Below are 115,343 nucleotides of genomic sequence, written 5' to 3' on the forward strand. Positions count from 1 at the left end.
GAGTCAATTTAAGACTGAGGAGTTGGCGTTCAAACACCCACTATCTGAGATTGAACTTATCGCCATCATCAAGAAGTACATCAATTGGCATAATAAGGAAAGACGCCAATTAGCATTAAACGGCATGACCCCGGAAGAATATCGGAATCATGCCGTTCAAGAAAGTGCATAAGCCTTTAATTATTTGACTGTCTACTTGACGCGGAGCCGCGCCGATAAAGGAGATCTTTTTTACTTTAAGACGCGCCAACGCGAGACTGTCCTTATTTCAGAAGAGCTTCGAGAGTCTGCCAAAACAGTTTTGGCAGAGATGCATCAGTACTGGCAAAAAAGATATACCCCCAAAGTACGAATCACGGCAAAATGTAAAAGTTGCTCATTGGCTGACATTTGCCTGCCGGTTCTGAATAAGAAAAGATCGGCAGCCCGTTATATTGAGGAGAGGTTAAAAGACTAATGAAAACGATCCTAAACACCTTGTTTATTTCTGGAGATGATTCGTATATTTCTCTCGACGGCGGCAATGCGAGAGTGTCAGTTGAACATGTCGTAAAAGGCAAAGTGCCACTTGTCAATCTAGACGCTATTGTCGCATTTACTCGTTTGGGTGCCAGTCCTGCATTGCTAGCTGAATGCTTGCAAAGAAATATTCCTATAAGTTTTTTGACACCTTCAGGAAAGTTTCAAGGAACCGTTGTTGGTGCAGTGAATGGCAATGTTGTGCTTAGGAAGCAGCAGTATCGCATCTCTGATGATCAAAATGCTTCGATTCCGTTTGCCAGAAACTTTATCATAGGCAAGATTTTTAACCAAAGATGGATGTTCGAAAGATACTTGCGCGATCATAGCTTAGTTGTTGACGTAAATCAGCTTAAACAGCTCTCACAAGCGCTTCAAGAGGCTATTGAAAAGCTACGTGAAGTCGACAGTCTGGCCGAGGTACGAGGTATTGAAGGAAATGCAGCGGCAAATTATTTTGGAGCCTTTGACAGTTTTATCCTGAAAAAGAGTACGGTTTTTACATTTAACGAACGCTCAAGAAGACCACCTATGAATGCCACTAATGCTTTGTTGTCATTCGCCTATTCGCTATTGGCTAATGAATGCGCCTCGGCCTTAATCACCGCTGGTTTAGATCCATATGTAGGTTTTCTCCATCAAGATCGCCCAGGAAGGCAATCCTTGGCATTAGACTTGATGGAAGAACTAAGAGGCGTGTACGCAGATCGGTTTGTTTTAAAAATGATCAATAAACAGATCTTAACCAAAACCGATTTTTTATATCAAGAAAGCGGTGCAGTTTTTCTGAACGAAGAGGGAAGAAAGAAGTTTCTAAATCAGTGGGCAAAGAAAAAGACAGAGAAATTAACCCATCCCTTCATTAACGAGCCAGTCATTTGGGGGATGGTGCCAATGATTCAAGCAATCTTACTAGCTAGAACCATTCGCGGTGATTTAGATGCCTATCCGCCGTTTCTGTGGAAATGAGGTGCAGAATGTTAATTGTGGTTGCTTATGACATCTCAGTTAAAGATCAAAAAGGAGCCAAAAGGTTAGCTAGAGTTGCAAAGATATGCTCACGCTATGGGCAGCGCGTTCAGAACTCGGTCTTTGAATGCCTGATCGATCAACTAACCTTTGTCAAACTGAAAACAGAATTAACAAAAGTAATTGTCGAAAAGACTGACAGTTTGCGTTTCTACAACTTAGGGGATCACTACAAGAATAAGGTAACGCATATAGGGACGAAAGAAGTGCTCGATTTGACTGATGCGTTGATATTTTAACTTGCAATGGCGGTGGGCAATGCGCTACTTTGTTAATGAAGGGAATGCTCTTCATCGTGGATTGGTTACCGAAGCTAAACAGCAATCTGCGCGAATTGAAATGGTTGTTCTTTCTGGTAAGAAAGGGAGAGAGATCTCCTGACCGGGATTTTTAAAATATTCGGTTGTTCTTTTTGGTTATGCGTGGTATTCTATCTTTGTAGAAAGGAGGCGATACTTCAGCCAAACTCTTGCAAGCGCTATCAATAAATTGAAACATCAACATTGGTTTATGAATTTGGAGGTGATGAAATGTCAACACAGAATTTTACGTTTGAGGTTTGGGGTGAGAACGCTCTTTTTACCGACCCTCTAACGAAGAGCGGTGAAAAGATGACTTACCAGGTGCCGACGTATCAGGCGTTAGTCGGTATTGCTTCGTCAATTTATTGGAAACCAACATTTGTTTTCATAATTGATAAAGTGCGGATCATGAACGAAATTCGCATTGAATCAAAAGCTATGCGACCATTTGACAAGAACCTTTCTCTGAGTAAGAATACGCTCGCTTACTATGCTTATTTGCATAAAGTCCGCTATCAGGTCGAGTGCCATATAGAGTGGAATTTACAACGTCCGGAACTGGTCGATGATCGCAATATCAAAAAGCACGCCGCAATTTTTAACCGGGCTTTAAAGGCTGGTGGCCGTCGAGATATTTTCTTAGGAACTCGAGAATGCCAAGGCTATGTCAAGCCGGTCACTTTTGGTGAAGGGGCAGGACATTACGATGACACTGATCGTCAGTTCGGCGTCATGGTACACGGATACAACTATCCCGATGAAACAGGTGATCCAATGTTGTCGGTTCGCTTGTGGGCAGCGAAGATGGAGAAGGGGGTCATTCATTTCCCACGTCCCGAGGCATGCACAATGGTTCAACCAATCAGAAAGATCAAGCAGTATACATGGCAGCATCCTGATACGATACAGACGGCGGATGCTCTGTACGCAGAAATGTTTGGAGGTGGCAGTCGATGACAGTTTTTCAAGAGTTGGTAAAAGTTTATGATGCCAATGAAGCGGCTGCCGGAAAGTTTGATCCAGCTGCTGGGTACACGCTCTTGCCACTTGGACATGTTTCAGTCAAGGTTGAGATTGAAGTGGCAATTGATCAACAAGGGAATTTTTTGGCAGCACGAGCATTGCCAAAGGATGAGCAACTGACGGTCATTCCAGCAACCATTGATGCGGCTACTCGTGCGAGCAATCCCGAAGCGTTTCCATTGCATGATAAGGTCAAGTATTGTGCCGGTGACTTGCTTCAATATGCCAAGACGGCAAAGAATAAACGAGACTTTGAAACCGCCCATCAAAAATATCTAGATTTATTAACCATGTGGGCAAGTGATCCGCAAACACCATCTGAGATCGGCACGATCTTGAAATATATTCAAAAAAATCGCCTGGTCAGTGACCTAGCTGCATCGCTTTCAGATAAGAAACTCATCCAAAAGGTCGAAAAAGGTGAGCCTTTTGTGAGATTTAGGGTAGATAATCCTGGACAACAACCGCCTTGGCGCGACACTCATTTGTTTAAAGCATGGACTGAGTTCTACCTTGCAGAGCAAAAGGCCGAAAATGATGATTTAGGAATCGACTATATTACGGGCGATAAAGTACCTACCACCAAAAAGATTGAGAAAAACGTTAATGCCTTGGCCAGTAATGCAAAACTGATTTCTGCCAATGACAACGCTAATTTCTCATATCGTGGTATTTTCCTGAATGACGATTTTTATTCTGTAGGGTATGCTCAGTCGCAGAAGATGACCCATGCATTAAAATGGCTCATACAGAGACAAGGCATTCATCAGGATTCGCGCGTATTCCTTTTTTGGACTAACGATCGTAACAACGAAACCATCAGTGATGCTGTTTCGACAATATCGCGTGGCAGACCTCTCAGCCAGCGGCGACTGCGGTTAATTGAAAAAGAGAAGAAAAGTCTTGAAAAAGTTTCTGATACAGGTCAGGAAGTTGCCTATAACTATCGTCGACGGTTAAAGGGTATGTTGGGTGACATTGAGATTGGCGATAATCATCCTGTCAATGTTCTTTTTCTTGATGCTGCCACAACAGGCCGCATGAGCGTCACTTATTATGATTTATTACAGACCGATGTTTTGAAAGCTAACTTAGAGCGGTGGGGTAACCAAGCTGCGTTTATTCGCAATTTTGGCGGAGAACAGCGGATTGTCATTCCTAATTTTTCTCAAGTTCTTCGCGCTGCTTATAGCACTGGGCATACAGGCGAACGCTTCAACACTGTAGCAAAACGCGCTATGACCAGATTGATGGTTGCCGTGATTCATGGCCGATCTGTGCCATCGGAAACCTTCAATGCCATATACAGGCATGTGCGACACCCAAAAAGTTATGACCATTTCACTGATTGGTACCGCGATCTTATCTATTTTTCTGCAGTTCAAAATTATAATTCAAAAGGGGCGACGGGTATGAGTCTTGATAAGAACAATCACGACCGATCTTATGTATACGGTCGGCTGCTTTCGGTAGCTGATACGGTAGAACGTACGGCACTTTATCAGCTGAAAGCACAAGGAGCAAATCAATCAGATAGGGAAACAACCGCTTTGAGGTTCTTTACCAATTTTTCTGAACGTCCGGCTACAACATGGAAGCGAGTTTGGTTGGCAGTTGTACGATCTTATCTAAATCGGTTAAGTGGAGGTTCAAGGACTTTTTTCCTACATCAAGTTGATGAAATCACTAATTTGATGCCGCCGGAAGAATTCGAAAGTGACGAACCACTTTCCACAATGTTTCTTTCAGGATTTTCAGCACAAAACGAGGCAAATCACATGAAGACAGCCAAACAAGGAGGAGATACAAATGACAAGTAACCCTTTGGATCATAAAATTGATTTTTCTGTTGTGATTGGCGTTAAAAACGCAAATCCAAATGGTGATCCGCTTGATGCCAATCGGCCACGGGTTAACGCTGATGGATTAGGCGAGATCAGCGATGTAGCCATTAAGCGCAAGATCCGTAATCGTTGGCAGGACATGGGGCTCCCTACTCTGGTACAACAACAGGATCGCATTACCGATGGTGTCACCAACATTCGGGATCGGGTAAAAATGAGTCAGGCAGTCAATGATGTTTTGGCCGAAAAACCAGACAAGGAGCCAAATTGGCGGGAAAAGTTTATTCAAGCAGCGACACAAAGCTGGCTTGACGTCAGAGCATTCGGGCAAGTGATGCCATTCAAAAAGGGGTTGAATGATGGTTTAGATGGCGTTTCCATTCCTGTTCGAGGGCCTGTCACTATCCAAGCAGCCTATTCAATTCACTCAATTTCCGTAAAAGAAGAGCAGATCACTAAGTCGATTAATTTGGAGCCCGGGGATACAAAAGGTTCAGATACGATGGGTACGAAGGCTATGGTGCCGTTTGGGGTTTATAAGTTTAATGGCAGTATCAATGTTGAACAAGCTGAACGAACTGGCTTTACAGAAGATGATGCCGAAGCACTGAAAAAAGCGTTAGAGACTCTGTTCGTCAATGATGCTTCGGCTGCCCGCCCTGAAGGATCAATGGTCGTACTAAAAGTAGTTTGGTGGGAACATGACTCCAAGCTGGGTAAACTGCCCCCATACCAGGTTCATGAAGCAACACAAGTTTCATACGGAGAAGATGCGTCAAGCTTTGCCCAAGTATCAATTAAAGTGAACGACCCTCATGTAGATGGCCTGCATGTTCAGGAAATTCAAGGGTATTAGTACTATGACAAGGCCGACTTTTATTGCTCACTGCACTGACGACAATCGATTTCAATCAGTGCACGATCATCTTTGGGCAGTCAAAAATCTCTGTGAAACTTATGCTGAGTCACTTCATCTATTACATGTGGCAGGATTAGCAGGATGGTTACACGATGCTGGCAAATATGCCCAACCCTTTCAGGACTACATTAACAAATCGCACGATGGTGATCCTAATACCCATCCTGGGCAGGTCAATCATGCTTTTGCCGGTGCCAGACTTTTGGGAGCTTTTTTAAACCAAAATTTTGATGACGATGCGATTTATCTTAGCGAATTGATCGAAAATGTTGTCATGGCGCATCACAATGCAGGAGGACCCTATGACTATGTGACGCCAACCTCTGGCGAATCACCATTCTTACAGAGACAATCTCAAGAAATCAAAGACTGGACCGTCTCAGAGATTAAGCAACACTTTTTTGAGGATTTTTCGCAAGCCTCTTTCAAAGCCTATTTGGATGAAGCAATCCACGAGATCTCGCTGATTCCCCCAGAACAACAAGAAAGTCAGGAAAACTTTTATCTGCGGTATATCGCTAGCTGCTTAATTGATGCCGATCACCTGGAAACAGGTGATTTTATGGTTGGTAAAACACCGCAGCAGGAGTCCCTAAGTGCTCCATTAGACGCATTGTGCAGAATAAATGAGGAGAAAGCGGTTTTACAGGCAAAGCAGAATGCAACGGATACCACAAGCGGGCGGGAGATGATCAATCGGCTTCGAGGCGAAATGTCGCAATATTGTTTAGCAGCTGGTCAGGCTGATCAGGGCATTTATAGCTTAAGTGTTCCGACCGGTGGCGGGAAAACTTTAGCGGGTTTGCGATTCGCCCTTAATCAGTGTGTGACGCATCATTTGGATCGTATTATCATTGTTTCACCATATACGACAATTATCGAACAAAACACGCGTGCTATTCGTCAGCGGCTTGATATTGATCCGAGCGACCGATCAACAGTACTGGAATATCATTCTGCGATCGGTGACGACCAAGTTGAACAGGATGATCCTAAAAATGATCGATACTATTATGCACGAGACACTTGGGATGCCCCTATCATTATGACAACACAGGTAGCGTATTTAAATGCGTTATATGGCAAGGGTAGCAAAAACCTTAGGCACATGCATCGTATGGTCAATAGCGTGGTTATTTTTGATGAGATTCAAAGCATGCCTACCAAGACAGTTGAAATGAACAATGTCGCTATGAATTGGTTGGCACATGAAGGCAAGTCTACTTTGTTACTTTGTACAGCAACGCAGCCGTCACTGAGTCACGATGTTTTGCCAATCGGAATTGATGCGCCAAAGGAAATAATTCCCGACATTCCTAGTGTGGAAACAGCGTTCAAAAGAACCGAGCTAGTTGATCATACTGCGAAAGTGTGGGAACTAGATGATTTAATGAATGGCTTGAAGTCTGAACTGACACGTGTTTCAAGTGTTCTTGCGGTTATGAATACTAAAAAGGCGGCCCGTCAGGCTTTCCAGCAGTTTAATGAGTTAAATCTGGATGTGAAAGGGTACCACCTGTCAACTGCGATGTGTGCTGCCCACCGTAAAAAGGTTATTAAGGCAATTCGTGAAAACCTGAAGAACCAAGTGCCAGTTGTTGTGTTCTCGACACAGTTGATCGAAGCAGGTGTCGATCTTAGCTTTGGCTCAGTTTTTCGGTCATTGGCCGGCATTGACAGTGTCATTCAAGCTGCTGGTCGGTGTAATCGAAACCACGAGACCAAAATTGGCCGAGTGCACTTGATACGATTGGATTCGGAGATTGAAAACATCAGCCACGGTTTGAATGATATTTCTGCAGGTGCTCATATTACCAAGACGTTGTTAAATCTTTATCCCCATGCTGATCCACTTTCAGCGAAAATTGTGTCCCAATATTTTCAACGTTACTATCAAGATCGCGGTGATCAATTAAACTACCCTGAGACAATAGATCACCAGAGGCTGAGCCTTCTCTCATTGATTTATGGGCAAAATGCTGAATCCGATCCGTTGATAAACAAGCAGGGGGTTGATGCGTATGAGAAAAAGCATGGACATGATGTTTATGGCGATCTTTTACATGTCTCTGCTCCTCAGAGTGTAACGAAACTGTTTGATCCGATCAATTCGAATACGATTCCAATTCTTGTCCAATGGGGACAAGGAAAAGAGATCGTCGGGAAAATTTTGAGTGGTCAGACACCCCTAGAAGAACTTTACCGACTATTAAAACAGGCTCAACAGTACGTCGTTCAAGTATTTGGTGATCAGCGTACTAGCGAAAACTTGGTTAAAAACGGTGTTGCACGGTTCGATGAGCGTTCGGGATTATGGATAGCCAGAGAGAGTCAATATGACGAAGAATTTGGATTGGATACCACTGACAAAGCTATGAACTATTTTGTGTAATTGACGATCTTAAGTTGGGATTTAGATAACTTGATTTGTTGTCGAAGTCTCAAGGACAGTGTAGTCTGAAGTGAGCGATACTCGGTTGAACTGAAAACTGCTTTCTGGTGACAAGATGATTCTTAGCATCACTCTTTGTAATACCTTCCCTTGGTGCGAATGTGGGGTAAACATAAAAACCCAGGGAGATTCGCACCATTTTTATATCTTAAAGTACCGTGTTGACGTTTTATCTAGGCTTTTTGATGTGTATAGTTCAGCACCAGCCGCAAGATATTGTGATCTTTAGGCTTTTTGTGCAATATCTTGCGGTCGCAGTCCACGTGACTGCGTGAATTGAAATGTCAATATAGGTATATGCAAGCCCACTACCATCGTCGCAGTCCACGTGACTGCGTGAATTGAAATAGAAACAGGTGGATGCAGCACTGGCTGATGCAACAGGTCGCAGTCCACGTGACTGCGTGAATTGAAATACCGCAAACGCAAACAACAGATTCGTGAACAGAATGTCGCAGTCCACGTGACTGCGTGAATTGAAATTAAAGGCTTCACCAGATCACGAATCGAATAAAGCGTCGCAGTCCACGTGACTGCGTGAATTGAAATACATGAAACAAATACGAGCACCGGCCAAAACGTAGGTCGCAGTCCACGTGACTGCGTGAATTGAAATACAACATGAGGCAAAACCGATTCTGGCTCATTACGTCGCAGTCCACGTGACTGCGTGAATTGAAATATGGATGAGTTTAGGGATAGCGGATATGCCGTGGCGTCGCAGTCCACGTGACTGCGTGAATTGAAATACGGTTCTTGGCCATGCCTAACATCGGGCCAAAGGTCGCAGTCCACGTGACTGCGTGAATTGAAATTATGGCAACTGTATTGAGCATGGCAAACTTTAAGGGGTCGCAGTCCACGTGACTGCGTGAATTGAAATACGCTAACCTCACTCATATCCACATCAGACAGTTCCGTCGCAGTCCACGTGACTGCGTGAATTGAAATCAATCGCTGATGTCACGCATCAGGGCGAATATCTTCTGTCGCAGTCCACGTGACTGCGTGAATTGAAATTGTTGGCGCGGTCATTCCCAGCGAAATAAAAGCAACGTCGCAGTCCACGTGACTGCGTGAATTGAAATTTGTTGCCGTCGTAAAGCTGCGGATTCTGGATCGTGTCGCAGTCCACGTGACTGCGTGAATTGAAATAATAACTCTGATTGGCAGAACAGTATCGGCAATACGTCGCAGTCCAGGTGACTGCGTGAATTGAAATAGCCTTAAGATCAGCCCCATCTTGCTTGATCTCCGTTGCAGTCTACGTGACTGTGTGAATTGAAATTGCTTCCGCTGCTGCGTGACTAATCCCAAAAGCTGTCGCAGTCCAGGTGACTGCGTGAATTGAAGTATAACCCGTGGTCTCTGCCATTTATAATTAAAAGTCGCAGTCCAGGTGACTGCGTGAATTGAAATCCCTTGTGCTCTTAAGGTTGGTGAAGCACAATTTTTTTAGTCCACACGGCGACATGAATTACAACTCGCGACAGTCTGAACCAAAGCAACGTTGCAGTTAGGCGTTTTGATAACTACCTGCATCGCAGTCCGCACAATTGAGTGACTCGAGAATAACAACAACAATACTCAATAACTGTGGCTTTAACAAAATGGCCTCTTTCCAATAACCGGGAAAAGGCCATTTTATTATATTGAACATTGAATTACATCTCGTCCATGATTAATATCTGTAAATCAACAATTCCACAGGAAAATACGCTGTTTATTCACGCACTTTGACAGTTTGATGATCTTGGAAATATGCTTGGGTTATCTCTCTCCAGCGTGTTTCATGAAAGACGGCTGCCTGATAAGGGTTAAGACCATATGTGCCAAGGGAGAAGCCGTCGTTTGCCTCAACGACTAAAGTACGATTATCCGCGGTAACACTAATATCAATGGAACACGCGCTTGGAGCTTCTTTCCAAGTCGCCACGGCAGCATCGATTATTGTGGGATCATATTGAACATGATAGTCACCCTTATAGGGGCGAACATCTAACACATGATGATTTAAAATAAAGCAGCGCCATTCGCGTACAAATTGGACAGGTTCACTTATCCAAATGGGGTAGTCATAAGTAACATTGAGACCAATTAAATCTTTTCGAGTTCGAACAACTCTACCTTCAAATAATTTTGTGTCAGCTTTTGGTTTAATAAAAACATTCCAATTTGTTTTGCTTTCAAAAATTTGACTGATAGTTCCAGGCTCAATTTTCCGACCGTAAAATGTCTGTAATTGATTAGGGTAATCAATGGGGCGAACCTTAATGTTCATGAGGTTAAAGATATGCTGCATTTGAAAGACATAATCTACAATGATGTCTTGATAAGCAAGCTCGCCAATCTCATCCAAAGTACTGTACTGGACGATTTCTTCCCCACGAAGATAAAATCCTGTTAAGAGCGTAAATGGCGATACCGAAAAATCGGTGGGAGGCTCTACCTTGCGAACGTATACTGTCACTGTAATCTATCTCCTTGCTCAAGGCCAATTTTCTGAAACCACTGGTGATAAAACTTTTTTGTGTCATAATCTTGCAATCCAGAAACCTGGCCGTCGCCAATTTCCACAATGATTAAAGTGCCATCCGCTTTCCTAGCAAAATCAATCGTGAAAAAAGGAGACCGAATTCTTTGACCACTTTCGCGAATGAAGATCAGGTCACCATCACCTAAACTATTAAAGTTGTGGTGCCAATAATCAATCATTGCAAGTGGTTTCGAGTGCCAATAAAAAACGCGATATTCTTCGTAAATTGGTGTCTCGTTCTTGAGATGAACACCGGTTTGTACAAAAGGCACAAACTCTCGGATGACGATGCCACCGACCAAATTTTCAGCTTGGCGTTGAATGAAGTTATGGATGATTGCTAATGCCTGATAATGATTTTGAGGATTCGGAATGTAAAATGCCGAATACCATTCATGCTTTCTGCTTTTGACAAAATCCTTGACAGTGATAGGACCATTGAATTGATCCAACAGTTTAATCAGTTCATTGTCAGTTAGATCATTTGTCCATGCAGATTTTAGTGTATTTGCATGATGCGCCCAGTTAGGAAGAAGATGTGTCATTTGGTAGGCTTCTTTATTTGTGAGCAAGCTTGCATTGGCACTTTCAACTAAAGTTTGCAGTAGACCATAATTTTCGGGCGTAAGCATCCACCCGCGGTAAATGACGATCGTTGATGATGGAAACTTTTTATTTAATTTTAGTTTCCCTTCCCCAAGCAACAAATCAAGATCAAACACACGGACATGTGTGGAATCGCCAGCAACCTGGTATTCTTCTGCATAGTCTGGGTCAGGCTCTCTTGGCCTTAATGGATTACTCGTGAACATTAAAGTTAAATTTCTTGGATTCATGGGTAAAGTCCTCGTCGTTTGGTTGTCAAAACGATCTGCTGTAGACAGTTTTTTTCTGGATGGACTATTGGTTCACCTAATGATAGCTAAAACGATGTCTATCGGCAAAACTATTTGTCATCAATTGTGATGACAGCAACCCTAAGCCAACCACTTATTCCGCTTCGCCATCTCCACCGCCTCAATCCGATTATGTACTCCGAGCTTACTAAAAATGGCCGAGAGATAGTTACGAACGGTACCTTCAGATAGAAACAAGGACGCAGCGATTTGTTTAGATGACAACCCGCTAGCAACCTCCGCCAAAACTGCCAGTTCGCGATCGGTGAGGGGATTGCTTTCGGCCGTGACCATGTTTGTCACCAGCTCTGGCGCGTAAATCGTCTGGCCGGTCATTACTTTGCGGATGACGGCGATCAAATCGTCACTTGGGCTATCTTTTAAAAGATAACCATTCACTTTAGCCGCAACGGCGCGCTCAAAATAGGCCTTTTGCGCAAAGGTGGTTAAAATAATGACTTTCGTTGGCAGGTCACTCTCATGAATTTTGTCGGCGACATCAAGTCCGGTCAGTTTGGGCATTTCGATGTCTAAAATGGCAACGTCAGGTTTGAGCCGCTGGATATCTTGCCATGCCGTTGCACCGTCTCCAGCACTTCCAAGCACGTGCAGATCATCCTCTAAGTCCAATAACTGGGTGAGTGCCGAGTTTAACATGCTTTGATCTTCCGCAAGATATAACGTAATCATGAGACTTGTTGCTCCTTTGGTAGTGTCAGTGTGACAAGGGTACCTTGTCGAGTGTGGGTGATTGTAAAGGTACCGTTCACTTCATTCATTCTTTGCTGCATGCCGCTGATACCATTTGATCCAGCACGAGCATAATTATTTTTAGATCGGCCGTCATCTTGAATGTTGACGATATAGGCGCTTGGCGTTTGTTCGAAGGTAATCTCAACTTGATGGGCATGCGCATGGCGTATCACATTCGTAATGGCTTCGGAAATGACCGGACTTAGATGAATCTGCACCTTGGTTGGCCATTCTGTGGCGTCATTTTCGCCGTCTGTCAGCAAAACCACATTGGCTTCCGCAAGATTTTTTCCTTGCGTTAACATCATCTCACTTAGCGACTGTTGGTGCAGGTCATTGACGATAGAACGAACCAGCTGCAAATCATGACGACTGGTTTGGGCAATGTCGTCCAGTTCCGGTCCGACGCGCTCAGGTGCCTTGTCCAGCAGCTTTTTGGCGAGCTCAGCCTTAAGGGTCATCATCGAAAAGCTCTGGCCGAGGGTGTCGTGCAAGTCGCGGGCAATCCGTTCGCGCTCACCACGACGAACGATGGCCTGCAAACGCCGATTTGTTTGCCGAAGTTGGCGTTGGCGGATAATGGATCGTGAGGCGGTATAGGCAAAGATTGGGGAGACAAGCGGGAAAACAAGATTGAGCAGGTTACCATTTGAGATATTTAAAGTACCCGGATGAACCAGATTAGCGCGCCATAGACCCACGAGAATAATGAGATAGAAGGCTGTGGCGAACCAATGAAAATATTTTCGTGGGTACCTCGCTAAGATAAAAGATACTTGCCAACCGGGATAAATGATCATGTAATCATTGAAGGCGAAGATGGCAAATAAACCGGTGATCGCCAGCTCCAGCGGAATGGTGACAGGTAGCCACCGGTCGATCTCGTTGACCAAAATGTAGACGACCAGAAATACCACGCCCAAGCCGAGCCAAATCCAGTCAGTGACCGATTTTGTCGGAACATATTGAGCCATGATATACGGCAAATAGACCAGCCAAATATAGCTGGTCCATTCAAGATTTATTAACCATGACCGAAGATTATGCTTCACCCAAAGCCACGCCCTTCCGTTGTTCATGTTTTGTCATGACAACCACCAGCAAACTGCCGAGTACAAACCAAACGGCAATCCCAACTAGATTTGATAAGTCTACTGTAGCACGTGAGGTCACCTGATTTAAGAGATTATTCACGAAGTAAGTCGGTGTCTCTTTGCCGATGGTTTGCAACCACTTCGGCAGCAGGCTGATCGGCCACCATAAGCCGCTGATAATGGCCATGGGGAAAGTGAGTAAGTTACTGGCCAGGCTGAGCATTTCTTCGCGCCGAATATGGGACAACGCAATACCGATCATCAGGATAGGCAATTGACCGACCAAAATAATGCCAAGGAAGCCTAACCACTGACCAGCATCAAGACTGACATTGTTAACGCCAATCGCAATGCCGCCTAAGACAATCACCGAAAGCAGGCTCATCATCAGCATCCAGAAAGTGATTGAGACGTAATAGGGAACCACACCTTTTGGCGATAATCTTAAAAATGTCGTGAATCCTTTGTCGCGATCGCGTTTCAAGATGGACGCAATGCTGAAGAGTGCTTCGAGGAGAATGCTAAAGACAATCATTTGATCCATATAACTAATATTAAATTGTTTGATTGCCACAGCAGAGCCACTGATCATGGCTTTGGTATAAAGCAGATAGAATCCTGCTGGCATCAAGAGCGAAAGGAAAATAAACGAAAAGTTGCGGAGCACCAGGCGCTTGCCGTCAAAGGCCACTTGAGCTAAGAATGTTTTCATGATTGTGGAACCTCCTGTTTCGTTAACTGTAGGAAAATGTCTTCAAGTGATTCGCGATTCAAGCTGATTTGATGTAGTCGATCAAGCATTGGTACGAGCGCTTTAAGCGTCTGATCACCGTTACGGCTATGAATAACCAGTTTGTCCCCCATACTATGGACCTGGTCAACGTCAGCAAGTCCGCTAAAAATGGCTGGTTGCAGATCGGTTTCACAAGTAATTGTGGCGCCCAGATGTTGTTTTTGAAGCTGTTGTAAGGTGCCATCGAACGTAAAGCGGCCATTTTGCAAGATCAATAAGCGATCGGCAATTTGCTGAATTTCTTCAAGGTAGTGACTAGTAATGACGATGGTCTTGCCTTGTTGCCGCAGTTGTTCAACTTGATCCCAAAAGGCTTTTCGAGCATTCGCGTCCATGCCGACAGTCGGTTCGTCTAGGAACAGCAGATCAGGTTGGCCGATTAACGCAACAGCAAAGGTGACACGGCGCAGTTGGCCGCCGGAGAGATTGCCGAGACGCTGGGTCTTGAGTTGCGTTAGGTTCAGATCGGCAAGCAAGCTGTCTGGGTCAAGCGCATGCTCAGTCTGTTCAGCGGCAAGTTTTAACATATCGCCAACAGTAATGCCGGGGATGATCATGTCGCCTTGAAGCATCGAGCCAATTCGGGCCTTGCTAGTGGGGTTACCGGGCTTTTTGTCAAAAACGCTGACGGCACCTTCTCCTGATAAAAGCCCTAGCAAGATGTTCAGTAGCGTTGTTTTACCAGCACCGTTGACGCCGATCAACCCGATGATTTCACCGCTGTGTACGGTTAAGTTAATGTCTTTTAAAACCTGTTTCTTGTCATAGTTAAATTTTAGATGTTCTGTTTGAATGATTGTGGTCATGTCGTCCACCTCCACAACTGATACTACGTGACTATGGGATTGGGTAGTAGTCGTGAATGTCATGAAAGTGGTGTGACAAATGTCATGTTTTGCGAAAAGTCTGACAGCCTGCTGGATGTGGGCGCTATTGTGCGAGGCATTCTTCTTGTATAATGGAAGGCATCAGACAGTGGTATGTACATAGAAAGGAACCATCTTATGGCAGCAGCCTTATCAGCACCTTTGCGGCAGTTATTATTGGCAACTCAATTAGGTTTGAGCGTGCATCATCCGCTTGCCGGGTGGTTCGTGTTGACGATTCTTTACCGCGATGCCGGCAGTAGCAGTGAACCCGTTACGTTAAGTTACCTGGCACGAAAATATAACAACGATTATCTGGACACAAGCGGCGGCGAAACGCCGATTGCCGATGATGTTTTGAAGAAAGTGCTCGATGTGCTGGTCACGCAAGCCGGTTTGGTCGAGATGAATCCGCGAAAAGTGCGTGCTCGTATGCACAATGGCAGCTACCATATTGTTCAATCCTATGTTTATCGGATTACCAGCAGTGGCATTGAATATTTGAAAATGATGCAAAAAGTCATCGACGCTGAAACAACGATTACCGCTAACACAAATCGGATTCAGGAATATGTTGATTTGGTTGCGAAACTGAGTGTACCGGTACGTTCAGGCGCTGACACGCAGCTTTACAATGATTTTCAAAACATGCTGAATGCTTATGACGATGTGATGAAAGGCATTCATAAACTTGAGGATGACCTTGATGAACTAGCCAATGATATCGCCTTCAATCACGGTAGTCAGGCGGCCAGCCACCTGCAGCAGATGTTGCGCCACAAAGCCATTCCCGCTTATCAGCAGATGCTGAATCAGGCGTCACGGATTCAAGGCTTAGCAAATGACGCGACTTTTGCCGATCAAATTGCCCATTCCCAACAAGGCAGTGATGATCTTGATGCTGCTCGGGCGGTTGGCCGTCAAGAAGCGTTAGTGATGCGGCTGCAACGGACCAAACAATGGGCGCAGGCACAGATGACCAGATTAGCGCTCAGCATGAGTCCGACTGCCACGGCGATTGACAGTAGTCTGGATTCAATTTATTTAGTGTTTAATACGTTACTGGGCATTGTTCACTTGTTGAGTCAGGAGTTTGAACATGCCAAGCGCCAAACCATTGACATCAAGGCGCTGTCCAAAAAGTTAGACGGCTTGCTGGCGCACTATCAACAGCTTCACATTCCGGCGCAGGTGCCACGGCACTTACCGGCAGATCGCGAGGTAGAAGACCCCGGCGATTTGCTTGATGCTTCAACAATGGGGCCGGTCAGCTACTTGGCGAATCCGACCCGTAAGCAGCCAGCCAGCGAAACCGATAATCCGGATGTCACCGATGATGCACCTACCGAACAGGCACAGATGGCCGGGCTACGCGAATTTCGCCAAACGCTGATGGTAGATGATCGTCACGGTCGGGTAGATCACGATTTGACGTTGCAGACCGTCACGGCGCGAGATGAGATTATCAAGTTATTTGCAGCAACATATCACGAGGATCTGACTGGTTTTGCTCCGTTCGGTCGTCTCGCCAAAACGGTGAATGCTTTGCCAGACACGCCGCCATTACAATTGCAGGTGGCCGGAGAAGATTATGCGGTCGTGTTGCCGTGCGGTTTTAAGTTTACGTTTGCTTGAGGAGAACACTTATGGCCAGAATTACCAAGTTAGACCAACTTGTCATCAATGAACTGCTGGATCATGGCGTGTTCACAACGACGCCTTTACCCGCTGCGACCCAAATCAGTCGCGCTGCCATTAGTGAACTCAAAAAGCCGTCCGTGCAGCAACGACTCAGTTACTATTTTAAAAATATGTTCGGGGCAACGCCGGAGAATTTTCAAGAGAATCTTTTCTTCATGATTGGTAAGGAAGAACTTTCGCCAGAAGTCGTGCATGTGCTTTTGGCAACCGTGAAAACGATCATCAATGAGCCGGAATTACAGAGCAATTTGGAGGACCGCGCCATTCCTACGCAAAAAATCGTCCGTCAGGTGCACAGCGAAGTGACCGAGCTTGACGAACGCGAATTACTGCGCTGCATTGATTCACTATTTGTGAAACGTTTTGGGCTGTTCACTCCGGACAGACTTGAGGAAGGGGCAGAAAATGTTCCTGCCGAAATCGATGATTACTGGGAGATCCATCCCAACTTTAACGAATTTGCCCAAAACTTAGTCGATTTTTTGACCAATGACCAAACGCAGCCGGCTTTGAGCGAGGTTCAAAAGGTCAATCGGGTGTTGTTGACGGAACAATTCATGAGTCCCAAAACCACGCAGCAACTTTGGCCTGTCCTCGTGGCCCATAAAGAAGCCATTGCCGAGCAGTGGACTCAAGGTGGCCGGTTCGTTTTGGAAGTCGGGGATCAGTATGCGTTATTGTTGGATCAACAGCGGCAGCCCAGCGTTGCCAAGCCTTACCTTGCTGCGTTAGTGGTTGCCCATCAACTGGGGGCAGGTGTGGCAGCCGATGACTTGACTGGCTTAATCAAAACCGTGACTGCCGAGCTGTTCCCGGGCTTCACGATTCAGCCAAGTCAGGTAAAGGCTGCCTTACTTGAAAATGACTTAATGCGTGCTCAGGATGATTACTGGGTGCCAACGCCGATTGTGGCGCGGTTTGCGGTGACGCAGGATGAAGAAAGCAAAGAAGGAGCTAAATCTTGACGCAACAATTAGTGCCAGTCAGTTATCATTTGCGTAATTTTAATAAGTACGCCAAGTTGGACATGCAAGCGGCTGAAAATGGCAATCTGACCTTGATCGGCGAAAATGCGGTCGGCAAAACGACGCTTGCCAACTGTTTCTTTCCAATGCTGATTGATGGTGCCATTACGACGCCATCGTTTAACCCAGCTAAGAACACAGAGAAAGTTTCGCAAAGTGCAAGTGTCCGCAATAGCAGTCGGGATACACGAACTTTTGAATCGATGCTGCTTGGTTGGGGCCCGGGCGCCATGAAGGTCCGAACCGGCTATAGTTACGTTTTGATGCGCTCGGATCAGCGTCAGGTCATCTTAGGTCTTGGTGCGACGCGGGTGCAAGATGATCCGCGCAAGCCGACCTGGTGGTTTATTGTTATCGCGCCGAACCCGGCTGATGCGTTAGAGCTTCACACAACGGATGCTGAAGGGAAAAGTCTGGACAAAAATCAGTTTAAAGCTGCGAATGCGGGACTGGGTGACCAATTGCATGTGTTTGATCGGCCGGAAGATTACCGAGAATTTGCGGCAACGCGAATTTATGGCTTCAGTGATGGTAAAGTGTTAGGCCGCCTAGCGAATGCCTATCGCTTGTTAGCCTCGCCGACATTGACTTCCGGCAATGAAAAGTTCGCACCGATTCTTGCGGCATTAAAAGACGCCCAGGAAGGTATCGATGATATGGTGATTCGCCGAGTCGCTGACAGTCAGCATCAGGTGAATACGTATCGCGGACTATTAAAACGAATCAGTGAAGGCCAGCGACGATTGAAGCAAATGAAGTCGCGGATCTTTTGGCATAACCTGAATCATCTTCAAGAGATTTTATTGGCGCCATATAGTCAGCGGTTTGCCCGCAATGCCGCCAATCAGGAAAAATTGACCCATACGCAGCAGGAAGTACAGGCTTATTCCGCACAATTGGCTGATTTAAAGCAAGCAGTAACGGAAATAACGGAGCAGGTTGAGCAGTTGCGCAATGAAAAAGCCGAGCAGGATCAGCTGATTAAGCGGCGGGCACAATATGAGCAACAGATTAAAACTAGCCAAGCTGAATTAGATCGTTATCGCGAGACACAGCAAAAAGTCGCAACATTACAGCAGCAGCTCGCAACCTTGGCCATCAAACATGACCGGATTAAACAACAGCTAGCCGGTCATAAGCAGACCAATCTTTCCCCGATCAGAGTCAAATTACTCGCCCTGACCAGCACCTTGAACAACTTTTCCCAGGTGATGCAGGCTGATGACTGGCGGGATATTGAAGCGGGGCTTGGACATTACATTCATCAAGTCTCATCGGCGAAGGTTCAGTATGATGGGCTGGAAGAGACGATCAATCGTCTTAGCACAGATGTGGGTATTACCAAGCAGATGCAAGCCAAAATGGGAACTGCGATTGATACGCGAGTGCAGGGTTTTGGTAGCGGCCGGGTTCATGATGGTTTGCAGGAAGACAACCGGACCATTCATGAAGCAGGCGCGGCGCAAATGAACACGCAATATCAGCCTTTGCGTGACCAACAGTCAACAATCCTGAAAAAGCAGCCGGATTTGGCTGTGATTTTGAAAGATCCAACGACTCTGTCCCAGTTGAAGGATCTGCGCAAACAGCTCAAACCGCTGGTGCAGACTTTACTTCGCATACAATCTCTGTTAACCGCTAATGAAAGCGAGCAAAAAGCGCAGCAGAGCAACCTTGATACTTGGTTAGACTTCTTTGATCCCGACTTTGACGAGGACGAGTTGGCGCAAACCATCGCGCGGCTGAAGGCCGAAAAAGCGGCATTGAAAATTGATTCGGAATTACCGAAACGTTTGGCCGCGGCAGCTACCAAGCAAAGAAAGTTAACCCAACAGTTGCAAAGCGTGGAAACCGAAATCGCCACCAGACAAGGGGTCATCAATACTTTGACTGGTACGATTAAAGCAGACACGGCGCAATTAGCCAAAGAGGCGGCAGATGCTGCAGGAAAGCTTAAAACGTTGAGGCCGTATTTTCCAGAGGACGTTCACCTTACCGATATTGATGGGTTGTTGGCCTTTTCCACGAGCAATCGCGCTAAAATTCGCAGCAGCAATTATGCCGATATCAGTGATCAAATTGGTCGCCTGATTCATCGCCATGACGGTCACGGAGAGGATCAAAATGCACTCGATGTGTTGTTTGCCGATCGCGGCTTTCCTGCTGAAGCCAGTGCAATGCGCCAACAACGTTCGGTCGCAGACAATGGCTTGACCGTGGTGGCGTTTGACGTTAACAAAGCATTGAAACTTTTAGATGATGATCATGCCGCGGTGGAGAAAGCTTTAGCTGAAGAACAAAGCGGCAATGACATGGCTTATACGACCTTTGTCCAGGCGGCAACGGCAGCGATCAGTGCGCAGTACAACGTCATCACGACTTACAACCAGATTCTTGCGGCTGGGGCCGGTAATCAACACATCAAACTGAGAGTCCGCTTGACGCCAATCAAAGGGATCGCCCCTGAAGCCATCGAAGAAGCCTGTGATCCGCAGCGCCAACAGCGGCCACATCTTGAAGCGTTGGTGAAACAGCGTCTCGATCAACTTGCCAACAACACCGAAGTCTCAAACGACGATGACGCGTTCTTTGCTGCTGCGCGGGAGTTGCTCGATACGCGCGAATGGTCCGATTTTGAGGTACTGATTCGGCGTCGTCAAAGTGGCGAAAACGATTTTGAAGTCGTGGATGATAAATTTGTTCAGTCTGGCGGTTCGGGCGCGGAAAAGGCGCAGGCGATGGTGTTACCACTCTTGCTGGTGCCGAAAATGGTTTTGCAACGGTCGAATCGTGCCGATGCACCGCATTTGGTCATGTTTGACGAGTTTGCCGATAAACTCGATCCGGAAACGGCTAAATCTTTTGCCAAGACGATTGTTAATTTTGGCTTCAGCTTTATTGCTACGATGCCAAGCGGGGCGCAAAACAAGCTTTTGGCAGACGGCGTCGACAACATTGTGTGGGACGTCATGGCCTCACCGCAGCAAGGCGACGGCCGCTTTCATTTAAATCGCGTTCAGCAGAACTTTATTTGGAAAAAGGATGCCGATAATGATTGAGTCATGGATTAGTTAGGTGAGAGGGGGATAGCAAGGATGAGTCGTTACAGCGATGCTTTTGAGAGTCAGACAGGCCAAGTGGCACCAGAAAAAGCTGCACAACTAGATCGATTGTTTGATCAAATTGCGCGCGGGAAAGCCTTGCCGCCTCGCGGACAACAGGCAGTCGCGCTGGGATTAACCGCTCATACGTTGAACGATCCGCACGAAGATCCGCCGCTTTTTGCTTATTATCGCTGGGTCATGACCCATTGCTTTCAGTCTGGCCAAGTCAATGAACTGACGGCACGCCTCATCGGAATGGCGTTTACCTCGGCCAATATTTTTGCGACCGACCTGCCTCAGCCGCTGACATTGAATCCCTGGCAGCTCAAACCTATGCTCGACTTTCCGTTGAAAAACACGCAGGCGGTAGTGATTGAAAACAATGGCGTCTTCGCGTTGCTGCATCAAGAGCATCCGGATTGGCCATTAATTTTGCAATCCGGCAATGACTTCAATGATGTTTATGTTCAGCTTATCCAGCATCTGGAAGAACGCGGCATGTGTTATGCGTATTTAGGCGATCTCGACAGCAAAGGCGTTCAAATGGCCGATCAATTCGCGCGATTGTTAAAACAGACCGCTGCAAAAGACGTGGCGGCTTTGCAGACACCTAAAGATGTTCGCATCTGGCTGGCCGATATGGGGAAAAAAGATCCACATCGTACTAGGAAACTAAAGGTCGTGACGCCTGTCTATCAGGCCGAGATGACAACGATCACGCTTTTTGGAAAGTTTGTTGAGCAGGAACAGCTGATGGGGATTTATGAAATGCGGATTGGGGAGTGGCTGAAGACTAAGAATTAAACTTTTCTCCCAGAGTCAATAATCATTGCAAGTAATCGGTTCAGGTAATATAGGAGGTGACACAGTGTCACTTTATATATTGGCTGAACCGATTTTTTTGCTTTCAGGGTTAACAGAAATGACGCTTTTAGCAAAATCTATTATTAACACACTAGCTGACAAACAATGGTCAGTTGAAACTGGGGAGGCGCCAATGACTAGGAAAAAGCTTAAAAAGTTGGGTTCTGATGAACGTTTCACATTTCAGGCAAATTATGCCGGCATTGGGATGAAGCGGACGATGCGCGGGAAAATCAATACGCGCTTTTTGCCAACTATCTTGTTTGAACACGTTATGCTTGGCGATCAAGAGGTGACAGATCATCTTTGGCTTAACTATACGAAGCAGTTTGCCGAATTGGGACTTTTGACCAAAGGCGAGATTATTCAATTCAATGCGCGTGTGCATCGGTATAAAAAAGGCTATGCGGAAGCAAAGGTCACAGATTACGGTTTACAACGGCCAACCAAAGTATCCATTATCAAGAGCATGACAGAAGACCGTGCCAAATTACCGCCGTTACCTGATGAGAAGAATGCCTTGATCGGGCTTATTATGAAAACCAATAAGGACACTTACCTCAAAAGCGGTCGCGGATTTGACCAGTGGTATGTCGATCAATATGAAGCGTGGTTGCAGACGGAAAGCAACTTGACCAAGTACTGATCTTTTGCCGAAAATCAGTCAAAGTACGAATCCTTAAAAGAAAAGCAGCCGCAATTTTGGTAATATGGTATTTATTGAGTCAGCAACAAGCCAAGTAGAAATTGTGAGGAACGTTAAATTGATTGAAGAACAAACTGTCCAGTTAATGCAACAGGGTTTAACCGACATCACCCATCATCAGATCAGCGCCGTTTTGAATCTGATGCAAGAAGGCAATACGGTGCCGTTTATTGCCCGTTATCGAAAGGAAATGACCGGCAGCCTCGACGAAGTGCAAATTCAGGCGATTGAGGAAGCGTACAAGCATGTGACGGCCTTGCAGGATCGCAAAGAGGCGGTGATCAAAAGCATTGCCGAGCAGGGAATACTGACGCCTGAACTGGAGCGGCAGATTCATGCCAGCACGAAGCTTCAAGATGTCGAGGACATTTACTTACCTTACAAGCAGAAGCGGCAAACCAAAGCAACCATTGCCAAGGAGCGCGGACTTGAACCGTTTGCGCGCTGGCTGCTGTCGTTTCCCAGTGGCAGTTTGAATGACGAAGCGCAGAAATACGTAGACGCGGACAAAGAGCTTGCATCAGTGCAGGATGTTTTGGACGGAGCACATGAAATTCTGGCAGAAACGTTCAGCGAGATCGCCGCCGTTCGTAACTGGGTGCGCAATTTTACGATGCGCACCGGAACCATTCGCACTACAGTTAAAACCAAGGGTAAGGACTTGGATGAAAAGGGTGTTTACCAGCAGTTTTATGATTTTGAAGAAACCATCAAAAAAATGACCCCAACCCGAACGCTGGCCATTAACCGCGGCGAAAAAGAAAAGATTCTGACGGTCAAGGTACAGGTCGATCCGGCTTCGGTTATGCAATATTTTCACTTTAAAATCATCGACAATCGTCCTGACAGCGAAGCAACGGCATTCATTGAAGACGCCTATCAGGATGCTTATAAGCGGTTTGTCGGCCCGGCTATTGAGCGGGAAGTGCGCGGCACGTTAACGGTTGATGCTGAAGAAAAGTCGATTAAAGTCTTCGGCCAGAACCTGTACAACTTGCTGATGCAGGCGCCGATCAAGGGCAAGGTTGTCCTCGGCTTTGATCCTGCCTACCGCACCGGTTGTAAGTTGGCGGTGGTAGATGAGAACGGTAAATTTCTTGATAAAGCAGTCATTTATCCGCACAAACCGGCGCCGGAAAAGAAACGCGAGGCGGCCGCACCTGAGCTGATTGCTTTACTCGAAAAGTACCAGGTAACCATGATCGCCATTGGTAATGGAACGGCGAGCCGCGAATCAGAACAGTTTGTTTCAGAAACGCTCAAGCAGATTAAACGCGATATTTACTATGTGATCGTGAATGAAGCCGGTGCGTCGGTTTATTCTGCCAGTCAGGAAGCGCGTGATGAATTTCCTGATTTGCAGGTTGAACAGCGTAGCGCGATCAGTATTGCACGCCGGCTTCAGGATCCGCTTGCCGAACTGGTGAAAATTGATCCGGAGTCAATCGGTGTTGGCCAGTATCAACATGATTTACCGAGTAAAGAGCTGGCCAATGAAGTAGATGCGGTCGTTGAACGCGCAGTTAACCGAGTTGGTGTGAACCTGAATACCGCAAGTTACCAGCTGTTGACGCGTATTTCCGGTTTATCAAAAACAATCGCGCTCAATATTGTGCACTATCGGGATGAAAACGGTCGTTATAATAGTCGCACTGAGCTGAAGAATGTGCCGCGCCTAGGGCCAAAATCCTTTGAACAGTCAGTCGGTTTCCTGCGTATCATCGGCGGCAAGCAGCCACTGGACAACACCGACATTCACCCGGAAAGTTACCCGGTCGCCAAAAAGATCTTGGCAGCGGCAGGTCTATCTGAAGCAGACCTTGGCGATCAACAAGCGGTCGCCAAAGTCAGCAACGTTGACCTAGCACCATTCGTTAATGAAGGCGTTGGTGCCGAAACGCTCGAAGATATTGTCGCCAGCTTGCAAAATCCGGGTCGAGATTTGCGCGACAACATGGCGGTACCGCTTTTGCGCAAGGATGTTTTAACCATGGCGGATCTGAAGCCGGGGATGAAGCTGGAGGGAACCGTGCGTAATGTTGTTGATTTTGGCGCCTTTGTCGACATTGGCGTGAAACACGACGGCTTAGTCCATGTCTCCAAAATGGCCCACAGGTTCGTTCGCGATCCGAAAACTGTTGTGGCGATTGGTGATATTGTTGAGGTCTGGATTGAATCGGTGGATCTGGCTCGGGAACGGATCCAGTTGACGATGGTTGGACCTGAAAGTAGTAAGTAAGCATTAGCCAAACTTAATTTCTTTAAAATGACCAAGTTGATTTAACCGGATTGTCGTCCTTCAGCAAGGGACGATGATCCGGTTTTTGTGTAAATAGAAATCGCGTCTCATTAAAAACCTAGTTGAAAATAATTATATAAAGATTAAAATACAAGAATATATAAAAAGCAAGGAGCTGATAAAATGCGACCAATTATCGCACTTACAGGTGATTCAATGGTCGCGCCTTCGCCTGTCATTAATTTAAATTACGCAGACATGGCGCCCAATATGATCAAAAACGCCATTGTGAAAGTTGGCGGTGCGCCTTTGATTCTGCCTTATCCGGAAGATGATGCTGTTGCCGAAACGTTAGCGCAACAGTATGTGGCCGTTTTCGACGGATTGGTATTGCCAGGCGGACCGGATGTTGACCCGACGTTTTATCATGAAGAACCCATTCAAGCCATGGGGCGGGCGACTTATCAAAAAGATCGGTTTGAAATTGCCTTAATCAAGGCGACATTGAAAGCAAGGAAACCGATTTTTGCCATTTGTCGCGGCATTCAAATTTTAAATGTGGCATTAGGTGGAACACTTTATCAAGACTTGCCTAGCCAAAATCCTAAAGCCACGATTCGGCATTCACAGGCCGCACCGGGACAGTGGCCAACACATCATGTCGCAATTAAACCAGGCTCGCATTTAGCGTCATTGGTGGGCACGAGTAGCTATGTGAATTCTCGTCACCATCAAGCCGTCAAAGACGTTGCATCGGAGTTGAAGGTAACCGCGCAGGCTCCTGATGGCGTGGTTGAAGCGGTGGAAAGCAAAGACTCTGATTTGATTCTCGGCGTTCAGTGGCATCCGGAGAACATGTGGCCGAGTTTTTCCGATCAGTTACCATTATTTAGAGACATTGTGAAACGCGCAGGGAGTGGGGCTCATGAATAATAGCATCGTAAAAAAAGAGAAAATGGGCTACTGGAGTATGATTTTACTTGGTATCAATGGCATTATTGGTTCCGGCATTTTTCTTTTACCTAATCAGGCAGCCAAATTAATGGGTTCCGCCAGTATTTTCGTGTTACTTTTCGACGCGCTGTTGGTCATCACAATTGCGCTTTGTTTTGCGCAGGCAGCCACTTATTTTGATCGCGACGGTGGCCCATATTTATATGCAAAAGACGCGTTTGGCGATTTTGTCGGTTTTGAAGTCGGTTTCGTGACTTGGGCCATTCGTATTATCGCCGAAGCTACGATGGCAGTTGCTTTCACTACGGCACTGGTTGGCACATTTCCATCATTGAACCAACCGCTTATCAAAGATACGGTCATTTCGGTCATGGTCATTGGCTTGGCACTCATGAACATCGCCGGCGTGCGGGTTTCCACCGTCGTCAACAACATTATTAGTGTTTCCAAATTGGTGCCGCTAGTATTATTCGTTGCGGTCGGCATTTTCTTTATTAAAGGCAGTAACTTCACGCCATTATTCCCCGGCGGCAGTTATAAATCTGGCAGTTTTGGCCAAGCCGCAGTTGTTATGTTTTACGCCTTCACCGGGTTTGAAGGCCTCGTGGTTGCGGCAGGTGACATGAAAAATGCCAAGCGTAACCTGCCTAAAGCGGTGGCCACGGTCATGACGGTTGTCGCACTCTTTTATATTCTGATTCAGGTTGTTTGCACCGGCATTTTAGGCAGTGCCTTGGCGAATACGAACACACCAATTCAAACTGCCTTCGCCAAAGTGGCAGGCGGTTTCGGCAATGCGTTAGTCGCGGCTGGGACATTGCTATCGACTGGTGGTCTGCTGGTTGCTAGCTCCTTCATCACCCCACGGTCAGGCGTGGCACTTGCAGAAAACCACATGATGCCGCAATTGTTGGCCAAGCGTAATCGTGTGAACTCGCCGTATGTTGCCATCATTGTGTCCGCCACTATCACCCTGATCATTGCCTACTCCGGCACATTTGGTTACTTGGCTCAAATCAGCGCGGTTTCGCGGTTTGCTCAGTACATTCCAACTTGTTTGGCTGTTATCGTGTTTGCCCACACCAAAACCAAAGACAAAAGCAGCACGTTCCATTTGCCATTAGGGCCGGTTATTCCAGCAGTGGCGATCTTGGTTAGCTTGTGGCTGTTGGTTCAGGTACAGATCAGCCAGCTTGTCATTGGCTTAGGTACGTTAGTCGTTGCCGTACCGTTCTACTTCTTGACTTACACATATCGGGAACACGGTAAGGCGTGATTTTAAGAATTTGTCTGAATAAAGGCAGCCCTCGGTTTGGTTACTTTGGTTACATTGATAAACTGGTTGTATGATTACAGTATAATCACTTACATGGTACAATCCTGTTATGGAAAAACCAGAATTTAGACTATACAAGCGGTATTAATAGTCAAAAGGGGGAAGGAGATGACAGATGACTAAAGACTTGCATGAATTTACGATTGAACATTCAGGTGATCTCGATGCTTATTTTGCCGAAATGATGAAGGATTCCTCTTTCCGACAAACCTATGCCGAAGAAAAGAATAAGATGGCAAGCGCACTGGCTTTGTTGGAAGCTCGCGAAGAAGCCGGCTTGACACAAGCCAAACTAGCGGAGAAATCTGGCGTTCCAAAGACAACGATTGTCCGGATCGAGAACGGAAGCAATACCACGATTGAAACGTTGACAAAACTCGCTAATGCTTTAGGTCGGCCATTGACATTGAGAATTGACCCGATGTCTGCACTTTAACCCAAAAGTATCCGAGACCATAATTTGTTTTGCGTATCTTTAGCTGTTTTTAAGGAAAAACTCTTGTCATCATAATATCAACAGAAAGCCAGCTTGATTTGGGAGAGTCGAGCTGGCTTTTTGTAGATATCGTATTTTTAGGTAGTATGTATTGCATGTTAGGTCAATCTGGTGTATATTATGAGCAGCAGCTAGCTGGCATTACCTACTAGCCGAAAAGGAGGACAAAATGGCCCAGGATTTGCATACCCAGATGCTTAAAGGTATTTTGCAAGGCTGCGTGTTGATCATACTTAGCCGCGGCGAATACTATGGTTACACCTTGAGCCAGGAGTTAGAGAAATACGGCTTTGCAGAAATCTCCAAGGGAACGATTTACCCTTTGCTCATGGCCTTGGAAAAAAGGGGTTTGATCACGAGTCAGTTACGGTCATCCCCAGACGGCCCTGATCGCAAGTACTATCAGGTCACGTCGGCCGGTACCGCCGCTCGCCATGACTTTGTTGAAGAATGGCACCAGCTGACCCAGCATGTCACCCAGTTATTAACCGCAGAGGAGGAGACGGGGCATGACAACAAAAGAAAACCAACTCATTGAAGAAAACAACAAGCTCCGGTCACAACTGACACCGGCGAATAAGACGTATTACGAAGATTTGTTATTGTATATGCGGACAAGGTCGGTATTAAAAGACAGCAAGACCATTGAGCAGGAACTGTTGACGATTTTGACGGATATCTTGGCGGCGCAAAAAGATGGCGTGACAGCAGTTGACTATTTTGGCAAGCAGCCGCAAGAAACTGCCGATGAGATTTTGGCTGAAATTCCGATTGGCTGGGTTAATTCGTTTAAGATAATCGCCTCTGTCTTGATCGGGTATTTTTTGATCACGACCATTCCCAATTTGATGATGCCAACTCAATCTTGGGATATCGGCGAAGAACTTATTGTTGGCGTTTATTTCACCTTTGTAGCCATGGCGATCGTTAAGTATATTGGCCGCACAACCTATAAAATGAGTCAAGGATGGGGCAAATTGCAGATTTTTGTCCTCTGGCTGGCATGCAGTTTGCTTGTTGCACCGGGTTTTATCCTGCCGATCTTCACCAAAACAACTTGGCAGCTTGATTTGTCGGGAATCGGTGGCATTGTTCTGATTGGTATTCTGTCGACCGTCCTGGGATTTGTATTTTGGCGACAAGACGATAAAACGATGTGGTGGCCATTCGTACCATTTATCGGCATCATGGCAGTGATTGGCATCGCCACACGTATTCCGGCATGGCAACCTTTTTTGCTGAAAAGCATGCCGGGGCGAATTGGATTGGCGGCAGTGATGGTGCTAGGGTTAATTATTTTTGGGTTATGGTCCTGGTTGGCTGTCCGCAAAACGAAGACGGACGACTGAAGTTGATCAGCAATATGACTGCAAAACAGAAAAGGCCAAGTCAGGATTTGGCACCATTCCTGATTTGGCCTTTTTAATTTCCGAAATGTTCTCCGCATTAAAACAAAAAAACAACCAACTCACAAAATAAGTTGGTTGCACCATTTGAAGTATTAAAGTTTCTGGTTATAGTATTCAACAACCAGTGATTCGTCAACTTCTGGTTCGAGTTCGCCACGTTCTGGTAAGCGAACGAGGGAGCCTTCCTTCTTGTTGTCGTCAAAGGTGACGTAGGCCGGACGGGAAACGGTGTTCTCGATGGCGTCATTGACGATAGCGAGGTTTTGTGAGCGTTCGCGAAGACCGATCACTTGACCAGGCTGTACTTCGTAGGAAGGAATATCAACGCGCTTGCCATCAACAGTGATGTGACCGTGGTTAACAAGTTGGCGTGCTTGCGGACGGCTGGAAGCCAGACCTAAGCGGAAAACCATGTTGTCCAAGCGGGTTTCGAGCAGAATCATGAAGTTATCACCATGGGTACCTTCTTTGATCTTGCCGGCGCGCAGGAACAGATTCTGGAATTGACGTTCGTTTAAGCCGTACATCCAACGTAGCTTTTGCTTTTCACGCAATTGCTGACCGTATTCGGAGATCTTCCGACGGTTGTTGGCACCATGATCACCAGGTGCGTAAGGACGACGAGCTAATTCTTTACCAGTGCCGGAAAGGGATAAGCCGAGACGACGGCTTTGCTTCCAGCGAGGACCAGTATAACGAGACATATAGATATTCCTCCAAGTTTTTATTTGGAGTAAAATAACGAATTGCGACTTTAGCACACGGGCAGTCCTGCAAAGGTTCACCTTTGCAGCCGCGGTTACTACTGTCACCGGCTTAACGCCGAGGCAGGACTGGAGCCGACCATGCCGGCCGCTGCTGCATTATTTTACACGCGAGCTAGTATACCGTGTTTAACGCGGCAGTGTCAAGATGTGCGGCTAATGTCTGCCCGAATTGCGTCAGGATCTTTTCGTCTTCTTCGCTAAACCGATCGAATTTTGGCGAATCGATGTCCATGATGGCAACTGTTTTACCGTCAACGTTGATAGGAACCACGATTTCGGCTTTGCTGGCGGAATCGCAGGCGATGTGGCCGGCAAATTCGTGGACGTTGGCAACGCGGATGACGGATTGTTGCTGGTAGCTGGTGCCGACAACACCTTTGCCTGGCTGAATGTGCATACAGGCAACTTTACCTTGAAAAGGTCCAAGATCGAGTTGACCGGATTTGGTATTAAAAAGGTAGAAACCCGCCCAGTTGAGGTCGGTCATGCTATCGTTTAGCAATGCACTGGCGTTGGCGAGTGCAGTAATGGGGTTGGTTTCGCCTGTGAGCAGGCCATCGAGTTGGTCGATGATGATGGGATCGAGTGTTGTCATTTGATCAGTCCTTTTAGGAATTTATGAAAAGCGGCATATAGGCCTTTTAACTGAGGGCTTTTTTTGCGATACTTGTAGCTAGGATATTCTCGTGTTTTGACACTTAACGGCATTTTAGCTGTGAAGCGGGCGAAATGCAATCAGAAAAGATAATCGGTAAAGCAGAGGGTGTAGGGATGATCTGGTTCTTTATTATCGTCGTGATTATAATTGTGGCGGCTGGCGGCGTCTGGTGGTTACAACATTATTTTCAGACTCGCATCAAGAACTTAGACGAAAAGGTCGAGGCGATTGATATTGGTGCGCTTTCGAGTCAAATCCGCAGCATTGAGCAACTGAAGCTGACCGGCGACAGCCTTGCGACGTTTGGCAAATGGGAGCGGGCGTTTGATCAACTAAACGATCATGATTTGGCAGATCTCCAGAAAATTTTGCTTGATTTGGAAGATCAGGTCAGACGATTCCGATTTGATCACGCCTCTAAGATTGCAAAAGTGCTGGAAGCTAAAATCGAAACGGCACACCACCAATATGAACTGATTAGTGATGCCTTGCAGGACATTCGCCATGATGAGGCCGACAATCGGAGCAAAATGTTGCGGCTGCGGGATGATTATCAGGTTTCCCGCAAGACCATCCTTGCCAAAAGTTTTGTTTTCGGCGATGCCCAGCCGGCTTTGGAACAACGGTTGCAACAATTAGCCCAACTATTCCAAAAAATTGACCAGATTAACAACGATGGCGATCACCAGGCAGCTAAGGTAGAGATTAAGCAGTTGTCCGCACAAATGGACGAACTAAAAAAACAGGTTAAAGAATTGCCACCATTGGTCAATGAACAGGTTAATGAGTTTCCTGGCCAGATTAATGAAATTCAACATGGTTATCGACAATTAACAACAGCACATTATGTTTTTACGGATGATATTCCAGGCATGGTGGCAGATGTCGAAGCAAAAATGAAAGACGCGAATGCCGCGTTGAAGTCAATTGATGTGGCCGCGACTGCTGCGGCCAATGCCGAGATCGAAGCCGAAATCGATAAGATGTATGCCATTATGGAAAAAGAAATGCAAGCCAAGAAGCGGGTTGATGTGGCTGCCCCAGACTTGCGGCGCTTCATTGACCACGCGTTACGCCAGAATCGCGAGTTGCAAGCAGAATTGGAGCATCTGGATCAAAGCTATACCCTGAATCATCATGAAATCAAGACAGCTAAGAATTTGAAAATGCAACTTGACACGATTGATGCTAATTATACGAAGGACACCGATGCTATCGAGGCCGGCCAAGCGGTCTATTCTGACGTCATTGGTCGGTTTGATGCGACGAAAGAGCAACTCACTGCAATTGAAAAGCACCAGGTTCAAATCAATCAAGATGTGGCCGGATTGAAGAAAGGCGAGATCGTTGCCAACAAGCAAGCAGAAAACTTTGAACTTGATATGCGCAATATCAAACATGAAATTGTCCGCCACCACTTGCCGGGACTGCCTCAGGATTATGTAGATCAGGTGAAGCATGTTACCTCGGAAATCGAACAGCTGAATCACGATTTGAATCAAGTTAAAATCGATATGGATGCGATTGCGAAGTTCCTGATTAAAATTGCAAGCGATATTGAAGATTTGAAAAAGGCAAGCAGTGCATTGATTGACGCCGCGGGTTTGACTGAAGAATTGATGCAGTATGCCAACCGCTACAAGACCACGGTTAAGCCGGTGGCCGATGCGGTGAAGCATGCCACTGAACTTTATCTGCATTTCGATTACCAGCAGGCTGCGGACACACTCGCAACGGCGCTGGAACAGACCGAGCAAGGGAGCTATCAGAAGGTGGAAGATGCTTATCTTGCGCGAAAGAAAGCTTCATTATATTAGGACTTGTTGGGAAGCCAGTCTGATTGGGCTGGCTTTTGTTTTGGGCGTGGTTGGAGATGTTGTTGTGAGACGTTATTGCTGGCGTAGGGGCCTGCGTGTGACTGGTGTTTTCCGATACTAAAACGCGCTCACCGGCGCAGGAGCTTGCGTGTAAGGACCTTGGTCGCAATGGCGAAGCCTGTTTGAAGTTCTCCGATACAAAACGCGCTCACAGTCGCAGAAATCTCCACATAAGGACCTCACGCCTAAATGGCCAAAGACCAAGCACTCAGTGTGAGGCCACTTATGCTCCGATTTCTAAACGCTCCTGCTCGCGCTCTCTTGAAACTTACTAACTTTTTGTCTATAATTCAACCCAGTCTAAATAACGGAAGGGGCCGGCTGATGATTTATTTTGATAATAGTGCGACGACTAAGATTTCGCCTGATGCTTTGGCGACTTACAATAAGGTCAGCACGGATTTCTTTGGGAATCCGAGTAGTTTGCATGCGCTGGGGACGAAGGCTGATGAGGTTTTGCAGAGTTCACGGGCGCAGATTGCCAAGTTGATCGGGGCTAAGCCGGATGAAATTTATTTTACCAGCGGCGGCACGGAAGGCGATAACTGGGTGATTAAGGGAACCGCCATGGCGAAGCGTGAGTTTGGCGGGCATTTGATCACGACCAGTATTGAGCACCCAGCTGTGATGAACAGCATGAAACAGCTTGAAAAGTTGGGCTTTGAAGTCACGTATCTGCCAGTTGATCACCGCGGTTTTATTCATATCGATGATTTGAAGGCTGCGATTCGCAAAGATACGATTCTGGTTTCAATCATGGCTGTGAACAATGAGATTGGCAGTATGCAGCCGATTGTCCAAGCAGCACGGGTTCTGGATGCGTATCCCAATATTCATTTTCACGTCGATGCGGTTCAGGCGGTTGGCAAGGGCCTGGATACCGCTTTGCAAGATCCTCGAATTGATTTTCTCAGTTTCTCCGGGCATAAGTTCCATGCGCCCCGCGGTACAGGGTTTATCTATGCCAAGGAGGGCCGCATGATCGATCCATTGTTGACTGGTGGCGGCCAGGAGCGTGATTGGCGTTCAGGAACCGAAAATGTCCCGGCAATTGCGGCGATGGCAAAGTCGTTGCGGCTGTTGCTGGCAAACGAAGACAAAAATGTCGCGCAGCAGCAAGCAGTTCGCAAACGGATTTATGATCATGTCAGCCAAAAGCCTAAGGTAACAATGTTTAGCCAGTTGACGCCGGATTTTGCTCCGCATGTTTTGTGTTTTGCTATTGCCGGGGTGCGCGGCGAGACGATTGTGCATGCATTCGAAGATCACGCGATTTATATCTCGACCACAAGTGCTTGCTCAAGCAAAAAAGGGACTGAAAGCAGCACGCTGGCGGCGATGCATACCGATCCCAAAATTGCGACGTCGGCCATTCGCGTTAGCCTTGACGAAGCCAATACATTAGCCGAAGCGGATGCATTTAATGACGCATTTGACCAGATTTATGCCAAGTTTGCCAAACTCGATAAGGCGACTGTTTAATTTGAAAGGATTTTAAGATGCAATATTCAGAAATTATGGTTCGTTATGGCGAGCTTTCGACCAAAGGCAAAAATCGGCAAGCCTTTATTGGCCGCCTGAATGGTAATGTGACACGTGCGTTACATGAGTTTCCTAAGCTGACAATTCGGCCAAAACGCGACCGGATGCATATCGAATTGAATGGCGAACCGAGTGATCAGGTGATGGCACGGCTATCGCAGGTTTTTGGCATTCAAAATTTTTCCCCAAGCATTGCCGTTGAAAAAGATATGACCAAAGTGCATGAAGTTGCCTTGCAGCTGATGAACGAAACGGCACCTAAAGGCATTAGTTATAAGGTGAATACGCGGCGCAGTGATCATACTTTTGCCTTGGACACGAATGCGATGAATCTGGATCTTGGTGATTTTTTGACAGATAAGCGGCCAGATTTGGTGGTTAAGATGCACCATCCTGATATGATTCTGCGCGTGGAAGTTCGGCGCGAGGCCATTTATCTGTCAACGAAGACCATTCAGGGTGCAGGTGGCTTGCCAGTCGGAACAGCCGGTCGTGCTGCGTTGATGCTTAGCGGCGGCATTGATTCGCCGGTGGCAGGCTATTATGCGTTGAAGCGTGGTGTGGATATTGAAATGGTACACTTTTTCAGCCCGCCTTATACCAGCCAGCAGGCGTTGAATAAGGCCAAGCAGCTAACCGCTAAATTGACGCCGTATGTCGGACGGATTTATTTTATTGAAGTGCCGTTCACCGAAATTCAGGAAGACGTTAAAGCAAAAGTTCCTGAAGGGTATCTGATGACGGTTCAACGTCGGCTGATGTTACGCCTTACGGAAGCGATTGCCAAGCAACGGGGTGATCTGGCCATTTTCAACGGTGAATCAGTCGGCCAGGTGGCGTCACAGACATTGGAGTCCATGGCGGCGATTAACGATGTGACAACGATGCCGATTATTCGGCCGGTGGCGACGATGGATAAAAACGAAATTATCGCCGAAGCTGAAAAAATCGGCACATATGACTTATCAATCATGCCATTCGAGGATTGTTGCACGATTTTTGCGCCGCCATCCCCAAAGACCAAGCCTAAGACCGATCGTGCCCGCTATTATGAAAGCAAACTGGATGTTGACGGGCTGATGACGCGAGCCTTAGCTGGGATCAAGATTCAGGAGATCAAGTCCTCGGATCAGTTTATGAATCAGGATCAGGACGTTATTGCAGAGTTGCTCTAAAGCTTAATCACCGGGCGCAGGTGGTAATGAAGTTGTTACCTCTGGCGTCCGGTGTTGTTTTGTTGGCTAAAGGAAAAAATTCACAAAAAATCTCATCATTTTAGTCGCGTCTTCACGAAACCTTTTTCCGATGCTTATAAACGATGATCTCCCGTATCGCTGGTAACTGAGTCAATATGAAGCACAATCTGCCATTAACCAATCTTTTGGCATGAAAAAGGTGGCTAAAATCGCTTACATCTGTTAAACTGAATATGTGAAATATTTAACAAATAGGCGCGGAGGTGTTCATTTTGGTCGTCAATAAACTCGCATTATCACAAGCAACGATTAAACGAATTCCGGTTTACTATCGAACGGTCAAAGCTTTACAACAATCGGGGGTCAAACGGGTGCGCTCGGATCGGTTAAGCAAGTTGGTTCATATTGCCCCAGCCACTATTCGCCGTGATTTTTCTAATTTTGGCGATTTAGGCCGCAGCGGTTACGGCTATTCGGTTGATTTGCTTGCGGAAGTTTTTGGCGAATTGTTAGAGGTTCACTCCGAAGAGCAGATGTTGCTGGTAGGCTGCGGGAATCTGGGGCGCGCACTGCTGACCAATAATTTTCGGCGTAATCCTGACTTATCCATTGTGATGGGCTTCGACACGGATCCCAGCTTGATCGGGACAACGATTGCGGGTATTCCGATTTATAACTTAGCGACCTTATCCGAAAAAATCCGTCCGGGAATGCACACCGCGATTGTCTGTGTGCCGAGTTCTGCTCAGGCATCAGTGATTAGCCAACTTGAAGCTAATGGCATAACGGCTATTTTGACCTTTGCACCCAAGCCTGTTCCGGCCCAACCAGGAACAAAAATTCGCTATATTGACTTGACCAGTGAATTACAAGCGTTACTGTTTGTTGACCATCAAAGCAAGCTAGTGCAAGAACCAAAAACACCTTTAAAGCAATCGTGATGGCGTTGACCCTGCTATGCCCACGGGTTATAATGCAGCTAATGCAATGATCAAGAGGGTCATGGTCTTTTTTTCCAGCGACGAGATGGTTGGTGTGAATCTCGAAAAGGGATCGTGATTGTAGCTTGTGAGCTGCCGTCCTGAAGCAAGTAAGGAACGGCCGGTGACAGCCGTTATCCTGAATTAAGTGGGGAAGTCATTCCCAATTTAGGTGGTACCGCGAGTGAAATCGTCCTAATTTTTGATAATTAGGGCGATTTTTGTGTGCGCGAACCGGCTCCTGTGCTGGGGCGCGCGTTATGGGGAAGCGCGAACCAATGCGGTCGGCCATCTGTAGACCGCAATCCCGAAAACCTGGATGGACAGAAAAAATTTGTGAGGTGGAGCCAGTGAATGATGAAACATTAGCACCAAAATATGATCATAAAGCGGTCGAAGCAGGCCGCTATCAGGAATGGCTGGACGAAGATGTCTTTAAGCCAAGCGGCGATCCGCAAGCCAAGCCGTATTCGATTGTTATTCCGCCACCTAATGTGACCGGGAAGCTGCACATGGGCCATGCCTGGGATACAACCTTGCAGGATATTGTGATTCGCCAGAAGCGGATGCAAGGCTTCGATACGCTATGGTTGCCGGGGATGGACCATGCCGGAATTGCGACGCAGGCAAAAGTTGAAGCCAAGTTGCGCAAAGAAGGCATCAGCCGTTATGACCTAGGCCGTGAAAAGTTTGTTCAAAAAGTCTGGGAGTGGAAAGATGAATTTGCCAAAACCATTCACGGGCAGTGGGCTAAGATGGGCTTGTCACTGGATTACAGCCGTGAGCGATTCACCTTGGACAAAGGCTTGAATGAAGCTGTTCGAAAAGTGTTTGTCGACCTATACAAACAAGGCTTGATTTATCGCGGCGAATATATTGTCAACTGGGATCCGCAAGCGCGCACGGCATTGTCTGATATCGAAGTCATTCATAAAGACGATAAAGGTGCGTTTTACCACGTCAAGTATCCGTTTGCCGATGGTAGCGGGTATATTGAAATCGCCACGACCCGTCCGGAAACAATGATGGGTGATACGGCGGTGGCGGTTCATCCTGGTGACAAGCGCTACAAAGATATGGTCGGCAAGGAATTGATTTTACCGCTGGCTAATCGCAAAATTCCAATCATTGAGGATGCCTACGTTGATCCTGACTTCGGAACTGGGGCCGTTAAAATCACCCCAGCGCACGATCCTAACGACTTTCAGGTTGGCAATCGCCATGATCTGAAGCGCATCAATACCATGAACGATGACGGCACGATGAATGAAAATGCCGGCAAATATAATGGGATGGATCGTTTCGAAGCCCGTAAAGCCATGGTGGCGGATTTGGACAAGGAAGGCCTGTTACTTAAAGTCGAACCGATTGTGCATAGTGTTGGTCACAGCGAGCGGACCGGCGTTCAAGTCGAAGCCCGTTTGTCGACGCAGTGGTTTGTCAAAATGAAGCCGCTCGCTGAAGCAGCTATCAAGGCCCAACAGGAAAGTGACAAGAAAGTAACCTTTGTTCCGGAACGCTTTGAGCACACTTATTTGCAGTGGATGGAAAATATTCACGATTGGGTTATTTCCCGACAACTATGGTGGGGTCACCGGATTCCGGCTTGGTATAACAAGCACACCGGCGAAACTTACGTCGGTATGGAAGCGCCGAAAGATATCGAAAACTGGCAACAGGATCCTGATGTGCTAGACACGTGGTTTTCCAGTGCTTTGTGGCCATTTTCCACGATGGGTTGGCCAAATACCGATGCGCCGGATTATAAGCGGTATTACCCAACCAACACCTTGGTGACCGGCTACGATATTATTCCATTTTGGGTTGCCCGCATGATTTTCCAAGGGTTGCACTTTACCGGCGAGCGTCCGTTCCAATACACGCTGATTCATGGTCTGATGCGGGATGAACAAGGCCGGAAGATGAGTAAGTCGCTCGGAAACGGGATTGACCCGATGGACGTCATTGAAAAATATGGCGCTGATGCTTTGCGATGGTTCCTGATCACAGGTAACAAGCCAGGTCAGGATACGCGGTTTAGTTACAAACAGGTTGAAGCTGCCTGGAATTTCATCAACAAGATTTGGAATATTTCGCGCTTCGTGATGATGAACTTAGGTGACCTAGACAAGCCACAGCAGCCTGATCCAGATACATTCGACTTATCTGATAAATGGCTTTTTTCACAGTTAAATGAAACCATTAAGCAGGTCACCGATCTGTCTGAACGCTTTGAATTCGGTGAAATGGGTCGGACTTTGTATAACTTTACCTGGAATGTTTTTGCCGATTGGTATGTTGAGATGAGCAAGGAAATCCTTTACGGCGACGACGAAAAGGCCAAAGCAGCTAAGCGGGTTAATCTGGCTTATGCACTGGATCAGATTCTGCGGCTTTTGCACCCAGTGATGCCGTTTGTGACCGAGAAGTTGTGGTTGGCTTTACCGCACACTGGCAAGTCTATCGTGACCGCCAGCTACCCAGTGGAAAACACTGCGTTTGAAAATGCCGACGCAACCAGTGCGATGGATGCCATCATTGCGCTTATCCGCGGCGTTCGCAGTATTCGTAAAGAAGCAGGCGCACCGCTTAAGACCAAGGTTGATATTATCGTGAAGTTGACGGACCCTGCTCTGAAGCCGATTTTTGACGAGAACTTCGATTTCATCGATCGGTTTGTTAACAGCAAGGAATTCACCGTCGGAACCGATGTAGCAGAGCCGAAAATGGCTGGCAGCGCCGTCATTACCGGTGCAACAATCTTTGTGCCGCTCAATGAATTGGTCGATCTGGACGAAGAAAAGGCCAAGTTGACCAAAGATGCCAAGAAGCTTAAACAGGAAATTGCCCGAATTGACAAGAAACTCAACAATCAAGGCTTCCTGTCCAAAGCACCTGAAGCGGTTGTCGCCGAACAGCGCACCAAGCGCAGCGACTTCGCCGACCAGCTTAACAGCACCCAGCAGCGACTTGAGCAGTTACAGCAGGCGTAAGAGGTCGAAGCTCTGTCTTGCTGTTAAAGTGTTTTGCCCGCCAACATTCAAGTGGTGAGCGTGAGCAATACGTTAGGCTACTAAAAAAGATCGCATCCCAAATTGGTGCGATCTTTTTTGTACACGTAAATCCGTGTGTTCACCTGAATCTGACAAAAATTTCCGTTGTCAGTAAACGAGCCGACCAGCATTTTCTGGTATGATTAAGCCATATTGAGGTGCTGCAAAAGCGGTGTCTGCATGGATGTCACGATTGAAGGAAGTTAACGATGAACTACTCTGAAAGTGTTGCTTATATTCATTCTTTTCCGCGTTTGGCCAAAACCGGTGATCATCGTCGTATTTTGACATTGTTGCATGCGCTTGGCGACCCGCAGGAAAAAGGTCACTATATCCACATTACCGGCACGAACGGGAAAGGATCAACGGCTAATGCCATTGCGCACGTGCTGGAAGCGAGCGGATTAGAAGTGGGGTTGTTTACCTCGCCGTTTATTATGCGTTTCAATGAACGCATGATGATTGACCATAAGCCGATTCCCGATGATGAACTGGTACAGGCGGTTGCGGTCGCCCGGGCAGCACTTGATGGCTTGCGCACCGCTCAGCCTGACTTTAATGTGACCGAGTTTGAATTTGTCACCGCTTTGGCTTTTTGGTATTTTCGCCAACGTCGCGTTGATGTGGCGGTCATTGAAGTCGGCATTGGCGGAGATACGGATTCAACCAATGTCATCACGCCGGTTGTGAGTGTGTTGACAGAGGTGGCGCTGGATCATCAGAAGTTGTTAGGCAATACCATTACGGCGATTGCGACACATAAGGCTGGCATCATCAAGCCGGGAGTTCCGGTAGTCACCGGCGACTTGGTACCCGATGCAGCGGCAGTGGTAGCGGCCAAAACGCAATCCACCGGCAGTCAGTGGTTTCGCTTCGGTCGGGATTTCACGGTTCCCAAAGCCAAGCTGCACGGCTGGGGACAGCGTTTGACATACCAAGACGAAGCCGGATCGTTACCGGATCTGATCGTTCCATTGGTTGGGGACTATCAACAGCGCAATATGGCGATTGCGATTAAAACCGCTAAAGTTTATGCACAGGCAGCCCACTGGCCATTGACGGCGCGCGATATTCGCCAAGGCATTGCGGCCAGTCGCTGGCCGGCGCGGCTTGAAAAGATTAGCGATTCACCGTTTATTGTACTGGATGGTGCGCATAATCCGGACGGTATTAAGGGCCTGGTCGCTGCGTTGCAAGAACTGTTTTCCGGACCGATCACGGTGATTGCCGGTATTTTGGCTGACAAGGACTATGAAGCGATGGCAGATATGCTGACACGGGCATTTGCGACTGTTTACCTCGTGCCAGTGCCGGGGACACCACGTGCATTACCTGAAGCCGGATACCAAAGGCTTCATGAAGGACAGTTAAGAGACTCATGGCAGGCGGCATTGGCAGCCAGTTTGGACGATGATCCGGAGCAACCGATTGTGATCACGGGATCCTTGTACCTTGCTGCTGCCGTGCGTCAAACTTTATTGGAGGGGAAGTCATGACAACAACCGTAATTTTTGATCTGGACGGGACCTTGGTTGATACCGAAGCGATTTATCTTCAAAGTAATGTGCGCGCCGCTGCTGAGTTGGGTTTGAAGCGAACCGAAGACGATTTTCGCCCATTAGTCGGTTCAGCAGGGCCAAACGAAGCCAAGATTATTGCCGATCTTGTGGGAGCGGAAAATGCTGCGTGGTTTCAAGAATTTTCGACCAAGGATGTGTTGGATCGGATTCGCAATGGTGCCGATTTTGTGTTGCCTGGAGCTGATGAAGCCCTGAGAATGTTGCGTGCTGCTCGTTATCGGCTGGCTTTGGCAACCAGTAGTGCTCAACATTATGTCGATGTGGTTTTGGCAGCAGCCGGTTGGAAAGACTGGTTTGACCCAATGTTGACCGGCAGTGATGTCAAGGCACATAAGCCGGATCCCGAAGTGTATCAGGTTATGAAAACACGTTTAGACGCTGGCCCAGCAATCGTCATTGAAGACACGCATGTCGGGGTGGCGGCTGCAGCGGGTGCCGACCTGCCTGTGATCATGATTCCTGGTATTGCCCAGCAGCCGGATGAAAAAGCGACGGCCATTTTAGCATCCATCAGCGAACTGCCGGACTGGCTGCAAAAGCATCGCACATTTGCGTAATCTTCCTAATGAGTCATAAATTGGCTTAAATTCGCAGCGCACAAACAGGGCATTCAATCAGGAGTCGCTCGGAGCGTAGTTTAACGACCTAAGCTGATGCGACCTGCAAGTGTGCTACCAGGGGGAAAACGATGGCAGATGCAACTGAACAACCGCGTGAACGATTATTGGCGCACGGACCGGCAGCACTGACGGATGCAGAATTATTGCAACTGATTGTGCGGGCCGGGAATCAGCATTATCCGGTCAAAGAAATCGTGGGCGAGGTGTTGGCGACTTATCCGGCGTTGCAAGGTTTGGCAGAAGGCGATGGCGAATCGCTGGATCACATTCGTGGCTTAGGTGCCGCCAAACGTGCCAGTATTTTGGCAGGTGTGGAACTGGGCCGCCGAGTAATGCGCCGACAATCCGTTCGGTATGGGCAGATTAAAAATAGCGAACAGTTAGGCAAGACGATGGTCTCACGTTTTGCCGGTGCTAATCAGGAGTCTATGTTGATCTTGTTTTTAGATGTCAAAAATCAGATTATTACCGAGCAAACTGTGGCGATTGGTACGGTTGATTCCGCATTGGCTGATCCGCGGGTGGTATTTCGTGAAGCATTAAAGTTGAGTGCCACGAATCTCATTATGGTTCACAATCATCCCAGTGGCGATCCGGCGCCGAGTCAGGCAGATCGCGACACGACAACGCGGTTTCAGTTGGCAGCAGCGTTGCTAGGGATGAATTTGCTGGATCATTTGATTATTGGCGGGCGGGCGTTTTATTCTTTTGCCCGAGACGATCCTGACTTTAATTAATTCAAGAAAATTGTAAGGTTTTTTGAAATTGGCGGAAAGGTGCCAAAATCAGGCGGTTTCACATTTTGTCACAGAAATAAATATGCTATAATGCATTGAGTTAATACGAAATGAGTCAGCATAAGGAGAGAACGTCTTGTTTGGATTTGGATCAAAGAATATCGGGATCGATCTTGGCACCGCAAATACCTTAGTTTACGTCGACGGTAAAGGCATTGTCTTAAATGAGCCTTCCGTGGTCGCGAAGAATACCCAGACGGAAGAAGTCATTGCCGTTGGTGAAGAAGCCCGCGACATGATCGGTCGTACCCCGACCAATATCGTGGCGATCCGACCAATGAAAGATGGGGTCATCGCTGACTACGACACAACTGCGGCTATGTTGAAATACTTCATGCAAAAAGCATTGGGGAATGGCAGCCATCCACAGGTGATGATTTGCGTGCCAAGTGGGGTTACAGAAGTTGAAAAGCGCGCTGTCATTGATGCAGCGAAAGTCGCGGGCGCAAGGGATGCATTTGTCATTGAAGAACCATATGCCGCGGCGATCGGTGCCGGCTTGCCGGTCATGGATCCGACAGGCAGTATGGTCGTTGATATCGGTGGCGGCACAACCGACGTTGCCACGATTTCATTAGGCGGTATCGTTTCGAGCCGTTCCATTAGGGTAGCCGGTGACAAGTTTGACGAAGCCATTATCAATCATCTGCGACAGAACTTTAATTTATTAATCGGCGAACGAACCGCTGAAGCAATGAAAATTCAAATCGGTTCGGCATCGGTTGAAAAAGCCGCTGACATCGACGGAATGACGGTTCGCGGTCGAGATTTACTAAGTGGTTTGCCTAAGACAATCGATATTTCGGCAACGGATATTGCCACGGCGATTCATGAAAATGTGCTTGATATCATCACGGCTATTAAAGAAACGCTTGAAGAAACGTCTCCAGAAATTGCGGCTGATGTGATTGATCACGGTATCGTCTTGACTGGTGGTGGGGCGCTTTTGAAGCATCTGCCTGATGTCATTTCCGATGAAACCAAGGTGCCGGTTTTCATTGCCCAAGATCCACTTGATTGCGTTGCGATCGGAACTGGCGAATCGTTGAAGAATATTGACGTTTTAAAGAAACGCTAACAGCCCATAAATGAAGAGCTTTGCGTGTGGCAAGAGGCTGGGATGAAGGATCCTGGCCTCTTTTCGCGAGTGTGACGGAGGAACCAATGCAGAAATTCTTTTCCAATAAAAAATTGATCGCCCTCATGATCGCATTGCTGGTCAGTCTTGGCCTGGTCGCTGGGTCGACTTATGTGAGCAACAATCGCAATACCCCGCCGTTTATTCAGCGGATTGCCAATGATGTTGTTGGCATCGGTGGGCGCATAGTTGCCTTACCAGGGGATTTAGCCCGCAACGGGTTGGATGACGTGCATAATTTGATGAATACGTTCCAGGAAAATCAGCACCTGAAACAACAGCTAGATAGTCTGGCTCAGACCAAGGTTCAGGTTCAAACACTGAAACGCGAAAATCAACAGTTAAAACAACAGTTGAAATTGAATGGGACTTTGACCGATTACTCTCAAATTAGTGCAGCCGTTATTTTGCGAGCGCCGAGTGATTGGCGGAACATAGTGGTGATTAACCAAGGCAGTGCAGCAGGCGTTAAAAAAGGCATGCCGGTAATGGCAGGATCCGGATTGGTTGGCCGGATCGTTGAGGTCAACCGAACCAATTCAAAAGTCGAAATGCTATCGACTGCCAATAAGTCCAGTGATCGCGTCGCTGCTGCCGTTGAAACGAGTGAGGATAAAGAAGTTAACGGAATTATCACTGGCTATGACGAAAAGTCGGGTGATTTGGTTCTTGGCGAACTAAGCAGCGAGCATACGATTAAAAAAGGCGATAAGGTTGTGACCAGTGGCTTAGGCGGGATGACTCCAAAAGGCTTGCTTATCGGGGAAGTTGCTAGTGTAAAAAAAGATGACTATGGGCTTGCCAATAACGTTTATCTGTCACCAGCAGCGAACCTGAATGATGTAACGGTTGTGACGGTCATTTCGCGAACAATCAAGGGTGACTGATATATGTTGAACGAAAAACACTTTACAGGGCATTGGTGGATTATTTCAATCCTGCTTTTGCTGTTATTAATTGATGGCAGTCTGGCATCAGTGTTGGCTCAGTGGATTATGCAGCCGAGTTTTATGGGCATTCCGCAGTTGACCTTGTTAGGGTTGGTCATGGTGACCCTGCTGGTTCCGGAAGAGAAGTACACAACCTGGATTGGTGCTTTGATCGGGTTGGTTTTTGACAGCTTTTACACTGGCATATTAGGAGTCAATGCGTTATTGTTTGCGTTAGTCATTTATATCGTTCGCCAGATTCGGCCGTACATTCCACACACCGCAGTTTTTGTCGGAATGGTCTATATCATTGCGCTACTGCTGTATAGTATCGCCAATTATTTTGTGAATCATTTTATTGGCTATGGTAATTCTGGTGTGGTGACGCTAATTGCCAATCACCTAGGGCCCGGGTTGACCGTCAACCTGATTCTCTTTGTTATTGTGTATGGTCCGTTACATCGGGTATTGATTAACTTAGCGGAAGAATAGTTTGGGGTGATGATGTGGACAGTGTGGTCTTAAAGGGTCGAAACGACAGTCTGGCGCTACAGCTTCGGGATACAGCGGATTTTATGCAGATCATCAGGACGTTGAAAACGTTACTGGGGAAGCTGTATGAAGAAACGCCAACCGGTGAAGTCAGTTATCGCTTGGAAACTGGTAACCGTTTGTTGACTGAAGAGCAGCTTACCCAAATTCAATCGGTTTTCGCCGATTTTCCGCGTTTTTCAATCAATGGCATTACCAGTGCGGTCGTTGATAAAGATGTAGTGGCAGATATGGTTACGGGCAAAATGACGCATCGTATTGGCGGCGTTGTTCGGTCTGGCCAAACGATTGACATCATGGGTGATGTGCTTTTCTTGGGCGATCTGCATTCTGGTGCGACTTTATGTGCTTCCGGGAATATCTTTGTGATGGGTAAGGTCAGTGGCGTGGTACAGGCTGGCAGCCATGGAGATACACGCGCCGTTGTCGTTGGCGATCTTCAAGGGGCCAGCCAGGTGCGGATTGCCGATGTGATCGAGATTGTCGCCGATCACTATGATCCGCTCAAGCCGGTTGCTTATTTAAGCAAGTTACATACAATGACACACGCCAAAATGTCTGAACTGGCGAACATTCGGCCGCGATTATTCAAGCAAATGGAGGCTATGTAGATGGGTACAGCGTTAGTGGTTACTTCCGGTAAAGGTGGTGTCGGCAAAACAACCACATCGGCCAATATCGGCACCGCGTTGGCACTGCAAGGCAAGCGGGTTGTTTTATTAGACCTTGACATTGGCTTACGTAATTTGGATGTGGTTATGGGGCTTTCCAATCGGATTATTTATGACATTGTCGATGTTGTCACCGGCCGGGCTAAACTGCATCAAGCCTTGATCAAAGATAAACGTTTCGATGACCTGTTATACTTATTGCCAGCGGCGCAAAACGCTGAAAAGGATGCCTTGGAGCCAGAGCAGGTTGTCGAGATTGTTGAACAGTTGCGGCCGGATTTTGACTATATCATTCTTGATTCGCCGGCTGGTATTGAACAAGGTTTTCGCAATGCGACTGGGGCTGCCGATGGGGCAATTGTCGTGACCACCCCGGAAATCTCGGCAGTCAGTGATGCTGATCGGGTGGTTGGTTTGCTTGAACAGCGGGATATGCCGCTTAAACCACGACTGATTATCAACCGTATTCGTCAAAATATGCTGGCAGATGGCCGTTCGATGGACATTGACGAAATCACCAGTCATTTGGGACTCGATTTGTTGGGCATTATCGTTGATGATGACGGTGTGATTGAAAGCTCAAACAAAGGTGAGGCAATTGTCATGGATCCCGACGATTTGGCCAGCAAAGGGTATCGCAATATTGCTCGGCGACTGTTGGGCGATAGCGTACCGCTCATGGACATTCGCCTTAAAAAGCAAGGGTTCTGGGCAAAACTTTTTCATCGGCATACCGAATCATGACAAGCATCTGTGAGACGCAGACGTCGAGATTCGGCCATCGCGTTCCCGCTGAAAACTGAACAAATCTTTTGGAATAGTTGACTTTCGATGATTTTCGGTGTAATTTAGTGACAATTCATTAAAGCGTTGAGTGGAATCGATGAGCGGCCATGACTTTAAGCGAGTCCGGGTTGATGGGAACTGGGCAGTCATCCGTTGATCACACATCCATGAGTGGACGATTGAACATCAGTAGGTCGTCTCGGTTGGGCTCGTTATCGCCGTGGTTGAAATAACTACATGAGACCGATTGTGTGAGCAATTGGTAAATCTGAGGTGGAACCGCGGTTTAAGCCGTCCTCTTACAGCAATTTGCTGTAAGAGGTTTTTTTATGACTGCGATTTCGAATGAAACTTTTGGAGTTGATTTTAACCACACGAGGTCGGCTGTGTGAACAGTCGGCAAACTGAGGTGGTACCGCGCAAAAAGCGTCCTCTTGCTTAATGCAAGAGGACGCTTTTTGGTATTCTGCCAGCTGCCGGGTGCAAACCGCTAACCACAAAACGCTATTAACAAAATGAACAAAAACCATGGCATCAAAGTTGCCACGGATTTGAAGGAGGAAGCACCATGACTTATATTTTTCAAATTTTACCGGCTTTATTATCTGGTGTGAAATTGACTTTGGGGATTTTTGCCATCACGTTGGTTGGTGCTATTCCACTTGGCTTGATTTTATCGGTGGGTCTCATTCCCAAGCCTAAATCGATTCTAGGGAAAGCAGGCAAAAGCCTTTTGGAAGGTTACGTTTGGGTCTTTCGTGGCACGCCATTATTGCTACAACTAATGTTTATCTTTTATGGTTTGCCGATTATCGGAATTGTTTTCGATCGGTTCTCGGCGGCCTTGGTCGCATTTATTCTGAATTACGCTGCATACTTTGCGGAAATCTTCCGTGGTGGCTTTGGGGCCGTTGATGAGGGGCAGTTTGAAGCCAGTACCGTTTTGAACATGACGCGCTGGCAGGCACTGCGGTATGTCGTCATTCCGCAAGTCGTCAAAATTGTTTTGCCTTCCATCGGTAACGAAGTCATCAACCTCGTGAAGGATTCCAGTTTGGTTTATGTCATCGGCTTAGGCGATCTGTTGCGAGCTGGGAACATTGCAAGTGCGCGTGATGTCACTTTGTTGCCGCTTGTGCTGGTCGGGGTCATTTACCTGTTGCTGACGCTGATTCTGACATTCCTGCAAAAACGGATCGAAGCAGCATTTTCATACTATCGCTAGGAGGCGTCGAATATGTTAGAGCTGAAAAATATCAACAAATCTTTTAATGGCCGACCAGTTTTGAAAAATGTCACATTAACCATTGAGGATGGCAAAACCTTAGCGATTGTTGGGCCTAGTGGCGTCGGGAAAACAACACTGCTGAGAATTATCAGCGGATTAGAACAGGCTGATTCGGGCACCATGATTTGGAACGGCAAGCCAACAACCGCTCAGGCTATGCGCAAACAGGGCATCATCGGCGTTGTGTTTCAGAACTTCGAACTTTTTCCGAATCTGTCCGTCATGCGGAATATTACGCTGGCGCCCACACTGCAAGGGGTCGACCAGCAGCAGGCAGATGCGACTGCCAAGAAACTATTAGATCAATTAGCGTTAACTGATCAAGAAAAGGCATATCCTTATTCACTTTCCGGGGGACAAAAGCAACGAGTCGCAATTGCGCGGGCATTGGCGTTGAATCCACAAATCCTTTTGTATGATGAGCCGACCAGCGCACTGGATCCGTTATTGCGAGAGAACGTGGCCGAAATGGTTAATCAGTTTAAGGCTTCCGGGATGACGCAGGTCGTGGTGACCCATGATATGGACTTTGCCAAAAGTGTTGCGGACACGACTTATCACGTTGGCAAAGGCGGTGATGACCAATGAAACGGCGAATTCTATTAGCTGTCATGATGGTTCTGGCCATGGCAGGTTTTATCATCAGCGGCTGTGCGCGCGAAACCGTTAACAATTCCTGGCCACGGATTGAGCGCAACAAAAAAGTTGTGATCGGCTTAGACGACACGTTCGTACCGATGGGTTTTCGGCTAAAGAACGGTCAGCTTGCCGGATATGACATTGATTTGGCGAAGGCCGTTTTTAAGCGCTATGGTATCAAAGTCGATTTTCAGACGATTGACTGGTCCATGAAAGAAACCGAACTGAAGAATCAAACCATTGACTTGATTTGGAACGGCTATTCGGTAACGCCCGAACGCAAAAAAAAGGTCGCCTTTTCAGATAACTACCTAATTAACCACCAGATTCTGGTTACCAAAACTAAAAGTCAAATCAACTCGTTGCGGGATATGAAAGGGAAAACCCTTGGCGTCCAAACGGGATCAAGCGGTGCGTTTGATCTGGATGCTCAACCGAAAATCTTAAAGAACATGATTGCTAACAAAACCCCGATTCTTTACGATACCTTCAATGACGCCTTCATTGACTTAGATGCTGGGCGGATTCAAGGAATTTTGATGGATGAGGTTTATGCGCGTTATTACATTGCCCACAAAGCAGATCCGTCAAGTTATCATATCGTTAACGATCCTTTTCCACCAGAAGATTTTGCTGTGGGGATGCGTAAATCCGACCACGTTTTGCGCAGTAAAATTAACGCTGGCTTGAAGGCATTGAAAGCTGACGGTACCATCGCAAAATTACAAAAGAAGTGGTTCGGCAAAGTTGAGGATTGATTGCCGGGCGCGTTCGGATGAGTTTTGGTTAGTAGTTGCCATCATTTATCAATCACCTTCAAAACGCTGAGACAAATGCTATGTCAGGAACTGGCTAATTTGGCTGGAGCGACTTTGTTGTCAGTAGATAGTGTCAAGACGACGCTCCCCTTTAGAAACAAGCACCGCCGCTGGACTTTTGAGCTATCTTGTCGGTAAAGTAGAGTATAATCATTGCATGTTATTGCTTGACAAACAGGTTGATATGGCATGACTTAGCGAGGGGGCAGATTTATGTGGCTTTGGCTGACTTTTGGCGGACTTTATCTGGCAAATGCACTGATAGCGATTGTGACCGTTTTTCGATCGCATCGTGACATCTCTACGGTCTGGGCTTGGCTGTTGGTATTGATGTTGTTGCCAATTGTCGGGTTTTTAATTTATTTTGTGTTTGGCCGTAAGCTGCGGGCTGATCGCATGCAAGACTTGATGACGCAACGACTTTTAGGCATCAATGACCTAGTCGTTCAGCAGCAAGAAGCATTAGCTGTCGGTCAGCCGTTAATTGGCACCCCTGGCAGCGGCGGTGTTTCCGAGCTAGTTCGAACGTTATTGCGGGCGGATGATGCTTTAGTGACCACCCATAACGAGGTTCAGGTTTTGGCGTTACGCGAAGCCTTTTTTAAGCAATTGTTTGAAGATATCGGGTTAGCGACCGAGCATATTCATATTGAAGCGTACACCATTCAGCCGGATGCAATCGGTCGGCAGTTACGGGATTTATTAATTGAAAAGGCGCATGCCGGTGTTACTGTGCGCGTTTTGTACGACACTTTTGGGTCTCACGGCTTGCCGATTAGTTTCTGGAAAGGTTTGACGGATGCAGGTGGCCAAGTCGAGCGGTTTGTCGCGACGAAACTTGGACGATGGAATCCGCGGATTAACTTTCGAAATCACCGTAAATTGATTGTCATTGATGGAGATTTGGCCTATTTGGGCGGCTTTAATTTAGGAAAAGAGCATCATGGCTTGCCCATGTTGCGCGATACCCAGCTGCGAATTCAGGGTAAAGCAGTTGCTGTGATTCAAGCGCGCTTTTTGATGGATTGGAATGGAACTAGCAAGAAGCAACAGGTTAAAAACGTCGATGTTCTTTTCCGCGAACCGGTTGTCACCGGTAATACGACGATGCAAGTAGTTGCCGGAGGACCGGAGCAGCAGGTTGAAGCGATTAAGCTGGGCTATCTAGGCCTCATCAATCAGGCTAAGCGCAGTATATGGATCGAGTCGCCTTATTTTGTGCCGGATGATAGTTTATTGGATGCATTGACGATCGCGGCTAATGCCGGAGTCGATGTGCGCATCATGATTCCTAAGAAAACTAATCAGGAACTGATGGCCAAAGCTTCGCGGTTTTACCTGAATCAAGTCGTGGCCAACGGTGGTCAGGCATTCTTGTATGAGGAAGGTTTCCTGCATGCTAAAACGATTGTGGTCGATGGTAAATACGTTTCTACCGGAACTGCCAACTTCGACATTCGTTCCTTTAAGTTAAACTTTGAAATCGCAGCGTTTATTTATGATCACCGGGTCGGCAAAACGTTTCAGAAACTTTTCCTTGCCGACATGGAACGGGCAATGCCGTATACACAAAAAGTCATCGATGCCAAAAAGCGACCCGCACGGCTGGGAGAGGAACTTTCACGGTTGTTGGCGCCAATTCTGTGAGACAGTCGGTGCGTGCATAAGAAAAAAAGACCTAACGACAGACTCATCATGTCGTTAGGCCTTTTTTGCAAGTCATTCTATTAAAGCTCTTGGGTGATCGGTTTAGATAATTTGTAAACTAGCGAGGGCACCGAGAACGACGCCGAGCACAGTAATGATAATCATCACCCAAGCGCTGATGATCGTCATTTTTTGAAATTTAGACTTTTTCTTTTTCTGCACCGAGAACACCACCTTTGTTATTCTGCTGGCTCTCATTGTACTGGTTTTTGTAAGGCTCGGCAACTTAGATGGTGGAGGATTTTGAAAAAATTATTGTTTCTTTATGAATGGGATCATATTGAACCCTGTACGACATGAGTCGCCGTTGCAACGATTCATTTTTCAAATAAATCAAGCTTGACGCTTATCCCTGCTTTGAGTAGGGTTAATTAGAAAAGGATCAACAGACAGCGCTTCAGGCCGCTGCCTCCAGGAGGACTCGTTATGGTGTTGCTTGCGTTGGGATTGCCAATTTTAGTGTGGTTCGTGGTTGTCGCAGCAGTGGTGTACTTTAATTTTCATGGCGGTTCTTGGTTCCTCTTATTAACGCTGGTTAATTTTTGGGCCATTTTTCAGCTGACTTTTGCGAAAGCCCCGAATTTTATTTGGGTGCTTTTATTTACGGCCATGGTGATCGCTTTAATCCTGGTTATTTGGCAGGTCGTTCGTGAATATGATCTCATTATCTACCGTTATTGGCGCATGTTGACCAGAATCCTCTCATTAGCCACCACTTGTTGGTGGTTTGGCGGCATATTGATCTATTTTTTGGGATAACCCCCCACTTTTTATCCACGTTTTAAAAAAGTCCGTGATCGTTGTGATCACGGACTTTTTCGCGCCTTAAAGGTTTTTTAAAACATAAAATAACTAAATTTTGTTTCAAATGTGGTTAGATGTGGAGAAGAGTGGGGTGTTGTGGTAGACTAAAAATCGTAGGGAGGTGCCAGCTATGCTCATGGGTGAATTTGAACGCAGTATCGATGCAAAAGGGCGTCTGATTATTCCGGCTAAATTCCGTGAGCAGCTGGGGGCATCGTTTGTGTTAACTCGTGGTATGGACGGCTGCCTTTTTGGCTACCCAATTGCTGAATGGGACAAGCTTCAGACAAAGCTCGCAACGTTACCGTTAGCCAAAAAGGATGCCCGTACCTTTACCCGTTTTCTTTTTTCGGCCGCAACTGAATGCGAGATTGACAAGCAGGGGCGGATTAACATTCCTAAGTCGCTATTTAAGCATGCGGCTTTGAAGAAAGAATGCGTGCTTGTCGGCGTCAACACTCGGATTGAAGTATGGGACGCCGAGCGCTGGCAGGAATTTGCTGATACGGCTGAGGAAAACTTTGATGACATTTCAGAAAATTTAACGGACTTTGGGTTGTAGTGATGACAGAATTCAAACACGAAACGGTTCTATTAAAAGAAGCAACAACTGCTTTAGCCGTAAAACCGGAGGGCACTTATGTCGATGCCACGTTGGGGCGCGGCGGCCATACCCGTCGGATTTTAAAGCAGCTGACAACGGGACACTTGATCGCTTTTGATCAGGACGAAGCCGCCATTGCTGCAGTGACCGCTAGCTTTGGCAATTTACCACCGCAACTGACGCTGGTTCACCGTAACTTTCGGGAACTGACGACGGCACTGGCTGAATTGAATGTTGGCCATGTAGACGGTATTTTGTATGATCTGGGCGTTTCATCGCCGCAATTTGATGATTCTAAGCGAGGCTTTTCCTACCGCTTCGATGCGCCACTGGACATGCGCATGGATCAGCGACAGGCGCTTGATGCCAAGACTATCGTGAATGAATGGCCTTACGCTGAGTTGGTTCGCATTTTTTCGCGTTATGGGGAGGAGCACTTTTCCAAACAGATTGCGCGGCGGATCGAGCAAGCGCGGGCTGAAGGACCGATTACCACAACCTTCCAGCTGGTGGATTTAATTAAGGCGGGCATTCCAGCCAAGGCTCGGCGAACGGGTGGCCACCCCGCCAAAAAAGTATTTCAGGCGATTCGAATTGCGGTCAATGACGAATTGTCAGCACTGGAATCATCGTTGGAGCAGGCACTGAAGTTAATCAATGTCGATGGACGTATTAGCGTGATCACTTTTCAGTCGTTAGAAGATCGGCTGGTTAAAACCATGTTTAAGGAAGTCTCGTCGGTTCAAGACGTTCCACGCGGCTTGCCAGTTGTGCCAGCATCTGCCCAGCCGCATTATCGCTTGGTCACGCGCAAGCCGATCTTACCAAGCGCTGAGGAACTGGCAGAAAATCACCGCGCACATAGCGCCAAACTAAGAGTTATCGAAAAAATTCGCAACTAGGGGGTACAATAAATGCTTGAGAGTACAGCAAGACCTTTGGTGCAACAACCGGCGCCTAAACCGGTACATAAATCAGCTAGCGAACCCGCACCACATACACATATCGCATTCAGCGGATTCGAAAAAACCATGATGTTTGCCTGTGGGATTTTAGCCACGGCTGTTTGTGTGGTCTGTCTGTTCATGCAAAACTACCTGAGCAACACCCAGCGCCAATACGAAGATTTACAAGCGCGCATTATGAAGCAATCGCAGGCAACCGCGAACCTCAAGCAGGAAATTGGCGAGCTCTCTAATTCGGAACGACTTGATGCTTTCGCAAAAGCACACGGGTTTAAAATTATTAATGGCAATATAAAGCGTGTTGATAATCAATGAAATTTTTCAAATCAAAACGATCAACGAATGCACATCCAGCCCGGAATCGTAAATTATTTGGTATCGGACTGATCGGGTTTACGCTCCTGATTTTCGGTGGCTTCGTTCTTCGTTTTTCTTTTGTTGCTACGGTAGGCGAAGTAGATTCTAACAACCTTGCCAAGCAGCGGCAAAAACAATATCGCACAGATACGGTTCTGCAGGCACAACGCGGGGCCATTTTGGACCGCACTGGCAATGTGATTGCCGAGGATTCAAATACTTATACGCTTTATGCGATTCTCGACAAACAGAACAAGGATGGCGACAAGCCAGATTATGTCACCGACAAAGAAAAAACGGCCAAAGTATTGAGTCGTTATTTGGCGATCAGTGAAGACAAGATTCTGGCGCGTTTGAATCCAACTAAAAAGCATGTCTTCCAAGTGGAGTTCGGGACTCCGGGTACCAAATTGAGTCTGGCGATTAAAAAGCAAATTGATTCGGAAAAACTGCCGGGAATCCATTTTCGGGAAACCCCGTCGCGCCTGTATCCCAATGGCGTGTTTGCCAGCCATGTGATTGGCATTGCCCAAGCTCAGGGTAAAGGCGGTGGGCTTACCGGAGTCATGGGACTGGAGAAGCAATTCAACACTGTTCTTGCAGGGGACAACGGTTATCGCCGCAGCGAAACCGATGCTTATGGATACAGGTTGCCTAATGCCAAAACCAAGCAAAAAGCGCCGGTTAATGGTGGGACGGTTTACACCACGCTGGACAGCGGCCTCCAATCATATTTGGAAACTCTGATGACGGATGTTCAAACCAAATATGAACCAAAAGGATTGACAGCGGTTCTGATGAGTGCCAAAACCGGCAAAATTTTGGCAGCCAGCCAGCGACCGACATTCGATCCTTCAACCGGTGAAGGGTTAGGCGATATGTGGCGAGATTCCTTAGTCGAAGACAATTATGAACCGGGATCCGTCATGAAAATTGTCACACTTGCCTCAGCCATTCAGAGCGGCAAGTATCACCCAAATGAATATTATCAATCTGGTTCCGTTAAGCTTGACGGTGGAACGGTCAATGACTGGCGCAGTGGCGGCTGGGGCTCGATTCCGCTGAGCAAGGCTTTCCCACTCTCAAGTAATGTCGGGATGGTGAAAATCGAACAGGAAATGGGTGCCGGCATTTGGAAGAGTTATTTAGATAAATTTAAATTTGGTCAGAAAACCGGCATCACGTTACCGGGCGAAACCAGCGGACATATCAGTTTTGCTCGGCCGCTGGACCAAGCAACCACTTCGTTTGGGCAGGGTATTGAAGTGAATGTTATGCAAATGATGCAGGCCATCAGTGCGGTTTCGAATGAGGGTAAAATGCTGAAGCCCCAAATTGTGTCCAAGGTCGTACACAAAAATGGTAAAGAAACGGTTTATAAGCCAGAAGTTGTCGGTCAGCCGATTTCCAAAGAAACCGCCGCTCAGGTCATCGACGCCATGCGCCACGTGGTTAACGATCAGGATGGCACCGGAGTTGCGTATAAAATGCCAGGTGTTGATTTAGCTGTTAAAACAGGTACCGGACAGATTGCCAGTCCGAAAGGCGGTTACCTCACAGGTGATTCTAACTACATCTTTAGTGTGGCCGGTATTGCACCAGCATCGAATCCGAAATATGTGCTTTATGTCACCATGAAACAACCACAGAAAATGACGGAACCGGCCGAAACGATTTTGGCTAGCATTTTCAAACCAATGATGCAACGGGCGCTTGATACTACCGCTGACGGCACGGTCGCAAAAGACACCAATACGGCTGATGTTCCTGAGGTTACGAATGACGCGTTAACCACCGCACAAGATACCGTGAAAAAAGCCGGTTTTGACGTTGCTACAATTGGCACAGGCAATAAAGTTGTTCAACAACTGCCGGTAAGTGGAATCAAGGCACTCCGCGGTTCGCGTGTGCTACTGTTGACAAATGGCGCGATAACGATGCCTGATCTTACTGGTTGGTCGAAATCCGATGTGTTAAAATTTGTACAATTGACCGGTAAGAAATTCAAACTTGTCGGTGACGGCTTTGTTGTTCGGCAAAGTATTGCCAAAGGAACCCTTTTAGGTGATACCAGCGGAACAATCGAGTTCAAACAACAATAGAATTGGGGATAGTCATGCAACTTGCTCAGATGCTCATTCCGATGGTTTCGGCATTTGCCATTACAATTATGTTTATGCCGCTATTTATCGGGTACATGCGTTACAAAAAAGAAGGCCAGGTGATTCGTGAAGAAGGGCCGAGTTGGCACGAGAAGAAATCGGGGACACCGACAATGGGCGGCCTGGTTTTCATTGCTGCGATGATTATTTCGGCTATTTGGGTTAGCATTTGGCAACATCAACTGACGCTGAGTGTCTGGATTTCCTTGTTTATTTTGGTACTATACGGCTTACTAGGCTTTTATGATGACTTTGAAAAACTGGTTCATCATCGGAATGAAGGACTAAAGGCTTGGCAAAAGCTGGCAGGACAGATTCTGGGTGCTGTGATTTTCCTGATTGCGTATTTTCATGAAGGGTTCAATCATACTTTATGGCTGCCAGTGATTGGCAATATCAGTGCCACGTGGTTTTATGTTATTTTTGTCATTTTCTGGCTGGTTGGTTTTAGCAATGCGGTTAATTTAACGGATGGACTTGATGGCTTAGTTGCTGGGCAGACAACGATTTCGTTTGGAACCTATGCGATCATCGCTGCTCGCGCAGGCCGGACCGATGTGCTGATTGTTTGCCTCGTCGCAGTGGGTGCCATGCTCGGCTTTTTGATGTTCAATCATAAACCAGCACGGATTTTCATGGGTGATTTAGGTTCTTTAGCATTAGGCGGCATGTTGGCGGTCGTAGCCATCTTGCTTCATCGCGAGTGGTCGTTACTGTTAGTCGGAATCATTTATGTGATTGAAACTGCCAGCGTTATCTTGCAGGTGGCATCATTTAAGTTAACCGGTAAGAGGATCTTCCTAATGTCGCCGATCCATCACCATTTTGAGATGAAAGGATGGTCCGAGTGGCGGATCGATCTGACATTCTGGTTCGTCGGACTGATCGCTAGCGGCATTTATCTGACATTTTTTCTTTAAAGTCACGCTATAAAAAGAAGGATCAATTGTGAAGAATATTTCGGATTATCGTAATAAAAAGGTACTTGTGTTGGGCCTGGCAAAGAGTGGCGTCAATGCTGCTCGCTTACTACATAAATTGGGTGCCCTAGTCACTGTCAATGACAAGCAAAAGTTCGATAACAATAAAGATGCACAGGAATTGCTGGCAGATGGCATGCGAGTGATCACTGGCCGGCATCCGGTTGAATTGCTGGACGAAAATTTTGAATTGATGGTCAAAAATCCAGGCATTCCGTACAGTAATCCCATGGTTAAACGGGCGCAGGAGCTAGGCTTGCCAATTATTACCGAGCCGGAATTGGCTTATCAGGTATCCGAAGCTGAGTGGATCGGGATCACGGGCACGAATGGCAAAACGACCACGACAACATTAATTGGCTTAATGTTGAATCAGCAACGGCCGCACCATGCGTTTGATGCCGGCAATATCGGGATCCCCGTCAGTCAGGTCGCCCAAAAGGCAGGTAAAGACGATACGATCGTGGCGGAGTTGTCGAGTTTTCAGCTGTGCGGTATCAAAACCCTGCACCCCCACATTGCGGTACTAACCAATATTTACGAGGCCCACTTGGATTGGCATGGCAGCCGCGCTAATTATGTCGCAGCCAAAATGCGGATCACGATGAACCAAACGCCGGGTGACTATTTCATTATGAATTGGGATCTTCCGGAAATGCACAAGTTGGCTAAACAAAGCAATGCGCAGATCGTGCCTTTTTCCCGTAAGCAGGCAGCCGGTGCACGAGCTTCGCTGATTGATGGCTGGCTGACGTTTGATGGTGATAAAATCATGCAAGCCAGTGAGATGCAGATCCCTGGTTTGCACAATATCGAAAACGCTTTGGCAGCAATTGCCGCCGCTAAGCTAAAAGGAGTCGAAGATGACGCAATACGCGAGGTGTTGCGGACATTTTCCGGCGTCAAACATCGGATTCAGTATCTTGAAACCTTGGAAGGACGCCGAATTTATAACGACTCCAAGGCAACCAATGTCGAAGCTGCGACCGTTGCCCTTAATGCTTTTCATCAGCCGATCGTTTGGCTGGCAGGTGGATTGGATCGTGGATTGCCGATGGACGCGTTAACGCCGCTGGTCAAGGAACACGTGAAAAGCATGGTTGTCTTTGGACAAACAGCGCCATTGATGGCGAAAATCGCTAAGGATGCTGGGGTACCGGTTCAAAAAACAGACAATGTGATGAGCGCAGTACCGTTGGCTTATGAAGCCAGTCGGCCAGGCGATGTCATTTTGCTATCACCCGCAGCGGCAAGTTGGGATCAGTATCCAAATTTTGAAGTCCGTGGCGATGATTTCATTAAGGCGGTTCACCAGTTACAACAAACGGTCGAAAGCGAGGACAATTAAATGCGGCTGGTTATTTCTGGTGGTGGTACTGGCGGCCACATTTATCCGGCCTTGGCGTTAATCGAGGCTTTGAAGGCAGAAGGGAAGCTCGATGATGTCCTTTATGTCGGCACCGAGCATGGCTTGGAAAGTCGGATTGTGCCAGCAACAGGCTTAAAATTTGCCACGCTCGACTTGCAAGGCTTTAAGCGCAGCCTTTCCTTAAGCAATATGACAACGGTCAGAAAGTTCATCGGTAGCTTGAGTCAGGCAAAAAAGTTATTGCGTGATTTCAAGCCGGATATCGTGGTTGGTACGGGTGGTTATGTTTCTGGCGCGATTTTATTTGCCGCCGCGCGGATGCATATTCCTACCGTGATTCATGAATCAAACTCGGTTGCCGGTGTAACCAACAAGTTTCTCAGCCGTTTTGTCGACCGTGTCGCTATTGTTTTTCCTGAAGTGGCGTCAGCGTTTCCGGCAAAAAAAGTAGTGGTAACCGGTAATCCTCGGGCACAGCAGGTTGCCGGGTTAAAACCGAATGACCGTCTGAGTGATTTCGGACTTGATCCGCACAGGCGCACTTTGCTGGTTTTCGGTGGCTCGCGCGGGGCGCCCAAGATCAACGAAGCGGTTTTAGCCGCATTGCCGGTTTGGGGAAAAGCTGATTTTCAGGTGCTTTTTGCGACTGGACGAAGCCATTACGATCATATCAAACAAGCTTTGCCGCCGTTACCGTCTTCAATTAAGATTGTGCCATATATTGATGATATGCCGTCAATTTTACCCGATATTGGCTTGTTGATTAGCAGGGCAGGGGCGACGACGATTGCGGAGATCACAGCGCTAGGCATTCCAGCTATTTTGATCCCGAGCCCTAACGTGACCCACCACCATCAGTATTTAAATGCACAGAGTTTAACCAAACAAGGTGCAGCGCTGACCATTACCGAACCTGAATTAGGCCAGGATTTTCCCCAAAGGGTGGTGAACCTCATGGAGGATGATGCTAAACGTGCCGCCATGGCGCAGGCATCAAAGAAACTAGGCGTACCGGATGCCAGTGATCAGTTGATCGCCGTGATGACAACACTCCTTTCGAAACGTAGGTGATGATTTTGGCTAGGCTCCGAAAAAAAGAACAGCAGTCTGATCCGCTGACACCGTGGCAGCAATATCAAGCGCGTCAGCAACAGAAGCCGCGACATGATCGGCGCCAAAAGCCGAAGCTGGATGTTGAACTGCCAAAGATTCAAAATTTGCGGCGACGTAAATTGATCAAGAACCTTGCGTTGATCCTGCTCCCCCTGCTATTTTTGCTGGGGGTTTTTGGCTATTTTGCCAGTCCGTTATCTAAAGTCGGATTGGTGAGCGTACAAGGCGTCACAACGGTTCCTGATCAGCAAGTCATCAATGCGACTAAGCTGTCAGATAATGATTTAATGCTCAGTGTGCTGGTGCATAAAAATGACATTGCGCAACGAGTGCAGAAATCTTTACCGGAAATTAAAGAAGCCAGCTTGACTATTAAGGGGTTCAACCGGATCATCATTCATACAAGTGAATATCAGACGATTGGTTATGTGTACCAGAACCATGCTTACCATAAGATTCTGGTGACCGGCAAAGTCCTAAAGGCCGGCACCCAAACGCCAGTTGATACTTACCCAGTGTTTTCCGGATTCACCGCTAAGGAACTACCCAAAATGATTGAGTTGCTGAATCAGTTCCCCGATGCTATTCGTCGCGACATTTCGGAAATCGACGCAAGCCGCGGTGACGCCAATCCCAACCAGATTGCTTTGAATATGAGCGATGGTTATCGAATCATCGCCGATTCCCGCACGATTGCCAAAAAAATCAAGTACTATCCGGCAATTGTTTCACAGGTCAAGAAAAAAGGCGTCGTTGATTTAGAAGTCGGTGCATTCTGGCGGCCGTACACCAGTGACGAAAAGTCGTCAAATGACTGATTTTGTAAGGTTTGTTTTCTCATCAGAAAATGAGTGTGTTACACTAATGATGGCACCGTTTTAATATGAAAATTAAGTACATTAAAAAGTTACACAAGGAGGTTCCCGATACATGGATAATCAAGGTATTTACGTTGGACTTGATATCGGAACCACCTCAATAAAAGTCATTGTTGCCGAAGCAGTACAGGGACAAATGAATGTTATTGGTGTGGGAAGTCAGCGGTCTGAAGGCGTTAGTCGTGGGGTGATCGTTGATATCGATAAGGCAGTCGCAGTCATTCAGGCGGCCGTTGCCCAAGCTGAAGACAAGGCAAATATCAAGATCGATCGGGTTGTGGCTGGTATCCCTGCTAATATGCTGCAAATTGAACAGGTTTCGGGGATGATTGCCGTTGGTGAGGAAAACAAAGAGATTTCCGACAATGATGTCCGTAGTGTTGCCGCGGCTGCATTAGTCCGCAACCTGCCACCTGAGCGTGAAACATTATCACTGGTTCCCACTGAATTTATCGTTGATGGGTTTGACGATATTAAGGATCCGCGTGGTATGTTGGGCGTTCGGCTAGAAATGCGCGGCATTATGCTGACGGTTCCCAAAACCGTGATTCATAACACGAAAAAAGCCATTGAAAAAGCTGGTTTACGAGTTGGCGGATTGGTTATTTCACCATTGGCGATTGGCCGGCTGGCATTGACTGATGGCGAGCAGGATTTTGGTACGGTTTTGATTGATATGGGTGGCGGCCAAAGCACAGCAGCCGTTATCCATGATCGCAAGCTCAAGTTTACGTCAGTCGATCAAGAAGGCGGCGAATATATCACCAAAGATATTTCCGTCGTGTTGAACACGAGTTTTACGGATGCAGAAAAGTTGAAACGCGAATACGGCAATGCGGATTCACTCGCCACCAGCGAAGAGGAAACGTTCCCCGTGACCGTTGTTGGTAAACACGAACCGGCAATGATTTCGGAAAAATACTTATCGGAAATTATCGAGGCGCGCGTTGCACAAATCTTCAAGCGCTTGAAAAAGGCACTCGATGCTGTTAACGCGCTTGAACTACCGGGTGGCGTTGTGATCACCGGTGGCACGACGGCACTGCCAGGTGTTACCGAATTGGCACAGGATATTTTTGATCGCCCAGTCAAGCGTTTCATTCCCGATGACATGGGTCTTCGCCACCCTTCATTCACTGAGGGACTGGCACTGATCAAATATGCTGCTCAAATGACCGATATCGAAATGCTTGTTTCCAGTGTTCTGCCGACGCCATTTATGGTTGACGGTGCGCAAATACCGTCATCGTCACCATCCCCAGCACCGCAAAAGCAGCCGGAACAAACTGCTGCTTCGGAAGGCAGGCGTCTCGTTAAGCGCAAGCCTGACAAGCAAACGGAAAAAACCGAGCCTAAGGAGCCATCTGCCTTGCGCCGGTTCTTTGGTAATTTCTTTGAATAAATCTCGATTCTAGGAGGAACACGAATGGATTTTCAAATGGACGCACAGAGTGAAAAAGGTGCCAACATCAAAGTTATCGGTGTTGGTGGTGCGGGTGGCAATGCCATTAATCGCATGATTGCCGAAGACGTTAAAGGCGTGGAATTCATCGCTGCCAATACCGATTTGCAGGCGCTGAATGCCAGCAACGCAGAAACCAAGATCCAGCTTGGACCGAAATTAACGCGCGGCTTGGGCGCCGGTTCCAATCCGGAAATTGGGCAGAAAGCTGCAGAAGAAAGTGAAGAAGCTATTGGCGCCGCATTACAAGGTGCAGACATGATCTTTGTCACGGCAGGAATGGGTGGCGGTTCCGGTACCGGTGCTGCGCCGATCGTAGCTAAGATTGCTAAAGATCAAGGTGCCTTGACGGTGGGGGTGGTTACCCGCCCATTCACGTTTGAAGGGCCTAAGCGGGCTAAAAACGCTACTGAAGGCATTGCTCAGTTGAAAGAACATGTCGATACATTGGTTATTATCGCCAATAACCGACTGCTTGAGATCGTGGACAAGAAGACCCCGATGCTCGAAGCATTCCATGCAGCGGATAATGTCTTACGCCAAGGGGTGCAAGGTATCTCCGATCTGATCACCAGTCCTGGGTACGTCAATCTCGATTTTGCCGATGTTAAAACCGTGATGGCCAACCAAGGTTCCGCTTTGATGGGAATCGGCAGTGCCACTGGCGAAAATCGCACCGTTGAGGCGACAAAGAAGGCGATTTCCAGTCCATTGCTGGAAGTCAATATCAGCGGTGCCAAACAAGTACTGTTAAATATTACCGGCGGTCCGGATCTCAGCTTGTTTGAGGCACAGGATGCTTCACAAATCGTTGCTGATGCTGCCAAAGACGACGTTAATATCATTTTCGGAACTTCCATCAATGAAGAACTTGGCGATGAAGTTGTGGTAACCGTCATTGCCACTGGCATTGAAGAAGAGGACCAACGCCGTGAAAATCTTCGTCGCCCAGCTGCACAAACACGGGGTGCCGATCACGAAAAAGGAAATGATGCTTATCGTCCGGCATTTTCAGCTGATGATCATCATGACGATCAGTCTGAACAAAGTGACGATCCGTTCGGAAACTGGGATTTACGTCGGGAGCCAAGTAAACGTCAAACGCCAAGTGCAGATGACATGAATAACGTGAAGAAAAAAGACTTTGATATTTTTGAAAATCAAACCAATGCAGACGATGCCGGAAGCGACGACCAGCCGCCGTTCTTTAAGCGTCGACGTCAATAGTCAGGAGGTCATGGAACATGGCGTTTGGTAAGTTAGGCGAAAAATTCAACAACTTCTTTGCCATGGATGATGATGAAGATGATTATCAGGACCAAGAAGACGAACAGACGCAGGTAGCACAGCCGGAGAATCGGGATGTGAATCATTATCGTAGTAACAAAGTCGTTGCCATGGCGGCACCAACTGGAAAGGCTGCCAAAATCGTGGTGTTTGAACCCAGAATTTATTCGGATGCCAAGGAGATTGGCTCGCATTTGCTGAATAATCGAGCGGTGGTCATTAATTTTGATCGAATTGGCGCAGATGATGCTCGGCGAATCGTTGATTTTCTGACTGGGACAGTCTATGCAATCAATGGTGAGATTAAGCGGATCGGTGAGTCGATTTTCTTGGTCACACCAGCCAATTTTGAAATTGACGGTTCGCTAGCTAGCACCATTGATTCTGATGGTTTGAATCTTTCATCACAACACTAAACGAGGTGTCACGTGTTCAATTTTCTTTATGCATTATACCGAGTCGGTGACTGGGCGATTTACTTATATATGATCATGATGTTTGTTTATATTCTGATTTCATGGTTTCCTAACGCTCAAGGAACGGCAATCGATCGGTTCCTTGGTCGATGGGTTGATCCGTTTTTAAGTATTTTCCGCCGGTTCATTCCTGCAATTGCCGGATTGGATCTTTCTCCGATCCTGGCGTTTTTCGTACTTTCGCTGATTAAGTTTGGCTGGTCGCGTTTATTCTTGATACTCGTTCAATTAATTGGGTGACAAATCATGGACGCCATCTATCAACATTTTCGTAAAGACGAAGCAGCACTGATCGACCATTTTGCTGAATTAGTGGAAACGGCTCGCACCGAGTATCGCGCCGTTTTGACTGATTTTACCGATCCACGGCAGCGTTTAATCGCTGATAGTTTGATCAGTGCCCACGATGACATGAAGCTCATGCATTTTGGCGGATATCTGCATGCCGAGCGCCAACGGTTGATTTTTGCGCCAGACTATTATGAAGCACAACCGGGTGATTTTGACATTAGGATGTTGCAGATCATCTACCCGGAAAAATTTGCCGAGATGCATCATAGTACGATCCAGGGAACCTTATTAAACGCCGGACTGGATCGCGATGTTTTTGGCGATATCATTACTGACGGGCAAACGTGGCAATTTTTTGTGGCCGCCCACATGGAAGACTGGGTCATGAGCAATATCACGAAAATCGGCCGTGTCGGCGTTCACTTTACTGACTATCCGTTAGATCAGGCGGTCACTCCCGAGAATGACTGGGAACCGATCGACTTTTCAATCAGTGCGTTGCGGCTCGATACGGTTGTGGCGCATGGTTTCAATATGTCGCGGCAACGCGCCAAGGTTTTGATTCAAAGCGGTAAGGTACGACTGAATTTTGGCGAAACCGAGGCGCCGGACGCCGAGGTCGCAACGTCGGATATCATCTCGGTTCGCGGTTTCGGCCGCTTGCGACTGGATGGGATTCTTGGTGAAACCAAAAAAGGTAAGTTGCGTGTGTCGGCGGCGGTTATTCACAAGTAAGGATGAGCGCGAACTGGCACTTTAACGCGCTTCCTGTCGCAGAAGCCTGCGTGTAAGGACCTTAGTCGCAATGGCAAGGATCCGCCATCACGCCCGCCACTTACACTCCGGCTTCTAAGCGCCAGCTCGCGCTCATCCTATAAAGGAGGACTAATTTCATGGCTTTAAGTCCACTGGACATTCATAATAAAGAATTTAGCAGCAAAATGCGCGGTTATGACAAGGATGAGGTGAATGATTTCCTTGCCCAGATCGTTAAAGATTACAGCAGTCTGATTAAAGACAATGAAGGACTTAAGAAGGAACTGGCAGATGCCAAGGAAAAGGTTCGGTATTTTACGGACATGAAAGAGGCCTTGAACCAGTCAATCATTGTGGCGCAAGAGAGTGCTGAGAAAGTCAAAAATAGTGCGCATCAGGAAGCTGATCTGATCAAGCAACAAGCACAACAGGATGCCCAGGCGATTCTGAATCGGGCCAAATCCGATGCGGATCAAAAGATGCACCAAGCACAGGCACAAACGGAGCAGACGTTGCATGATGCGGAGCTGAAACGGCAAAACATTTCCGTTCAGACCGAGGATCTCAAACGACAAAGTCGGGTTTTCCGTCAGCGATTACAGGTCATGCTAGAATCACAGCTTGAAGTTGTGAAGAGTCCAGAGTGGAAAGAATTGCTTTCCAGTTCACCTGAAGCACCGGATACCACGGATCCGAGTCAGGAATCACTTGACAATTCGCCGGCTGGTTTCGTAAACTCTAAGGGAGCCGCTTCCGGTGCCGATGCCTACACGGAGATTATTTTCCCAGATGATCAAAGTGCAACTTCAAGCTCGGCAAATGCTGAAGCGACACCGGCTGATTCAGCGACTGCCGAATCAGAATCAGAATCAAGTGAATCAACCAGTGATGATTCTGATGCTATAACCGATCAAAATGTCTAAAAACGTATGAACACGCGTCGTTTAGCGGTCCCCTTTGCAGCGAGTCAGGAATTAGGTGTGAGCCTGGCAAGTACCGCTTGATGATATCAGTTCGCAGTTGTCTCGCCGATTCAATAAGCGGGACCGGTCGATCACCGTTAAGCAATCACTGAGGGGGACTTGTTCCCTGAAGTTAGGTGGTACCACGTTTGCTCGTCCTAATATAGGGCGGGCTTTTTTCATTCAATCAACAAAGGAGCTGGACTCGTGAAAATTAAAGATACGTTGAATATGGGAAAAACAACTTTCCCGATGCGCGCCGGATTACCAAAGAACGAACCGATTTGGCAAAAAAAGTGGGACGAAGATCATGTTTATGAGCAACGGCAGAAGTTAAATGAAGGCAAGCCAACTTTTATGTTGCATGATGGCCCGCCATTTGCTAACGGCAATATTCATATGGGACATGCCCTTAATAAGATCAGTAAGGATATCATTGTCCGTTATAAGTCGATGAACGGTTTTCGGGCACCGTATGTTCCTGGTTGGGATACCCATGGCCTGCCGATTGAGCAACAGTTGGCGAAACAAGGGGTCAAGCGCAAGGAAATGTCAATGACCGATTATCGGGAATTGTGTCGGCAATTCGCCATGAAGGAAATTGATAAACAACGGACCGATTTCAAACGTTTAGGGGTGATGGGTGACTGGGAACACCCATACATTACGCTGCATCATGCTTATGAAGCCAGCGAGATTCGGGTCTTTGGGGCAATGGCGAAAAAAGGTTACATTTACCATGGCTTGAAGCCGGTTTATTGGTCATGGTCATCTGAATCGACGTTGGCAGAAGCTGAAATTGAATACCACGATGATAAATCGCCGTCAATTTATGTTGCGTTTCCGGTGGTTGATGGTAAAGGCTTGTTGGATCAGGACACTTCTCTGGTTATCTGGACAACCACGCCTTGGACCATTCCGGCCAATTATGGCATTACGGTTAATCCGCGGTTTGATTACGTTCAGGTTCAAGTCGGCGACCACAAGTATGTTGTCGCAGCCGAACTACTTGATCGAGTGGCTGAAGAAATCGGCTGGGATCATCCCAAGATTCTCAAAACCTTCAAAGGCACTGCCATGGACAAAATGACGGCCAAACATCCTCTATATGATCGCACAAGCCTGGTGATGAACGCGGACCATGTCACGCTTGATGCCGGGACCGGCCTGGTTCATACTGCTCCTGGTCATGGGGAAGATGACTACAAGGTTGGTGTGAAGTATGGATTGCCAGTGATTTCGGTCGTTGACGCCAGGGGTTACATGAACGAGAATGCGCCAGGGTTTGAAGGTGTCTTTTACGATGATGCTAATAAACTCATCACTAAAGCTTTGACCGAAAAAGACGCACTGTTGAAACTGGATTTCTTCACCCATAGTTATCCGCATGATTGGCGCACCAAAAAGCCTGTTATTTTTCGGGCCACAACGCAATGGTTCGCATCCATTGAAGCTTTCCGCGACCAGATTCTGAAGGCGATTGATACGGTCGACTTTAAGCCTGGTTGGGGTAAGACCCGTCTGTATAACATGATTCGTGACCGCGGTGACTGGGTCATTTCTCGCCAACGGGCATGGGGGGTTCCGCTACCGATTTTCTACGCCGAAGACGGCGAGCCGATTATCGAAGAAGCAACCATTAACCATGTTGCCGACTTGTTTGGAAAATATGGTTCCAATGTCTGGTTTGAACGCGAGGCTAAGGATCTTTTGCCGGAAGGGTATACAAACGTCCATAGTCCTCATGGTCAATTCACCAAAGAAAAAGATATCATGGATGTTTGGTTCGACTCAGGCTCATCGCATCAGGCAGTCTTGGCCCAGCGTCCGGAATTGAGTTTCCCGGCTGACCTGTACCTGGAAGGATCCGACCAGTATCGCGGCTGGTTTAACTCCAGTTTAATTACTAGCGTTGCTGCGACTGGTGTGGCCCCATATCGCGGCATCCTGTCTCAAGGTTTTACGCTTGATGGTAAGGGCCGGAAAATGAGCAAAAGTCTAGGCAATACGATTGTCCCTGCCACAATTGAAAAGCAATTTGGCGCCGAGATCATTCGGCTATGGGTCGCAACTGTAGATTCCTCGTCTGATGTCCGCGTTTCGGTCGATAATTTTGCCCAGACGTCTGAGGCTTATCGTAAAATTCGCAATACGTTGCGGTTTATGGTGGCTAATACCGGCGACTTTGATCCGCAAAAGGATGCCATTGCTTATGACCAACTCGGATCTGTTGATCGCTATCTCATGATTCGCCTGAATCAGGTCATTGCCAAGGTCAAGGAAGCTTATGACGTCTATGATTTTGCTACCGTCGAAAAAACAATTAGCAGTTTCCTTGTCAATGATCTAAGTGCCTTTTATCTCGATGTTGCCAAAGATGTGGTTTATATCGAGGCTCAAAATGATCCTAAGCGACGAAGTATGCAAACCGTGATGTATACCGCTTTGCTTGATTTGACAAAACTGTTGACGCCAATTTTACCGCACACAGCGGAAGAAGTTTGGCCGTACCTGAAACAGGATCGTGTTTACGCTGCCTTGTCTGACATGCCTGACGTCACACATTTTGACGACGAGGATCAGTTACTTGACATCTGGTCAGCATTCATGGATTTTCGTTCCGAGGTGCAAAAGGCGCTTGAAGTTGCGCGGGACAACAAGATCATCGGCAAGTCCATGGAAGCGGCGGTTACGGTTTATCCATCCGAGCCGGTTCGTGACATGTTGGATGATGTTGAAGCTAACGTGATGCAATTGTTGATTACCAGTCACTTTGAAGTTGCACCAAGCGATGCCAAGGTGCCAGCAAATGCCGAACAGTTTGAAGATATGGCGGTTGTGGTGACCCATGCCAAAGGGGAAGTATGCCCACGTTGTCGGATGGTTCGGACTGACATTGGCGCTGATCCAAAATTACCTGAATTGTGCAGTCGCTGTGCCGCCATCGTTGAAGCCAATTACCCTGAGGCTGTTGCAAACGGTTTTGATAAATAAGTAGGTGGCAGTATGCAAGGACGAGTTAAGAATTTTAATGTCGACAAGGGCTATGGCTTTATCGAAGCCGATGGTCAGCCGGATATTTTCGTTCATTTTTCGGCGATTAATGAACCCGGTTTTAAAAGTCTGACGCCGGGAGATCTGGTTGATTTCGTAATAGTAGAGGGTCCCCGAGGTCCGCAAGCTGCCAACGTGACAGTTCATCATAAGGCAGATTATTCAGATGATTAGTGGACCGGCAGATAAAAGGCTGCCACGATCATTTAATTAAAGGAATCAATATAACAAAAAAACCGTGATCGATTATGATCGCGGTTTTTGTATACAGCTTGTTTGTTTATTAGAAATATGAAGAAAATTACTTGTTGACTTCCTCGATTTTCCCATCATACGTACGGGCAACGGTCATTTTGGTGACTGGAATGTAACCCAGCTTAGGGACAAGTGTCTTTTGAACATTCTTTGATTGAACGTAGTCGATGAATGCCGCAGTTGATGCATTAGGCTTACCCTTGGTGTACATGTGCTCGTAAGCCCAGATCTTCCAGGTATTGGTCGTAACATTCTTCTCAGTTGGTTGTACATTGTCAACTCCGAGCTTTTGGACGCCATCTTTAATCGCTGAAAAGGCTAGGTAGCTAATCGCACCAGGCGTTGAGGAAACCATCTGATAAACGGTACCGTTTGAATCTTGTTCCTGACTGGTTTTGACTTTGTCCGTCTTGAGACCGAACTGTTCAAAGGTGGCGCGAGTACCGGAACCTTGCGCACGGTTAATCAAGACAATTTGTTGGTCTTTACCGCCAACGTCTTTCCAATTGGTGATCTTACCTTGGAAAATATCGACTAGCTGTTGGTGCGTAACATTCTTAACCCCGGCATCTTTGTTAACAACCGGGGCAATGCCAACCACTGCGACTTGATGATCGACCAAGTCGCTAGCCTTCAAGTCTTTCTTTTCTTGAGCGAAAATGTCTGAATTGCCGATGGTGACCGATCCAGCTGCCACCTGACTTAATCCGGCCCCGGAACCACCGCCTTGAACGGTGATTTCGGCCTTAGGGTGGTCGGCTTGATATTGCTTAGCAGCTTGCTCAACAAGCGGCTGCAAAGCTGTGGACCCAACTGCAAGAATTTTACTTTGCTTTGCTGGTGCAGCGCTTGACGAGCTTGAACTGCTGGCGGATTTTGACCCGCACCCTGCTAATACCAAAGTGGCAGTTAAGGCCACGGTCAAACCGACTATCAACTTCGAATGCTTCATTACTTTTCCCTCCAATACTTGAATGACTTAAGGATAAAGAATGAGTGTAAAGACTTCGCCAATTTGATGTAAAGAATGCGTCTTGCTTTTGTAAATAAGGTGTAGGTTCCTTTGAAAAAGTAACCATATTCGGCGTATAATGGTGCAGCTAGGCGTTTTAGAAGGAGCGGAAAATGTGAAAAATTACATTGATAACCAAAAAGTCCAGAAAAACCGGTGGTGGATTATCACGGCCATCGGGATGTTTACCATCATGTCGACGTTGGACAGTTCAATTGTCAACATTGCGCTGCCGGTGATGAGCCGTGACTTAAAAATTCCAATGAACCAGGCTGAATGGGTTGTGTCCATTTATCTCATGATGATTTGTGGGTTGCTTTTGTTTTTTGGAAAATTAGGCGATTCCATTGGCAAGATCAAAGTGTTCCGTATCGGGATGGTGCTGTTTCTCATCGGTTCTTTGTTTGCCGGCTTTAACAATAGTTTGGCCCTGTTGCTGGCTGCGCGGATTGTGCAGGCAACTGGCGCATCCATGACAATGGCTAATAACAATGGGATCGTGACTGAAATTTTTCCAATGAATGAACGCGGGCGTGCATTGGGGCTCATCGGGTCGTTTGTTTCCATTGGTGCGATTGCCGGACCCGGGATTGGCGGGCTGATTCTGGGGCAACTGCCGTGGGGCTATATTTTTTGGATTAATATTCCTATTGGGATTGTTGCGTTGATTCTTGGTTCGGTTGTTTTACCAAAGGACTTGCCTCACAAACGGATTCCGATTGACTGGGCAGGTTTCATTAGCTTTTTAGGGTTTATTCTAGCCTTGTTCATGGGTATTTTCCTGGGTCAGGAACGTGGCTTTACGGATCCGGTGATTCTTGCACTGTTCGTTGTTGCTGTCATCGCATTGGCTGTTTTTATTCGGATTGAAAATCATAAAGACGATCCACTGGTCAGTTTTAAGTTGTTCCGAAATAGCGCATTTACGTTAAGTTTGTTATCGGCGTTCTTTATTTTTGTAACGAACTTCTTCTTTAATGTAATTTCGCCATTTTATTTACAGAATGCGCGCGGCTTATCGCCGGAAAAGGCTGGCTACCTACTGATGATTTTCCCGATTGTCCAGGTAATTGTGGCGCCGGTGGCTGGTTCAATTGCCGATCGCTTCGGTCCTTACCGAATTACCGTGGTGGGGTTGTTGTTCATCGTGGGCAGCCAAGTCGGCTATGCATTATTCAATCTTCAGACGTCATTTGTTTTCGTAGCGTTGATGATTGGCTTAGTCGGGTTAGGTAATGGCCTGTTTCAAGCGCCGAATAATACGGTTGTGATGTCAAGCGTTGCACCGCAGGATCTCGGGATTGCAGGCGGCTTAAATGCTTGGCACGTAACTTAGGCATGGTTGTTGGCATTTCGACTGCAACGACGGTTTTGTTCTCCTCGATGAGTCACACGGCTGGGCGGAAGGTAACAACTTATCTAACCGGTCGTCCTGATGTCTTTATCGCGGGGATGCATGTATCATTTTGGGTTGCGACCGGTTTGTGTCTCTTAGCCTTGGCGTTGACGGGTTATCGGATGGTGCAAATTCGTGACGCTAGCAACGCTTAATTCGAGAAGGCGCAGCCACTGAGGATTGGCTGGAAGTGAGCCAAAACAAAAAAAGTCCGCGATGACGAAGATCGCGGACTTTTACGCCATTCAAAGTTTAATTGAGAACTTAGGTTTATTAAACATGCGGCGTGACGTCTTTAGGATTTTGATTATCCATATCGCCGTGGGTATAATTCAGCAGTTGTTGCTTAAGTTCACCTTCCATTTGGACAAGCTGTTTTTCGGCATTCTGACGCTTGACGCGGCCGTCTTGCTGGATCTGTAGTGTCTGCTTTAAGGTATCAATCAGATCATTTTGTGTTTGTGTCAGCGTTTCGATATCGACAACGCCGCGTTCATTTTCTTTGGCAGTTTCAATCGAACTAATCTTCAACATTTCACTGTTCTTCTTGAGCAAATCGTTGGTCGTTTCCGAGACTTGACGCTGAGCTGTTACGGCATTTTTCTGGCGTAACAGGGTGAGCGCAATAGCCACCTGGTTTTTCCATAAAGGGATAGCAGTGTTGACACTGGCTTGGATTTTTTCTGCCAGTGCTTGATTGGTGTTTTGGATTAAGCGGATTTGTGGCGCTTGCTGAATGGTAATTTGTCGAGCTAATTGCAAATCATATGCCCGTTTTTCCAAACGGCTGGCGAATTGTCGCAGATCGTTAACTTGCTGGATGGCCATCTGATCATTAGCTGCTTCGGCGGCTTTGGCTGCTTCGGGAATCGTTTTATCATTCAGTTCTGCCAGCTTTAGATTGGCCGCTTCAATGTAAATATTCAAGGCATCAAAATACGCCTTGTTTTGGTCGTAAAGTTCGTCCAAAAGTTTGTTATCGTTTAACAAACCCTGTTGTGACGTTTCAAGCCTGTTGGCAATCGTATCGATCTGGGCACCGATTTTTTGGTACTTTGCGGTGATTTCGTAGATGGATCGCTTGACACGGCCAAAAATTTTGCGGAAAATATTGTTATTTTCTGCTTTGAGTTCATCAGGATTGGCTTCATTTAGGCGCGTCATAAGGCTGGTTAAAGCGTCACCAACTGCGCCAGTGTCTTGGCTTTGCACCTTGGATAACATATTTTGCGAGAAAATCCCAAGCTGCTTTTGCGCATCGGCACCGTAGTTTAAGACGGTTTCGCCTTTCGTGACATCAATTTTGTTGGCTAAATCCTGCGCTTTGGCTTCCTGTTCCGGATTCAACTTGGGCTTAGCAGTTGCTGCTTCGAGGTTTTGGGGGGCCGCATCGCTTGGCTTGGATGAGGTGCTGAAAGGGTCTGCTAATAGGTCATCGGTCAAATTTGTTTGTTTGTCGTCACTCACGTTGGTCACTCCGTTTCATGCATCTTGTCTGGATCGAGATGTTTCTTGGCAAGACGGACGTCGCTATCCAGGTCATCCAAGTCATCCTTAATGAAGGCTTGATAATCGGTACGGATCTTACCCGCCATTCCGGTCATCGTTGTAAAGGCTTTATCTAACGTTTCATAGGTATCAGCCGTTTTGACTTCATGGTGTGTGATTTGAGCATATTTCTGCATCAAATCCAACAGATTCGGAACCTGTTGATAGACAAAAGTGCCAGCATCTGTCAGTCGCTGCGGGGCTTGTACCAGCGCCTCGAAATAAGCGTGCAGCAAATCGATCAAATCCGTATTAAGTGTGAGCGCACGAAGCTTCGGCACCTGTTTGGTTAACGCTTCAATCGCTCGAATTTGATCGGCAAGTTCAGCCATTGTTTTTCTGAAAAGTTTGATTTCTTCATCACTTAATCCGGAAGCCGCATAGTGTTCGGCCATTTTAGGATCCAAACTTGGCAGATTAGTGGATTTGGGCTTCGGTCGGCTTAGTTCACCGATAAAGCGAGCGAAGGCAAATACAACGCTGACGAAAACAGCGATTGCCCAACGCCCGGATAAGGCCCCTAATACCGCACCCATGGCGGCCCAGAGAATGATTCGCCAAATGCGAATGCGTTTGCTTGTGGCCACGAGATCACTTCCTCTTTCGTTTGAGTTTAGTTTAGCACAGTCCTGTAGGTTGACTATCAGCCGGAAGTTGGATATTCGCAAATTTTTTGTTAAGATCAGGCATTGCATCGTCTACTGGTGTAAGCTGATGACATGATCTTTCATAAAAATGGTGCTTGGCAACGTTTTGAATCGGTCGACGATTCGTTGATAGACGGCTTGGCGCTTATAAACGAGTAAGACGGGGAGGTGGCTGCGACGGAGGAAAAACCAATTGCACAACAACGGGTATTTACGGGTCAACTGGTTGCGGTTGACGAACTAACCGTTAAACTGGCGGATGACCAAACTGCCAAACGGGAAATTGTAAGGGCGCGACCAGCTGCCGGTATTTTGGCTTTAAAGGGACAACAAGCCTTGTTTGTTAGTCAGTTTCGGTCAACTGTTGGCCAGGCAACGCTGGAAATTCCGGCTGGTAAGATCAACCAAGACGAGATGCCACTGACAGCTGCTCAACGTGAGTTAAATGAAGAAACTGGCTTGGTGGCGCTTAACTGGCGGCCGCTTGCCAGTTATTTTCAATCGCTTGGCTTTTCTGATGCGACCATGGTCCTTTTTTTGGCACGCCGCTTAACGCCGGCTGTCCAGCGCCTGCCGCAAGACACCGACGAATTTGTGAACAGTCATTGGCTGACTTTTGATGAAGCCCAACAAGCGTTAGATGATGGCAGAATTTGCGACAGTAAGACGCTGTTAGCGTTGTTTTATTGGCAACAGGAGGAACAGCATGGCAGAAGTTAAAACGCGTAAAGCCTACCGTGAAGCTCAGAAGAAAAAGAAGCGGGAAGCTCGTGATCGCGAAGCCAAGCGCGTTGAAGTGGAGAAAGCCTATGCCCGCCAGAGTCGCGACAAGCCAGAGGTCAAAGCAGCGCGGTTTGATGAAGTAACGTTTCGTAAAGTCAATAGCCTCAAGAAACGGCTTAATTGGGCGATCGGCATTGTCTTCGGGCTGATTGTGATTGTTTTTTTGGTTCTTTATTTTGGTTAGGGATGGATCAAACCTAAGAGGCACAGAAGCAGCATTATATTTAGTGTAGAAAGAATGAGGGGATTTTTTGATTAAAGTCGGTGTGATTTGTGCGATGGAAGAGGAAATTCGCATGTTGCTGGCGCGGCAAACTCATCAGCATGAGACCGTTATTGCCAGTCAGCATTATTTTGAAGGTAAAATTGGCGATGTCGATGTGATTTTGGTGCAATCCGGCATTGGTAAGGTGCAAGCTGCGATGACGACAGCACTGCTGTTGGCGACTTATAAACCTGATGTCGTCATTAATACTGGTAGTGCGGGCGGGATTGGCCACGGGCTTGCGATCGGTGATGTGGTTATTTCTAGTGGCGTGGCTTATCACGATGTGGACGCTACGGCCTTTGGCTACTTACCAGGGCAACTTCCTCAGCAGCCGCAGATTTTTGAAGCAGGTATGTCATATGTGACACAAATTCAAACAGCAGCTGCAGCGACTGGTTTGACGCCCAAAGTAGGCTTGATTGTGTCGGGGGATCAATTTATTAATGGCAAAGAAGCCACTGCCCGTATTTTAAAGACCTATCCCCAAGCACTTGCCAGCGAAATGGAAGGTGCGGCAGTCGGCCAGGTTGCTAAAGAGTTCCACATCCCATTTGTCGTGATTCGCGCTATGAGTGACGTGGCAGATGAGCAGTCCGGAATCGATTTTGACAAATTTGTGATTAAAGCGGGTGAGCAAAGTGCCGCGATGTTGTTGCAGTTCTTTGCCCATTTACAGGCATTTCAGCATGATTAGGAGCTGATTTTTTATGCAACATATTTATCTTGATAACGCCGCAACAACGCCAATGGCACCTGAAGTTATTCAGACGATGACGGATCAAATGCAGCATGACTTTGGTAACGCGAGTTCGACGCACTGGTTTGGTCGAGAGGCACATACAGTGATGGATAAGAGTCGGAAAATTCTGGCCGACTCAATCCATGCCCAACCCGGTGAGATGGTCATCACCAGCGGCGCCACTGAAAGCAACAATACGGCCATCACCCAGACAGCGCATGCCCGTGCTGCTTTGGGGAAGCATATTATCACCACTGCCATCGAACATCCCTCGGTCTTGCAGCCGTTGAAGGCCTTGGAAAAAGAAGGCTTCCGGGTCACCTATCTGCCGGTTGACGAAAATGGACGTATTCGGTTAGCAGATTTTGACGCAGCCTTGGATGATGACACGATTCTGGTCACGATCATGATGGGCAATAATGAAGTCGGTAGCCGCATGCCGATCGCTGAAATCGGCGAACGACTGATGGAACATCAAGCCTGGTTCCACACCGATGCCACTCAGGCTTATGGATTGCTGGATATTGATGTCAAAGCCCAGCACATCGATATGTTGAGTGTGTCCGCGCACAAAATCAACGGGCCAAAGGGGGTTGGCTTCTTATATCGCGATCCTAAAGTGCAATTTCCGGCGTTGCTAAAAGGCGGCGAGCAGGAACTTAAGCGTCGCGCGGGTACCGAAAATATTGCTGGCATTGCTGGTTTTGCAACGGCCGTTCAGCTGATCACTTCTGAAGAAAAGGCAAGACGCCAAACCAAATACCTTAACTTCAAGAAACAAATCATGACTGCTTTGGATAATGCCAATATTTCCTACGCGATCAATGGCGATATCAGACCTGACAATGTTAATCACGTCTTCAACTTGTGGCTCAAAGGCATTTCAACTTATGCCTTACAAACCAATCTCGATCTGGCCGGTGTTGCCGTTTCAGGCGGGTCTGCCTGCACAGCTGGGTCACTGGAACCTTCGCATGTGCTGACCGCCATGTTTGGTGCGGACAGTCCGCGGTTAGGCGAATCAATCCGTATTTCATTTGGGGCACAGACAACTCAGGAAGATATTCAGGCCTTTATTGATACGCTGTTGCCTATTGTCAAACGGTTGATGGCTAAACAAACCGTACAGTAGTTTCGTGGTATGCTAAACTTAATGCTAGTAAAGCGTGTTCACGCTCATATTAACGCGTTCGCCGGCGCAGGAGTCTGCGTGTAAGGACCTTGGTCGCAATGGCAAAAACCGCCATCACGTCCAAGCCCACTTACACGCCAACTCCTGAACGCGCCGGTTCACGCTCAGGAGGATGTTTCATAATGGTATTAGCACCCACAGGATCAGCACAAGGCGACCCTAAGACTTATCGAATTGGTTCAGAGTTGAAACGGTTTACGTTGATTGATCTTGGTTTTGTTCAAACCAAAAACGGCAATTTTCAGTTACAACGGTCACTGGATCCTAACTCACCATACACGACCGCGAATAAGCTCAAAATGACGGTAGCGAAGGACTTGGATAAGTTTCAACTCGATGTAACCACTGGAAACGGCTTAAAGGCGATTAACATTTTTAAAAATGACCTTACCAAAGAAAATGTTGAACAGTATCAGTACTGGGTTAACAATTTAATTAAACGCGGCGTCATTGAGCCTAAGTAACCGGTTTTGAAACTAGCAGCGATCTTTTTGTACGTGAGAAGATTACTGCTTTTTTTATTGAACATGACCGCTTGATTTACTGTGTTGGTCATGTCTGAAAAGCAAAAGTGCTAAGCTGGTATTGTTAGATTTTTTAGCGTAAGCCGCAGCGTTGTGGTGAGCGCGTCAGCAAGCACACGAATGGTTAGGGGGGAGCTGAATGTTCGAGCATGGTTTTATCGAAGTGCATAACGCCAATCAGAATAATCTGCAACATGTGAATATTAAAGTTCCAAAGTACGCCATTTCCGTTTTCGTCGGGCGCTCTGGATCAGGCAAATCGTCGTTGGTCTTTGATACCATCGCAGCTGAATCGCGACGTGAATTAAATGAAACCTTTCCGAGTTTTACTCAGCAATATCTGCCGAAGTATGGTCAGCCAGACGTCGGTTCGATCGATCATTTACCAGTTGCCATCGTGGTTGAGCAAAAACGAATCGGTAAAAATGCCCGGTCGACGCTAGCTACTTATACTGGAATTTATTCACTTCTACGGCTGCTATTTTCCCGGATTGGCAAACCCTTTATCGGTTATTCCGATACTTTTTCATTCAATCTTCCGCAGGGAATGTGTCAAACGTGCCAGGGACTTGGCTATGTCGATGATATTGATGTTAAAAAGTTGATCGATCCGAATAAATCATTAAACGAAGGTGCCATCACGTTCGTCAGTTTTGGGCCGGATACTTGGCGGTGGCGGCGCTATGCCTATAGTGGATTGTTTGATAACGATAAACCGCTGAGGGACTATACGCCCGAAGAAATGAAGCTGTTGTTATTTGCGCCGCAGCAGACGCTCAAGCATGCGCCTGCCCAATGGCCACGAACAGCTCTATATGAAGGGGTTGTGCCGCGCATCAAACGATCAATTATTGGTAAGAAAGAAGCGGAGCACCACAAGGCAGCACTTGCCGAAATCGTGACGCGTAAGCCCTGCCCTGCATGTCATGGTACCCGCTTGCGTCCTGAAGTATTGACTTGTTTGATCAATCAAACCAATATTGCTCAAGTTTTAAAAATGGATCTGGTAAATGTGCGGGGTTTTCTGAAAAAAATTCAGGTCTCACTGGCACAAGATGTGATCCGCGAACTGCTGCGTAAAATTGATGCCTTGATTGATATCGGACTGGGTTACCTTTCATTGGATCGGCCGACAGAAACGCTTTCGGGTGGCGAGACTCAACGCATCAAAATCGCCAAGTTTTTGACCAGTGCTTTGGTCGACATGGTTTACATTCTTGATGAGCCAAGCGTCGGCCTCCATCCACATGATATTGAATTGATTAAGCGCGCACTGATGCGGTTAAAGCAAAAAGGCAACACGATTTTGATTGTCGAGCATAATCCTGCCTTGATTGCATTAGGCGATTACATCGTCGAAGTCGGTCCCGGTGCCGGTACAACCGGCGGACACATCACGTTCACCGGTACGTATCCACAACTGTTGGCTAGCCAGGCGCTTACTGGCCGACTACTTAAACAGCGACTGACATTCCGCCGGCCGCGACCTGCCAAGACGACACTTGATTTAACGCACATTCAGCGGCATAACCTAAAGGACGTTCATGCCGTCATCCCACTGGGAATTGAAACTGTGATTTCCGGAGTTGCCGGTTCAGGTAAAAGTACGCTGGTAAGCGCGTTACGTGATCATCTGACGGTTCCGTATATTGACCTAGCACAGGCCGACATCAGCGCCAACATTCGCTCGACGCCGGCAACTTATCTGAAAATTCTGGATCCGATTCGAAAAGTTTTTGCTCACGCTAACCGTGTTGGCAGCAGTTGGTTTAGCTACAATGGCCGCGGCGCCTGCCCACGCTGCAAAGGCAAAGGCGTGACGATCACGAACATGGCCTTTATGGATCCGGTTGTCTCCGTCTGTGAGCAATGCCACGGGCGGCGCTATAACGATCAGGCCTTGAGTTACACTTATCACGGACAAAATATTGCCGACGTTTTACAAATGCCGATTGCCAAGGCGCAACCCTTTTTTGCTGAAGAAAGTGAGATTGCCCACCCGCTACGGAATATGGCGCGAGTGGGGCTTGATTACCTGACACTCGGCCAGCCGCTGACAACGTTGTCAGGTGGGGAAAAGCAGCGCCTTAAGCTGGCGGTTGAATTAAACCGCACCGGCGAAGTTTACTTACTCGATGAACCGACAGCCGGTCTTCACTTACAGGACATCACCAAATTATTGCGTTTGTTTGACGATTTGGTGGCAGCCGGAAATTCATTGATTATTGTCGAACACAACTTGCAGGTCATCAGTCAGGCTGATTGGTTAATTGATATGGGTCCTGATGCCGGTATTTATGGTGGACGGATTTTATACGCCGGGACTCCCGCGGCTAGCATGCAGGCTAAGCAATCCCGCACCGGCCAAGCATTGCGGCAATATAACGAAGCCCTGGAACGGCAGGCATAATGCCAGAAGCAGAGTGGTCGAAGCCTTTAACGATCACATCACGTCTGGTCGATTCAAAAAACTCGGTCCACTTTAACTAAAAAGTCGGGAAATGCTTGTGCAGAGCTGTGCTTGCTATCTATTGGTGGCCTGCTATAATAACACTTACTGGAATTCGACCTTCAAATCGGATATCTCCAGAATCTGATGAAATGATGGTGATTGTTTTGGACAATTCCAACACCCGGGTTGTTGTCGGCATGTCCGGCGGCGTTGACTCCAGTGTCACGGCGCTTTTGCTGAAGCAACAGGGATATGATGTTGTCGGTGTCTTTATGAAAAACTGGGACGACACCGATGAAAATGGCGTTTGTACGGCGACCACGGACTATGAAGACGTTGCTAAGGTAGCGAGTGAAATCGGGATCCCTTACTACTCGATCAACTTTGAAAAAGAGTACTGGGATCGGGTTTTTCAGTATTTCCTAGACGAATATAAAGCCGGCAGGACGCCAAATCCCGATGTTATGTGCAACAAGGAAATCAAATTCAAAGCATTTTTGGATTATGCCGAGCAGTTGAACGCGGACTACATTGCGATGGGTCATTATGCGCAGGTGAAGACTGATGAGAACGGCGTGGTCCACATGTTGCGCGGTGCTGACGGTAATAAAGATCAGACATATTTCTTAAGCCAGCTTTCCCAGGATCAGCTTAAGAAATCAATGTTTCCGATCGGTCACCTGCAGAAGCCGGAAGTTCGTAAGATTGCCGCTGCTGCAGGACTGGCAACAGCGAAGAAAAAAGACTCAACTGGCATCTGCTTTATCGGTGAGCGCAACTTCAAGCAGTTTCTAAGTACGTATTTGCCAGCGCAACCCGGTAAGATGATGACTGTTGATGGTGTCGAGATGGGCACTCATGACGGGTTGATGTATTATACGATTGGTCAGCGTCAGGGCCTCGGTATCGGGGGCAATTCGCAAAATTCCGAGCCTTGGTTTGTTGTTGGCAAAGATTTAGACAAGAATATCCTTTACGTGGGCCAAGGCTTTGATAATCCTGCCTTGATGGCCACGAGTCTCAGTGCATCAAATCTTAACTGGACAACGGGAGAGGCACCGGCAGAAGGCACCCACATGACAGCAAAGTTCCGTTATCGCCAGCGTGATACCGGCGTGACGATTCACTACCATGCTGACGGCACCGCCACCGTTGACTTTGATGAGCCGGTTCGCGCCATCACCCCCGGTCAAGCCGTTGTCTTTTATAACGGCGATGAGTGCTTAGGCGGCGGCACTATTGATGCGGCATACGCCCACACGAATGAGTTACAGTACGTTTAGTAACGAATAATGATCGATTAGAAAAGGTTCAGCCTTGGAGGTGCTTGTCGTCTCTGAGGCTGATTTTTTAGTGAGCTTGAGTCGGCGCGCTTAGTAGTCGGAGTTGGGCGTGATGGCGCTCTTTGCCATTGCGACCAGTGCCCTTACATGCAGACTCTTGCGACGGCGAACGCGTTATGGTTAACACTTGCTGGTTTTGATCCATCCTTGAGTATGCTTGATATTTATGGCGAAAATACTGATAATGAAAGGGTTAAGACGTAAAAGGAGAGCGGATCGTGACCAAATTATATTTTGTACGCCATGGCAAAACCGAATGGAATAATCAAGGACGTTATCAAGGCGCCAATGGGGACTCCCCGTTGCTTCCGGAAAGTTTTGAGCAAATCAAGGCATTGGCCGATTATTTGCGTGGCATTCCTTTTGCCCACGCCTATGTGAGTCCGCTTAAACGTGCGCGGATGACGGCACAGACTTTAATCAAAGATTTAAATGAAACGATTCCGTTAACGATTATGCCTGCATTGCGAGAATTTAACCTAGGCAAAATGGAAGGCATGACGTTTACTGACGTTGCCAAGCATTTTCCGCAAGAGTTACATGCGTTTCGGCATGAACCGGCTGCTTACGACCCACGCAAGATTCATGGCGAGTCGTTTTCACAATTGATTAACCGCGCGATTCCGGCCATAGTTGCGACGGTTGCAATGGATCGAACCGGTGAGGCTAATTTGTTGTATGTCAGTCATGGCGCCGCACTGGCTGCAGTCATCCAAAGCCTGCTGGGGACGCCATTAGCCGAAATTCGCAAAGACGGCGGCCTTACGAACAGCAGTGTGACGATTTTACAAGCAGATGGACCGAGGCTGCCGTTCAAATTACTCGACTGGAATGAGACCGGTTTTTTACCAGAACCGCCAAAACCAACCGACACCATTTGATTTTTGGCACAGCATAACCACGATATGAGTAAAGAGGTTGTTATGGATTCAGATATCTTAACTGCATTTAACCAAGGAAAACACGAAGAAGCCATTCATGCAGCAGTCAAAGCCATTGATGCGGCCCCCAAAGATCCTAAGCGCTATGCCATGTTGGCAACGATGCTCATCAGCTTGAAAGCCTTGGATCAGGCGGGAGAACTGCTCGCCAAAGCACGCAACCTTTTCCCGACTGATATTGAACTCCAGTACACAGCCGGCTTATTTGCCTATGCGCAGGCGGACTATCCAGCCGCGGCAGCTTGGTTTGCCAAATGTCGCAAGGATAAGCACCTCAAAAATGATGCAACTTACATGTTGGCGTTGAGTTATCAACAAGCCGGTCAACCCAGAAAAGCACTCGCATTTGCCCTCACAGCACACGAATTGGCACCAAAACAAACCGATGCGGCTTTGCTTGCAGCTGATTTGCTGTTGGCAGTACAGGCGTTTGATGCGGCAGCGGACATTTTGAAGCCGTTGCTCAACGACAAGCAACCACAAATTCTGTTTACTTATGGCATGGCGTTAAGTGCTGCTGGCAAAGATGGCAGTCAATATTTGGATGAAGCCAAGCAACTCGATCCGAAGGGCTATGATCAAAAGGCCAGCGCGGTCGCCGACATCAACCGATTTTTAAAGCTGCAGGAGGGTCATGATGGACAGGCGTGAAGACAGTGTCACTGGTAGGGTCAAAAGCATTTTCTTTCAGAATCCCACGAATTTTTTTAAAATTCTCCTGATTGACATTACGGGCACAACGATTACTTGGACCGAACCGGATATTGTCGTGACCGGAACGTTTGGGGACATCAAAGAAGACGAAACTTACACGTTTACCGGTCATGTGATCGATCATCCTAAATATGGTCAACAATTTCAAGCGGATAATTATCATGTCGACCGGCCAACGAATAAAACCGGTTTAATCAATTATCTCAGTTCAGATAAGTTCCCGGGCATCGGGCCAAAAACTGCCGAGAAGATCATAGATAAGCTTGGTGTAGATGCGATTAATCAGATTCTTGATGACCCGGCGTCGCTTGAAGGACTTGGCATCACTGCCGCAAAGCGAAAAATGCTTGTTGACAACCTTAAAACGAATCAGGGCATGGAACGCGTCATCATCGGACTGAACGATTATGGTTTCACCAGTAATATGGCCGGTCGCATTTATCAGCAATACAAAAATGACGCCCTTGAGGTGATTAAGCAAAATCCATATCAACTTATCAATGATATTGCTGGCATCGGTTTTACCCGTGCCGATCAAATTGCTGCCAAATTGAACATCGCGCCGGATTCGCAATTGCGTCTCGGAGGGGCCGTCATGGACACGCTGCAACGTCTGACCGATGGCGAAGGGGACACTTTTGTCGAACTGCGCACGCTCGTTACTCAGACGCTTGATTTGTTAGAACGGGCACGAAATATTGCCGTCAAGCCTGATGCTGTTGGCCAGGCTATTGTCACTTTGGCCAAAGATAATGCACTGGTTGCTGAAGGTAAACGGATTTTTCCTAAACAGCTCTATGACTCAGAGTGGCAGATTGCCCGCCAGCTGAAGGGATTAGCCGAAGCAGGGGCTAAGGCTGAAGAACCTGAACTACCTGACATTGAAAAAACATTAGCTGCGGTACAGGCAGACACCGGCATTGCTTATGATGAGGTCCAAAAAAAAGCGATCGTCACGGCTTTACGATCCCCGATTTTCCTTTTGACGGGCGGCCCCGGCACCGGTAAAACGACCGTGACGGATGGCATCGTCCGCACTTATGCACGATTGCATGATCTCTCGTTAGATGCCAATCAGTACGACTTAGATGATCCGTTTCCAATTATGTTGGCAGCCCCGACTGGACGCGCAGCTAAGCGGATCAGTGAGACGACTCAGTTACCGGCCAGTACTATTCATCGGTTATTGGGACTGGGCGTGGATACGCAGGACTTTGCTCCCAACGATCTGCCTGATGGGCTGTTGATTATCGATGAGATGTCGATGGTCGATACGTATTTATTTCGGACGTTGCTGACTGCGCTTCATCCAGGTATGCAGATTGTGCTAGTGGGAGATAAGGATCAGCTGCCTAGCGTCGGTCCGGGACAGGTTTTTGCGGATCTTTTACGCAGCGGCGCGTTGCCCCAAGCAGCATTGACCCATGTTCATCGCCAAGATGCCGATAGTTCGATCATTCCTTTAGCCCATGCGGTGAACGCCGGTAAACTTCCTGACGATTTCACGCAACCACAAGTCGATCGCAGTTTTTTGGCATGCACACCCAGCCAAGTGCCAGAAGTCGTTGGTCAGGTTGTGAAGCGGGCAGCCGTTAAGCAGTTTTCGATCGCTGATATTCAGGTGTTGGCACCAATGTATCGCGGAACGGCAGGGATTGATCGCCTCAATCCAATGTTGCAGAATATTTTGAATCCTAAACACAGTGCGCGGACCAAAACCGTCCATTTTGGCGAAATCGAGTATCGAATCGGCGATAAAATCCTCCAACTGGTCAATGATCCTAACCAGAACGTGTTTAATGGCGAAATCGGCCAGATTGTCGGGATCACGTTAGCAAAGGAAGCAGCCAGCAAAAGCGATGAATTGACGATTGACTTTGACGGCAATGAGATCACTTACAAGCGTAGTGATTTTAGCAAAATCACGCTAGCGTATGCGACGTCGATTCACAAAGCGCAAGGGAGCGAATTTCCGATGGTGATTTTGCCGTTAACTTTGCAAAGTCGGCGAATGTTACGACGGAACTTGCTTTATACTGCCATTACTCGGGCAAAGTCATTCCTGATTTTGGTAGGCGAATTAGCGGCTTTTGAAACAGCGGTTGGTGAAGTGGCTGTCAATCGACATACGGGGTTGGTTCAACGGTTGCAACAGGTATTTGACATGCCAGGATCGCAAACAACTGAAGAAAGCGCTTTGTCACCATCACCTTTGCCGTTACAATCCACACAAATTGACACGAATGGTTCCGACTCGGATAATAAAGTTAGGTCTGCCAAAACTGCGCTTCATCAGTTAACGCCAGCACTGGCAGCCTCGCAGAAAATTGATCCGATGATTGGGATGGATGGTATAACCCCACAAATGTTTATGACGAAGGAGAATTAATTTTGTATGGAGGACAACATACGCAAGTCACTGGTCATTAAGCCAGTGACACCTGAGGATCTTGAACAGTTCAACGACTTATTGACATACGTGTTTCAGGTCACGCAAAAAGACTTAGAACAATCCGGTTATGAAGAAGGTGAGCTGGAGCGTGCTAAGCGTCCGGTTTTGGAAAAGTCAGACGTGTTGGGATGGTTTCATAAGGATGAACTTGTTAGTTCGCTTGCTATCTATCCTTGCACGGTGAACATTCATGGGACATTGTATGAAATGGCCGGGCTAACCGGTGTCGGAACTTATCCTGAATACGCTGGCCATGGGCTGATGCACGATCTGGTTAAATTGGGGTTGGAGCATATGCGTACGCACAAACAATGGATTTCGTATCTGTATCCTTACAGTATTCCGTTTTATCGCAAAAAAGGCTGGGAGATCATGTCAGATCATCTCACGTTTGATGTCAAAGATACCCAGTTGCCGAAACAGGTTAATGTTCCTGGCCACGTTGAACGCTTGGAAATTGATGATCCTGATGTGATTGAGACATATAACCGCTTCGCCATGAAAAATCATGGTGCTATGATTCGCAACCAGTTAAACTGGGATGAGTACTGGCGCTGGGAAAATGAAGAAGAACGGACTGCCGGCGTGTATTATGATGTCAATGATCAACCTCAAGGCTATGTCTTGTATTGGATTGCGGACGAGGTTTTCCACGTGAAGGAAATGATCTACACCAATCAGGAGGCTCGTGTCGGGTTGTGGAATTTTATCAGTGCCCATTTTTCGATGGTGACACATGTTAAGGGCAACATTTATAAAAATGAGCCCTTGCATTTTCTCCTAGACGATGGGGATATCTATCAAACCATTAAGCCTTATTTCATGGCGCGAATTGTGGATGTCAAAGCATTTTTGTCTCAATATCCTTTTGCGACTGAGACGACGGAAGCATTTCATTTTATTGTAAGTGATCCGTTGGCGTCTTGGAACAATGGGACATTTGGTGTTTACTGGGATGAAAATCAGCAGGTGCACATAACCGATCGGCCGGTGGGAGAAGCGATTACCACAGACATCCAGACCTTGACGACTATGCTCATGAGTTATCGCCGCCCCTCTTATTTGGCCCAAATCGAGCGTCTCTTTGCTTCCAAACATGCCGTTAAATTGTTGGAAAATGCTGTACCAATGGAGGAGCCCTATTTTTCGGATTACTTCTGACCATCTAGATTCTAAGATGCGCGCGTAGATGGCACAGTGATTTGAAAATTATTATGGAACCGTTGGCCAAAATGCCAGATAGATTATGAGCGGGTACATTATTGCAAGCACTGAAACAAATGGCTGTGCGTGCTAATGTGCAAGTGGTAGCCTAAGATTTTGGCTTTTTTGGCAGCACCATGCAAAAACACGGTAGCGACCGGCTTGATCAAAATTAATGCAAGCCGCAACTTGGTCCATGATCCTTTGCGTGCATGAGCCACCCACAGAAAGGATGTTTAACGAATGATGCAAATGGTAACCATCGCGCCGCAAACTCAGGTTTCAGTTCATGTGCACGGGCAGAAGGGGGATATCCCCGTGATCTTCCTCAATGGTTACGGAGCCTATCAGCAGATCTGGGCAGCCCAAATCGCTTGTGTTCGGGAATTGGGGTATCGCATGGTGACTTGGGATTACCGAGGCCAAGGGGAATCCACGGGGACCATCGCCCCAGACTTGCACATGATAGCAGATGATTTGGCAACGTTGATACAGCTCATGAGCTTGGAGAACCCAATCCTTGTGGGTCATTCCATGGGTGCCAGTGTAGCGTGGGCGTTTGCCCGATACCATCCGGAAATACCGATTCGCGGGCGTCTCACGATTGATCAAAGTCCAAAGATGTTGAATGATGCTGCCTGGCACTATGGTTTTAAGGGGCTGACAGAGGATAACAGCATGGCTTTTGCTCAATTACGGAGCCAAAAACAGGAGACGCTGCACGGTTTAAATGACATGGTATTTCAACGATTACAAAATGCCAAAAATCAGGCACCTTTTGCCCCAGCTGCAGCCCAGCTTCTCTTACGGGATCACTTGAACGCTGACTGGCGATCGGTAGTGGTACAATCACCGACCCCAGCTTTATTTGTGAGTGCGGTGAACAGTCCGTATTTTCCGATGGGCTACGATCATTGGTGCGCCATGCAAAACAGTCACATTCATACAGTTCGCTTAGCCAACACGGGTCACGATATCATGGCAGAAGTACCTACTGCGTTTAATCAAACGTTACGGCACTTTTGCCACCTCGTCGTGGACGCGTGAAGAAAGAAAGTCAATCGAGGCATTGACGGCTTACACCGCGGGGGACCGGAAATGTCTTCGCCGTGGCTATCTGCGTGTCTGTAGTGACTCTCGTAGCCGAGGAACAGTTATATGTTTTTAAGGAGCGGGCACCAGTACGATTGTGACCTAGGTGCACACCCAAGCTGACCGGTATTTTGCGCTTGGGTGGGAGCAAAATCCCACAGGAATTGTCTTTGTCACGTGTTCGGCAACCGTACTCATCAAGCGCCACTCAAGCATAGGGGCAGTGCAGATTTGCTGATCCTGACGATTTATTTTGCGTTGCTATTCGATTGGTTACCGTTTCAGTCAGCATAACTAAAACAGTCCCTGTTTATTGATCGATCGACCAATAGACAGGGACTGTTTTGTTACGTTCAGATCGTTTGTGCTGCGGCGATAATCCGGTTGGCGACGGATTCACTCATAAAAATATCTGTCAATAATCCACCGCGTAATGCGCCTAGGGTGGCATCGGTTTTAAACTTACTGGTGACAATGCCAACCCGGTGGGGCACCGCCAAGATGCTAGGCAGGGAGACACCAAAAATGGGCGTCTTTTCTGGTGCAATAAAATGGCCCTGAATGGTGTAAGGACGACCAAATAAGACACCGGCAACAGCATTGAGCATCGGTGCGGGAACGATAGCAGTTCGCTGATCGTGCCAAGCGGGAATGGAATCAATGGAAGCCATTGTGCCGATGCCGGTGATGGTCATGTCCATGTGATGGGCGGCAGTCATGGCAGGACGATTGGCGGGTTCCTTTGCCAAACCTCTGCGGACAGCGGGATTAAACACATAAAGCGGGCCAACCAGAGTGTGGTAGGCTGCGCCGAATTTGTTGGCCGCCATTTCCACCATCCGAGTAGAGCCGGCCCTAGAGTTATACTTCATGTTTTCACCCATAAATTGAGTGAAAACAAGCTCTGGTTGATTAGCCGCCGAGAAATGTTGAATCACATCATAAATCGTGCCACCCCACGCTAATCCCGTTGTTCGGCAATCCGCAATCATGTTTTGAATCTGTTGAGCGGCATAGCTGATCACATGCTCCGTAGTCTCTGTGGGATTCGTGGCATCTTTGATGACGAATGTCTGGGAGGTGGGGAAGGCCTGTCGTAACCGACTTTCCAGATGAGCAAGGCGTTGCGTAGGCGCTGCAATGGTAATCTTGACTAGACCGACCTGCTGAGCTTCGTCAATGTATTTTTCTATGTAATACCTTGAAACATGGTACTTGTTCGCCAATGCGCTAATGGTCATGCCTGATAGGTAATAGTCTTGGGCGATGGCCGTTAGTAGTGCCAGGTGATCGGGTGTAACCATAACAAAGCCTCCATTATCTTTTGTCAATTAGTGTAACATATTTTGCTGATTTTAAAATTTAAAAAATAAGGGAATTATTTTGAAAATTTAAATTAAAAGTGGCATACTATGTCTGGAGAGAATTCACGCAATGATTTGAAAGGAGTTGGTGACATGGCAGAAGACGAAGTAGAGCAACTGCACAGTGCCCATACAGGAGTTTTGGCCATTAAGCCAGAGATGCACGTGCATGATCGTGCAGATCTGAGCCAGGCGTACACGCCAGGAGTGGCTGAGTTAGCCAAAGAAATTGAAGCCAATCCAAGTTTGAAGGACCGCTATACGACCAGCGGTAAATTGGTGGCGGTGGTGACAGACGGGTCAGCAGTGCTGGGACTAGGCAACATCGGCCCTGCTGGGGGCTTGCCAATTGTGGAAGGCAAAGTGTTGCTTTATAAGGAACTGGCAGGAGTGGATGCGTTGCCCATCGCTGTGAAGCAAGTGCCAGTGGACCAATTCGTGCAGACAATTAAAAATCTGGAGCTAAGTTTTGCCGGAATTCATTTGGAAGACATTGCTGCGCCGCGTTGCTTTGCCATCGAAGAGGCTTTGCAAAAAGAACTCGCAATTCCGGTTTATCATGACGATCAAGAGGGTTCAGCTATTGTCGTCTTGGCGGGATTAATCAATGCGGCTAAGGTAGTCGGCAAGAAGTTGACGGATTTGCGCGTGGTAATGGCTGGTGCTGGTGCCTCAGGCATTGCGACGGCCAGGCTTCTGTTGGCGAGTGGCATTACTCACATCACTCTGGTGGATATCCACGGTGTCGTGCGTTCGGATGATCCACAGTACAACAACTATCAGCGACAATTAGCAGGTCAAGTGACTAGCACAGCTGGTGCGACACTCACAGACGTCATCAAGGATGCTGACGCATTCATTGGCTTATCAGACGCGCACGTGCTTAATCGGAATCAAGTGCAGATGATGGCTACCCAGCCGATCATCTTTGCTTTAGCTAATCCGGTACCTGAAATCGATCCCGCTGAAGCAAAAGCGGCAGGCGCGGCTGTGATCGCCACGGGTTCCAGCCAATATCCCAACCAGGTGAACAACATTTTGGCTTTTCCTGGCTTGTTCAGGGGATTGCTCAAGAGCGGATTGAAATCCGTGAATGCCGAGTTAGAAACTAAGATTGCCCAGGGGTTGGCGGCCTTGATCACAAAACCGACAGCCACCAAAATTGTACCCGGTGTATTTGATGAAGGCGTTGTCGATGCGGTGACTCAGGCGGTCGTTTCATTTGCACAACAACACAAATAACGCCATCACCCGTTCCCTGTGAACGAGCGGTGATTGGAGGAATGACATAATGGCAATTTTTTGGACCTCGATACAAAGTGTCTTAGCGATCATGATCATGATTGCTGTCGGCTACGTTGCCCAGGGCAAGGGCTGGTTTGACAAGGAGTTCTCCGGTGCTCTTTCTAAAATCATCATGCAGGTGGCTTTACCGGCGTCTATCTTTATGTCGATGATGAACCACTTTAAACCGGATCAATTGGCGAAACTGTCCGTCGGCTTGTTGTACAGTGTTGTGAGCATTACTGCCGGACTATTGATTTCTTGGGTAGTCGTGTGGGTCATGAAAGTACCTCGAGGCCGGCGTGGGTTGATGATGACTGCGATGAACTTCGCCAACACCGTCTTCATTGGAATGCCGCTTAACCAAGCGTTGTTTGGCAATGCTTCAATCCCTTATTTGCTGGTGTACTACATAGTCAACACAGTGATGCTTTGGACTATTGGCGTATGGTTAATTTCGGCGGATGATCCTACGGTTGACAAAGCTGGTGGCGAGAGAGTCAAGTTTGACTGGCACCATTTGGTTCCCACTCCATTGTGGGGATTCATCGTTGCCTTACCTTTCATCTATATTCCGTGGCTGCGGACACACCTACTGGTGAACTTTGTGACGCTGACCTTAACTGATATTGGTGCCTTGGTAACGCCGTTGTCCTTGATTTACATCGGCATCATGTTAAAGAGCTTCGGTATAAAGAACATGAAGTTTGATAAGCACGTAGTCGTGACTTTAATTGGTCGATTCGCGTTGGCCCCCGTTCTGATGTTTGTCCTCATTGCGATGGGGCACAGCATGGGGTTGACCATGGTGCCCGTTTTTCAGAAGACGCTGGTTATCCAAGCGGCCACGCCGACCTTCGCAGTGTTGCCTATTTTGGCCACTACTTACCATGGAGACGTGAAATTTGCTACCGATATCGTAGTCTCGGCATCGGTTCTGTTCATCGTTGTTGTACCGATTATCATGGTTTTGATGGGGTAATCGTCTATGGCTGAAATTCGGGATTTAATGATTAAGGTTCCTAGCATTCGTCACCAGTGGTTGACGTTTTTGGCCGGTCATGGGTTGCAGGACTTTCCCCCTGCGGAAGTGGCCGGTGTTGACCACGTTGTGGGACTTTACGAAAATGACCGCTTAGTGGGTACTGGTGCGACTGCTGGTAACATTCTCAAGTTTATTGCCGTGGATGCTAGCACTCCCCCTGGGGCTTATTTCAATCAGATCGTCTCTGAATTACAAAGTCGCTTAGCAGCCGCAGGACAGTTACACGTTATGGTGTCAACTAAGCCGCAATACGAAAAAAGCTTTCACTATGTGGGCTTCCAGACGTTGGTGCACACGCATTGGGGGGTATTGATGGAAGCAGGAACGCCCACGATCACTCAGTATTTACAGGGTCTGTCCGGAGCAACAGGCACCATCGGTGAACATCGCAGTGCGATTGTCATGAACGCCAATCCGTTCACCAAGGGCCACCGATACTTGGTCGAGCAGGCGGCGATGCAAAGTGACGCTGTTGATATCTTTGTCGTCAGCACCGACCGCTCCTTGTTTACGACAGCAGAGAGATTGCATTTGGTGCAAACAAACACGGCAGATCTGGCCAACGTTCACGTGTACTTGGGGGGTGACTATATGGTCAGTTATGCCACATTTCCCGCCTACTTTTTAGCTAGCAATGATACCATAATTAACTACCAAACAACGATTGATGCCCGTCTATTTCGGGATTGGGTAGCCAAAATACTGCATATTCAAACCCGTTACGTGGGGGAAGAACCATTATCCCACACTACGGCGATTTACAACCAGGTGTTGCAGAAAGAACTGCCTCCTCAGGTGCAAGTGAAGGTGATCCCACGGTTAAAGGTGGGTAGGACGATCGTGACTGCGACTCAAGTGCGGTCCGCCATTGCTCAAAACAAGTTGAGCGAAATTCGTTCGTTGCTTCCGGCCAAAACGTGGAAATTTATTCAGATCCACCAAACAGAATTAGAAACACGTATTAAGAAAGGAATGACAATTCGTGGGAATTAGTAAAGCCGCACTGGCAGGGACACTAGAGTCTTCAGACATCCAAATTACGTTGAGCCCCGCTGCTAATGGCATTCAGATCGAATTGACCTCGGCGGTAGCCAGTCAGTTTGGTGAACAAATTAAGAAAGTGATTACCCAAACATTACAGAGTTTGGGTATCGACAATGTTGCCGTGAAGGCAGTGGACAAGGGTGCGCTGGATTGTGTGATTAAGGCCCGCACCATTGCTGCTGGGCAGCGAGCGCTGGGTCAAAAAGAACCGGCTTGGGAGGTGCTCTAATGGCTGAGACAGAAGAACGATTACGTCGCACAATGATGTTTGTGCCTGGAAACAATCCCGCTATGCTCAAAGATGCCGGCATTTACGGCGCTGATGCTATTATGTTTGATTTGGAAGATGCCGTTTCTCTGGCTGAAAAGGATGCTGCGCGAGATTTGGTTTACGAGGCGTTGCAGACTGTGGATTACGGTGATGCTGAAAAAGTTGTTCGAGTCAATGGTACAGATACGCCTTTTTACAAAGATGATGTCAGGGCCATGGTCAAAGCGGGAATTGATGTAATTCGCCTTCCCAAGACGGAAAGTGCCCAAATGATTCAGGAGTTGGAAAAGGATGTCGCAGCGGCCGAAAAAGAGTTTGATCGGACTGCCGGTAGTACGCATCTCATGGCGGCCATCGAAAGTGCTAAGGGCGTTGTCAACGCGGTGCCCATCGCCACTGCTTCTCAGCGAATGATTGGCATTGCACTTTCTGCTGAAGACTACACCACGGACTTGAAGACACATCGTTATCCCGATGGACGCGAGTTGGAATACGCCCGAAATGTGATTTTACAAGCAGCCCGGGCCGCTGGTATCGCTGCCTTTGACACGGTGTTCACAGACTTAGACGACGAAGCGGGTTTGCAACGTGAGACCGAGTATATCCACCAACTAGGCTTTGATGGCAAATCTGTGATTAATCCGCGGCAGATTTCCGTCATTAATGCTGTGTATGCGCCGACCAAGAGAGAGATCCAGACAGCGCAAATGGTGATGGCTGCCATTGATGAAGCCCATGAAAAAGGCTCCGGCGTTATTGCATTAAATGGTCAAATGGTCGATCGGCCTGTCGCCATGCGGGCACAACGCGTGATCAAGTTAGCCAAGGCATCCCATTTGATTGATGAGGAGGGGACTTTTGTTGAAAAATAAAGTTGGCGTTGAAATCTCGGAAAATGTCTTAAAGCAATACGGGTATCAACCCTTTGCAGGGACGAAGATTGGTCATCTGATTAGCCAACGGGTCGCGCCTGCCGTACACGTTATGGCGGGACCCAGCAAAGTGGCGACTTCACTTGCTGATGTTGTTAAAAATAATGTTCGAGATGGCATGACCATTTCTTTCCACCACCATCTTCGCGAAGGAGATATGGTATTCAACCAAGTCATGCAGTTAATCATTGATGAAGGAATCAAGGACCTCACACTTGCCCCTTCCAGTTTAACCAACGTGATGAATGACATGGTGATTAAGGCAATCAAAGCTGGAACTGTCACCCACATCACGAGTTCGGGGATGCGAGGCTCTTTAGGCGACGCGGTTTCTCATGGGTTGCTGCCGAATCCAGTGATTTTCCGGTCCCATGGCGGCCGGGCTCGGGCCATCGAGACCGGTAAGATTAAAATCGACGTGGCCTTCTTAGGCGTACCTAATGCCGATGAAATGGGGAATGCTAACGGCATGACCGGCGATGCTGCCTTTGGTTCGTTGGGCTACGCACTGATGGATGCACGTTATGCGGACAAAGTAGTATTGCTGACTGACAACATTGTGGACTATCCCAACACACCAGCATCCATCAACCAAACTCAAGTGGACTATGTGGTCAAAGTCGATCAGGTGGGTGACCCGGATCTGATCGGTTCTGGGGCCACTCGTTTTACCAAGGATCCTAAGGAACTGAAAATCGCGCAAATGGTAAACAGTGTGATCACGCACTCTCCGTACTTCAAGAATGGTTTTTCGTTCCAAACCGGTTCTGGTGGTGCAGCTTTAGCAGTGACTCGCTATTTACGGCAAGCAATGATTGACCAAAAAATCAAAGCGTCCTTCGCGTTAGGTGGGATTACAAAGCCTACGACGGACTTGTTAGATGAAGGATTGGTCAAAAAAGTCATGGATGTTCAGGACTTCGACAAGGGAGCAGCAGATTCCATGCATAAGAATCCCGCCCAACAGGAAATTGATTCGTCTTGGTATGCTGATCCTTTCAACAAAGGTGCCATGGTAAGCAAGCTGGATGTTGTCATCCTTTCGGCACTGCAAATTGATACAGACTTTAACGTCAACGTATTGACTGGTTCCGATGGCGTGATTCGAGGGGCCATTGGTGGTCATCAAGATGCTGCGACCGCCAAGCTAACGATCATTTCTGCGCCTTTGGTGAGAGGTCGTTTGGCTACAATTGTGCCAAAAATGACCTCGATTACGACACCAGGAGATTCCATTGATGTGGTGGCTACAGAGCTGGGAATTGCCATTAATCCGGCTCGTCAAGACTTGGTTAAACAGCTGAGTCATATCCCGGGGGTACCAGTGTATACGATTCAGGAATTGCAGCAAAAGGCGGCAGACATCGTTGGTCAGCCCGTACCAATCCAATATATTGACCGACCTGTTGCCTTAGCTGAGTACCGTGATGGGACATTGATCGACGTCATTCATCAAGTTCAGGAGTAAGAGACGATGTCAGCGACCATTTTCGCAACTGGAGAGCCCCAGGATATCGCGACGGTCTTGGCCAACAAGGACCATCGAGTGGCCCAGCAAGATCAGCTCATGTCCAGATTTCCCCAGCAGACCATTTTGGCATCCAAGTTGAATATTCCCGGACCAATCAAGAATAATGCTGCATTAGAAAAAATATTTGCCGCGGGTATGGCGGATTTGCGCCATCGCATACCCGCAGGTGCATTGCGCTATGAAATCTGGTGGCACAATCCTACGGGCCCCGAAGCGTTCTGGGTCGTTAATTTGGAGGTTTCCCACAGCAAACAACTGGGGGTAGCATTCGAAACAGATTTTCCTCTTGGTCGCTTCTTTGACGTGGATGCTCTGACCGCGGCCACCCGAGATAAACCATTATCGAGGGCAGATATGGGGATGCCCGAGCGCAGTTGTTTTGTCTGTGGTCGACCAGCTAAAGAATGTGCACGCTCACGGCGGCACAGTGTGGCTGAGTTGCAAGCGGCCATTGACAGAGCATACCTGCAGTACTTTTCCGAAGGATGATTGACCAAAGAAAGGCTTAATTTATGTAGATCGCCAAAATAAGGCACCGAACGTTTGTGAATTCACAAGCGTTCGGTGCCTTTTGTCTGGAAAATGATAATTGAACACTTTAAATACTGCGATCAATCCAAAATTGTTGAGAAGCGATCGAAAATTCAATTTCAAACGGCCTTGTACCCATTTCTTCGCCATCCATCTGGCCAAATTCCAATGAACTGGTCTCAACGATCAATTTATTAGTGTGAAAAATATGAGTAGCTCGACTGGTAGGAGTTTTACCGCGTAGCAATTGCAACATTGCCAAGGCCCATGAAACAATGTTAAACCATTCCACGATCACCAGGTCTAACTTGCCATCTGTTGGATCGGCAGGCTTGTAAAGTCGAATGCCTCCACCAAAGTAAGGAATATTCGTAGTGGTGCAAATGTAAGCACGATGGAAAAAATGACGAACACCATTTTCATAGACAGCAACTGGAAAGGGGTGGCGTGTCAACAGCATGCCGACAACATGAAAAAGGTAAGTTAACTTGCCGATATGAAGTTTGTTTAACAGTTGTTTGCTGTCGCTGTGATTGGCTGCGTTCACGACAGCGGCATCGAAACCGATACCGATATTATTGACAAAATAACCTGTTTCGTTCCGCGTTCGTTCATGATAGCGTCCGATATCGATGGTAATCGGCTCGGAAGCCTGCAAAATCTGGTCTAATGCATGCATCGGATCCTCTGACATTCCGATGCCACGAGCAAAGTCGTTACCGGATCCAGCTGGCACATACGCAACAGGAATGTCGTGTTGTCGTGTGCCGCTTAGACCGTTGATTGCTTGATTTAAGGTGCCATCCCCGCCGATCACTAAAAGAACCGGATGATCACGAGTGTTAAAGTTGCCGATTTGTTTGGTGATTACATTAGTGTGGCCGGGATAGCGTGAAGTCTTGATTGCATAAGGTAATTGACGCCGATCCAAAACAGTCTTGACCTGTTTGAAAATTGGAATGGCCGCACCACCACCAGCTGCCGGGTTATAGATAAGATAATAAAAAACGACCGCCATCAACTTTCCTCCTAATCAGACACGCTGTCAATTATACCGAAAAACTGAGGAAAAACAATGTAATGACGTCTTCTCCAGAAGTTAAAAAATACCGCACCACCGGCAACAATGCGGCAGTACGGTCATGATTAACATTTTGAACGACAATTGTTTTTGCTAAGTTAGCTTTAAAGTAAAATCAACATCGGCAAAATAACCGGATGCCGTTCGGTTTTGTCGAACAAAAATTCTTGCAAGTTACTGATAATCGCGTCTTTTAAACTTGCCTCGGTTACTTTTTCACTATTGGAAAAGGTGGATTTGATCGTGCGATAAACCCGACGTTGTGCTTGATTGATCAATTCGCCTGATTCACGCATGTAAATGAATCCACGTGATAGCAAATCCGGGCCGGCCAAAACCGCTTGCTTCTGCATGTTGATTGTTGCCACGACAACAACCAAGCCTTCTTCAGATAACATGCGGCGATCACGGATAACCGCATTGCCGATGTCGCCAACGCCGCTGCCATCGATGTAAACATCACCAGCAGGAAAGTGGCCCGCGATTCGCGCACTTTTTTCCGTGAGCGCCAGTACGTCACCGTTTTCCATGATGAAGCAGTTCTTTTCCGGAACCCCACATTGTTGCGCAAGCTCGCAATGAATCTTTTGCATACGGTATTCGCCGTGGCAGGCCATGAAGAATTTCGGCTTAATCAAGCGTAGCATCAGTTTTTGATCTTCTTGGCCACCGTGGCCGGAAGTGTGGACGTTGTTGACTTTGCCATGAATCACTTCGGCACCGGCTTCGCTTAGCTGGTTAATGACGTGGTTAACGCTAACCGTGTTACCCGGAATCGGATTACTGGAGAAGATGACTGTGTCACCAGGTTGGATGCTGATTTGGCGGTGCGTGCCATTGGCAATCCGACTCAAGGCGGCCATTGGCTCACCTTGCGAACCAGTACACAAAATCATGACTTTATCGGCAGGCAGCGAGTTCAACTGATGAGCATCCACTAGAACGTCGTCAGGGATATTCAGATAACCCAGCTCTCGGCCGTTGACCATCGCTGTTTCCATTGAACGGCCAAAAACGGCAATCTTGCGTCCATGTGCCATGGCAGCATCAGCCGCTTGAGCAATTCGCGAAATGTTGGACGCAAATGTCGCGAAGATAATACGCCCGTCAATTCGGTCAAAAATATGGCGGATCGACTTGCCGACAAAGCGTTCTGATTTGGTAAATGTCGGGATCTCGGCATTGGTCGAATCAGACATTAAGACTAGAACGCCTTCTTCGGCGAAACGACACATTTTCTGGAAGTTTGGCGAAGGTTGGTCACCAACCGGCGTCAGATCAAACTTGAAGTCACCGGTCTGAATAACAATCCCTTGAGGTGTGTGGACGGCAATGCCTAATGTATCCGGAATACTGTGGGTGGTCCGGAAAAATTCAACACTCAGTTTTTTGAACTTTAAAACCGTGTCTTCGTTGATTTCTGTTAGTTTTGTCGTACGTAACAAACCGTGTTCTTCGAGTTTGCCGCGAATCAAGGCAGCCGCTAATGGACCGGCATAGATCGGAACATTTGGGACCTGCTTAAGAAAGTAAGGAATTCCGCCGATGTGATCTTCGTGTCCGTGGGTAATAACCAAAGCCTTGATCTTGTCTTTGTTCTGAACTAAATAGGAATAATCGGAAATGACATAATCGATCCCAAGCAGGTCATCTTCAGGAAATTTGATCCCGGCATCGATGACGATAATTTCATCTTGGAATTGAACCCCGTACATGTTCTTCCCGATTTCACCTAAACCGCCGACAGCAAAGACGGCGGTTTCGTTATTTTTAATATTTAATTTCATATGATTAGAAAGTGGTCAGCTTAAAGTTGGCTGACTTTTCCTCATACTCCAGGAAGTTTCCGGAGAGTTCCTGAATAAATTCAATGTTGTAGGGCGTGTTAGCTTCTACAAGTGCACGCGCTTCAACCGCAGATGGCGCCTCGAGGTAAAGCGTCTGGGTTGTTTCCCGCCGCGGATTTTGGACCTTGTCTTTTTGATATAAGACTTTGTAGATCATGATTTGACTCCTTCCGTGGTACAAAAAGAAAGGAAGTGTAACAAAAGGCTTCCGAAAAAAGGGACACACCACCAAGATAACGAACCATAAAAAACATGGTCGATCTCACCGAAATGGCCGATATTTCGCACCGCTTGAACCGCAAAATAGCAACAAAACACCATTATTGTGGTTCATTTCTTGCCACAACTCCTAAAACCTTTATGACCGATCGATTTGTTGTGAATACAACAGCTAGCAACAGTTTAGCATAATCGAGAAGGAATGAACAGGGAACTCATTTGGAAGAGGCAATTGCATGTTGAGAGCAGGATTGGACGAGTGCACAGTGGATTTTAGCGATTGCTATTACCACTTTTACACGTCAGCTTCTGCGTTAACGAACGCGATTGCGAGTTGAAAAATGAGTCAGCATTTTTCAATAGTTTAGATTAACGGCGATGACTGCCAAATGTTTTTGTCTGATTAGCGAGTTGTGACTGGTTTTAGGTATAATAATAGAAGGAACGAAGGTGTTATCTAGAAGGGGGTGGACGCCATAGTATGGTTTTTAGTCGTCTTGTTGATGGTTGTCGTGGCAATTCTATTAGTATTTAGGAAACGTTGGCGGCGTAACAAAGCCATTCAAATATTACTTCATCACAGCCAACAATTAACAGATCAAACGATGGCGACAGCTTTACAGACGCTGGATTTTCATGTCGCTAAGCCGTTGGTGTCAAAACCGATGACAGACATATGGGGGCATGGCATTATGGCATTTTCATATCAATTACCGTTGCAAACAAAAATGCTCAAACAGCAGCCCCTTGAACAGGCTTTGCAGAACGCAGCCGAAGAACTGGACATTGCCAGTTCAGATCCTGCCTTGCCGCCTTTTGTGATCACCGATTTTTTTGTGTTGGACGGCCAGTTGCATGTTGATGTCGCGTTCATCACCAATGAGGCAACCATTGAGTATGTGCGTGATGTCAATCGCGTGGCATGAGAGATTGACGAAGAGGTTGCAAAAATCAATATGGTTGCGGCAGCTTATTCTTCGCAATGGTCAAGCAACTAAAGAAGGCGGATTATAACTCAATGCCGAAAAAGAACGGCCATGAGGAAAATTCTATCTCGCTCGAAGTCTCAAAAAAAAGGAAATCGAACCAAGAATGAAAATTGGCTCGGTTTCTTTTTGATGTCAGTATATATTTTAACTTGGCCCGGTTTCACACTATCCTAATGACGGTTTGGGTGTACCAGGCTCGCGAGAATCGGCAATTTGGAGTCTCGGGCTGGCCGAGTCACATATGCTTCGATTTCTAAACGCTCATGTTCGCGGTTTGCTTTTCACGCTTGCAGCGGTGTGATAATCTAGTAAAAGAAATGAACGGAGGTACGGATCTTGTATTTAATGAAGGATATCACTCGTGACGGCGCTAAAGTTTTGCGTGAAAGAGCCAAGCCGGTAACGTTTCCCCTTTCAGATGAAGACAAAAAATTGGCTCACGACATGATGGCTTATCTGGTGATTAGTCAAGATGAAGAGCAAAACGAAAAATACCATTTGCGCCCGGGCGTTGGTTTGGCAGCACCGCAAGTCGGCCAGAGCAAGGCAATGGCTGCGGTTCTCGTGCCCGGAGAAAATAATGAAATCCTTTTCAAGGAAGTTTTGATCAATCCGCGAATCATCAGTAACAGCGTACAGCATGCTGCTCTTGCTGAAGGTGAAGGCTGCCTGTCTGTCGATAAAGATATTCCCGGTTATGTTGTTCGTGCCGATCGCATCACGATTGCCTATCAAAACGAGGCTGGAGAACATAAAAAAGTCCGCCTTAAGAACTATCCTGCTATTGTTTGCCAGCACGAGATTGACCACCTAAATGGCGTTTTGTTTTACGACCACATCAATAAGGAACATCCCTTCTCAATCGACCCAAATGCCGTTTTGATTCATTAAAACAGCCGAACTTTAATTGCGGTTGATACCTTTGTGAAAAGAGTGCTTGTTATTGTTGACATTTCACTTTTCATCCGCTACTATAGATTAGGTTAAACAAATACGGTGCTTTCCGTTAGGTGAGGCTCCTATACGAACAATGTTGCTGCTCAGAAACATCGAGAGATGCCAATTGAGTCAACTGCGTCTGCCCATTAAGGCTTACGCTAATGCAACTGAAGCTCGCTTCTAGGCGTATAGTGCTAAAACTAAACGATTGGGATGCTATTTCTGCACGCTCTCAATCAGCGTGCAGTTTTTTTATCTGAGGGAAAGTAGAAAAGGTGGTGAGCATAATGGAACAATCTTCAAAGAGTAGTGGCAGTAGTAGCGATTTAGCGGATCCCGGAAGGCCCATTATGCTGCCGCTACGATCTCTTAAGTGAAATTAATGGATTTGGCAGCATCGCGGCTCTTTTCGGGATATACGGAAAGGAGTTTGTCGATGTTGATGAAGGTATCAAGTGGTCTGACGCGCTACGAAGCGCAGAAGGCTCAAAAGACAATGACATCTCACCAGAATCCGATCAGCAAGACAAAACTCTTTTTGCCTTTGCTGGCGGTTCTGACTGGTGTGAGCAGCCTTATTAGCTTTGTCAGTCAGAGCTGGCTGTTAACTGCTGTCATTGCGATACTGCTTGGCTTTTTGACTGTTGCGGTCATTTATTTGATCACAGCGTTGAATCGACACCAAAGCAATCCCCAACAATCAATGTTGGTCGTGCGCGAAGGACTGGTTCGTCAGGTTCAGGCGCAAGATCTTGTCGTTGGTGATGTTTTGATGTTGACAGCGGGAGAAAAACTGCCTGTTGATATTGCATTGTCCCCTGAAGCGCACGCAACCTTGCCAGGTGACATGGCCGGGCTGCTGGTTTTGCTGAATCAGCAGGTGCCTGCAGGGGTGGGCGTGGCTGGTGCCGTGATGGCGACCGACGCCCAAGCAACTGTCACTGCAGTTTTGAACGATGGTTTGTTGGACCACGCGTTGATGCAGCTTAAAAGTCAATCCACGGATCTGCGGCTGACTTCACTTGTAATGAGTGCGGTTACCGCTTTGAGGGTGGCGCTAAAACAGATTTACTGCGTTGCCGGGATGGCTGTATCAGTTCTCCCAATTGAATTGTTAAAAAGCAAACAAATAAATCGTGCAACGCAAATTCATATGAATATGGATTTTGCAGGTCACGCCACCTTGGTTGGAGCCATGAAACATCACAGTAAAACCAGTGATTTCTGGCACAACCAAGATCCGGTCTCGTGAAGCACGGACAATATTTTGATCTGAAAGAGGCACGCGCTTGTGAAGTAGCGTGCTCTTTTTGTGTCTTAATTAAAAAGCCCGGCTGTTATAGTCTGATAATGACATAATGGGTGTTAGATTTTCCAAAAAAGTACTTCTTTTGTACCTTGAAATAAAACGCTTGCAACGGGTATTTTGCAATGTTACGCTCTTCTTGTAAAGATTTTCATTAGTACAGTTTTCCTGGGTTAATAACTACAGGAATGGAAAGAGGTTCTGATTATGGCAAAACAGCATGCTGCAGTTGATTTTAAACGACTGTTAGACAATCAAGATGCCGATTTTAAGCCAACGATCCAGATTCTGGATGAAGTTGGTAAAGTCGTCAATCCTGATATCATGCCCGATCTCAGTGATGACCAGTTGGTTGATTTAATGTCCAAGATGGTTTGGCAACGGGTGCTTGATCAACGGGCAACGGCGTTAAACCGGCAAGGGCGATTAGGATTTTATGCGCCGAGTGCAGGCGAAGAGGCCAGCATGATTGGCAGTCATGCGGCGATGAAAAAAGAAGACTGGCTGTTACCTGCTTATCGTGATTTACCGCAGCTAATCCAGCACGGACTACCACTGGACAAGGCATTTCTCTGGTCACGTGGCCATGTTGCCGGTAATGAATATCCAGAAGATTTTCATGCACTGCCGCCGCAAATCATTATTGGGGCGCAGTATGTCCAGACTGCAGGGGTTGCGCTTGGTTTGAAGAAAAATGGTAGCGATGAAGTTGCCTTCACGTATACAGGCGATGGCGGTACGTCACAAGGTGATTTCTATGAAGGTGTTAACTTTGCTGGGCACTTTGAAGCACCGGCACTTTTTATCGTTCAAGACAACGGCTTCGCGATTTCAGTTCCGCGTGCAAACCAGACGGCAGCCAAGACACTGGCTCAAAAAGCTGTGGCAGCCGGGGTTCCTGGTGTTCAGGTAGATGGTATGGATGCACTGGCTGTTTATGAAGTCACCAAAGAGGCCAGGGCCTGGGCTGCTGCCGGTAATGGCCCAGTTCTGATTGAAACGTTGACTTATCGATATGGTCCGCATACGTTGTCAGGCGATGATCCGACCCGGTATCGTTCAAAGGAAACCGATGAATTGTGGCAAAAACGCGATCCATTAATTCGGATGCGCAACTTCCTCACCGGTAAAGGTTTGTGGAGCAAGGAAAAGGAAGATGCCTTGATCGAGAAGGTTAAAGACGATATTAAGAACGCCATTAATGAAGCCGATAAGGCACCGCAGCAGACGGTATCGCGGTTCCTGAAAGATACCTATGAGGAATCACCGCAGAATGTGGCTGAACAATTGGCAGAATTCCAAGGAAAGGAGTCGAAGTAACCATGGCACAAAAAACAATGATTCAAGCCATTACCGACGCGCTTGATGTTGAGTTGGCGAACGACCCTAAAACCTTGGTATTCGGCGAAGATGTAGGTAAAAATGGCGGGGTCTTTCGGGCAACGGATGGCTTGCAGGCTAAACACGGTGAAGATCGCGTCTTTGATACGCCACTTGCCGAGTCAGGCATTAGCGGTTTGGCTATTGGATTGGCATTAACTGGCTGGCGGCCAATTCCGGAAATCCAGTTCTTTGGGTTCGTTTTTGAAACCATGGACAGTATTGGCGGTCAGATGTCGCGGATGCGGTATCGGATGGGTGGGACACGTTCCATGCCGATTACCATTCGGGCACCGTTTGGCGGTGGGGTCCACACACCGGAAATGCATAGTGACAACTTTGAAGGTCTGATTGCGCAGTTCCCTGGTATGCGGGTCGTCATTCCAAGTAACCCGTACGATGCTAAGGGATTGCTGATTAGTTCTATTCGCAGCAATGATCCGGTTTTATTCCTTGAACACATGAAGCTTTACCGGTCATTCCGTCAAGATGTTCCAGAAGGGACTTACACGGTGCCACTGGATAAGGCTGCGGTAACACGTGAAGGAACCGATGTGTCGATCATCACTTATGGTGCGATGGTCCGTGAAGCGCTCAAGGCAGCCGACAATTTAGCCAAAGACGGCATTAATGCTGAAATAGTTGATTTACGGACTATTGCCCCGCTTGATGTTGAAACCATCATTGCATCGGTCAAGAAAACGCATAAGGCAGTGGTCGTTCAGGAGGCGCAGCGGATGGCCGGTGTTGCAGCCAACGTTATCAGTGAAATTTCTGAACGGGCAATTCTGTCACTTGAGGCACCGATCGGTCGGGTTGCGGCTCCTGATACGCCGTTCCCATTTGGTCAAGCCGAAAATATTTGGCTGCCAAATGCCAAGGATATTGAAGCTAAAGTTCGGGAAACCGTTAATTTCTAGAGGGAAGAGGTGCCAACATGGCTTTTGAATTCAAACTGCCAGAACTTGGCGAAGGTTTGGCGGAAGGTGAAATCGTCAAATGGGACGTTAAGCCTGGTGATGAAATCAAGGAGGATGACACCCTTCTTGAAGTTCAAAGTGATAAGAGTGTCGAAGAAATTCCGTCGCCAGTTTCCGGAAAAATATTAAAAATTCTAGTACCAGAAGGCGAAACAGCATCGGTCGGTGATCTGCTGGTTGAAATCGATGATGGCTCAGGTGCGCCTGCGCAGTCGGTAGCCCCAGCAGGTTCAACCGCTACACCGGCTACACCTGCATCAGCCGCTGCTAAGTCGGTTTATCAGTTTAAGCTTCCGGAATTAGGCGAAGGCTTGGCAGAAGGTGAAATCGTCAAGTGGGATGTTAAGCCTGGTGATGAAATCAAAGAGGATGACACACTTCTTGAAGTTCAAAGTGATAAGAGTGTCGAAGAAATTCCGTCCCCAGTTACCGGAACAGTTATTAAGATTCTGGTTCCTGAAGGGGAAACGGCGTCTGTCGGCGAGGCTTTGGTTGATATTGACGCTCCTGGGCATAACGATACGCCCAGTTGCCGGTGAACCGGCAGCTGCACCGGCGACGAGCGCTGCTGGGGCCGAAACTGCTTCTGCACCAAGCCCAGCAGCGGGTGCCGTACCGGCCATAACAGATCCAAATCGCGAAATTTTGGCAATGCCGTCTGTTCGGCAATATGCTCGCGAGCAAGGCATTGATATTTCGCAAGTACCTGCAACGGGTAAGCATGGCCGCATCACCAAATCTGACGTTGACGCGTTTAAGGCAGGCGCTTCAACGACAGCAGCAGCTCCGGCGCAACCAGCACAAGCGGCACCTAAGTCTGCTCCGGCTCAAGCAGCACCGGCCGCACCAAAGCCACAACCTGTTGCACCATATGTTTCAAGTGGCAGTGAAGCTGAACTTGAAACACGTGAAAAGATGACGCCAACGCGTAAGGCAATTGCGAAGGCAATGCTGGCATCTAAGCAGCGGAGCCCACATGTCACGAGCTTTGATGAAGTCGAAGTTTCTAAGTTGATGGCTCATCGCAAGAAATACAAGCAGTATGCGGCGGATAAAGGGATTAAGCTGACATTCTTGCCATACATCGTCAAAGCATTGGTCACCGTCTTGCGTGAATATCCGGAGTTTAATGCGTCTATTGACGATACCACCGATGAAATTGTCTACAAGCATTACTTCAACATTGGTATTGCAACCAACACGGATCATGGCTTGTACGTGCCGGTTATCAAGAACGCCGATGCCAAGAGTATGTTTGAAATTGCCAAAGAGATCAGTGACAATGCGCAGAAAGCCTATGACAGCAAATTGAAGCCAGATGAAATGCGTGGCGGCTCCATGACCATCAGTAATGTCGGATCAATTGGCGGCGGCTGGTTCACGCCGGTTATTAATGAGCCGGAAGTTGCAATTCTTGGTGTTGGTAAAATTGCCAAGGAACCATACGTCAATGCCGATAACGAAATTGTTGTTGGTAATCTGCTGAAGCTGAGTTTGAGTTATGATCACCGTCTAATTGATGGTGCGTTGGCGCAAACAGCATTGAATCTGATGGACAAATTGTTGGCAGATCCTGATCTGCTGTTGATGGAGGGATAAGTATGGTTGTAGGCGATTTTGCAATCGATTTGGATACTGTTGTGATTGGTTCCGGCCCTGGCGGCTATGTAGCTGCCATTCGGGCTGCTGAAATGGGTCAGAAAGTCACCGTGATCGAAAGCACCTTCATCGGCGGTGTTTGCCTGAATGTTGGCTGTATTCCATCAAAAGCGTTGATCAATGCTGGCCATCGTTATCAAGATGCTTTGGACGCCAGCACGTTCGGCATTAACGCTAAAGGTGCGGATCTTGACTTTAAGAAGACACAGGATTGGAAGCAAAATAAGGTGGTTCACACCTTAACTAGCGGTGTTTCAATGTTGTTCAAGAAGCATAAGATTGATTCGATCATGGGGACTGCTTTCTTAAAGGATGACCATAGTTTACGGGTTATGCAAAAAGATTCTGCCCAAACGTACACTTTTAAAAATCTGATCATCGCAACCGGTAGCCGGCCGATCGAAATCAAAGGCTTTAAATTTGGTAAACGAATTCTTGATTCGACAGGTGGCTTGAATTTGCCAGAAGTTCCAAAAGAATTCGTTGTTATCGGTGGTGGCTACATCGGCTCTGAATTGGCTAGTGCTTATGCCAACTTAGGCGCGCATGTTACGATCCTTGAAGGGACAAGTTCGATTTTGCCAAACTTTGAAAAGGACATGGTTCAGTTGGTTTTGAACTCCTTTAAGAAGCGTGGCGTCACCGTGATTACTAACGCGATGGCTAAAGAAGCCGAAGATACCGGTAACGGTGTCAAGGTAACTTATACCGCTGATGGCAAAGAACAGACGCTGGCAGCTGACTATGTCATGGTCACTGTCGGACGTCGACCAAATACGGATGATTTGGGTCTAGACATTGTCGGCATTGAAACGACTGATCGCGGTTTGATTAAAGTTGATGCGCAGGGCCGCACCAACAAACCAAACATTTACGCGATTGGTGATGTTGTCCCCGGTGCAGCGTTAGCCCATAAGGCGAGCTACGAAGGCAAGGTCGCTGCTGAAGCGATCAGCGGCAAAGCAAGTGCGGTTGATTATAAAGCAATGCCAGCTGTTTGTTTCACAGATCCGGAGCTTGCCACGACCGGCATGACGGTTGCGGAAGCCAAAGACAAGGGCATAAAAGCCAAGGCCAGCAAGTTTCCATTTGCTGCTAACGGGCGAGCTTTGAGTTTGGCCCAAACAGAAGGCTTTGTACGTCTTGTCACCAATGAAAACGGCACGGTCATCGGCGGACAGGTAGCCGGTGCCGGCGCCAGTGATTTGATTTCCGAGCTGACTGTGGCTGTAGAAGGTGGCCTGAATGTTGAAGATTTGGCGCTGACCATTCATCCGCATCCGACATTAAGCGAAACGATCATGGATGATGCCGAAGTTGCTTTAGGACTACCAATCAATATTTAGTAACTGGATGGGTCATTGTCAGGATTGGTTTTAGTTTCAGATTACAATTTTTGGGATAACTGAGCAGACACTGGATTTTCAACAGTGTCTGTTTTTGTGTGCACACATTTTAAAAGATTAGTCTCGTCAGCTTTGAAAATTTCAGAGCAATTTATGACCATCAACCTGAAAATGACAACGATATTTTTATATGAGAAGACATTAATGTTTCAGTTAGTTAACAATTGCACCTAAATTCCTTTTTAATTTTGTCTTAAGATTGCGCTTCCGCTAAAATATAGGTAACGTAACTGAGGGGAAGGGGTTTCATGCAAAGAGTCGTTGTTAACGGAGTCAGTTGTAGCACTCAAGCACTTTTACAAACGTTAATTGCGTCACCACTTGATCTGGAAATCGGTTGTTATGAGCCGGATCCGGCATTGGTTGATGTCGCCGGTTTGACGGCACTGAGTCAAATTTGCCACAATACGTTTATCAAGGTAACTCCGAAAGTTCTCAAAACGGCGGATGTGTTGATTCTGACTGATACTGGAACGCCGACCGATGAAAACTTTGTGACGGCCAATATTGCCTCTATTCGCAAGGTTTTTAACTCAGCGATGGCAGCAGGCTTCACGGGACGGGTTGTCGTAGCGATGACACATGATGAACCCTTCACTTATTTTGCCCAGCGATTTTCCGGGCTGAATAAACGGCAGGTTGTGGGATTAGGGACTTTCGGTGCAACTTGGCGCTTTGAACAATTTTTGGCGGATCGACTGGCTGTCCCGGCCCAACAGGTAACGGCTTATGTCGTTGGCACTAGTCAATTACCGGTATTGATATGGAGTCGGGCTTATGTCGGTGCAACGCCCATATTGCGTTTACTAAATGATGACCAAGCCGTTTTTAATGAAGCAGCCTCGGCTGTCCAGGCTTTTTTGGCAGGCGCCTTGACAGCTCTGGTGGGTCGACTTGTAGAGCCGATTCTAGCTGCGTTTGCCGGCGAAAAGCTCATTGGCACATTCACACATTTGCGAGATTCTGACGATGAAACCGGACAAGTCGACAGCTCGCCGATTTTGCTTGACGAACGCGGCGTAGTCACACTGGCGACAGTCGCGGGGTCCGATGATGAAGAGGCAGCTTTAAGCACGGCAATTCAAGCTGTTCAAGCCGAAATTGAAGCAATCGAACAAGGAGCGGGAAAAAATGAAACCTAATTACAGCTATCCTCTTGACCTTGACTGGACAACTGACGAAAAAATCAAAGTGACGACTTTCTATGCACTTGTTGAAGATGCCTATGAACATGGCGTTGATCGGGATAACCTGTTGGCAGCATACCGTGGCTTCAAACAGGTGGTGCCGAATAAGAGCACTGAACGTCAACTGGATCGCGAGTTTGAAGCACTGTCCGGATATTCCATATATACTGTTGTACAGATGGCGCGCCAAGGTGTGAGTCAAAAGATTAAGGTGAAGGTGAGTTAAGTATGACGCAAGATCCAGAAAAGCTACGGCAGACATTGATCAGTTGGTTTGCGGAAAGTCGTAAGCGAATTTTAGCGGAAATGGCGAAACCATTAGATGTAGCGCGTAAGAGTAATCGTAATGATTTGGTCACCAATGTCGATAAAGGTAACCAGCAATTTCTAATTGATCATATCAAAGCCGATTATCCGACAGCACGGATTATCGGTGAAGAAGGCCGTGCCCATGACGATACGGATATCAGCGGATTGGTCTTTTTTGTCGATCCGATTGACGGTACAATGAATTTTGTTAAACAGAAGGCTCATTTTGCAGTAATGATTGGAATTTATCGTGATGGTCAACCGGTTGTCGGTGCGATTATGGACGTTATGCGCAATGAGGTGCTGAGTGGTGGACCGGAAATACCTGTTACGTTTGCTGGCCAAACGTTGGCGAAGTTGCCTGACTTACCGTTAAAAGACGGCTTGTTAGGAGTGACCGGTCCCATGACGATCAAGAATCGCCTTCATCTAGGCGAAATTGCGTTGGCAAGTTCCGGGCCAAGAATGAGTGGCAGTGCCGGCATGGAGTTTATCGAAATCGCATTAGGTCGACAACTCGGCTATGTTTCATATTTACAGCCTTGGGATGTGGCGGCCGGCATGGCGATTACGAAGGGGATGGGCGTTCAGTTCAGTCGCGAAGACGGTTCACCGATTGATTTGCGTCAACCAGGTGTCGTTGTGGCTGCCACCCCGCAGGCCCACCAAACGATTCTCACGATGATGGCCGGCAGATGATGTGATCCGCAATAAGCAACGCTCAAGAACGAGCAACGATGACCGGCGACTGATTGAGACGCCGGTTTTTCGGTTATTTAGGAGCTTAACAGCGGTTCTTTTACGAAAATTCATCTAAAATGGCTGCGTGAAGCAATTCACTTTTCAGAAAATCCGGACAGATTGGGGAGAATGTGTTATAATTTAAAATCGTATAACTGTGTCAGTTGCTGGCACTTTTTTAATGTGGTAAGCGGCCTGTAGTGCCAGCAGAAAGGAAGTAGAAACGTGAAAACACGTGACGATATTCGCAATATTGCGATCATTGCCCACGTTGACCATGGGAAGACGACTTTGGTTAACGAGATGCTTAAACAATCAGATACACTTGATCAACACATTCAATTACAAGATCGGGCGATGGATACCAACGCCATTGAAAAGGAACGCGGTATCACCATCCTGAGTAAGAACACCGCGGTGAAGTATGGCGACACAACGATCAACATTCTTGATACCCCGGGACATGCCGACTTTGGCGGTGAAGTGGAACGGGTTATGAAGATGGTCGATGGAGTTTTGCTGGTTGTCGATGCTTTTGAGGGCCCGATGCCGCAGACGCGCTTTGTTTTGAAGAAAGCGCTGGAACAGCATTTGACCCCCATCGTGGTTATCAACAAGGTTGACCGTCCGGGTGCACGTCCGGAAGAAGTTGTGGACGAGGTACTTGAATTGTTCATCGAATTAGGTGCCGATGATGCCCAGTTGGAATTTCCTGTGGTCTATGCTTCCGCCGTTAACGGGACTTCCAGCATGGATTCCGACTTGTCAACGCAGAAGCACACAATGAACCCACTTTTTGATACCATTATCAAAACGATTCCTGCACCAATCGACAACAGTGACGAACCGTTGCAATTCCAGGTGGCAATGCTGGACTACAACGATTATGTTGGCCGAATCGGTATTGGCCGGATTTTCCGTGGCAAGATTAAAATCGGCGACAATGTTACCGTTATGAAACTAGATGGTTCGCAAAAGAATTTCCGCGTGACGAAATTATTTGGCTTCTTCGGGTTAACCCGAACTGAAATCAATTCCGCTAAAGCCGGTGATCTGATTGCTGTTTCCGGGATGGATGACATCTTTGTCGGTGAGACTGTGACGGCTGCTGATACGCCAGAAGCGTTACCGATTTTGCGGATTGACGAGCCAACGCTGCAAATGATGTTTGTGGCCAATGACAGCCCGTTTGCCGGTCGTGAGGGTAAAAATGTCACCGCGCGCAAACTGGAAGAACGCTTGAAGTCCCAGTTGCAGACCGATGTGTCGTTACGTGTTGACGATACCGATCAGGCCGGTGCCTGGATGGTTTCCGGTCGTGGGGAACTGCATCTGTCCATTTTGGTTGAAGAAATGCGGCGTGAAGGTTTCGAGTTGCAACTTGGCCGGCCAGAAGTTATCTATCGCGATATCGATGGCGTGATGATGGAACCGTTTGAAAACGTACAGATCGATACGCCGGAACAGTACACCGGTACGGTTATCGACGCGATGAGCCAACGTAAAGGCGAAATGCAGAACATGGAAAATGAAGGCAACGGGCAAACCCGCCTCACTTTCCTAGCACCTTCTCGAGGCTTAATCGGCTACTCGACTGAATTTTTGTCTTCCACTGGTGGTTACGGGATTATGAACCATACGTTTGAAAAGTACGCACCGGTTATCAAAAACTGGGAACCTGGCCGTACCCAAGGCGCCTTGGTTTCGATTAATGCTGGCACTGCAACCACTTATAGCTTGCAGTCGGTTGAAGACCGTGGACAACTTTTCATCAATGCCGGAACCGAAGTATATGAAGGCATGATTGTTGGCCAAAACTCCCGCGAAAATGACATTGCCGTTAATGTCACCAAGGGGAAGAACCTGACCAATACGCGTGCTGCCGGGAAAGACCATGCAGCTGCGATCAAGACGCCAAAGAAAATGACGCTTGAAGAGTCCATCGAATTCTTGAATGATGATGAATATTGTGAGGTAACGCCGAAGAATATTCGCTTGCGTAAGAAGATCCTGAACACTGGCGAACGTCAAAAGGCAGCTAAGCGTAAAAAGATTGCTGCATCTAAATAGTTTGTTTTCTGAAAACCGCCATTTTTGACGGTTTTTTCTTTGGACATCAATGGACGTATGGCGCTGCCAAAAAGAGCAGAGCTAACACCGTCCTGCGGCTGAGCTCGCCAAACTAGCTGTTTCCGAACCGTTACGTTGCGTGAAGTCAGCAAAAATGGCTACTGGTTGTTACCCTTGACGTGCCTAAAATTAAGTTAAAACAAGTTAAACTTAGCAATAACTGTTTTGATAGCGCCTTGGTGGTCGTAGTCGGTATGCTATAATAAATCCAATCAATGCTTGAAAGGCCGCGTTTTTCTTGAGGAAAAAATTACGCCATGTGGATTACTTCATTTTGGTACCGTATCTGATTCTGTGTGCCATCGGGATCGTGATGGTCTATTCCGCTAGTGCTTATTGGGTGCAACGGCAATATGGTGTCGCAGAAACTAAATACTTATTGCAACAAATTGTTTTCGTGGTGCTCGGGATTGGAACCGTGTTCTTCTTTTACAATATGGCCCTTAAGATTTTGCGCAATCGGTGGGTGCTATTTGTCTTGATGTCGGGTTTGTTTGTCATGCTGGCATACTTAATTGTCCACGGACGGGCGGTCAACGGGGCGGCTGCTTGGATCTCCATTGGCAGTTTTCGCTTACAACCATCAGAGTTTGCCAAAATGATATTGATTTTTTATCTGGCACATATGTTGACATCGCGCGAAGATAGCTTTCGACAAGAAAATTTTCGGCTACGTCAGATGTGGCAACCGCTTTTTATTGCTGGCATGATGATGTTGCTGGTTTTTGTCGAACCGGATACTGGCGGCTTCGCCATTCTCTTTTTGATTACGCTGGTGGTGGTGATGTCAAGCGGGATTCCAATGCGCTATGGCTTACTTTGGCTGCTTATGCTAGTTGCCACAGGCATTTTGGGATATTATATTGTGTCGCATTATCATTTTCCAGGGTTGGAACATAATTATGCTTATCAGCGGTTGGTTGCCGCGATTCATCCCTTTCAGAAGGCGAATGCGGCCGGTAATCAGGTGGTTAATTCGCTTTATGCCATTAATCATGGCGGCTTGTTCGGTGTGGGGTTGGGGATGAGCAGCCAAAAACTGGGCTATCTACCTGAACCTTATACTGATTTCATTTTGGCTGTCATTGCAGAAGAGTTGGGCTTAGTCGGCACGGTGACCATACTGGGCTTACTGTTCTTCTTGGTGATGCGGTTTTATTTGATTGGCATTCGTTCCAAAAATACGTATCACACCCTGATTGCTTATGGCATTGCAACCATGATGTTGGTTCAAACAGTTTTCAACGTTGGTGCAGTCGCCGGTGTATTACCCGTTACTGGGGTCACGCTGCCGTTTATCAGTTATGGCGGGTCAAGTATGATTGTTTTGTCGATGGCAATCGGAGTTATGCTCAATATCAGTTATCATAGCGAACGTACGCAACGAAAGGTAGAGAAAACGCATGCATAAAGTTTTAGTCGCGAATCGTGGCGAAATTGCCATTCGGATTTTTCGTGCTTGTGAGGAGTTGGGCCTCAAGACCGTTGGCATTTTTGCCAAAGAAGATGCCTTATCGATTCATCGGTTCAAAGCTCAAGAAAGTTATCAAGTAGGCGCAGGAAAAACGCCGATTGCCGCTTATCTGGATATGGATGATATCATTCGCATCGCCAAACAAAGTGGGGCAGATGCGATTCATCCGGGCTATGGATTGCTTTCTGAAAATGCAACGTTTGCCCGTAAAGTTCGGACTGCAGGTTTGACGTTTGTTGGTCCCCGCTCGGAGCTGCTTGATGTGTTCGGCGATAAAGTGGCAGCCAAAGAAGCAGCACACAAAGCCGGGCTGGCGACGATTCCGGGGACACCCGAGCCAACGCGTGATTTCAGCGAGATTCAGGATTTTACTGCAACGCACGGTTTCCCGGTGATGCTTAAAGCAGCCAGCGGTGGCGGCGGTAAGGGGATGCGTATCGTTCACTCCGAAGCCGAGCTGGAAGCGGTGTATCAAAATGCCGTTAATGAAGCCAAGGCTAGTTTTGGCGATGATCGCATGTACGTTGAAAAGTACATTGCCTCGGCAAAACACGTTGAAGTGCAAGTATTGGGCGATGAGCACGGACATCTTCTGCATCTATTTGAACGCGATTGCTCCGTACAGCGCCGCCAGCAAAAAGTCGTCGAAATTGCGCCGGCAGTTGCCTTGCCGCTTGCTTTGCGTGCAAAGATCTGCCAAAGCGCTGTGGACTTGATGGCAAGTCTGCATTATGAAAACGCCGGTACCGTGGAATTTCTGGTTGACGGCGATCAGTATTACTTTATTGAAGTTAACCCTCGCGTTCAGGTGGAACATACGATTACGGAACTCATCACGGGTGTCGATATTGTTCAGTCGCAGCTACGAATCGCTGCCGGAGCGGACTTGTTCGACGATTTGCACTTGCCGCAACAAGACCAGCTACGTGAAAATGGCGCTGCGATTCAGTGTCGGATTACGACTGAAGATCCGGAAAACAATTTCATGCCGGATACCGGAACCATCAATACTTATCGTTCTCCGGGCGGTTTTGGCATTCGGCTTGATGTTGGTAATGCATATGCTGGCGCCGTCGTCAGCCCTTATTTTGACTCGTTACTGGTAAAAGCCAGCGTTCATGCACCGAATTTCCCAACAGCCGTAGCAAAAATGCAGCGCGCCTTACATGAATTTCAAATTACTGGTGTAAAAACCAACGTTGCTTTCTTAGAGCATCTGCTGGCAACAAAAACCTTCCGAACCGGCGAGACGGAAACAGCATTCATTGATGCCCATCCTGAGTTGCTGCAGGTGCAAGCCAAACCTGATCTGGCTTCCCGACTGTTGTGGTATATCGGTGATGTGACGATCAATGGGTTTAAAGGCGTTGAGCGCCAAACCCAAAAGTATTATCCTGAGCTGCAATACGATAGCCATTTTCAAACAACCAAGCCGCAGACTGATTTAGTGGCACTGCTTAACGACAAAGGCGCGAGCGGTGTCACTGATTGGGTGAAGGACCATCAACAGCTATTGTTGACAGATACGACGTTTCGCGATGCTCACCAGAGCCTGTTTGCCACCCGCATGCGAACGCGCGATATGCTGACGGTCGCCAAGGATATGGGCAACGGTTTGCCTAATCTGTTTTCAATGGAAGTATGGGGCGGTGCAACCTTTGACGTGGCATACCGATTCTTGAATGAAGATCCCTGGGTACGGTTGAAAAAACTTCGTGCAGCTTTACCGCATACGTTGTTACAGATGCTGTTCCGCGGTAGCAATGCCGTTGGCTACCAGAATTACCCTGATAATGTGATTAAAGCTTTCATTCAACAAGCAGCCGATGACGGCATCGATGTTTTCCGGATATTTGACAGTCTGAACTGGCTGCCGCAAATGACGCTGAGTATTGATACCGTCAAACAAACCGGTAAACTTGCAGAAGTAACGATGTGTTACACCGGCGATATTTTAAGCGATGCCCATCCAAAGTATCAATTGGCTTATTATGTGGCGTTGGCCAAGCAACTTGTCGATGCCGGTGCGGATATGATTGCAATTAAAGATATGGCGGGCCTGCTTAAACCACAGGCGGCTTCGATCTTGATCGGGGCGTTAAAGGATGCTGTCTCGGTACCAATTCACTTGCATACCCATGATACGACCGGCAACGGAATTGCTACTTACTTGGCAGCCGCGCATGCTGGGGTTGACATTGTTGATGTCGCTCAAAGTAGTTTTTCAGGGACAACCAGTCAGCCAAGTCTGGAAAGTCTCTACTATGCTCTAAGTGGCGACCAGCGTCAGCCTGAAGTGGCGATTGAAAAAGCCCAGTCGTTGGATCGTTATTTTCAGGCAATCCGGCCATACTATGCCGACTTTGGCAACGGGGTGACCGGGCCGCTGACCGATATTTATACTGTTCAGATGCCAGGTGGCCAGTACAGCAATTTGCAACAACAAGCCCGCAGCATGGGTATTACTGATTTTGAAGCCGTGAAGGCCATGTATGCGCAAGTCAACACGTTATTCGGCGATATCATTAAGGTAACCCCGTCGTCAAAAGTAGTTGGTGATATGGCGCTGTTTATGCTGCAGAATCATTTGACACCGGAAATGGTCAGGAACCATGGAGAACAATATGATTTTCCGGCATCCGTGGTTGACTTTTTCAAAGGCGATTTAGGCCAACCGGTTGGCGGTTTTCCTAAAGATTTACAGGGAAAAATTCTCAAAGAGCAAAAACCGCTGACGGTTAGACCGGGTCAACTGGCTAAGCCGGTAGATTTCGACGCTGTTCGCCAGGATTTGATCGCGGCAGGCATGACTGAACCAAGCGCTGAAGAAGTTTTGAGTGCCATTTTATATCCGGATGTTTTCAAAGCCTTTGTTCGCAAGCAGAAGCAGATCGGACCGGTAACTAAACTTGACTCGCCTTCTTATTTCCAGGGCATGCGAATTGGTGAAACCGTTTCGGTGCCGATCAAGGCCGGCAAAACGTTGATTATTCAGTTGAATGCTATCGGGACGGCGGATGCCAGTGGTATGAAGACCCTTTATTTCACGGTTGACGGGCAAAAACAGGAAATCCAGATTCGTGATGCCCACCAAAAGAGTGCCGGATTGCAACATCAGCTAGCAGAACCGACCGACAAGAACCAAATCGGTGCAC

Annotated in this window: 100 protein-coding genes, 2 pseudogenes, 1 CRISPR repeat array, 1 riboswitch and 1 other annotated feature (1 of these 105 running past the window's edge); of the genes and pseudogenes, 86 read left to right on the top strand and 16 right to left on the bottom strand. The window is 47.3% G+C overall.

The window, feature by feature from the left end:
- Nucleotides 1-22 precede the first annotated feature (22 nt).
- From BVJ53_RS15555 to cas3, 8 genes are all read left to right on the top strand, one after another.
- A complete protein-coding gene (locus BVJ53_RS15555) occupies nt 23-172 on the top strand; it encodes an IS3 family transposase (RefSeq protein WP_414467415.1) in 150 nt (49 codons plus the stop codon).
- A gap of 12 nt (nt 173-184) precedes the next feature.
- Nucleotides 185-457: a CRISPR-associated protein Cas4 gene (locus BVJ53_RS01270; protein ID WP_414467414.1), complete on the top strand. Its 273-nt coding sequence runs from the start codon at nt 185-187 to the stop codon at nt 455-457.
- Complete coding sequence (cas1c, locus tag BVJ53_RS01275) at nt 457-1,488, top strand: type I-C CRISPR-associated endonuclease Cas1c (protein ID WP_129300806.1); 1,032 nt, start codon at nt 457-459, stop codon at nt 1,486-1,488. The genes BVJ53_RS01270 and cas1c overlap by 1 nt, the downstream gene beginning before the upstream one ends.
- Nucleotides 1,489-1,496: 8 nt before the next feature.
- Nucleotides 1,497-1,787 (top strand): CRISPR-associated endonuclease Cas2, encoded by a 291-nt coding sequence (gene cas2, locus BVJ53_RS01280; RefSeq protein ID WP_047105994.1) that lies wholly within the window; start codon nt 1,497-1,499, stop codon nt 1,785-1,787.
- 291 nt (nt 1,788-2,078) lie between these two features.
- On the top strand, nt 2,079-2,807 hold the full coding sequence (cas5c, locus tag BVJ53_RS01285) for a type I-C CRISPR-associated protein Cas5c (protein ID WP_070651728.1): 729 nt from the start codon (nt 2,079-2,081) through the stop codon (nt 2,805-2,807).
- Nucleotides 2,804-4,693: a type I-C CRISPR-associated protein Cas8c/Csd1 gene (gene cas8c, locus BVJ53_RS01290; protein ID WP_129300807.1), complete on the top strand. Its 1,890-nt coding sequence runs from the start codon at nt 2,804-2,806 to the stop codon at nt 4,691-4,693. Before cas5c ends, cas8c begins: the two co-directional genes overlap by 4 nt.
- A complete protein-coding gene (cas7c, locus tag BVJ53_RS01295; protein ID WP_129300808.1) occupies nt 4,683-5,573 on the top strand; it encodes a type I-C CRISPR-associated protein Cas7/Csd2 in 891 nt (296 codons plus the stop codon). Before cas8c ends, cas7c begins: the two co-directional genes overlap by 11 nt.
- 4 nt (nt 5,574-5,577) lie before the next feature.
- A complete protein-coding gene (gene cas3, locus BVJ53_RS01300) occupies nt 5,578-8,028 on the top strand; it encodes a CRISPR-associated helicase Cas3' (RefSeq protein ID WP_158280555.1) in 2,451 nt (816 codons plus the stop codon).
- Between the two features lie 311 nt (nt 8,029-8,339).
- A CRISPR array of direct repeats spans nt 8,340-9,507; the repeat unit is 32 nt; unit sequence GTCGCAGTCCACGTGACTGCGTGAATTGAAAT.
- A gap of 304 nt (nt 9,508-9,811) precedes the next feature.
- On the opposite strand, the gene BVJ53_RS01305 is transcribed toward cas3, so the two are convergent.
- From BVJ53_RS01305 to BVJ53_RS01330, 6 genes are all read right to left on the bottom strand, one after another.
- Nucleotides 9,812-10,558 carry an ATP-grasp domain-containing protein gene (locus BVJ53_RS01305; RefSeq protein WP_129300810.1) on the bottom strand — a complete coding sequence of 249 codons (747 nt, stop codon included), beginning with the start codon at nt 10,556-10,558 and terminating at the stop codon, nt 9,812-9,814.
- Nucleotides 10,555-11,460: an ATP-grasp domain-containing protein gene (locus tag BVJ53_RS01310; protein WP_129300811.1), complete on the bottom strand. Its 906-nt coding sequence runs from the start codon at nt 11,458-11,460 to the stop codon at nt 10,555-10,557. The genes BVJ53_RS01305 and BVJ53_RS01310 overlap by 4 nt, the downstream gene beginning before the upstream one ends.
- A gap of 141 nt (nt 11,461-11,601) precedes the next feature.
- Complete coding sequence (locus tag BVJ53_RS01315; RefSeq protein WP_070651738.1) at nt 11,602-12,210, bottom strand: response regulator transcription factor; 609 nt, start codon at nt 12,208-12,210, stop codon at nt 11,602-11,604.
- Nucleotides 12,207-13,247 (bottom strand): sensor histidine kinase, encoded by a 1,041-nt coding sequence (locus BVJ53_RS01320; RefSeq protein ID WP_414467416.1) that lies wholly within the window; start codon nt 13,245-13,247, stop codon nt 12,207-12,209. The genes BVJ53_RS01315 and BVJ53_RS01320 overlap by 4 nt, the downstream gene beginning before the upstream one ends.
- 67 nt (nt 13,248-13,314) lie before the next feature.
- Nucleotides 13,315-14,079 carry an ABC transporter permease gene (locus BVJ53_RS01325; RefSeq protein WP_129300812.1) on the bottom strand — a complete coding sequence of 255 codons (765 nt, stop codon included), beginning with the start codon at nt 14,077-14,079 and terminating at the stop codon, nt 13,315-13,317.
- Nucleotides 14,076-14,966, bottom strand: coding sequence for an ABC transporter ATP-binding protein (locus tag BVJ53_RS01330; RefSeq protein ID WP_129300813.1), 891 nt, complete (start codon nt 14,964-14,966; stop codon nt 14,076-14,078). The genes BVJ53_RS01325 and BVJ53_RS01330 overlap by 4 nt, the downstream gene beginning before the upstream one ends.
- A gap of 198 nt (nt 14,967-15,164) precedes the next feature.
- Between BVJ53_RS01330 and BVJ53_RS01335 the strand changes: the two genes are divergently transcribed.
- The 11 genes from BVJ53_RS01335 (at nt 15,165) to BVJ53_RS01385 (ending at nt 28,800) form a co-directional block, all read left to right on the top strand.
- Nucleotides 15,165-16,661: a hypothetical protein gene (locus tag BVJ53_RS01335; protein ID WP_129300814.1), complete on the top strand. Its 1,497-nt coding sequence runs from the start codon at nt 15,165-15,167 to the stop codon at nt 16,659-16,661.
- Between the two features lie 11 nt (nt 16,662-16,672).
- Entirely contained in the window at nt 16,673-17,692 is a 1,020-nt protein-coding gene (locus BVJ53_RS01340) for a hypothetical protein (protein ID WP_129300815.1), read from the top strand.
- Nucleotides 17,689-20,811, top strand: a complete 3,123-nt coding sequence (locus BVJ53_RS01345) for an SbcC/MukB-like Walker B domain-containing protein (RefSeq protein ID WP_167470149.1) — start codon at nt 17,689-17,691, stop codon at nt 20,809-20,811. The genes BVJ53_RS01340 and BVJ53_RS01345 overlap by 4 nt, the downstream gene beginning before the upstream one ends.
- Before the next feature lie 36 nt (nt 20,812-20,847).
- Nucleotides 20,848-21,660, top strand: a complete 813-nt coding sequence (locus tag BVJ53_RS01350) for a DUF2399 domain-containing protein (RefSeq protein WP_129300817.1) — start codon at nt 20,848-20,850, stop codon at nt 21,658-21,660.
- 64 nt (nt 21,661-21,724) lie between these two features.
- Nucleotides 21,725-22,366 (top strand): hypothetical protein, encoded by a 642-nt coding sequence (locus BVJ53_RS01355; protein ID WP_238150124.1) that lies wholly within the window; start codon nt 21,725-21,727, stop codon nt 22,364-22,366.
- Between the two features lie 118 nt (nt 22,367-22,484).
- Nucleotides 22,485-24,665: a Tex family protein gene (locus tag BVJ53_RS01360; RefSeq protein WP_129300818.1), complete on the top strand. Its 2,181-nt coding sequence runs from the start codon at nt 22,485-22,487 to the stop codon at nt 24,663-24,665.
- Between the two features lie 183 nt (nt 24,666-24,848).
- On the top strand, nt 24,849-25,598 hold the full coding sequence (locus tag BVJ53_RS01365) for a gamma-glutamyl-gamma-aminobutyrate hydrolase family protein (RefSeq protein ID WP_129300819.1): 750 nt from the start codon (nt 24,849-24,851) through the stop codon (nt 25,596-25,598).
- Nucleotides 25,591-26,895: an APC family permease gene (locus BVJ53_RS01370; RefSeq protein ID WP_129300820.1), complete on the top strand. Its 1,305-nt coding sequence runs from the start codon at nt 25,591-25,593 to the stop codon at nt 26,893-26,895. The genes BVJ53_RS01365 and BVJ53_RS01370 overlap by 8 nt, the downstream gene beginning before the upstream one ends.
- 175 nt (nt 26,896-27,070) lie before the next feature.
- On the top strand, nt 27,071-27,391 hold the full coding sequence (locus tag BVJ53_RS01375) for a helix-turn-helix transcriptional regulator (RefSeq protein WP_129300821.1): 321 nt from the start codon (nt 27,071-27,073) through the stop codon (nt 27,389-27,391).
- A gap of 229 nt (nt 27,392-27,620) precedes the next feature.
- Nucleotides 27,621-27,989, top strand: a complete 369-nt coding sequence (locus tag BVJ53_RS01380) for a PadR family transcriptional regulator (RefSeq protein WP_129300822.1) — start codon at nt 27,621-27,623, stop codon at nt 27,987-27,989.
- The gene (locus BVJ53_RS01385) at nt 27,961-28,800 is read left to right on the top strand and encodes a DUF1129 domain-containing protein (RefSeq protein ID WP_129300823.1); all 840 of its coding nucleotides are present in this window, start codon (nt 27,961-27,963) and stop codon (nt 28,798-28,800) included. The genes BVJ53_RS01380 and BVJ53_RS01385 overlap by 29 nt, the downstream gene beginning before the upstream one ends.
- A gap of 152 nt (nt 28,801-28,952) precedes the next feature.
- Here the strand turns inward: BVJ53_RS01385 and rpsD are convergent, their stop codons facing one another.
- Nucleotides 28,953-29,564 carry a 30S ribosomal protein S4 gene (gene rpsD, locus BVJ53_RS01390; RefSeq protein WP_010488729.1) on the bottom strand — a complete coding sequence of 204 codons (612 nt, stop codon included), beginning with the start codon at nt 29,562-29,564 and terminating at the stop codon, nt 28,953-28,955.
- Between the two features lie 175 nt (nt 29,565-29,739).
- Nucleotides 29,740-30,222 carry a GAF domain-containing protein gene (locus BVJ53_RS01395; RefSeq protein ID WP_129300824.1) on the bottom strand — a complete coding sequence of 161 codons (483 nt, stop codon included), beginning with the start codon at nt 30,220-30,222 and terminating at the stop codon, nt 29,740-29,742.
- Nucleotides 30,223-30,398: 176 nt separating this feature from the next.
- On the opposite strand from BVJ53_RS01395, the gene ezrA reads away from it, so the two are divergent.
- From ezrA to cls, 17 genes are all read left to right on the top strand, one after another.
- Complete coding sequence (gene ezrA, locus BVJ53_RS01400; protein WP_129300909.1) at nt 30,399-32,102, top strand: septation ring formation regulator EzrA; 1,704 nt, start codon at nt 30,399-30,401, stop codon at nt 32,100-32,102.
- Nucleotides 32,103-32,486: 384 nt separating this feature from the next.
- Entirely contained in the window at nt 32,487-33,644 is a 1,158-nt protein-coding gene (locus BVJ53_RS01405; RefSeq protein WP_129300825.1) for a cysteine desulfurase family protein, read from the top strand.
- 17 nt (nt 33,645-33,661) lie between these two features.
- Nucleotides 33,662-34,879 carry a tRNA uracil 4-sulfurtransferase ThiI gene (gene thiI, locus BVJ53_RS01410; RefSeq protein ID WP_129300826.1) on the top strand — a complete coding sequence of 406 codons (1,218 nt, stop codon included), beginning with the start codon at nt 33,662-33,664 and terminating at the stop codon, nt 34,877-34,879.
- A gap of 293 nt (nt 34,880-35,172) precedes the next feature.
- Nucleotides 35,173-35,841 carry a redox-sensing transcriptional repressor Rex gene (locus BVJ53_RS01415; RefSeq protein ID WP_129300827.1) on the top strand — a complete coding sequence of 223 codons (669 nt, stop codon included), beginning with the start codon at nt 35,173-35,175 and terminating at the stop codon, nt 35,839-35,841.
- A 37-nt stretch (nt 35,842-35,878) separates the two neighbouring features.
- Nucleotides 35,879-36,081 (top strand) — a binding site (T-box leader).
- A gap of 149 nt (nt 36,082-36,230) precedes the next feature.
- Nucleotides 36,231-38,873, top strand: coding sequence for a valine--tRNA ligase (locus BVJ53_RS01420; RefSeq protein ID WP_129300828.1), 2,643 nt, complete (start codon nt 36,231-36,233; stop codon nt 38,871-38,873).
- A gap of 269 nt (nt 38,874-39,142) precedes the next feature.
- Nucleotides 39,143-40,429, top strand: coding sequence for a bifunctional folylpolyglutamate synthase/dihydrofolate synthase (locus BVJ53_RS01425; protein WP_129300829.1), 1,287 nt, complete (start codon nt 39,143-39,145; stop codon nt 40,427-40,429).
- Nucleotides 40,426-41,070 (top strand): HAD family hydrolase, encoded by a 645-nt coding sequence (locus BVJ53_RS01430; RefSeq protein ID WP_129300830.1) that lies wholly within the window; start codon nt 40,426-40,428, stop codon nt 41,068-41,070. Before BVJ53_RS01425 ends, BVJ53_RS01430 begins: the two co-directional genes overlap by 4 nt.
- Nucleotides 41,071-41,201: 131 nt before the next feature.
- A complete protein-coding gene (gene radC, locus BVJ53_RS01435; protein ID WP_129300831.1) occupies nt 41,202-41,870 on the top strand; it encodes a RadC family protein in 669 nt (222 codons plus the stop codon).
- Between the two features lie 136 nt (nt 41,871-42,006).
- A complete protein-coding gene (locus BVJ53_RS01440; RefSeq protein ID WP_129300832.1) occupies nt 42,007-43,008 on the top strand; it encodes a rod shape-determining protein in 1,002 nt (333 codons plus the stop codon).
- A gap of 86 nt (nt 43,009-43,094) precedes the next feature.
- The gene (gene mreC / locus BVJ53_RS01445; RefSeq protein ID WP_129300833.1) at nt 43,095-43,955 is read left to right on the top strand and encodes a rod shape-determining protein MreC; all 861 of its coding nucleotides are present in this window, start codon (nt 43,095-43,097) and stop codon (nt 43,953-43,955) included.
- A gap of 3 nt (nt 43,956-43,958) precedes the next feature.
- Nucleotides 43,959-44,489: a rod shape-determining protein MreD gene (mreD, locus tag BVJ53_RS01450; RefSeq protein WP_129300834.1), complete on the top strand. Its 531-nt coding sequence runs from the start codon at nt 43,959-43,961 to the stop codon at nt 44,487-44,489.
- Nucleotides 44,490-44,503: 14 nt separating this feature from the next.
- Nucleotides 44,504-45,160, top strand: coding sequence for a septum site-determining protein MinC (locus tag BVJ53_RS01455; protein ID WP_129300835.1), 657 nt, complete (start codon nt 44,504-44,506; stop codon nt 45,158-45,160).
- Entirely contained in the window at nt 45,161-45,964 is an 804-nt protein-coding gene (gene minD / locus BVJ53_RS01460; protein WP_129300836.1) for a septum site-determining protein MinD, read from the top strand.
- A gap of 610 nt (nt 45,965-46,574) precedes the next feature.
- The gene (locus BVJ53_RS01465; RefSeq protein ID WP_129300837.1) at nt 46,575-47,231 is read left to right on the top strand and encodes an amino acid ABC transporter permease; all 657 of its coding nucleotides are present in this window, start codon (nt 46,575-46,577) and stop codon (nt 47,229-47,231) included.
- 12 nt (nt 47,232-47,243) lie between these two features.
- Nucleotides 47,244-47,882, top strand: coding sequence for an amino acid ABC transporter ATP-binding protein (locus tag BVJ53_RS01470; protein ID WP_129300838.1), 639 nt, complete (start codon nt 47,244-47,246; stop codon nt 47,880-47,882).
- Entirely contained in the window at nt 47,879-48,691 is an 813-nt protein-coding gene (locus BVJ53_RS01475; protein ID WP_129300839.1) for an amino acid ABC transporter substrate-binding protein, read from the top strand. The genes BVJ53_RS01470 and BVJ53_RS01475 overlap by 4 nt, the downstream gene beginning before the upstream one ends.
- Nucleotides 48,692-48,964: 273 nt before the next feature.
- Nucleotides 48,965-50,398: a cardiolipin synthase gene (gene cls, locus BVJ53_RS01480; protein WP_129300840.1), complete on the top strand. Its 1,434-nt coding sequence runs from the start codon at nt 48,965-48,967 to the stop codon at nt 50,396-50,398.
- A gap of 102 nt (nt 50,399-50,500) precedes the next feature.
- On the opposite strand, the gene BVJ53_RS01485 is transcribed toward cls, so the two are convergent.
- Nucleotides 50,501-50,620 carry a DUF4044 domain-containing protein gene (locus BVJ53_RS01485; protein WP_129300841.1) on the bottom strand — a complete coding sequence of 40 codons (120 nt, stop codon included), beginning with the start codon at nt 50,618-50,620 and terminating at the stop codon, nt 50,501-50,503.
- Between the two features lie 264 nt (nt 50,621-50,884).
- Here BVJ53_RS01485 and BVJ53_RS01490 point away from each other — a divergent pair, with 264 nt between their 5' ends.
- From BVJ53_RS01490 to BVJ53_RS01575, 17 genes are all read left to right on the top strand, one after another.
- A complete protein-coding gene (locus tag BVJ53_RS01490; protein ID WP_129300842.1) occupies nt 50,885-51,217 on the top strand; it encodes a DUF3397 domain-containing protein in 333 nt (110 codons plus the stop codon).
- A 175-nt stretch (nt 51,218-51,392) separates the two neighbouring features.
- Nucleotides 51,393-51,824 (top strand): division/cell wall cluster transcriptional repressor MraZ, encoded by a 432-nt coding sequence (gene mraZ, locus BVJ53_RS01495; RefSeq protein WP_129300843.1) that lies wholly within the window; start codon nt 51,393-51,395, stop codon nt 51,822-51,824.
- Between the two features lie 2 nt (nt 51,825-51,826).
- Nucleotides 51,827-52,768, top strand: a complete 942-nt coding sequence (gene rsmH / locus BVJ53_RS01500) for a 16S rRNA (cytosine(1402)-N(4))-methyltransferase RsmH (protein WP_129300844.1) — start codon at nt 51,827-51,829, stop codon at nt 52,766-52,768.
- Nucleotides 52,769-52,780: 12 nt separating this feature from the next.
- The gene (gene ftsL / locus BVJ53_RS01505) at nt 52,781-53,146 is read left to right on the top strand and encodes a cell division protein FtsL (protein ID WP_129300845.1); all 366 of its coding nucleotides are present in this window, start codon (nt 52,781-52,783) and stop codon (nt 53,144-53,146) included.
- The gene (locus tag BVJ53_RS01510) at nt 53,143-55,290 is read left to right on the top strand and encodes a penicillin-binding protein (RefSeq protein WP_129300846.1); all 2,148 of its coding nucleotides are present in this window, start codon (nt 53,143-53,145) and stop codon (nt 55,288-55,290) included. Before ftsL ends, BVJ53_RS01510 begins: the two co-directional genes overlap by 4 nt.
- Nucleotides 55,291-55,304: 14 nt before the next feature.
- On the top strand, nt 55,305-56,270 hold the full coding sequence (gene mraY / locus BVJ53_RS01515) for a phospho-N-acetylmuramoyl-pentapeptide-transferase (RefSeq protein WP_129300847.1): 966 nt from the start codon (nt 55,305-55,307) through the stop codon (nt 56,268-56,270).
- Nucleotides 56,271-56,298: 28 nt separating this feature from the next.
- Nucleotides 56,299-57,678, top strand: coding sequence for a UDP-N-acetylmuramoyl-L-alanine--D-glutamate ligase (gene murD, locus BVJ53_RS01520; RefSeq protein WP_129300848.1), 1,380 nt, complete (start codon nt 56,299-56,301; stop codon nt 57,676-57,678).
- Complete coding sequence (gene murG / locus BVJ53_RS01525) at nt 57,679-58,770, top strand: undecaprenyldiphospho-muramoylpentapeptide beta-N-acetylglucosaminyltransferase (RefSeq protein ID WP_129300849.1); 1,092 nt, start codon at nt 57,679-57,681, stop codon at nt 58,768-58,770. It abuts the gene before it with no gap.
- 5 nt (nt 58,771-58,775) lie between these two features.
- Nucleotides 58,776-59,630 (top strand): cell division protein FtsQ/DivIB, encoded by an 855-nt coding sequence (locus BVJ53_RS01530; RefSeq protein WP_129300850.1) that lies wholly within the window; start codon nt 58,776-58,778, stop codon nt 59,628-59,630.
- Nucleotides 59,631-59,742: 112 nt separating this feature from the next.
- Nucleotides 59,743-61,092 carry a cell division protein FtsA gene (ftsA, locus tag BVJ53_RS01535; RefSeq protein ID WP_129300851.1) on the top strand — a complete coding sequence of 450 codons (1,350 nt, stop codon included), beginning with the start codon at nt 59,743-59,745 and terminating at the stop codon, nt 61,090-61,092.
- Between the two features lie 24 nt (nt 61,093-61,116).
- The gene (gene ftsZ, locus BVJ53_RS01540; RefSeq protein WP_129300852.1) at nt 61,117-62,379 is read left to right on the top strand and encodes a cell division protein FtsZ; all 1,263 of its coding nucleotides are present in this window, start codon (nt 61,117-61,119) and stop codon (nt 62,377-62,379) included.
- A 17-nt stretch (nt 62,380-62,396) separates the two neighbouring features.
- Nucleotides 62,397-62,855: a cell division protein SepF gene (locus BVJ53_RS01545; RefSeq protein ID WP_129300853.1), complete on the top strand. Its 459-nt coding sequence runs from the start codon at nt 62,397-62,399 to the stop codon at nt 62,853-62,855.
- 12 nt (nt 62,856-62,867) lie between these two features.
- Nucleotides 62,868-63,155 (top strand): YggT family protein, encoded by a 288-nt coding sequence (locus BVJ53_RS01550; protein WP_129300854.1) that lies wholly within the window; start codon nt 62,868-62,870, stop codon nt 63,153-63,155.
- Nucleotides 63,156-63,161: 6 nt separating this feature from the next.
- Nucleotides 63,162-63,941: a YlmH family RNA-binding protein gene (locus BVJ53_RS01555; protein ID WP_129300855.1), complete on the top strand. Its 780-nt coding sequence runs from the start codon at nt 63,162-63,164 to the stop codon at nt 63,939-63,941.
- A gap of 158 nt (nt 63,942-64,099) precedes the next feature.
- A complete protein-coding gene (locus tag BVJ53_RS01565; RefSeq protein ID WP_129300856.1) occupies nt 64,100-64,885 on the top strand; it encodes a DivIVA domain-containing protein in 786 nt (261 codons plus the stop codon).
- 246 nt (nt 64,886-65,131) lie between these two features.
- Nucleotides 65,132-67,918, top strand: coding sequence for an isoleucine--tRNA ligase (ileS, locus tag BVJ53_RS01570; protein WP_129300857.1), 2,787 nt, complete (start codon nt 65,132-65,134; stop codon nt 67,916-67,918).
- Nucleotides 67,919-67,930: 12 nt separating this feature from the next.
- Nucleotides 67,931-68,152 (top strand): cold shock domain-containing protein, encoded by a 222-nt coding sequence (locus BVJ53_RS01575; RefSeq protein ID WP_129300858.1) that lies wholly within the window; start codon nt 67,931-67,933, stop codon nt 68,150-68,152.
- Nucleotides 68,153-68,279: 127 nt separating this feature from the next.
- Here the strand turns inward: BVJ53_RS01575 and BVJ53_RS01580 are convergent, their stop codons facing one another.
- On the bottom strand, nt 68,280-69,185 hold the full coding sequence (locus tag BVJ53_RS01580; protein WP_129300859.1) for a phosphate ABC transporter substrate-binding protein PstS family protein: 906 nt from the start codon (nt 69,183-69,185) through the stop codon (nt 68,280-68,282).
- Nucleotides 69,186-69,360: 175 nt separating this feature from the next.
- Here BVJ53_RS01580 and BVJ53_RS01585 point away from each other — a divergent pair.
- Nucleotides 69,361-70,796: pseudogene (locus BVJ53_RS01585) on the top strand (MFS transporter).
- A gap of 118 nt (nt 70,797-70,914) precedes the next feature.
- Here the strand turns inward: BVJ53_RS01585 and BVJ53_RS01590 are convergent.
- Nucleotides 70,915-72,117 carry a toxic anion resistance protein gene (locus BVJ53_RS01590; RefSeq protein WP_167470151.1) on the bottom strand — a complete coding sequence of 401 codons (1,203 nt, stop codon included), beginning with the start codon at nt 72,115-72,117 and terminating at the stop codon, nt 70,915-70,917.
- A complete protein-coding gene (locus BVJ53_RS01595; protein ID WP_129300861.1) occupies nt 72,114-72,776 on the bottom strand; it encodes a 5-bromo-4-chloroindolyl phosphate hydrolysis family protein in 663 nt (220 codons plus the stop codon). The genes BVJ53_RS01590 and BVJ53_RS01595 overlap by 4 nt, the downstream gene beginning before the upstream one ends.
- Nucleotides 72,777-73,004: 228 nt before the next feature.
- On the opposite strand from BVJ53_RS01595, the gene BVJ53_RS01600 reads away from it, so the two are divergent.
- The 12 genes from BVJ53_RS01600 (at nt 73,005) to BVJ53_RS01660 (ending at nt 86,494) form a co-directional block, all read left to right on the top strand.
- Complete coding sequence (locus BVJ53_RS01600) at nt 73,005-73,556, top strand: NUDIX domain-containing protein (protein ID WP_129300862.1); 552 nt, start codon at nt 73,005-73,007, stop codon at nt 73,554-73,556.
- Nucleotides 73,543-73,803 (top strand): hypothetical protein, encoded by a 261-nt coding sequence (locus tag BVJ53_RS01605; protein ID WP_129300863.1) that lies wholly within the window; start codon nt 73,543-73,545, stop codon nt 73,801-73,803. The genes BVJ53_RS01600 and BVJ53_RS01605 overlap by 14 nt, the downstream gene beginning before the upstream one ends.
- A gap of 67 nt (nt 73,804-73,870) precedes the next feature.
- A complete protein-coding gene (locus BVJ53_RS01610; protein ID WP_129300864.1) occupies nt 73,871-74,581 on the top strand; it encodes a 5'-methylthioadenosine/adenosylhomocysteine nucleosidase in 711 nt (236 codons plus the stop codon).
- Between the two features lie 13 nt (nt 74,582-74,594).
- Nucleotides 74,595-75,758, top strand: a complete 1,164-nt coding sequence (locus BVJ53_RS01615) for a cysteine desulfurase family protein (protein ID WP_129300865.1) — start codon at nt 74,595-74,597, stop codon at nt 75,756-75,758.
- Between the two features lie 182 nt (nt 75,759-75,940).
- Nucleotides 75,941-76,282, top strand: a complete 342-nt coding sequence (locus tag BVJ53_RS01620) for a DUF1831 domain-containing protein (RefSeq protein ID WP_129300911.1) — start codon at nt 75,941-75,943, stop codon at nt 76,280-76,282.
- 199 nt (nt 76,283-76,481) lie between these two features.
- Nucleotides 76,482-78,752: an ATP-binding cassette domain-containing protein gene (locus BVJ53_RS01625; protein WP_129300866.1), complete on the top strand. Its 2,271-nt coding sequence runs from the start codon at nt 76,482-76,484 to the stop codon at nt 78,750-78,752.
- Between the two features lie 191 nt (nt 78,753-78,943).
- Complete coding sequence (gene mnmA, locus BVJ53_RS01630) at nt 78,944-80,077, top strand: tRNA 2-thiouridine(34) synthase MnmA (protein ID WP_129300867.1); 1,134 nt, start codon at nt 78,944-78,946, stop codon at nt 80,075-80,077.
- A gap of 278 nt (nt 80,078-80,355) precedes the next feature.
- A complete protein-coding gene (locus BVJ53_RS01640; protein ID WP_129300868.1) occupies nt 80,356-81,018 on the top strand; it encodes a histidine phosphatase family protein in 663 nt (220 codons plus the stop codon).
- Nucleotides 81,019-81,060: 42 nt separating this feature from the next.
- The gene (locus tag BVJ53_RS01645; protein ID WP_129300869.1) at nt 81,061-81,729 is read left to right on the top strand and encodes a tetratricopeptide repeat protein; all 669 of its coding nucleotides are present in this window, start codon (nt 81,061-81,063) and stop codon (nt 81,727-81,729) included.
- On the top strand, nt 81,716-84,181 hold the full coding sequence (recD2, locus tag BVJ53_RS01650) for an SF1B family DNA helicase RecD2 (protein WP_129300870.1): 2,466 nt from the start codon (nt 81,716-81,718) through the stop codon (nt 84,179-84,181). Before BVJ53_RS01645 ends, recD2 begins: the two co-directional genes overlap by 14 nt.
- A 6-nt stretch (nt 84,182-84,187) precedes the next feature.
- Nucleotides 84,188-85,405: a GNAT family N-acetyltransferase gene (locus tag BVJ53_RS01655; protein WP_129300871.1), complete on the top strand. Its 1,218-nt coding sequence runs from the start codon at nt 84,188-84,190 to the stop codon at nt 85,403-85,405.
- 285 nt (nt 85,406-85,690) lie between these two features.
- Nucleotides 85,691-86,494, top strand: coding sequence for an alpha/beta fold hydrolase (locus tag BVJ53_RS01660; RefSeq protein ID WP_129300872.1), 804 nt, complete (start codon nt 85,691-85,693; stop codon nt 86,492-86,494).
- A gap of 398 nt (nt 86,495-86,892) precedes the next feature.
- Here BVJ53_RS01660 and BVJ53_RS01665 read toward each other — a convergent pair whose 3' ends face one another.
- On the bottom strand, nt 86,893-87,843 hold the full coding sequence (locus BVJ53_RS01665; protein WP_129300873.1) for a sugar-binding transcriptional regulator: 951 nt from the start codon (nt 87,841-87,843) through the stop codon (nt 86,893-86,895).
- A gap of 153 nt (nt 87,844-87,996) precedes the next feature.
- Here BVJ53_RS01665 and BVJ53_RS01670 point away from each other — a divergent pair, with 153 nt between their 5' ends.
- Genes BVJ53_RS01670 through citX form a run of 7 tightly spaced genes read left to right on the top strand, consistent with a single transcriptional unit; the run spans nt 87,997 to nt 94,499 of the window.
- Nucleotides 87,997-89,145, top strand: coding sequence for an NAD(P)-dependent malic enzyme (locus BVJ53_RS01670; protein WP_129300874.1), 1,149 nt, complete (start codon nt 87,997-87,999; stop codon nt 89,143-89,145).
- Between the two features lie 49 nt (nt 89,146-89,194).
- Nucleotides 89,195-90,169: an AEC family transporter gene (locus BVJ53_RS01675; protein WP_129300875.1), complete on the top strand. Its 975-nt coding sequence runs from the start codon at nt 89,195-89,197 to the stop codon at nt 90,167-90,169.
- A 6-nt stretch (nt 90,170-90,175) separates the two neighbouring features.
- Nucleotides 90,176-91,225, top strand: coding sequence for a [citrate (pro-3S)-lyase] ligase (citC, locus tag BVJ53_RS01680; RefSeq protein WP_129300876.1), 1,050 nt, complete (start codon nt 90,176-90,178; stop codon nt 91,223-91,225).
- Entirely contained in the window at nt 91,215-91,505 is a 291-nt protein-coding gene (citD, locus tag BVJ53_RS01685; RefSeq protein WP_129300877.1) for a citrate lyase acyl carrier protein, read from the top strand. Before citC ends, citD begins: the two co-directional genes overlap by 11 nt.
- On the top strand, nt 91,505-92,419 hold the full coding sequence (gene citE / locus BVJ53_RS01690; RefSeq protein WP_129300878.1) for a citrate (pro-3S)-lyase subunit beta: 915 nt from the start codon (nt 91,505-91,507) through the stop codon (nt 92,417-92,419). The genes citD and citE overlap by 1 nt, the downstream gene beginning before the upstream one ends.
- Nucleotides 92,409-93,947, top strand: coding sequence for a citrate lyase subunit alpha (gene citF / locus BVJ53_RS01695; RefSeq protein ID WP_129300879.1), 1,539 nt, complete (start codon nt 92,409-92,411; stop codon nt 93,945-93,947). The genes citE and citF overlap by 11 nt, the downstream gene beginning before the upstream one ends.
- A 6-nt stretch (nt 93,948-93,953) precedes the next feature.
- Complete coding sequence (gene citX / locus BVJ53_RS01700) at nt 93,954-94,499, top strand: citrate lyase holo-[acyl-carrier protein] synthase (protein WP_129300880.1); 546 nt, start codon at nt 93,954-93,956, stop codon at nt 94,497-94,499.
- 109 nt (nt 94,500-94,608) lie between these two features.
- Here citX and BVJ53_RS01705 read toward each other — a convergent pair whose 3' ends face one another.
- The 3 genes from BVJ53_RS01705 to BVJ53_RS01715 all read right to left on the bottom strand — a co-directional run bounded on the left by BVJ53_RS01705 (nt 94,609) and on the right by BVJ53_RS01715 (nt 97,626).
- Nucleotides 94,609-95,559 (bottom strand): diacylglycerol/lipid kinase family protein, encoded by a 951-nt coding sequence (locus BVJ53_RS01705; protein WP_129300881.1) that lies wholly within the window; start codon nt 95,557-95,559, stop codon nt 94,609-94,611.
- A gap of 167 nt (nt 95,560-95,726) precedes the next feature.
- Nucleotides 95,727-97,409 (bottom strand): ribonuclease J1, encoded by a 1,683-nt coding sequence (gene rnjA, locus BVJ53_RS01710; RefSeq protein WP_129300882.1) that lies wholly within the window; start codon nt 97,407-97,409, stop codon nt 95,727-95,729.
- A 4-nt stretch (nt 97,410-97,413) separates the two neighbouring features.
- Complete coding sequence (locus BVJ53_RS01715; protein WP_010488611.1) at nt 97,414-97,626, bottom strand: DNA-dependent RNA polymerase subunit epsilon; 213 nt, start codon at nt 97,624-97,626, stop codon at nt 97,414-97,416.
- Between the two features lie 538 nt (nt 97,627-98,164).
- Here BVJ53_RS01715 and BVJ53_RS01720 point away from each other — a divergent pair.
- The 13 genes and pseudogenes from BVJ53_RS01720 to BVJ53_RS01780 form a co-directional block, all read left to right on the top strand.
- On the top strand, nt 98,165-98,614 hold the full coding sequence (locus BVJ53_RS01720; RefSeq protein ID WP_129300912.1) for a hypothetical protein: 450 nt from the start codon (nt 98,165-98,167) through the stop codon (nt 98,612-98,614).
- A 399-nt stretch (nt 98,615-99,013) separates the two neighbouring features.
- The gene (gene def / locus BVJ53_RS01725; protein ID WP_010488607.1) at nt 99,014-99,568 is read left to right on the top strand and encodes a peptide deformylase; all 555 of its coding nucleotides are present in this window, start codon (nt 99,014-99,016) and stop codon (nt 99,566-99,568) included.
- Nucleotides 99,569-99,672: 104 nt separating this feature from the next.
- Nucleotides 99,673-99,836, top strand: a riboswitch (M-box (ykoK) riboswitch).
- Nucleotides 99,837-100,052: 216 nt separating this feature from the next.
- Nucleotides 100,053-100,868 carry an ATPase gene (locus BVJ53_RS01730; RefSeq protein WP_129300883.1) on the top strand — a complete coding sequence of 272 codons (816 nt, stop codon included), beginning with the start codon at nt 100,053-100,055 and terminating at the stop codon, nt 100,866-100,868.
- A 261-nt stretch (nt 100,869-101,129) separates the two neighbouring features.
- Nucleotides 101,130-102,242 carry a pyruvate dehydrogenase (acetyl-transferring) E1 component subunit alpha gene (gene pdhA / locus BVJ53_RS01735; RefSeq protein ID WP_129300884.1) on the top strand — a complete coding sequence of 371 codons (1,113 nt, stop codon included), beginning with the start codon at nt 101,130-101,132 and terminating at the stop codon, nt 102,240-102,242.
- 2 nt (nt 102,243-102,244) lie between these two features.
- Nucleotides 102,245-103,222, top strand: a complete 978-nt coding sequence (locus tag BVJ53_RS01740) for an alpha-ketoacid dehydrogenase subunit beta (protein ID WP_010488601.1) — start codon at nt 102,245-102,247, stop codon at nt 103,220-103,222.
- A 17-nt stretch (nt 103,223-103,239) separates the two neighbouring features.
- Nucleotides 103,240-104,881 (top strand): annotated as a pseudogene (locus tag BVJ53_RS01745) (dihydrolipoyllysine-residue acetyltransferase).
- A gap of 2 nt (nt 104,882-104,883) precedes the next feature.
- On the top strand, nt 104,884-106,287 hold the full coding sequence (lpdA, locus tag BVJ53_RS01750) for a dihydrolipoyl dehydrogenase (RefSeq protein WP_129300885.1): 1,404 nt from the start codon (nt 104,884-104,886) through the stop codon (nt 106,285-106,287).
- 308 nt (nt 106,288-106,595) lie between these two features.
- Nucleotides 106,596-107,489 (top strand): Rossmann-fold NAD(P)-binding domain-containing protein, encoded by an 894-nt coding sequence (locus BVJ53_RS01755; protein WP_129300886.1) that lies wholly within the window; start codon nt 106,596-106,598, stop codon nt 107,487-107,489.
- Nucleotides 107,479-107,760 carry a UPF0223 family protein gene (locus BVJ53_RS01760; protein ID WP_129300887.1) on the top strand — a complete coding sequence of 94 codons (282 nt, stop codon included), beginning with the start codon at nt 107,479-107,481 and terminating at the stop codon, nt 107,758-107,760. Before BVJ53_RS01755 ends, BVJ53_RS01760 begins: the two co-directional genes overlap by 11 nt.
- 2 nt (nt 107,761-107,762) lie before the next feature.
- Entirely contained in the window at nt 107,763-108,542 is a 780-nt protein-coding gene (locus tag BVJ53_RS01765; protein WP_129300888.1) for an inositol monophosphatase family protein, read from the top strand.
- 267 nt (nt 108,543-108,809) lie between these two features.
- A complete protein-coding gene (typA, locus tag BVJ53_RS01770; protein WP_010488589.1) occupies nt 108,810-110,654 on the top strand; it encodes a translational GTPase TypA in 1,845 nt (614 codons plus the stop codon).
- A gap of 298 nt (nt 110,655-110,952) precedes the next feature.
- The gene (locus BVJ53_RS01775; protein ID WP_129300889.1) at nt 110,953-112,125 is read left to right on the top strand and encodes an FtsW/RodA/SpoVE family cell cycle protein; all 1,173 of its coding nucleotides are present in this window, start codon (nt 110,953-110,955) and stop codon (nt 112,123-112,125) included.
- Nucleotides 112,118-115,343, top strand: partial view of a pyruvate carboxylase gene (locus BVJ53_RS01780; protein WP_129300890.1) — the 5' portion only. The gene runs 212 nt beyond the window's last position; only the first 3,226 of its 3,438 coding nucleotides appear in the window; it begins with the start codon at nt 112,118-112,120; its stop codon lies beyond the right edge, outside the window. The genes BVJ53_RS01775 and BVJ53_RS01780 overlap by 8 nt, the downstream gene beginning before the upstream one ends.

Source organism: Lacticaseibacillus chiayiensis (genome assembly GCF_004123795.1).
Classification (GTDB): Bacteria; Bacillota; Bacilli; order Lactobacillales; family Lactobacillaceae; genus Lacticaseibacillus; species Lacticaseibacillus chiayiensis.

Bases quoted from the DNA above. Each gene is read 5' to 3' on its own strand.
- cas2 (WP_047105994.1), top strand. From the start codon at position 1,497: ATGTTAATTGTGGTTGCTTATGACATCTCAGTTAAAGATCAAAAAGGA.
- BVJ53_RS01715 (WP_010488611.1), bottom strand. From the start codon at position 97,626: ATGATCTACAAAGTCTTATATCAAAAAGACAAGGTCCAAAATCCGCGG.
- mreD (WP_129300834.1), top strand. From the start codon at position 43,959: ATGTTGAACGAAAAACACTTTACAGGGCATTGGTGGATTATTTCAATC.
- citE (WP_129300878.1), top strand. From the start codon at position 91,505: ATGGCTGAGACAGAAGAACGATTACGTCGCACAATGATGTTTGTGCCT.
- lpdA (WP_129300885.1), top strand. From the start codon at position 104,884: ATGGTTGTAGGCGATTTTGCAATCGATTTGGATACTGTTGTGATTGGT.
- ezrA (WP_129300909.1), top strand. From the start codon at position 30,399: ATGATCTGGTTCTTTATTATCGTCGTGATTATAATTGTGGCGGCTGGC.
- mreC (WP_129300833.1), top strand. From the start codon at position 43,095: ATGCAGAAATTCTTTTCCAATAAAAAATTGATCGCCCTCATGATCGCA.
- BVJ53_RS01580 (WP_129300859.1), bottom strand. From the start codon at position 69,185: ATGAAGCATTCGAAGTTGATAGTCGGTTTGACCGTGGCCTTAACTGCC.
- citC (WP_129300876.1), top strand. From the start codon at position 90,176: ATGGCTGAAATTCGGGATTTAATGATTAAGGTTCCTAGCATTCGTCAC.
- BVJ53_RS01465 (WP_129300837.1), top strand. From the start codon at position 46,575: ATGACTTATATTTTTCAAATTTTACCGGCTTTATTATCTGGTGTGAAA.
- BVJ53_RS01620 (WP_129300911.1), top strand. From the start codon at position 75,941: ATGGTATTAGCACCCACAGGATCAGCACAAGGCGACCCTAAGACTTAT.
- rnjA (WP_129300882.1), bottom strand. From the start codon at position 97,409: ATGAAATTAAATATTAAAAATAACGAAACCGCCGTCTTTGCTGTCGGC.
- BVJ53_RS01330 (WP_129300813.1), bottom strand. From the start codon at position 14,966: ATGACCACAATCATTCAAACAGAACATCTAAAATTTAACTATGACAAG.
- cas1c (WP_129300806.1), top strand. From the start codon at position 457: ATGAAAACGATCCTAAACACCTTGTTTATTTCTGGAGATGATTCGTAT.
- BVJ53_RS01350 (WP_129300817.1), top strand. From the start codon at position 20,848: ATGAGTCGTTACAGCGATGCTTTTGAGAGTCAGACAGGCCAAGTGGCA.
- BVJ53_RS01615 (WP_129300865.1), top strand. From the start codon at position 74,595: ATGCAACATATTTATCTTGATAACGCCGCAACAACGCCAATGGCACCT.
- BVJ53_RS01545 (WP_129300853.1), top strand. From the start codon at position 62,397: ATGGCGTTTGGTAAGTTAGGCGAAAAATTCAACAACTTCTTTGCCATG.
- BVJ53_RS01315 (WP_070651738.1), bottom strand. From the start codon at position 12,210: ATGATTACGTTATATCTTGCGGAAGATCAAAGCATGTTAAACTCGGCA.
- BVJ53_RS01340 (WP_129300815.1), top strand. From the start codon at position 16,673: ATGGCCAGAATTACCAAGTTAGACCAACTTGTCATCAATGAACTGCTG.
- BVJ53_RS01365 (WP_129300819.1), top strand. From the start codon at position 24,849: ATGCGACCAATTATCGCACTTACAGGTGATTCAATGGTCGCGCCTTCG.
- BVJ53_RS01470 (WP_129300838.1), top strand. From the start codon at position 47,244: ATGTTAGAGCTGAAAAATATCAACAAATCTTTTAATGGCCGACCAGTT.
- mraY (WP_129300847.1), top strand. From the start codon at position 55,305: ATGCAACTTGCTCAGATGCTCATTCCGATGGTTTCGGCATTTGCCATT.
- cas8c (WP_129300807.1), top strand. From the start codon at position 2,804: ATGACAGTTTTTCAAGAGTTGGTAAAAGTTTATGATGCCAATGAAGCG.
- BVJ53_RS01310 (WP_129300811.1), bottom strand. From the start codon at position 11,460: ATGAATCCAAGAAATTTAACTTTAATGTTCACGAGTAATCCATTAAGG.
- BVJ53_RS01565 (WP_129300856.1), top strand. From the start codon at position 64,100: ATGGCTTTAAGTCCACTGGACATTCATAATAAAGAATTTAGCAGCAAA.
- BVJ53_RS01405 (WP_129300825.1), top strand. From the start codon at position 32,487: ATGATTTATTTTGATAATAGTGCGACGACTAAGATTTCGCCTGATGCT.
- citX (WP_129300880.1), top strand. From the start codon at position 93,954: ATGTCAGCGACCATTTTCGCAACTGGAGAGCCCCAGGATATCGCGACG.
- BVJ53_RS01675 (WP_129300875.1), top strand. From the start codon at position 89,195: ATGGCAATTTTTTGGACCTCGATACAAAGTGTCTTAGCGATCATGATC.
- rpsD (WP_010488729.1), bottom strand. From the start codon at position 29,564: ATGTCTCGTTATACTGGTCCTCGCTGGAAGCAAAGCCGTCGTCTCGGC.
- ftsZ (WP_129300852.1), top strand. From the start codon at position 61,117: ATGGATTTTCAAATGGACGCACAGAGTGAAAAAGGTGCCAACATCAAA.
- BVJ53_RS01370 (WP_129300820.1), top strand. From the start codon at position 25,591: ATGAATAATAGCATCGTAAAAAAAGAGAAAATGGGCTACTGGAGTATG.
- BVJ53_RS01660 (WP_129300872.1), top strand. From the start codon at position 85,691: ATGATGCAAATGGTAACCATCGCGCCGCAAACTCAGGTTTCAGTTCAT.
- BVJ53_RS01645 (WP_129300869.1), top strand. From the start codon at position 81,061: ATGGATTCAGATATCTTAACTGCATTTAACCAAGGAAAACACGAAGAA.
- BVJ53_RS01320 (WP_414467416.1), bottom strand. From the start codon at position 13,247: ATGGCTCAATATGTTCCGACAAAATCGGTCACTGACTGGATTTGGCTC.
- BVJ53_RS01510 (WP_129300846.1), top strand. From the start codon at position 53,143: ATGAAATTTTTCAAATCAAAACGATCAACGAATGCACATCCAGCCCGG.
- ftsA (WP_129300851.1), top strand. From the start codon at position 59,743: ATGGATAATCAAGGTATTTACGTTGGACTTGATATCGGAACCACCTCA.
- BVJ53_RS01740 (WP_010488601.1), top strand. From the start codon at position 102,245: ATGGCACAAAAAACAATGATTCAAGCCATTACCGACGCGCTTGATGTT.
- murG (WP_129300849.1), top strand. From the start codon at position 57,679: ATGCGGCTGGTTATTTCTGGTGGTGGTACTGGCGGCCACATTTATCCG.
- cls (WP_129300840.1), top strand. From the start codon at position 48,965: ATGTGGCTTTGGCTGACTTTTGGCGGACTTTATCTGGCAAATGCACTG.
- mraZ (WP_129300843.1), top strand. From the start codon at position 51,393: ATGCTCATGGGTGAATTTGAACGCAGTATCGATGCAAAAGGGCGTCTG.
- ftsL (WP_129300845.1), top strand. From the start codon at position 52,781: ATGCTTGAGAGTACAGCAAGACCTTTGGTGCAACAACCGGCGCCTAAA.
- mnmA (WP_129300867.1), top strand. From the start codon at position 78,944: ATGATGGTGATTGTTTTGGACAATTCCAACACCCGGGTTGTTGTCGGC.
- BVJ53_RS01385 (WP_129300823.1), top strand. From the start codon at position 27,961: ATGACAACAAAAGAAAACCAACTCATTGAAGAAAACAACAAGCTCCGG.
- BVJ53_RS01475 (WP_129300839.1), top strand. From the start codon at position 47,879: ATGAAACGGCGAATTCTATTAGCTGTCATGATGGTTCTGGCCATGGCA.
- BVJ53_RS01490 (WP_129300842.1), top strand. From the start codon at position 50,885: ATGGTGTTGCTTGCGTTGGGATTGCCAATTTTAGTGTGGTTCGTGGTT.
- pdhA (WP_129300884.1), top strand. From the start codon at position 101,130: ATGGCAAAACAGCATGCTGCAGTTGATTTTAAACGACTGTTAGACAAT.
- BVJ53_RS01625 (WP_129300866.1), top strand. From the start codon at position 76,482: ATGTTCGAGCATGGTTTTATCGAAGTGCATAACGCCAATCAGAATAAT.
- rsmH (WP_129300844.1), top strand. From the start codon at position 51,827: ATGACAGAATTCAAACACGAAACGGTTCTATTAAAAGAAGCAACAACT.
- cas5c (WP_070651728.1), top strand. From the start codon at position 2,079: ATGTCAACACAGAATTTTACGTTTGAGGTTTGGGGTGAGAACGCTCTT.
- radC (WP_129300831.1), top strand. From the start codon at position 41,202: ATGGCAGATGCAACTGAACAACCGCGTGAACGATTATTGGCGCACGGA.
- cas7c (WP_129300808.1), top strand. From the start codon at position 4,683: ATGACAAGTAACCCTTTGGATCATAAAATTGATTTTTCTGTTGTGATT.
- recD2 (WP_129300870.1), top strand. From the start codon at position 81,716: ATGGACAGGCGTGAAGACAGTGTCACTGGTAGGGTCAAAAGCATTTTC.
- BVJ53_RS01430 (WP_129300830.1), top strand. From the start codon at position 40,426: ATGACAACAACCGTAATTTTTGATCTGGACGGGACCTTGGTTGATACC.
- BVJ53_RS01425 (WP_129300829.1), top strand. From the start codon at position 39,143: ATGAACTACTCTGAAAGTGTTGCTTATATTCATTCTTTTCCGCGTTTG.
- BVJ53_RS01380 (WP_129300822.1), top strand. From the start codon at position 27,621: ATGGCCCAGGATTTGCATACCCAGATGCTTAAAGGTATTTTGCAAGGC.
- BVJ53_RS01375 (WP_129300821.1), top strand. From the start codon at position 27,071: ATGACTAAAGACTTGCATGAATTTACGATTGAACATTCAGGTGATCTC.
- BVJ53_RS01555 (WP_129300855.1), top strand. From the start codon at position 63,162: ATGGACGCCATCTATCAACATTTTCGTAAAGACGAAGCAGCACTGATC.
- BVJ53_RS01655 (WP_129300871.1), top strand. From the start codon at position 84,188: ATGGAGGACAACATACGCAAGTCACTGGTCATTAAGCCAGTGACACCT.
- BVJ53_RS01765 (WP_129300888.1), top strand. From the start codon at position 107,763: ATGACGCAAGATCCAGAAAAGCTACGGCAGACATTGATCAGTTGGTTT.
- minD (WP_129300836.1), top strand. From the start codon at position 45,161: ATGGGTACAGCGTTAGTGGTTACTTCCGGTAAAGGTGGTGTCGGCAAA.
- BVJ53_RS01670 (WP_129300874.1), top strand. From the start codon at position 87,997: ATGGCAGAAGACGAAGTAGAGCAACTGCACAGTGCCCATACAGGAGTT.
- BVJ53_RS01325 (WP_129300812.1), bottom strand. From the start codon at position 14,079: ATGAAAACATTCTTAGCTCAAGTGGCCTTTGACGGCAAGCGCCTGGTG.
- thiI (WP_129300826.1), top strand. From the start codon at position 33,662: ATGCAATATTCAGAAATTATGGTTCGTTATGGCGAGCTTTCGACCAAA.
- BVJ53_RS01605 (WP_129300863.1), top strand. From the start codon at position 73,543: ATGGCAGAAGTTAAAACGCGTAAAGCCTACCGTGAAGCTCAGAAGAAA.
- cas3 (WP_158280555.1), top strand. From the start codon at position 5,578: ATGACAAGGCCGACTTTTATTGCTCACTGCACTGACGACAATCGATTT.
- BVJ53_RS01705 (WP_129300881.1), bottom strand. From the start codon at position 95,559: ATGGCGGTCGTTTTTTATTATCTTATCTATAACCCGGCAGCTGGTGGT.
- BVJ53_RS01755 (WP_129300886.1), top strand. From the start codon at position 106,596: ATGCAAAGAGTCGTTGTTAACGGAGTCAGTTGTAGCACTCAAGCACTT.
- BVJ53_RS01760 (WP_129300887.1), top strand. From the start codon at position 107,479: ATGAAACCTAATTACAGCTATCCTCTTGACCTTGACTGGACAACTGAC.
- BVJ53_RS01575 (WP_129300858.1), top strand. From the start codon at position 67,931: ATGCAAGGACGAGTTAAGAATTTTAATGTCGACAAGGGCTATGGCTTT.
- BVJ53_RS01665 (WP_129300873.1), bottom strand. From the start codon at position 87,843: ATGGTTACACCCGATCACCTGGCACTACTAACGGCCATCGCCCAAGAC.
- BVJ53_RS01395 (WP_129300824.1), bottom strand. From the start codon at position 30,222: ATGACAACACTCGATCCCATCATCATCGACCAACTCGATGGCCTGCTC.
- BVJ53_RS01730 (WP_129300883.1), top strand. From the start codon at position 100,053: ATGTTGATGAAGGTATCAAGTGGTCTGACGCGCTACGAAGCGCAGAAG.
- BVJ53_RS01335 (WP_129300814.1), top strand. From the start codon at position 15,165: ATGGCAGCAGCCTTATCAGCACCTTTGCGGCAGTTATTATTGGCAACT.